This is a genomic window from Microcoleus sp. T3_A4 (genome assembly GCF_036700465.1).
Lineage (GTDB): Bacteria > Cyanobacteriota > Cyanobacteriia > Cyanobacteriales > Microcoleaceae > Microcoleus.
The window spans coordinates 56,261-158,301 of record NZ_JAUBOY010000008.1; the positions used below are offsets into that span (position 1 = coordinate 56,261).

At 46.6% G+C, this 102,041-nt stretch carries 91 protein-coding genes, 1 tRNA gene and 1 other RNA gene; 53 read left to right on the forward strand and 40 right to left on the reverse strand.

All coding sequences use genetic code 11. The annotated features are described in order from the left end of the window. From QUA07_RS06580 to QUA07_RS06595, 4 genes are all read right to left on the reverse strand, one after another. Positions 1 to 3,065, reverse strand: a 3,065-nt coding sequence (locus QUA07_RS06580) for a DUF4347 domain-containing protein (protein ID WP_333323532.1), incomplete at its 3' end; no start/stop codon positions are given. A 771-nt stretch (positions 3,066 to 3,836) separates the two neighbouring features. Continuing rightward, entirely contained in the window at positions 3,837 to 5,948 is a 2,112-nt protein-coding gene (locus QUA07_RS06585) for a prolyl oligopeptidase family serine peptidase (RefSeq protein ID WP_333323534.1), read from the reverse strand. A 376-nt stretch (positions 5,949 to 6,324) separates the two neighbouring features. After that, the gene (recR, locus tag QUA07_RS06590; protein ID WP_333085182.1) at positions 6,325 to 6,918 is read right to left on the reverse strand and encodes a recombination mediator RecR; all 594 of its coding nucleotides are present in this window, start codon (positions 6,916 to 6,918) and stop codon (positions 6,325 to 6,327) included. Between the two features lie 152 nt (positions 6,919 to 7,070). Further along, on the reverse strand, positions 7,071 to 7,439 hold the full coding sequence (locus QUA07_RS06595; protein WP_333051370.1) for a translation initiation factor: 369 nt from the start codon (positions 7,437 to 7,439) through the stop codon (positions 7,071 to 7,073). Between the two features lie 240 nt (positions 7,440 to 7,679). Between QUA07_RS06595 and trpB the strand changes: the two genes are divergently transcribed. The 3 genes from trpB (at position 7,680) to QUA07_RS06610 (ending at position 10,245) form a co-directional block, all read left to right on the forward strand. Further along, positions 7,680 to 8,918: a tryptophan synthase subunit beta gene (trpB, locus tag QUA07_RS06600; RefSeq protein ID WP_333241060.1), complete on the forward strand. Its 1,239-nt coding sequence runs from the start codon at positions 7,680 to 7,682 to the stop codon at positions 8,916 to 8,918. A 141-nt stretch (positions 8,919 to 9,059) separates the two neighbouring features. Next, the gene (locus QUA07_RS06605; RefSeq protein ID WP_445305873.1) at positions 9,060 to 9,494 is read left to right on the forward strand and encodes a CAP domain-containing protein; all 435 of its coding nucleotides are present in this window, start codon (positions 9,060 to 9,062) and stop codon (positions 9,492 to 9,494) included. A gap of 118 nt (positions 9,495 to 9,612) precedes the next feature. Further along, on the forward strand, positions 9,613 to 10,245 hold the full coding sequence (locus QUA07_RS06610) for a ribonuclease D (protein ID WP_333323649.1): 633 nt from the start codon (positions 9,613 to 9,615) through the stop codon (positions 10,243 to 10,245). Positions 10,246 to 10,507: 262 nt separating this feature from the next. Here QUA07_RS06610 and QUA07_RS06615 read toward each other — a convergent pair whose 3' ends face one another. Together QUA07_RS06615 and QUA07_RS06620 are read right to left on the reverse strand one after the other, a co-directional pair. Next, complete coding sequence (locus QUA07_RS06615) at positions 10,508 to 11,575, reverse strand: hypothetical protein (RefSeq protein WP_333323537.1); 1,068 nt, start codon at positions 11,573 to 11,575, stop codon at positions 10,508 to 10,510. Between the two features lie 604 nt (positions 11,576 to 12,179). Beyond that, on the reverse strand, positions 12,180 to 13,307 hold the full coding sequence (locus QUA07_RS06620; protein WP_333323539.1) for a HetZ-related protein 2: 1,128 nt from the start codon (positions 13,305 to 13,307) through the stop codon (positions 12,180 to 12,182). A gap of 136 nt (positions 13,308 to 13,443) precedes the next feature. On the opposite strand from QUA07_RS06620, the gene glyS reads away from it, so the two are divergent. Continuing rightward, positions 13,444 to 15,606, forward strand: coding sequence for a glycine--tRNA ligase subunit beta (glyS, locus tag QUA07_RS06625; protein WP_333323541.1), 2,163 nt, complete (start codon positions 13,444 to 13,446; stop codon positions 15,604 to 15,606). A gap of 519 nt (positions 15,607 to 16,125) precedes the next feature. Next, positions 16,126 to 17,472 carry a UDP-N-acetylmuramoyl-L-alanine--D-glutamate ligase gene (gene murD / locus QUA07_RS06630; protein WP_333323542.1) on the forward strand — a complete coding sequence of 449 codons (1,347 nt, stop codon included), beginning with the start codon at positions 16,126 to 16,128 and terminating at the stop codon, positions 17,470 to 17,472. Positions 17,473 to 17,606: 134 nt separating this feature from the next. On the opposite strand, the gene QUA07_RS06635 is transcribed toward murD, so the two are convergent. The 4 genes from QUA07_RS06635 to QUA07_RS06650 form a co-directional block, all read right to left on the reverse strand. Beyond that, positions 17,607 to 17,780, reverse strand: coding sequence for a hypothetical protein (locus QUA07_RS06635; protein WP_333086400.1), 174 nt, complete (start codon positions 17,778 to 17,780; stop codon positions 17,607 to 17,609). Between the two features lie 36 nt (positions 17,781 to 17,816). Continuing rightward, on the reverse strand, positions 17,817 to 18,176 hold the full coding sequence (locus QUA07_RS06640; RefSeq protein ID WP_333323545.1) for a hypothetical protein: 360 nt from the start codon (positions 18,174 to 18,176) through the stop codon (positions 17,817 to 17,819). Then, a complete protein-coding gene (locus QUA07_RS06645; protein WP_333208919.1) occupies positions 18,145 to 18,327 on the reverse strand; it encodes a hypothetical protein in 183 nt (60 codons plus the stop codon). The genes QUA07_RS06640 and QUA07_RS06645 overlap by 32 nt, the downstream gene beginning before the upstream one ends. A gap of 181 nt (positions 18,328 to 18,508) precedes the next feature. Beyond that, positions 18,509 to 18,925 carry an MAPEG family protein gene (locus QUA07_RS06650; protein ID WP_333323547.1) on the reverse strand — a complete coding sequence of 139 codons (417 nt, stop codon included), beginning with the start codon at positions 18,923 to 18,925 and terminating at the stop codon, positions 18,509 to 18,511. A 31-nt stretch (positions 18,926 to 18,956) separates the two neighbouring features. Here QUA07_RS06650 and QUA07_RS06655 point away from each other — a divergent pair, with 31 nt between their 5' ends. From QUA07_RS06655 to QUA07_RS06675, 5 genes are all read left to right on the forward strand, one after another. After that, positions 18,957 to 19,175: a hypothetical protein gene (locus QUA07_RS06655; RefSeq protein WP_333323549.1), complete on the forward strand. Its 219-nt coding sequence runs from the start codon at positions 18,957 to 18,959 to the stop codon at positions 19,173 to 19,175. 251 nt (positions 19,176 to 19,426) lie between these two features. Continuing rightward, positions 19,427 to 20,449, forward strand: a complete 1,023-nt coding sequence (locus QUA07_RS06660; RefSeq protein ID WP_333323550.1) for a DUF389 domain-containing protein — start codon at positions 19,427 to 19,429, stop codon at positions 20,447 to 20,449. A gap of 19 nt (positions 20,450 to 20,468) precedes the next feature. Beyond that, positions 20,469 to 22,046: a Na+/H+ antiporter gene (locus tag QUA07_RS06665; RefSeq protein WP_333323551.1), complete on the forward strand. Its 1,578-nt coding sequence runs from the start codon at positions 20,469 to 20,471 to the stop codon at positions 22,044 to 22,046. A 242-nt stretch (positions 22,047 to 22,288) separates the two neighbouring features. Next, positions 22,289 to 23,068, forward strand: a complete 780-nt coding sequence (locus QUA07_RS06670) for a methyltransferase domain-containing protein (RefSeq protein ID WP_333323553.1) — start codon at positions 22,289 to 22,291, stop codon at positions 23,066 to 23,068. 92 nt (positions 23,069 to 23,160) lie between these two features. Next, on the forward strand, positions 23,161 to 23,496 hold the full coding sequence (locus tag QUA07_RS06675; protein ID WP_333036370.1) for a cupin domain-containing protein: 336 nt from the start codon (positions 23,161 to 23,163) through the stop codon (positions 23,494 to 23,496). Between the two features lie 261 nt (positions 23,497 to 23,757). Here QUA07_RS06675 and QUA07_RS06680 read toward each other — a convergent pair whose 3' ends face one another. Beyond that, positions 23,758 to 24,459: a Crp/Fnr family transcriptional regulator gene (locus tag QUA07_RS06680; protein ID WP_333323555.1), complete on the reverse strand. Its 702-nt coding sequence runs from the start codon at positions 24,457 to 24,459 to the stop codon at positions 23,758 to 23,760. Between the two features lie 45 nt (positions 24,460 to 24,504). Between QUA07_RS06680 and QUA07_RS06685 the strand changes: the two genes are divergently transcribed. The 5 genes from QUA07_RS06685 (at position 24,505) to QUA07_RS06705 (ending at position 29,935) form a co-directional block, all read left to right on the forward strand. After that, positions 24,505 to 25,023 (forward strand): CdiA C-terminal domain-containing protein, encoded by a 519-nt coding sequence (locus QUA07_RS06685; RefSeq protein ID WP_333323556.1) that lies wholly within the window; start codon positions 24,505 to 24,507, stop codon positions 25,021 to 25,023. Further along, positions 24,998 to 26,041 carry a thiazole synthase gene (locus QUA07_RS06690; RefSeq protein ID WP_333323558.1) on the forward strand — a complete coding sequence of 348 codons (1,044 nt, stop codon included), beginning with the start codon at positions 24,998 to 25,000 and terminating at the stop codon, positions 26,039 to 26,041. The genes QUA07_RS06685 and QUA07_RS06690 overlap by 26 nt, the downstream gene beginning before the upstream one ends. A gap of 69 nt (positions 26,042 to 26,110) precedes the next feature. After that, entirely contained in the window at positions 26,111 to 26,278 is a 168-nt protein-coding gene (psb34, locus tag QUA07_RS06695; protein WP_106333461.1) for a photosystem II assembly protein Psb34, read from the forward strand. Between the two features lie 588 nt (positions 26,279 to 26,866). After that, positions 26,867 to 29,137, forward strand: coding sequence for a hypothetical protein (locus QUA07_RS06700; RefSeq protein WP_333323560.1), 2,271 nt, complete (start codon positions 26,867 to 26,869; stop codon positions 29,135 to 29,137). 105 nt (positions 29,138 to 29,242) lie between these two features. Further along, a complete protein-coding gene (locus QUA07_RS06705; RefSeq protein WP_333059446.1) occupies positions 29,243 to 29,935 on the forward strand; it encodes a response regulator transcription factor in 693 nt (230 codons plus the stop codon). Between the two features lie 92 nt (positions 29,936 to 30,027). Here QUA07_RS06705 and hemG read toward each other — a convergent pair whose 3' ends face one another. After that, the gene (gene hemG, locus QUA07_RS06710) at positions 30,028 to 31,488 is read right to left on the reverse strand and encodes a protoporphyrinogen oxidase (RefSeq protein ID WP_333323562.1); all 1,461 of its coding nucleotides are present in this window, start codon (positions 31,486 to 31,488) and stop codon (positions 30,028 to 30,030) included. A 34-nt stretch (positions 31,489 to 31,522) separates the two neighbouring features. Here hemG and QUA07_RS06715 point away from each other — a divergent pair, with 34 nt between their 5' ends. The 6 genes from QUA07_RS06715 to QUA07_RS06740 all read left to right on the forward strand — a co-directional run bounded on the left by QUA07_RS06715 (position 31,523) and on the right by QUA07_RS06740 (position 41,151). Then, positions 31,523 to 31,660: a hypothetical protein gene (locus tag QUA07_RS06715; protein ID WP_333323564.1), complete on the forward strand. Its 138-nt coding sequence runs from the start codon at positions 31,523 to 31,525 to the stop codon at positions 31,658 to 31,660. A gap of 659 nt (positions 31,661 to 32,319) precedes the next feature. Further along, positions 32,320 to 36,555 (forward strand): PAS domain S-box protein, encoded by a 4,236-nt coding sequence (locus QUA07_RS06720; protein ID WP_333323566.1) that lies wholly within the window; start codon positions 32,320 to 32,322, stop codon positions 36,553 to 36,555. A gap of 76 nt (positions 36,556 to 36,631) precedes the next feature. Beyond that, positions 36,632 to 37,810: a magnesium/cobalt transporter CorA gene (gene corA, locus QUA07_RS06725; RefSeq protein WP_333323568.1), complete on the forward strand. Its 1,179-nt coding sequence runs from the start codon at positions 36,632 to 36,634 to the stop codon at positions 37,808 to 37,810. A 446-nt stretch (positions 37,811 to 38,256) separates the two neighbouring features. Next, positions 38,257 to 38,689: RNase P RNA component class A (rnpB, locus tag QUA07_RS06730), an RNA gene on the forward strand. Between the two features lie 375 nt (positions 38,690 to 39,064). Further along, entirely contained in the window at positions 39,065 to 39,772 is a 708-nt protein-coding gene (gene rnc / locus QUA07_RS06735) for a ribonuclease III (RefSeq protein WP_333323569.1), read from the forward strand. Between the two features lie 227 nt (positions 39,773 to 39,999). Next, positions 40,000 to 41,151 carry a Gfo/Idh/MocA family oxidoreductase gene (locus QUA07_RS06740; protein ID WP_333323571.1) on the forward strand — a complete coding sequence of 384 codons (1,152 nt, stop codon included), beginning with the start codon at positions 40,000 to 40,002 and terminating at the stop codon, positions 41,149 to 41,151. Positions 41,152 to 41,196: 45 nt separating this feature from the next. On the opposite strand, the gene QUA07_RS06745 is transcribed toward QUA07_RS06740, so the two are convergent. After that, on the reverse strand, positions 41,197 to 43,242 hold the full coding sequence (locus QUA07_RS06745) for an ATP-binding protein (RefSeq protein ID WP_333323573.1): 2,046 nt from the start codon (positions 43,240 to 43,242) through the stop codon (positions 41,197 to 41,199). 664 nt (positions 43,243 to 43,906) lie between these two features. Between QUA07_RS06745 and QUA07_RS06750 the strand changes: the two genes are divergently transcribed. From QUA07_RS06750 to QUA07_RS06760, 3 genes are all read left to right on the forward strand, one after another. Next, positions 43,907 to 44,566, forward strand: coding sequence for a class I SAM-dependent methyltransferase (locus QUA07_RS06750; RefSeq protein WP_333323575.1), 660 nt, complete (start codon positions 43,907 to 43,909; stop codon positions 44,564 to 44,566). A gap of 171 nt (positions 44,567 to 44,737) precedes the next feature. Next, on the forward strand, positions 44,738 to 44,899 hold the full coding sequence (locus QUA07_RS06755) for a hypothetical protein (protein ID WP_333323577.1): 162 nt from the start codon (positions 44,738 to 44,740) through the stop codon (positions 44,897 to 44,899). A gap of 549 nt (positions 44,900 to 45,448) precedes the next feature. Further along, positions 45,449 to 45,706, forward strand: coding sequence for a DUF2811 domain-containing protein (locus QUA07_RS06760; protein WP_050813024.1), 258 nt, complete (start codon positions 45,449 to 45,451; stop codon positions 45,704 to 45,706). Between the two features lie 612 nt (positions 45,707 to 46,318). Here QUA07_RS06760 and groL read toward each other — a convergent pair. The 3 genes from groL to QUA07_RS06775 all read right to left on the reverse strand — a co-directional run bounded on the left by groL (position 46,319) and on the right by QUA07_RS06775 (position 48,558). Beyond that, positions 46,319 to 48,010 (reverse strand): chaperonin GroEL, encoded by a 1,692-nt coding sequence (groL, locus tag QUA07_RS06765; protein ID WP_333323578.1) that lies wholly within the window; start codon positions 48,008 to 48,010, stop codon positions 46,319 to 46,321. A 30-nt stretch (positions 48,011 to 48,040) separates the two neighbouring features. Beyond that, positions 48,041 to 48,199, reverse strand: coding sequence for a hypothetical protein (locus QUA07_RS06770; RefSeq protein ID WP_333086364.1), 159 nt, complete (start codon positions 48,197 to 48,199; stop codon positions 48,041 to 48,043). A 209-nt stretch (positions 48,200 to 48,408) separates the two neighbouring features. Further along, complete coding sequence (locus tag QUA07_RS06775) at positions 48,409 to 48,558, reverse strand: hypothetical protein (RefSeq protein ID WP_333323580.1); 150 nt, start codon at positions 48,556 to 48,558, stop codon at positions 48,409 to 48,411. On the opposite strand from QUA07_RS06775, the gene QUA07_RS06780 reads away from it, so the two are divergent. Then, a complete protein-coding gene (locus tag QUA07_RS06780; RefSeq protein WP_333323581.1) occupies positions 48,535 to 50,283 on the forward strand; it encodes an ABC transporter ATP-binding protein in 1,749 nt (582 codons plus the stop codon). The two genes, QUA07_RS06775 and QUA07_RS06780, sit on opposite strands and share 24 nt — an antisense overlap. A 216-nt stretch (positions 50,284 to 50,499) precedes the next feature. On the opposite strand, the gene QUA07_RS06785 is transcribed toward QUA07_RS06780, so the two are convergent. Beyond that, on the reverse strand, positions 50,500 to 51,615 hold the full coding sequence (locus tag QUA07_RS06785) for a fatty acid desaturase (protein ID WP_333323582.1): 1,116 nt from the start codon (positions 51,613 to 51,615) through the stop codon (positions 50,500 to 50,502). A 184-nt stretch (positions 51,616 to 51,799) separates the two neighbouring features. Next, positions 51,800 to 51,943 (reverse strand): hypothetical protein, encoded by a 144-nt coding sequence (locus tag QUA07_RS06790; protein ID WP_333323584.1) that lies wholly within the window; start codon positions 51,941 to 51,943, stop codon positions 51,800 to 51,802. 621 nt (positions 51,944 to 52,564) lie between these two features. On the opposite strand from QUA07_RS06790, the gene QUA07_RS06795 reads away from it, so the two are divergent. Next, a complete protein-coding gene (locus tag QUA07_RS06795; RefSeq protein WP_333323585.1) occupies positions 52,565 to 53,032 on the forward strand; it encodes a hypothetical protein in 468 nt (155 codons plus the stop codon). Positions 53,033 to 53,106: 74 nt separating this feature from the next. Here the strand turns inward: QUA07_RS06795 and thiO are convergent, their stop codons facing one another. Next, positions 53,107 to 54,204 carry a glycine oxidase ThiO gene (gene thiO, locus QUA07_RS06800; RefSeq protein WP_333323587.1) on the reverse strand — a complete coding sequence of 366 codons (1,098 nt, stop codon included), beginning with the start codon at positions 54,202 to 54,204 and terminating at the stop codon, positions 53,107 to 53,109. 151 nt (positions 54,205 to 54,355) lie between these two features. Next, positions 54,356 to 54,694, reverse strand: a complete 339-nt coding sequence (locus QUA07_RS06805) for a 2Fe-2S iron-sulfur cluster-binding protein (RefSeq protein ID WP_333323588.1) — start codon at positions 54,692 to 54,694, stop codon at positions 54,356 to 54,358. 75 nt (positions 54,695 to 54,769) lie between these two features. Between QUA07_RS06805 and cimA the strand changes: the two genes are divergently transcribed. Then, the gene (gene cimA / locus QUA07_RS06810; protein ID WP_445305874.1) at positions 54,770 to 56,428 is read left to right on the forward strand and encodes a citramalate synthase; all 1,659 of its coding nucleotides are present in this window, start codon (positions 54,770 to 54,772) and stop codon (positions 56,426 to 56,428) included. A gap of 64 nt (positions 56,429 to 56,492) precedes the next feature. Then, positions 56,493 to 56,747 (forward strand): hypothetical protein, encoded by a 255-nt coding sequence (locus QUA07_RS06815; RefSeq protein ID WP_333323590.1) that lies wholly within the window; start codon positions 56,493 to 56,495, stop codon positions 56,745 to 56,747. 9 nt (positions 56,748 to 56,756) lie between these two features. Here the strand turns inward: QUA07_RS06815 and QUA07_RS06820 are convergent, their stop codons facing one another. Both QUA07_RS06820 and QUA07_RS06825 read right to left on the reverse strand, forming a co-directional pair. Further along, on the reverse strand, positions 56,757 to 57,725 hold the full coding sequence (locus QUA07_RS06820; protein WP_333323591.1) for an SPFH domain-containing protein: 969 nt from the start codon (positions 57,723 to 57,725) through the stop codon (positions 56,757 to 56,759). A gap of 102 nt (positions 57,726 to 57,827) precedes the next feature. Continuing rightward, positions 57,828 to 58,259, reverse strand: coding sequence for an NfeD family protein (locus tag QUA07_RS06825; protein ID WP_333051437.1), 432 nt, complete (start codon positions 58,257 to 58,259; stop codon positions 57,828 to 57,830). A 334-nt stretch (positions 58,260 to 58,593) separates the two neighbouring features. Between QUA07_RS06825 and QUA07_RS06830 the strand changes: the two genes are divergently transcribed. The 5 genes from QUA07_RS06830 to QUA07_RS06850 all read left to right on the forward strand — a co-directional run bounded on the left by QUA07_RS06830 (position 58,594) and on the right by QUA07_RS06850 (position 65,574). Then, positions 58,594 to 60,792 carry a protein phosphatase 2C domain-containing protein gene (locus tag QUA07_RS06830; RefSeq protein WP_333323594.1) on the forward strand — a complete coding sequence of 733 codons (2,199 nt, stop codon included), beginning with the start codon at positions 58,594 to 58,596 and terminating at the stop codon, positions 60,790 to 60,792. Positions 60,793 to 61,643: 851 nt separating this feature from the next. Further along, on the forward strand, positions 61,644 to 63,551 hold the full coding sequence (gene dxs, locus QUA07_RS06835; RefSeq protein ID WP_333084635.1) for a 1-deoxy-D-xylulose-5-phosphate synthase: 1,908 nt from the start codon (positions 61,644 to 61,646) through the stop codon (positions 63,549 to 63,551). 112 nt (positions 63,552 to 63,663) lie between these two features. Beyond that, entirely contained in the window at positions 63,664 to 63,981 is a 318-nt protein-coding gene (locus QUA07_RS06840; RefSeq protein WP_333323595.1) for a hypothetical protein, read from the forward strand. After that, complete coding sequence (locus QUA07_RS06845) at positions 63,978 to 64,346, forward strand: aspartyl protease (protein WP_333323596.1); 369 nt, start codon at positions 63,978 to 63,980, stop codon at positions 64,344 to 64,346. The genes QUA07_RS06840 and QUA07_RS06845 overlap by 4 nt, the downstream gene beginning before the upstream one ends. 7 nt (positions 64,347 to 64,353) lie before the next feature. Then, the gene (locus QUA07_RS06850) at positions 64,354 to 65,574 is read left to right on the forward strand and encodes an NAD(P)/FAD-dependent oxidoreductase (RefSeq protein WP_333323597.1); all 1,221 of its coding nucleotides are present in this window, start codon (positions 64,354 to 64,356) and stop codon (positions 65,572 to 65,574) included. 59 nt (positions 65,575 to 65,633) lie between these two features. Here QUA07_RS06850 and QUA07_RS06855 read toward each other — a convergent pair whose 3' ends face one another. From QUA07_RS06855 to QUA07_RS06880, 6 genes are all read right to left on the reverse strand, one after another. Further along, on the reverse strand, positions 65,634 to 68,051 hold the full coding sequence (locus QUA07_RS06855; RefSeq protein ID WP_333323598.1) for a sulfotransferase: 2,418 nt from the start codon (positions 68,049 to 68,051) through the stop codon (positions 65,634 to 65,636). A gap of 75 nt (positions 68,052 to 68,126) precedes the next feature. After that, positions 68,127 to 70,199, reverse strand: coding sequence for a Wzt carbohydrate-binding domain-containing protein (locus tag QUA07_RS06860; protein ID WP_333323599.1), 2,073 nt, complete (start codon positions 70,197 to 70,199; stop codon positions 68,127 to 68,129). Continuing rightward, entirely contained in the window at positions 70,200 to 70,991 is a 792-nt protein-coding gene (locus QUA07_RS06865; protein ID WP_333323601.1) for an ABC transporter permease, read from the reverse strand. It abuts the gene before it with no gap. Further along, positions 70,988 to 72,238: a glycosyltransferase gene (locus QUA07_RS06870; protein WP_333323602.1), complete on the reverse strand. Its 1,251-nt coding sequence runs from the start codon at positions 72,236 to 72,238 to the stop codon at positions 70,988 to 70,990. The genes QUA07_RS06865 and QUA07_RS06870 overlap by 4 nt, the downstream gene beginning before the upstream one ends. A gap of 257 nt (positions 72,239 to 72,495) precedes the next feature. Further along, the gene (locus tag QUA07_RS06875; RefSeq protein ID WP_333323604.1) at positions 72,496 to 73,812 is read right to left on the reverse strand and encodes a glycosyltransferase family 2 protein; all 1,317 of its coding nucleotides are present in this window, start codon (positions 73,810 to 73,812) and stop codon (positions 72,496 to 72,498) included. A gap of 282 nt (positions 73,813 to 74,094) precedes the next feature. Next, positions 74,095 to 75,291 (reverse strand): glycosyltransferase, encoded by a 1,197-nt coding sequence (locus QUA07_RS06880; protein ID WP_333323606.1) that lies wholly within the window; start codon positions 75,289 to 75,291, stop codon positions 74,095 to 74,097. Positions 75,292 to 75,482: 191 nt separating this feature from the next. Here QUA07_RS06880 and QUA07_RS06885 point away from each other — a divergent pair, with 191 nt between their 5' ends. Both QUA07_RS06885 and QUA07_RS06890 read left to right on the forward strand, forming a co-directional pair. Further along, positions 75,483 to 75,737 carry a hypothetical protein gene (locus tag QUA07_RS06885; protein ID WP_333323608.1) on the forward strand — a complete coding sequence of 85 codons (255 nt, stop codon included), beginning with the start codon at positions 75,483 to 75,485 and terminating at the stop codon, positions 75,735 to 75,737. A gap of 263 nt (positions 75,738 to 76,000) precedes the next feature. After that, positions 76,001 to 76,213, forward strand: a complete 213-nt coding sequence (locus tag QUA07_RS06890; protein WP_333323610.1) for a hypothetical protein — start codon at positions 76,001 to 76,003, stop codon at positions 76,211 to 76,213. Between the two features lie 111 nt (positions 76,214 to 76,324). Here the strand turns inward: QUA07_RS06890 and QUA07_RS06895 are convergent, their stop codons facing one another. Further along, positions 76,325 to 77,521 carry a glycosyltransferase gene (locus tag QUA07_RS06895; RefSeq protein WP_333323612.1) on the reverse strand — a complete coding sequence of 399 codons (1,197 nt, stop codon included), beginning with the start codon at positions 77,519 to 77,521 and terminating at the stop codon, positions 76,325 to 76,327. Between the two features lie 510 nt (positions 77,522 to 78,031). Here QUA07_RS06895 and QUA07_RS06900 point away from each other — a divergent pair. The 3 genes from QUA07_RS06900 to QUA07_RS06910 all read left to right on the forward strand — a co-directional run bounded on the left by QUA07_RS06900 (position 78,032) and on the right by QUA07_RS06910 (position 80,770). Beyond that, positions 78,032 to 78,160, forward strand: coding sequence for a hypothetical protein (locus QUA07_RS06900; protein ID WP_333323614.1), 129 nt, complete (start codon positions 78,032 to 78,034; stop codon positions 78,158 to 78,160). Positions 78,161 to 78,198: 38 nt separating this feature from the next. Further along, positions 78,199 to 78,453 (forward strand): hypothetical protein, encoded by a 255-nt coding sequence (locus QUA07_RS06905; RefSeq protein ID WP_333323616.1) that lies wholly within the window; start codon positions 78,199 to 78,201, stop codon positions 78,451 to 78,453. Positions 78,454 to 79,135: 682 nt separating this feature from the next. Continuing rightward, entirely contained in the window at positions 79,136 to 80,770 is a 1,635-nt protein-coding gene (locus QUA07_RS06910) for an MBL fold metallo-hydrolase (protein WP_333323653.1), read from the forward strand. A gap of 331 nt (positions 80,771 to 81,101) precedes the next feature. Here QUA07_RS06910 and QUA07_RS06915 read toward each other — a convergent pair whose 3' ends face one another. Then, on the reverse strand, positions 81,102 to 81,413 hold the full coding sequence (locus QUA07_RS06915) for a DUF6679 family protein (protein WP_006633466.1): 312 nt from the start codon (positions 81,411 to 81,413) through the stop codon (positions 81,102 to 81,104). A 602-nt stretch (positions 81,414 to 82,015) separates the two neighbouring features. Between QUA07_RS06915 and QUA07_RS06920 the strand changes: the two genes are divergently transcribed. From QUA07_RS06920 to QUA07_RS06950, 7 genes are all read left to right on the forward strand, one after another. Then, on the forward strand, positions 82,016 to 82,171 hold the full coding sequence (locus tag QUA07_RS06920) for a hypothetical protein (protein ID WP_158307982.1): 156 nt from the start codon (positions 82,016 to 82,018) through the stop codon (positions 82,169 to 82,171). Between the two features lie 12 nt (positions 82,172 to 82,183). Further along, complete coding sequence (locus QUA07_RS06925; protein WP_333323617.1) at positions 82,184 to 84,259, forward strand: CapA family protein; 2,076 nt, start codon at positions 82,184 to 82,186, stop codon at positions 84,257 to 84,259. Between the two features lie 134 nt (positions 84,260 to 84,393). Next, on the forward strand, positions 84,394 to 85,263 hold the full coding sequence (locus QUA07_RS06930; protein WP_445242784.1) for an aldose epimerase family protein: 870 nt from the start codon (positions 84,394 to 84,396) through the stop codon (positions 85,261 to 85,263). A gap of 68 nt (positions 85,264 to 85,331) precedes the next feature. After that, positions 85,332 to 85,403: transfer RNA gene (locus QUA07_RS06935), tRNA-Lys, on the forward strand. Between the two features lie 193 nt (positions 85,404 to 85,596). After that, positions 85,597 to 86,676 (forward strand): class II fructose-bisphosphate aldolase, encoded by a 1,080-nt coding sequence (gene fba / locus QUA07_RS06940; RefSeq protein ID WP_006633469.1) that lies wholly within the window; start codon positions 85,597 to 85,599, stop codon positions 86,674 to 86,676. A 266-nt stretch (positions 86,677 to 86,942) separates the two neighbouring features. Continuing rightward, on the forward strand, positions 86,943 to 87,119 hold the full coding sequence (locus QUA07_RS06945; RefSeq protein WP_333323620.1) for a hypothetical protein: 177 nt from the start codon (positions 86,943 to 86,945) through the stop codon (positions 87,117 to 87,119). Positions 87,120 to 87,292: 173 nt separating this feature from the next. Then, positions 87,293 to 87,931, forward strand: a complete 639-nt coding sequence (locus QUA07_RS06950; protein ID WP_333323622.1) for a type I restriction endonuclease — start codon at positions 87,293 to 87,295, stop codon at positions 87,929 to 87,931. Here QUA07_RS06950 and QUA07_RS06955 read toward each other — a convergent pair. After that, positions 87,905 to 89,281: an NB-ARC domain-containing protein gene (locus QUA07_RS06955; RefSeq protein WP_333323624.1), complete on the reverse strand. Its 1,377-nt coding sequence runs from the start codon at positions 89,279 to 89,281 to the stop codon at positions 87,905 to 87,907. The two genes, QUA07_RS06950 and QUA07_RS06955, sit on opposite strands and share 27 nt — an antisense overlap. A 229-nt stretch (positions 89,282 to 89,510) precedes the next feature. Here QUA07_RS06955 and QUA07_RS06960 point away from each other — a divergent pair, with 229 nt between their 5' ends. From QUA07_RS06960 to QUA07_RS06970, 3 genes are read left to right on the forward strand one after another with little or no spacing between them, the layout of a single operon-like run. Next, positions 89,511 to 89,768: a hypothetical protein gene (locus QUA07_RS06960; RefSeq protein WP_333323626.1), complete on the forward strand. Its 258-nt coding sequence runs from the start codon at positions 89,511 to 89,513 to the stop codon at positions 89,766 to 89,768. A gap of 8 nt (positions 89,769 to 89,776) precedes the next feature. Beyond that, the gene (locus QUA07_RS06965; RefSeq protein ID WP_333323628.1) at positions 89,777 to 89,956 is read left to right on the forward strand and encodes a hypothetical protein; all 180 of its coding nucleotides are present in this window, start codon (positions 89,777 to 89,779) and stop codon (positions 89,954 to 89,956) included. A 1-nt stretch (position 89,957) separates the two neighbouring features. After that, positions 89,958 to 90,191, forward strand: coding sequence for an HNH endonuclease signature motif containing protein (locus tag QUA07_RS06970; RefSeq protein WP_333323630.1), 234 nt, complete (start codon positions 89,958 to 89,960; stop codon positions 90,189 to 90,191). A gap of 415 nt (positions 90,192 to 90,606) precedes the next feature. Here the strand turns inward: QUA07_RS06970 and QUA07_RS06975 are convergent, their stop codons facing one another. From QUA07_RS06975 to QUA07_RS06990, 4 genes are all read right to left on the reverse strand, one after another. Continuing rightward, positions 90,607 to 90,996, reverse strand: a complete 390-nt coding sequence (locus QUA07_RS06975) for a PIN domain-containing protein (RefSeq protein WP_333323632.1) — start codon at positions 90,994 to 90,996, stop codon at positions 90,607 to 90,609. Then, complete coding sequence (locus QUA07_RS06980; RefSeq protein WP_333305062.1) at positions 90,993 to 91,238, reverse strand: type II toxin-antitoxin system Phd/YefM family antitoxin; 246 nt, start codon at positions 91,236 to 91,238, stop codon at positions 90,993 to 90,995. Before QUA07_RS06980 ends, QUA07_RS06975 begins: the two co-directional genes overlap by 4 nt. A 35-nt stretch (positions 91,239 to 91,273) precedes the next feature. Next, the gene (locus QUA07_RS06985) at positions 91,274 to 91,480 is read right to left on the reverse strand and encodes a hypothetical protein (RefSeq protein WP_333323633.1); all 207 of its coding nucleotides are present in this window, start codon (positions 91,478 to 91,480) and stop codon (positions 91,274 to 91,276) included. 259 nt (positions 91,481 to 91,739) lie between these two features. Continuing rightward, the gene (locus tag QUA07_RS06990) at positions 91,740 to 92,441 is read right to left on the reverse strand and encodes an alpha/beta fold hydrolase (protein WP_333323635.1); all 702 of its coding nucleotides are present in this window, start codon (positions 92,439 to 92,441) and stop codon (positions 91,740 to 91,742) included. 152 nt (positions 92,442 to 92,593) lie between these two features. Here QUA07_RS06990 and QUA07_RS06995 point away from each other — a divergent pair, with 152 nt between their 5' ends. After that, a complete protein-coding gene (locus QUA07_RS06995; RefSeq protein ID WP_190662957.1) occupies positions 92,594 to 93,073 on the forward strand; it encodes an NUDIX domain-containing protein in 480 nt (159 codons plus the stop codon). Between the two features lie 577 nt (positions 93,074 to 93,650). Then, positions 93,651 to 95,318 (forward strand): hypothetical protein, encoded by a 1,668-nt coding sequence (locus QUA07_RS07000; RefSeq protein WP_333274741.1) that lies wholly within the window; start codon positions 93,651 to 93,653, stop codon positions 95,316 to 95,318. Positions 95,319 to 95,565: 247 nt separating this feature from the next. On the opposite strand, the gene QUA07_RS07005 is transcribed toward QUA07_RS07000, so the two are convergent. Further along, positions 95,566 to 96,303, reverse strand: a complete 738-nt coding sequence (locus QUA07_RS07005) for a class I SAM-dependent methyltransferase (RefSeq protein ID WP_333208832.1) — start codon at positions 96,301 to 96,303, stop codon at positions 95,566 to 95,568. A 7-nt stretch (positions 96,304 to 96,310) separates the two neighbouring features. After that, positions 96,311 to 96,508, reverse strand: coding sequence for a hypothetical protein (locus tag QUA07_RS07010; protein ID WP_333323637.1), 198 nt, complete (start codon positions 96,506 to 96,508; stop codon positions 96,311 to 96,313). A 567-nt stretch (positions 96,509 to 97,075) separates the two neighbouring features. Here QUA07_RS07010 and QUA07_RS07015 point away from each other — a divergent pair. Continuing rightward, positions 97,076 to 99,619, forward strand: a complete 2,544-nt coding sequence (locus QUA07_RS07015) for a mannose-1-phosphate guanyltransferase (protein WP_333323639.1) — start codon at positions 97,076 to 97,078, stop codon at positions 99,617 to 99,619. A 56-nt stretch (positions 99,620 to 99,675) separates the two neighbouring features. Here the strand turns inward: QUA07_RS07015 and QUA07_RS07020 are convergent, their stop codons facing one another. After that, complete coding sequence (locus QUA07_RS07020; protein ID WP_333323640.1) at positions 99,676 to 99,831, reverse strand: hypothetical protein; 156 nt, start codon at positions 99,829 to 99,831, stop codon at positions 99,676 to 99,678. Between the two features lie 9 nt (positions 99,832 to 99,840). Between QUA07_RS07020 and QUA07_RS07025 the strand changes: the two genes are divergently transcribed. Further along, complete coding sequence (locus QUA07_RS07025; protein WP_333323642.1) at positions 99,841 to 100,398, forward strand: single-stranded DNA-binding protein; 558 nt, start codon at positions 99,841 to 99,843, stop codon at positions 100,396 to 100,398. Between the two features lie 163 nt (positions 100,399 to 100,561). Here the strand turns inward: QUA07_RS07025 and QUA07_RS07030 are convergent, their stop codons facing one another. Both QUA07_RS07030 and QUA07_RS07035 read right to left on the reverse strand, forming a co-directional pair. Further along, the gene (locus QUA07_RS07030) at positions 100,562 to 100,906 is read right to left on the reverse strand and encodes a hypothetical protein (protein ID WP_333240135.1); all 345 of its coding nucleotides are present in this window, start codon (positions 100,904 to 100,906) and stop codon (positions 100,562 to 100,564) included. Positions 100,907 to 101,270: 364 nt separating this feature from the next. Continuing rightward, entirely contained in the window at positions 101,271 to 101,501 is a 231-nt protein-coding gene (locus QUA07_RS07035; protein ID WP_333323644.1) for a hypothetical protein, read from the reverse strand. A gap of 221 nt (positions 101,502 to 101,722) precedes the next feature. Here QUA07_RS07035 and QUA07_RS07040 point away from each other — a divergent pair, with 221 nt between their 5' ends. Further along, complete coding sequence (locus QUA07_RS07040; RefSeq protein ID WP_332984474.1) at positions 101,723 to 101,944, forward strand: helix-turn-helix domain-containing protein; 222 nt, start codon at positions 101,723 to 101,725, stop codon at positions 101,942 to 101,944. Positions 101,945 to 102,041: the final 97 nt, after the last annotated feature.

A 102,041-nucleotide genomic window follows, 5' to 3' on the forward strand; every position in this document is an offset into this window, starting at 1 on the left:
GGAGTCGGTGTGGGAGTTGGTGTTGTGGGAGTCGGTGTGGGAGTTGGTGTTGTGGGAGTCGGTGTGGGAGTTGGTGTTGTGGGAGTCGGTGTGGGAGTTGGTGTGGGAGTTGGAGTTGGTGTTGGTGCTATCAGTCCATCCACAGTAGCGGTAGCAGGGGGACTGATAGCACCGCTGTTGTCTGTGGCGCTGTAGGTGAAATTGCTTCCTGTAAAGGTGCCCGTCGTTTGGAAAAATAGTTGCTGCAACTGTGCTGGAGTCAGGACTTGGCCTGGTGTCACTGGTACGCCACCGTTGGCTGGATCTCCTAAAAACAGGACTGCTTGGTCTGGTGAGGGCAGGGTGTTGATCGTGTAAGAGACGATCGACCCGTCGGGGTCGAGGTCGCGGCCTCCCAATCCCGTGACTAACTGGCTGCTGTTGGGCCCTAGGCTGGAGGTGGCATTGTTGGCCTCTGGCGGTTGGTTGGGAGTTGGAGGTGGTGTCAGAGTTGTGGTGACTGTAGATGCGTTGTTGTCCAGAGTCGGGTCAGCGGTAGTTGAGGTACTTCTGGCGGTGTTGGTGACGCTGCCGGATGCAGGTACGATGAAGCTGACTGTGTTGGTGACGGCGGCACCGCTGGCTAAGCTGGGAACGGGCGCGAAGGTGACAATACCTGTATTGGGATCGTAGACACCGCCGTTGACTTCTGTTACGGCGCCAACGATGCTGTCAGTAATTGTGAGGTTTTCGGCTGTGCTTGGGCCGTTGTTGACTGTGGAAATTATGTAAGTAACTCTTTCACCTGGTGCTGCTGCCGCAGTCCCGCTTTTGGTGGTAACGACATCGGCACTAGGTGTCAGAGTTGTGGTGACTGTAGCCAGCGGATCAGTGCCGTTGTTGTTCTCAGGAAAAGGATCTGGGGTAGCTGAGGTATTTCTGGCAGTGTTGGTGACGCTGCCAGATGCAGATGCAGGTGCGATGAAGCGGACTGTGTTAATGGCAGGAGCACCGGAAGGCAAGCTGGGAATCGGTGGGAAGGTGACAATCCCAGTATCTGGATTGTAAACAGCCTCGTTGGGTAGACTAACTATTGTTAAACCGCGAACAATGCTGTCGGTAACGGTGACGTTTTCGGCTGTGCTTGGCCCGTTGTTGACCGTGGAAATTGTGTAAGTAACTGTTTCACCCGGTGCTGCTGCCGTAGTCCCGGTTTTGGTGGTAACAACATCGGCAAGAGCAGCAACAATTGTAGTTGAGACTTGAGAGATGGGTTGGGAACTATTGTTGTTAGCTAGATTGGGGTCGAAAGTGCTGGATGTGCTATAGGCAGTGTTAGTTAAGGGAGCTGTGACTGTTGGGGAAACTGTGGCGGTGATGGTGCGGGTTTGGCTAGCACCATTAGCCAGAGTCGGAATCGCCGGCCAGATGACCGTCCTCGTTGTGGGGTTGTATGTGGCGAGGTCGGAGGCGCTGACGAAACTTAAGCCCTCTGGGAGCGGATCTTGAATCAGGACGCTTTCGGCGCTGTTTGGCCCGTTATTTGTGGAGGTAATCGTATAGGTAATGGTGCTATTGGGTATGGCGAACAGCGGGCCTTTTTTAACAATGGAAACGTCTGCTACAAGTGTAGGCGGATCGATACTTTGGACGATGACATTGTTAACTTCGTGAATGTTTGTATTTCCCCCTGTCGAAGCAGCAAACCCAAATTTAAAAGTACGTGGCACTTCTCCGTTTATGGTTGTCAAATTTGGTATGTCGATCAGTGTTTCGCCCGCATCAAAGATGCCGTTGCTGTCCAAGTCGAAGGCAACTGTGAGACGGTTAGGAGATATTATTGAATTCGCCGGAAATAATGTAATTTGGACACTTCTTTTAGCAGCAGTGCGAGTGGTTGTATCTTTATTATCTATGCCAAGGGCAATGGAAGTGCTAGTTAAAAAATTATAAGATGTGCTTTGGCTGCCTCTAAGTCCTAATGAATCCGGCCGTTGCCCGGGGCCGCCCACACGCCCTCCCACTCCTGTTTGACTAGCAGAATAATTGCCAAACTCGTCTAATCCGACACCTAAATAACCTCCTGAAATACCAAGTGAAGCGGGGCTATTATTATTCTGAGCATAGCCGAGAGAGCCACCATAGCCTCCCGCTTCTGTTGGCGTAGCTGTTCCGTCAATGAGGAAAAAACTAATGCCATCGGCACCAAGGGGGGTATCATCCCCTACTGGTCGTTGTGGAAAAAGGACAGTACCTCTGTTATAGGCAAAGTAATCAAAGGTAACTCTCAGACCCTCAGTGGCCGAGATGGGGTTGTTGTAGATTACAAAAGCTGCTTGTTGAAAGGCGTTTGATGTTAATCTCAAAGTACCTTGTCCCTCTAGATCGCCAGTCCCTAAAGCAGGAATAACACCGCTGGTGTTGGCTGTACTACCTGCGGTTAAGCCTGGGTTAGATGAAAGGGTGTTGCCAACTCCATATATCCAAGGCCCGATTACTGTTGAATTTTTAAATTCTTCAGCAGCTAAGGTAGCCAGGACTGATGTGTAGCTTTCTAGGACTTTTTTTTCAAAGGCTAATTCGGTATTTATTTGTCCTGTGGTAATTTCTAATTCCCAGTTGCCACCTAATGCTGCACTCCCTGTTAAATTATTGGAAGCGGCAATATTTGCTCCTGTTATTTCGCTGAGTTTTTGTATAAACTTTAGACCTGATTCCCCGGCGCCTGTGTAGCAACTTAACAGCAGAATACTACCTGTTTCTTTGAGAGCTTTACCCCACTGCTGCAATTGGCGGGAATAGGTTTCTATATTGTGAATATTGAGTTCTGCCCGGCCGATTTCTACTGATGCTGATGCGCCGTGAGCAACTATTTGAATGCTGTTGAGGTTGTGCCGCGAGGCTGCTATTTCGGCAATTTGTTCGATTCCATCCCGGGTTCTATCGAGCAGGATTACTTCTGTATCGCTTTTCACTCCCCTGAGAAACTCTTGGTAGTTTTCTACTTGTGAATCCACAATCGCTAGATTTTTTCGACTAGCCGTCTCTGCTTTATGGCTAGCTTGTCTCAAGATTTTAGTTTCCATATTGGTAGATTTCCCTGTTTGTGTAGATGACTAATTTGACAGATTTAGGAGGGTTTTCATTTGGGGTTAATTTTGTTGCTAAATCTAAGCTACCCCTTTTCATAGATGACGATAAACTTTCAACTATAAAGTTTTAAAAGTTATTTTTTACGAGACATAATACTTACCTCTATTTGTTATTTGTGATGTTAGTCAATCATTAGACAGGATTTACTGCGATCGCCCTTGGATGTCCTGATGCGGCCGATGGCTGCAAATTCTAACATGAATAAGGGGTAACAGCCTTTGTATTAGCGAAGATGCTCTATTTTTGGAAAAAATGATATTAGGTCTAAGGTTAGTTATATGGTAAATTACTTACGGATTTATCAGCATAAGGGGTCTAACCCCTCATAGCGCTGTTCTTAGTCTGGTGATATCGAGGCTGGCTCAGACAGCTTGAACCGTAAATATACTGAAAATATTAATTTCCTAAAAATTGGCAGATTTTGACTTTGAGGTGCGATCGCTCTTAAAAGTTGAGAGTACCGTATTTCTAGAGATTTATACTTATACTAATTGGGTGTGCAGTAAACTCACAGCCATGTAATAATAACAACTTAACGCTACAAAAGTTAACAAAAAAAGTTGACAAATTATATATGTTAATACCAGGATTGCGGTGACAAAAAAGAACGATCGCCCTTCAGTTCAAAAAGTACGATCGCCCTTTACACCCTCTTTTTATCTAAATCATCAAACTGCGTCGATCGCACACCCTAACGCGGCTTGCTAAGCGTCAATATCGAGTTCGCGCACTAAAAAAGCCCATTCATCAGCCAATTCTTCAATCACTTTAGCTGTAGGTTTGCCACCCCCGTGTCCCGCTTTAGTTTCAATGCGAATTAACACTGGTTTTTCTCCCGCGTGGGTTTCTTGCAAAGCAGAAGCAAACTTGAAACTGTGGGCGGGAACCACGCGATCGTCGTGATCGGCAGTTGTAATCATTGTCGCCGGATAAGCCGTTCCCGGTTTGAGATTGTGCAGGGGAGAATAGCCGTAAATTGTCGGAAATTCCTCGGCATTTTCGGGAGAACCGTATTCCGAAGTCCAGGCCCAACCAATGGTAAACTTGTGGAAGCGCAGCATATCCATAACCCCGACTGCGGGCAATGCTGCACCGAACAATTCCGGTCGCTGAGTCATGCAAGCCCCTACTAATAAACCGCCGTTGCTACCACCTGCGATCGCCAATTTTGCAGGTTTGGTGTATTTGTTTTCGATCAGCCATTCAGCGCCAGCTATAAAGTCATCAAACACGTTTTGCTTATTCAACTTTGTCCCTGCTTGGTGCCATGATTCGCCGTACTCGCCGCCCCCCCGCAAACAGGCGATCGCATAAACTCCGCCCAGATCCAGCCACACGACATTGCTAATCGAAAAACTCGGAGTTAGGGACACGCCAAAACCGCCGTAGCCGTAAAGATAAGTGGGGTTATTGCCATTAAACTGCAAGCCTTTTTTGTGGGTGATAAACATGGGTACTTGCGTACCGTCTTTGCTGGGGTAAAATACTTGTTTTGTTTCGTAATCGTCGGGATTAAAATCGACCTTTGGCTGCCGATAAATCGTACTTTCATCTGTCACCATATTATAGTGATAGATGATGTTAGGTGCAGTGAAACTGGTGTAAGCATAAAAAGTTTCGGTGTCGTGCCGCTTGCCGCTGAATCCTCCCGCCGAACCGATTCCGGGCAAGGCAACTTCTCGCACGAAAGAGCCGTCTAAGTTGAAAATTTTAATCTGGGTGTAGGCGTCTTTCAAGTAGGAAGCGACAAATTGATTGTTCAGGAGACCTATGCCTTCGAGAGTTTCTGCTGCTTCGGGGATAATTTCTGTAAACTCCCACTCCCTGGGCGACGAGGGGGTTTCATCACAAGCGAGGGATGAGGGAGGTGGGTTGTTGGTGTCGATCGCAATTACGCGGCCCAAGGGTGCATTCAAGTTTGTTTGAAACCAGAAAATAGAGCCTTCATTGTCGATGAAACTGTACTCAGCCTCGAATTCGCTAATCAGTTCTACAACGGTTGATTCCGGTGCAGTTAAATCCTTGTAGAAAATCAAGTTTTTGGTTTCAGTTCCTTGCCAAACTGAGATAATCAAGTATTTGCCATCTTCGGTGACGCCGCCGCTAAATCCCCACTCTTTTTGGTCGGGTCGCTCGTAGATTAATACGTCTTCAGATTGGGGGGTGCCGATTTGGTGGTAAAACAGTTTTTGGTAATAGTTAACTTCTTCGTGCTTGCTTTTTTCGTTGGGTTCGTCGTAGCGACTATAAAAAAAGCCTTTGCCGTCGTGAGTCCAGGATGCTCCTGAGAATTTAATCCACTTTAAATGGTCTGATAAATCTTCGCTTGTTGCCACCTCACGGACTTTCCATTCCTGCCAGTCGGAACCAGAACTTGACAAACCGTAAGCCATGTATTTGCCATCTTCGCTGATAGCTACGCCACCCAGAGCAACGGTTCCATCTTCTGAGAGAGTGTTGGGGTCAATTAATACTTTGGGTTCGGTGTCGAGGGATGTTAAGGTGTAGAGTACGGATTGATTTTGCAGACCGTCATTCTTGTAGTAGAAATAGCGAGATCCTTCTTTGAAAGGTATGCCGTATTTCTCGTAATCCCAAAGTTGAGTCAGGCGCTGTTTGATTTTTTCCCGCGCCGGAATTTCGTTGAGGTAGGCAAAGGTAACTTGATTTTGGGCTTCCACCCAAGCTTGGGTTTCCTCTGAGTCAGGATTTTCCAGCCACCTGTAAGGGTCGGATACTTTGACGCCGTGGTAGTCGTCTGTTTGGTCGATTTTGCGGGTTGTGGGGTAGGTGAAAGGTCGATCGAATTTGGTCATGATTTTTTACTACTCTCGGTAACTTTTTTCAGTTTACCCTTTCGCGGCAGTGACGACAGGGAACAACGAAACTCAAGACCATAAACCAAATACCAAATACCCGACAGGTTGAAACCTGTCGCTACACACACAAAACCCGCCGACGCGGGTTTCATATCTTACAATTTTGTCATTGCGAGCCTGAGCGAAGCAATCGCAGAAGCTTAGAATATAGCTCTCGTCGCATCAATTGTAAACTCTTCATCCTCTCTTCTCTTCCTACCCTACCCTTCGGGAACCCCTGCGGGGAACGGGAACGGCTTCGCCGAACGTGCCCTTGGCGTCTTCGCGGTTCGTTTCTCTTATTTTTAAATCAGGTATCACCACCCGTTTTCAACTAATCCAACTCCCTCCTTCCTTCCAAAGCACGAGCCAATGTAACTTCATCGGCATATTCCAAATCTCCCCCCATCGGCAAACCAAAAGCTATGCGTGTCACTAGGGTAAAAGGTTTTAATAAGTGACCGATATAAAGAGTAGTAGTTTCGCCTTCCACGCTGGGACTAATAGCAATAATTACTTCCTTAACCTTTTGCTGGCTGACGCGCCGGACTAATGGTTGAATGTTCAATTGTTCGGGACCAATTCCATCCATCGGCGAGATAACGCCGCCAACAACGTGATATTTGCCCATGTATTCCCGCGTTTTTTCTAAAGCGATTACATCGCGGGATTCTGACACTACACAAATGGTATGACTGTCGCGGTTGGGATTGCGGCAAATTTCGCAAACAGGGTCAGCAGATAAGTGAAAGCATACTTGACAGAAACCTACTTGCTGTTTGGCATCAATCAAAGATTTAGCTAGGGCTTGCACTTCTTCTTCCGGTCGCTTCAAAATATGTAAAGCTAAACGCTGGGCTGTTTTTGGGCCGACTCCGGGCAAGCGCTGCAATTGTTCGATTAAACGAGCTAAAGGTCGAGTGTACATTAAAAATTGGCGGTAATTGGTAATATCATTTCTGGTTGATTCGCGACAATATAATTTGTGCGATGTAGGGGCGGGTTTTACCAACCATCTATGTTTAAAACTAAGTATATCATAAACCCGCCCCGCCCATACACTGAGGAATATTGACTAATTTACCCTCCACTAATTTTAGCTTTGTAGCCTAACTTTGTGATAATTTCTAGCAGCTTTTGCTTGTGTTCGCCTTGAATTTCGATTTCATTATCTTTGACTGTGCCGCCAGTACCGCATTGGGCTTTTAGCTGCTTGGCTAAAGTTGCTAATGTTTCGGGTTTTTCCTGAAAGCCGCTGATGATTGTAACTGTTTTGCCGCCGCGTCCTTTTCGGGATGCTTCGATTTTGAGGTTTTGTTGATTGGGGGGAACTTCGGCAACTCCCCGTTGGAGGGCGGCGGAGTTGTCAACGTTGCCGAATTCGGAGTAAACTATTCGTTTGCCCTCGGTTGTTTTGCTGTCAGAATCTTTGCGTTTGGATGCTGCCATAGGTTAAGATGCTTGAACTTTTTTTACTGCTATTTCTAGTTTTAGCGGATTGGGGTATGGTTGCGATCGCTCGGAATGCCATCTATCTTCTACTTATTGTATTAGCCCGTCAAGCGTTCAAGGAATTATAATGAAATTTGTTCGATCGCCTCAAGTCCACAACCGATTTGGTACGATCGACATCAAGCCTCTAGCTTACCCGCGAATCTAAAAAATCTAAAATCTAAAATCTAAAATCAAATGACAGTCACCCCCCTACCTCTCACCACCGAAACCAGCGCCCAACGCCCAGACTCCCTCGGCAGATTCGGCAAATTCGGCGGCAAATACGTCCCCGAAACCCTGATGCCCGCTTTATTTGAACTAGAAGCCGCTTTTCACAAATACCGCAGCGAACCGGAATTTCAACAGCAACTCCAACAATTGCTCAAAGATTATGTCGGCCGCCCCAGCCCTTTGTATTTTGCCGAACGCCTCACGGAACACTACGCTAAAGCAGACGGAACTGGCCCGCAAATTTACCTCAAACGCGAAGATTTAAACCACACCGGAGCTCACAAAATTAACAACGCTTTAGCTCAAGCATTGTTAGCAAAACGTATGGGTAAAAAGCGCGTAATTGCTGAAACTGGTGCTGGTCAACACGGCGTTGCTACCGCCACAGTTTGCGCTCGTTTTGGTATAGAATGCGTTGTCTACATGGGCGTTCACGACATGGAAAGACAGGCTTTAAATGTGTTTAGAATGCGCTTGATGGGAGCCGAAGTACGGCCGGTGGCTGCGGGTACGGGAACACTGAAAGATGCGACTTCCGAAGCGATTCGCGACTGGGTGACAAATGTCGAAACAACTCATTACATCCTCGGTTCCGTAGCGGGCCCGCATCCTTACCCGATGATGGTACGCGATTTCCATGCGGTAATTGGTGAAGAAACGCGCGCTCAGTGTCAGGAAAAGTGGGGTGGTTTGCCGGATATTTTATTAGCTTGTGTCGGCGGCGGTTCTAATGCAATGGGTCTTTTCCACGAGTTTGTCGGGGAAGAAACTGTCAGATTGATCGGTATTGAAGCGGCGGGCGAAGGTGTGGAAACTGATAAACACGCTGCTACTTTGACTAAGGGAAGTGTGGGAGTTCTACACGGGGCGATGAGTTATTTGCTGCAAGATAATGAAGGTCAAGTAATCGAGCCGCATTCGATTAGTGCAGGTTTGGATTATCCGGGTGTGGGGCCGGAACACAGTTATTTGAAGGATGCGGGCAGGGCTGAATATTATAGCGTAACTGATGCAGAAGCGCTGGAAGCATTTCAGCGGCTTTCGCAGTTGGAGGGGATTATTCCAGCTTTGGAAACTTCTCATGCGATCGCCTATTTGGAGACTCTGTGCCCGCAGCTAACAGGCAATCCGCGCATTGTGCTTAACTGTTCCGGACGCGGCGACAAAGACGTGAACACTGTAGCGAAGGTTCTGAATATCTAGGCTAGCGGAATGTGGGGCGATCGCTCTGTAGGAATTGGTAACAATTAACTTTATTTCTCGTTTGATTTCATGTCCAAAGGTTTGATTTCGATTTGCTTGGGATTGTTGACAATCCTGCCTAAGTGTGAGACCTCCATTCCTATGCGATCGCTGCCACAAACTCCCATGAATACTAATGTTGCTTCCAGTGCTATTACTGACTTAGAAAAAGCGGTTAACCAACAGATAAATCAATACCGAGCATCTAAAAAGTTGCCACCGCTGAGTATCGATCCGCGAATCACTCAGATAGCAAGAATTCACAGCGAAAATATGGCTAAGGGTAAAGTCAGTTTTAGCCACGATGGATTTGAGGGGCGGGCGAAAGCAATTACCATTCCTTATCAAAGTGTAGCTGAAAATCTTGCTTACAATTTTGGCTACAACGACCCGGTACGCAATGCTGTTGAGGGTTGGATTAAAAGTGACGGCCACCGTAAAAATATGGAGGGTCAGTTTAATGTGACAGGTATTGGGGTTGCGAAAAATGCCAAAGGCGAGTATTATTTTACTCAGCTTTTTGTTCGCAGTCGATAATTTGAAGGAAGAAGGAAGAAGGAAGAGGGAAGAGGGAAGAGGGAAGAAGGAAGAAGGCAGTCAACAGTCAACAGCCAACAGTCAACAGTCAACAGTCAACAGTCAACAGTTACCAATAATGGAATTTGCAGATTTTCAAGTGTGCGATGGTGATATTCCCGATTCTCTCTTATCTTATTATTTGACTGCGCCGGCGATCGCGGTTGATACGGAAACAATGGGTTTGCTACCTTGGCGCGATCGCTTGTGTTTGGTTCAGTTGTGCAATCCCGAAGGTAAAGTTGCAGTGGTGCGGATTGCCAAAGGCCAGACAGCAGCACCGAATTTAAAGAAGTTAATGGAAGCCGAAAATATTGAGAAAGTATTTCATTTTGCGCGCTTTGATATGGCAACAATGCGTTACAATTTAAGTATTGACATTGCACCAGTTTTCTGCACCAAGCTAGCTAGTAAACTTGCTAGAACTTATACCAACAAACACGGATTGAAAGAATTAATTCTAGAACTCGAAAAGGTAGAATTAAATAAAACATCTCAAAGTTCCGACTGGGGAAATGCGACTAATCTTTCGGACGATCAACTAAATTATGCTGCTAACGATGTCCGCTATTTGCTGAGCGCTAAACAAAAGTTGACTGCTATGTTGCAGCGAGAAGAACGCTGGGAAATTGCACAGCAATGTTTTCAGTGTTTGCCAGTTTTTGTGAGTTTGGATTTATTGCAGTACAACAATGTTTTCGAGCACGGCTAATACTATTTTAGATTTTAGATTTTAGATTGGCAATGACTGATGACTACCAGGGTTTAGAACACGAGCATAAAATTGCATTCTTTTTTGGAACTGGTATAATATTCTGTCACCTCGCAGAACTGCCCTCAAATTGGTTTGTAGTGAAGACTTGAGTTATCATAAAACTCGCTCGGAATTTAGTCCTCACTACAAACATAATTATTATTATTTGACCGGACTTGATGTGAGTTAAAAAAAATTCAAAACAGTGATCTATGGGTGATTAGGACTGATCGGGATTGTGTTCGTGCAGTAAAGCTTCAATTTGGTCGTCAACATTTCTAATCACCTGTTCCAAAGCGGGCAACCCCTCTAAAGGCACAGGAGAAAGCCGAGTTCGATCGCGAATTTGATTCACTTTCCGCTGCAATTCTTCGGCCAGCCGCAGTGCGTCCCGACTCAAAGTAGACAATTGCTGCTGCTGGTAAAACCTCAAAGCTGCCCCCCGCAAAACTTGCAGGGTGGCTTCTTCCTTGCCACCCACCGTCATTACCCGCAAGCGCAACAGCAAATGAGTGTTTTGATATATGCGCTCAACTTCGACTTGTTTGGGCTGTTCCACCGGGCAAACAGGCATATCTGTCAGCCGCTTCAACTCGTCGATGACCTCTTGGAAAAGGACGATATCGATACCTTCGAGCATGGATTTCAAAACGCCATCTTGACTCCAAAGAATCCGGCCTTGGGACTGGTGGCGCTCAAAAAACAGGCGACCGATACCCTCTCGCAGCACTCTACCGAGCAATTCTTGTAGGAGTTGGGGCGCGGGCAAAGTTGCCAAAACTTCCACTTGGCTTGACAAGTGCAAGGCCTCGACATTCAAAACCGATAGCTGTGTCGGTGTCGGGGGAACCTCAGCGGCAGCAGGTTTAAACGGCTCAGGAGGGGGCATCGAGGGTTCTGGCACAGACAGCAGCGTTGCTGCATTGGGGCCTGAAGTTGCTGGTGCGGATTTTTTGGCTGTTGGGGCTGCAGCGGTTTCTGTCTGGCTCGGTTCTCGGAGTTGGTTCCCGTGCAGCAAGTAAGCTGAGAGCATCGAGCGCTGAGTTTCCGAGGCAATTGGCTCTGTTGTGACTGAGCAATTCATGTAAGCTAAAATCCGCTGCACGTAGTCCAAGGCGGAGTCATCTTGGGCATCGACTACGCCCAATTTAAACAGATTACCTTCTAGAGATAAAGGCAAAACTTGATAATAAAGGCAAGCTTCAAAGGGGACAACAGTGTCGATTAGGTGAAATATTCGATCGGAGTCCATTGTAGCTGCCGAGTGTGTTGAAGATGTATGTACCATTAGCTGCTTTGTAGTTGGAAGCGCGATCGAGCGCGACGCACCAACCTGATGCGATAAAATTAAACGCTGCAACTTCCCTGACGGAGGAATTGGCCTAACAACCGGAAGCTTTTCTTAAATAAAAATTCTTAGTCCCAGAATTTTCTCCCTTCTGTATTGCAGCCTCAAACTCTACCAAAAGATTGAGAACTAGATGATGGCTAGCGCACTCTAGACCCACTATCATTGATCGCCCGATGTTGATGCCCGTGGCTGGCAACAATAGAATTATATCTTTAATGCACAAGTATTAGAGATGCACCACAACCGATGATTTACGGGCTACCGCTGAATAGAGGATTGGCTAAAAAAGCCTGAAAAGTCGATCGTGCTGCTAGTATCTTACCTCAGAGAGTTAACTGTGAGCGTTTTGGAGCGCGATCGTCACGGCAGCGCTACGATATCCCGATCGATCTAACCTGAATTGATACAAGGGGCATGGCGCGGTTTTCCACGGGGAAACTCGCAGCACTCTGTGGCTTTTGGGGAATTGATTTGTAGCGCGGATTCTGAAAAATGCTACCGCCCATTAACAATTAGCAATTGCCCGCCACCCATTACCAATCTACTCGTTGCGGAGCGATTGAGCTGCTAAATAGAGTTTGCTCCACTCGCCGATGACTTGATTGGTTTTCAGTTTTAATTCAGATGCGATCGTCTCTACACTTTTCCCTGCTTTCAACGATTCTACCAACTGCCGCTGCACCGGTGTGAGGTCTTGTAAATATTGCTGCCACTGGGCGGGAGTCAAGCCCAAACTGTGTTCTTGGAGCGAAGTTTCCAGCCAGTTGGCGACTAATTCCGGTGCTTGTTTGACCGCAAAAACCCGAATCGCGTGGTAACTAACTTTTTCTCGCAAGCGGTAAATTTGCTTGATTGGAACATTCAACTCCTCGGCAATTGCCTCTTGGGAACGACCTTGCAGGTAAAGCTGCAGCCACCGGGAAGCCAGCGGATCGACTTCAGCGGCCAAGTAATTCTCAAATTCTTGTTGGACAATCTGCCGCTGAGTTTGCTGCTCTTCCCAAGCTTGATTTTCTCGATACTCGGACATCGCCTGTTCGTCTAGCAGGCTGAGCGGTTCGTCTGTATCGTCGGGTAGAACCTGTTCCGACACCAGCCGCACCCAGTCTCCAGCAGGCACTTGCGTCAACCCGCCGCGCTGAGCACGCCGCAGGTAGTTGACAAAACGGTACACCAGCAGCGGCTGGTTGCGGATCGGCCGCAAGCAGTATTCTTCTGTGCTCGCTAGCAGCAAAGCATTTCGCAGGCGTCTGTCTGAGGTGCATTCGGCAATCCAGGCGACTTGCTGCTGCAGGTAGCGATCGGAATTGAGCATTTCCTGAATCACTTCTTGCAGTACCTCCACCGCACTCCGCTGTCTGTCGCGACTCAGGGAAACCCACGCTTGGATTTTTTGCCGGAGCACAACTAAACCGCCGAGCCGCCCGATTAAGTTGCGGTAAGCTTTTTCTGGGGGTACTCCCAGATATCGAGAAATCAAAATTCGATATAAAAAGTCGATCGCGCCAGAGGCGACAGACAATTGAGTTGGGCTAAGAGTGTCAAATCTTTCGGGATTGTCTCCCAACAGCCACCGGACAACACTCTCGCGAGTGCTAGAATTTTCGTCCGGGCAATCTTTTTCCAGTCGAGACTTCCAATCTTGTCCTAGTCTTTCCGCCAAGGTCATGGGCTGTCGAGAATATTGTCTTTCACCCCCGATTTTACGTGGTATCCTGGATTTTTGAGTATTTTTCAGATATACGATCGCGCGATCGGATAAATTACCTTAAATTACCCTAAACAAAATTCCATTACGGTGCGATATGCCTAACTTTTTATTAGAACTCGGTACAGAAGAATTGCCCGCATCTTTTGTCGCAAGCAGCGCCCAGCAGTGGCAGCGACTTGTACCTGCAACGCTGGCAGAAGAATCCTTGACAAATGACTCAATTAATGTATACGCTACTCCGAGGCGTTTGGCCGTTCTCGTGAAAGGACTGCCAGTTCAGCAATTAGACAGAGAAGAAGAGGTAAAAGGGCCGCCCGCGAGTTCGGCTTTTAAAGATGGCAAACCGACGAAAGCAGCGGAAGGTTTTGCGAAAAAGCAGGGCGTAGAAATTGATGCTTTGGAAGTTCGCGCTACCGATAAAGGCGATTTTGTATTTGTGCTCAAAAAGATTCCGGGGCGGATGACAGCGGATATTTTGACAGAACTTGTGCCGCAGTGGATTAATAAGTTAGAAGGCAAAAGATTTATGCGGTGGGCTGACGGAGATTTGAAGTTTCCGCGCCCGATTCGATCGCTCGTGGCACTGTTAGATGATACTGTACTGCCAATTACATTGGTGAGCGGTTCGGATACGGTCAAGAGCGATCGAATTTCCCAAGGACACCGGGTGTTATACACCCCCCCTACACCCCTGGGAGGGGTCTCGATTCCCCAAGCCGAGGATTATGTCGAGTGTCTGCGGGCTGCTTGCGTGGAGGTCGATCGAACCCAGCGCAAAAATCAAATTAAAGCACAAGTAGAAGCCGCAGCGACAAAACAAGGCGGTTACGCCGACATTACCGAAGATTTGTTAGAAGAAGTCACCGACTTAGTAGAATGGCCGAACGCAGTTGTCGGCAAATTTGACGAAGAATTTTTGATATTGCCGCCGGAAGTAATCACCACAATTATTGTTACAAACCAGCGATACTTCCCCATCCTCAAAAGCCCAGATTATCCCGAACTTCTGCCCTATTTCATTACAATTTCCAACGGAGATCCTGCTAAAGCCGCGATTATTGCCGCCGGTAACGAGCGAGTAGTGCGGGCAAGATTGGCAGACGGTCAGTTTTTCTATAAAGCAGACTTGGTAAAGCCTCTAGAGGATTATTTGCCAAAGTTGGCAACAGTTACTTTCCAGGAAGATTTAGGGACTGTACGCGCAAAGGTCGATCGGCTGTGCAAGATTGCCAGTTTAATTGTCAATCAACTGCAAATCACAGAGGAAGAGCAAGCTGATGTAGCCAGAGCAGCCTTACTTTGTAAAGCCGACCTCGTAACCCAAATGGTTTACGAACTTCCCGAAATGCAAGGAATCATGGGGCAGAAATACGCCTTAGCAAGTGGCGAATCGGAAGAAGTAGCCACAGCGATTTTTGAACATTATTTGCCCAAAGGTGCGGGCGACAATTTACCCCAAACTCTCACAGGTCAAATTGTCGCAATAGCAGACAAATTAGATACTTTAGTCAGCATCTTCGGCTTGGGAATGTTGCCGACGGGTTCATCCGATCCCTTCGCTTTGCGTCGCGCAGCCAATGCAATAACTAACATTATTTGGGCGGCTAAGTTGCCAATTAATTTGCACAAGTTGCTCGCAGAAGTTGTTGCAGAATTTACCGCAGCCCGCCCGCAAACATCGGCGGACTTGCTGGATCAGTTATACGAGTTTTTCCTGCAAAGAATTCGGACTTTGTTGCAAGAAGAAAAGAATGTAGATTACGATTTGGTAAATGCCATTTTGGGAGAAAACGACCCAGAATATACTGAACGAGCATTGAGAGATTTGTTAGACGCGCTGGAAAGAGCGCTCTTTCTGCAACAAATCCGCAATAACCAGACTTTGGATCTAATTTACGAAACAGTCAACCGTTCAACTCGTTTGGCGGCTCAAGGTGATTTGGATAAAATAGAATTGGAACCGAAAACGGCGGTGAAACCGGAGTTATTTCAAAAGTCGTCTGAACAAGCTTTTTACGATGCAGTCGTGCAGTTAGTGCCGCAAACGCTGCTATCCAAACAAACTCGCAATTACCAGCAGTTAGTAGATAGTTTGACGGAAATTGCTCCGACTGTCAGCAACTTTTTCGACGGGCCAGAAAGCGTTTTGGTGATGGATTCTGACCCGGAAATTAAGCAAAATCGGTTGAATTTACTGGGGCTGCTGCGGAATCACGCGCGGGTGTTGGCTGACTTTGGGGCGATCGTGAAAAGTTAGAATTGACAATATTTGAGTCCGCCTGGGATTGAAAACCTCCGCTTCAGTCCGCCGGGGGTTGAAAACCTCCGTCTCAAAGCGAAAGTCCTCGCTCTGAGGACTGAAACCCTGACATAACATACTTTTCAGTCCGCCAGGGGTTGAAACCCCCGTCTCAAAGCGAAAGTCCTCGCTCTGAGGACTGAAACCCTGACATACCATACTTTTCAGTCAGTTTTAACTGACTTTAGCTGTTAGACAGGGGTTTTCAACCCCTGGCGGGCCTGGGGGAAAACGAGGGGGCCTGTAGGCAAACCAACTTGAGAAACCTACTTGTTAAAAATCGGGATCGAAATAACATTAAAGCTTACCAATAAAAGTAGTACATCTATTAGGATTGTTTCCGAACCGCGCGAGTCTCAGCAGAGTTCGATCGCTCTCTTAAAAAATAAGCAAAATGGCCAATAGTCAATAACCAATTCAAGGTTAAAATATAAACTTATAAAACCAGGGAAATTCGCTCCATCACACACACAACTTATGCCGATAGCTCATATCATTGGACTAGGAAAATCAGGAATTGCCGCCGCCAGACTGCTCAAACGCGAAGGATGGGAAGTAACGCTGAGCGATCGCTCATCTTCCCCAAACTTGCTCGAACAGCAACAGGAATTTGCTAACGAAGGAATTAACGTTGAGTTAGGTAAATCCTTTGAACCAGTCGAATCGATAGAATTAATAGTAGTAAGTCCTGGCGTTCCCTGGGACAGTCCAGCCTTAGTGCGCGCCAGAGAGTTAGGCATTGAAACAATCGGAGAAATGGCTCTCGCGTGGCGTTACCTCAAATCTCCTTGGGTGGGAATTACCGGCACTAACGGCAAAACTACTACTACTGCTTTAATTGCTGCTATTTTTGCAGAGGCCGGGCTTTACGCTCCCGCTTGCGGCAATATTGGCTATGCTGCGTGCGAATTAGCTTTAGCAGAAAAACCGCCGGATTGGGTAATTGCAGAAATCAGCAGCTATCAGATAGAATCCTCGCCATTTGTAGCGCCGCGAATCGGAGTTTTGACGACTTTGACGCCGGATCACCTCAGCCGCCACAAAACGTTAGAAAATTACTACAACATTAAAGCACATTTGCTCAAAAAGTCTGAATTGCAAGTAATTAACGGCGACGATCCTTGTTTGCGCCAGCAAGGAGTTGACGTTTGGCCGGATGCGTGTTGGACGAGTGTCAAAGGTGAAAAAGAACTGTTGGGAAATACAGATTTTGGAGCCTATATTCAAGATGGTTGGGTAATAGCTCAAAGCGAGAAAATTCTGCCTGCTGATTCTTTGCGGATGGTGGGAGAACACAATTTGCAGAATTTGTTAATGGCGGTGGCTGCGGCTAATTTAGCGGGAATAGATAAAAGTGCGATCGCCCAGGCGATCGCTAAATTCCCCGGAGTTTCGCACCGCCTCGAACACATCTGCACTTGGGAAGGCATAGATTTCATCAACGACAGCAAAGCTACTAATTATGACGCCGCGCAAGTCGGGTTAGCTTCTGTGAGCCCACCGGCGATTTTAATTGCGGGCGGTGACGCCAAAGAAGGGGACGATCGCGCTTGGATTGATACAATCAAGGCGAAAGCTGCTGGGGTGTTGCTAATTGGGGATGCGGCAGGTATTTTTGCCGATCGGCTCAAACAAGCAAATTACAACGCTTGGGAAATAGTCGAAACAATGGAACGAGCAATCCCGCGAGCCGCAGAATTAGGCAAACAGAACAACGCTAAAGTCGTGCTGCTTTCGCCAGCTTGTGCTAGCTTCGATCAATACCAAAACTTCGAGCAACGAGGCGATCATTTCCGCCAATTATGCCTCGAATCCCTAGTTTAGATATTTCATTGTTCGCTGTGTACAAATTAAGATTGTTATACACAGCGAACACTAACCAAATTCAATCTGCGTTCATCCGCGTCTATCGGCTTACATCTGCGGTTAAAAATTAAAACATCTGATTTCCGCCTACTTTAACTAACCGTCTTCCAAATATCCTTAATTTTCGCCTGTTGTTCCCATTCTAGCTCATAAAAAACTAGCATCATTTCCTCATGAGTGTAATCAATAATTATTGCCGCCAATTGAGCGGCAGTTTGCGCTTTTAGCATGGCTAGTTTCAACGTGGTCATTCCTTCTTTATCCATCTACACTAAAACTTGGATTTTTACCTCACTTTTATTTTAATTTTGCCTGCAACTATCTGTTAATTTTGCCTTAAAATCAGCAATATTAGCAGCATTTACTGTGTCAAAATTGTGCGAATTTATTTTAACTTGGCTGCAAAGCTGAGAGAGCAATTTTTCATTAATCTCCAGAATCTTGCCTTCGGAAGTGACTTTTTTTTGCAACAAAGTTGCGATTTCCCTTTCCAGTTGCCGATTTCCTTGCTGAAAGAAATCTTGAGAGTTAGAACGAAACAAACCGCTATTGACTTGCTGAATTTGGCTGGCTGTCAGCGATTGAGCCGAGACAGCAGCCGGAAATGCAAAAGATGCTGCTAGCCACCAGCTAGAAATTATCTGTTTGAGAATGCTGTTCATAACTGTCAGGAGGATTTTTTACCTCAAGTGGTTTCTCGTCTTCTGACTCGCTTACTAATTCATCTTCTTGTTCAAGTTTTTCTTGCCACTCGACAAGCTGCTGAAAAAGTTGCGGGTTAATTTCAAATACGGGTTTGTTGGTTTCTGACATATTTACTCCTGAAAGTAATTGAAAGACTTGGATTTAACTGGTTCCCTGGCAGAGCCAGGGAACCGCTGTCGAGAGGCTCTGCCTCGCTTTTTCAGCAGGAAAATTGGAGGCAGAGCCTCCGGATCTGCGTTACCACGCTGAGCCTGGAAACGAGTAGAAAAACAATTATGTCGATCAGAATTTACGCTCCAACCTTCAGCAGCGACATAATTATGCCTGTTAAGGAACCACCAAGCAGAGCTAAAGTAGCTAAGGTGCTAATGCCAAATCCTGCCGCTCTTTTTTCAGCAGCTTGATAGTAACCCCAAGCAAACAAAATGCGTCCAATTATCCAAACTGCGCCGATACCTGCGCCCCAAATTGGGCTGATAAATTGCGAGAACAGCCACAGCGAGGGCAAAAATAGAATCATTTGCTCTAAGGTATTTTGCTGAACTCGCACCACTCGCTCAAAGTCTTGGTTTCCTGTCATCTGCGGGGGAGAAACTTTGTATTTGAATCTAGCTCTGCCGACGTTGATGGTAACAACGAAGTAGAGAATTAATGCTGAAACAGTAATTAGACTAGGCCAAAGTGTGGCGTTTGCTTCTGAGAGCATGATTCGGTATTATTGGGGTGGAGTATATATCTTGATTATAAATCAATTATTGTCGATCGCGTTATTCATCGCCCTCCCGTCATTCCATGCACGGAATGTGATTCAACTGGTGGCTATTAGCGACGCGACAATTGCTTTCGGATTCTGGGACATCCTCGAAAACTTGCTGGCTGGGATTTTGATTCTTTTGACTGCACCTGCACAGGGAGACAAGCCCCCGACTCTTCTCGTGAGTCACCCCAAATTTTAGACCCTAGTTCAAGCTCCTAGATTCATCTGTGGAGTAAATTTAAAATCTAAAATCTAAAATCTAAAATCGCTGGAGTAAATCTAAAATGTAAAATCGACTGGGTAGCCCCAAATTTTAGACTTTTGTTCCAGCTACCAGATTTATCAGTGGAGTAAATTTAAAATCTAAAATTTGAAATCTAAAATCTAAAATCTAAAATCGACTGACCTTACCTGCATACGGATACAAGTCCCCAACTTAAGGAGATTATTTTGCTCAACAATATTCGAGACAGTCTTAAATATTTCACCAGGAGCAGGATTCCTCGAGAGCATTTAAAGCAAATACGAGTTGACTTGTTGGAAGAATCAACCCTAGATATTAACTATCTTGTCTTAATTCTCGGCTCCTGTATAATCGCTACCTTTGGACTGCTTGCCAACAGTGCCGCCGTCATCATCGGTGCTATGATAATCGCGCCTCTGATGTTGCCAATCCGAGGGTTAGCATTTGGAGCGGTAGAAGGTAACGTTATCCTCTTCCGCAAAGGTTTAATTGCATTAGCAGTTGGGACGGTGCTAGCAATTTTTCTAGCTTGTTTTTTGGGAGCGTTGGTACAACTTCCCGGCTATGGGAGCGAAGTTCTAGCTCGTTCTAAACCTACATTACTAGACTTAGGAATTGCGATCGCCGCTGGGGGAATCAGTGGTTATGCGAAAGTTCAGCCCAAAGTTTCTGCTACTCTGGCGGGAACTGCGATCGCCGTGGCTCTCATGCCGCCAATTTGTGTTATAGGTTTAGGCTTATCTCAAGCTAATTGGTCGCTCAGTTTGGGAGCAAGCCTCCTGTATCTTACTAATTTGCTGGGGATTACTCTCTCCTGTATGCTAACCTCTTTAATGGCCGGCTACACGCCCCTGCATCGCGCCGGTAAAGCCCTCTTGTGGGCGCTAGGATTGACGGCTATACTTGTAATTCCTTTGGGGGTGAGTTTTGCAGAATTGATCGAGCAAGCTCAACTCGAAGCCAGCCTGAAGCGGGCGTTGCTTAACCGAACTATCACTTTTCAACGGGTGGAACTGATTAAAACTGATACTAACTGGTTGATGAAACCGCCGGAAGTGCGTCTGATTGTTCGCAGCAGCGAAGCTTTGACACCCAAACAGGTGCAGCTTTTAGAAGCATTTGTTGAAAAAGAAATGGGTCAACCATTTACCTTAATTTTTCAAGTGAGTCAAGTTGAAGAAGTGCGGCGATCGATGCTGAATAAGTCCCGCTCGAAACCGAAGCCTTAACTATTTTATTCCTAATTATATGACCCCAGAAACTCTAATTAACGAAGCGACTATCGAGGGCAATCTGAAGCAATTTCTTTTAGTGCTATTAGTCTCCTTAAGTGTGGCGATACTGCCACAAATATGGGGCTGGTTGCGCCAAATTCCCTACACGCTGCTTTTAGTAATTGTCGGGTTGGGTTTGGCTTTTATAGATGTGCGATTGGTGTCGCTCTCGCCCGAACTGATTCTGTTGATTTTTTTGCCGCCTCTTTTGTTTGAAGCTGCTTGGAATCTGGAATGGTCTAAACTCAAGCGGGATTTAGTGCCGATCGCTCTTTATGCGGTTTTGGGTGTTGTTGTTTCTGTTGCTGGCGTGGCTTTTGCTCTCAACCAAATAGCTGGAGTTTCTTTAGCAATCGCCCTGTTGGTAGGAGCTAGTATATCTGCTACAGATCCAGTTTCAGTAATTGCATTGTTCCGGGAACTGGGAGTTGAAAAACGCCTAGCTTTGCTGGTGGAGGGAGAGAGTTTATTTAATGATGGCATTGCTGTTGTTGCCTTTAGTTTTTTGGTGGGATTCTCTTTAGGGACGGATGAAGTTGGCATCCCATTTCTGGTGGGGCGTTTCTTAGCTTTTGTGGGAATTGGGATTACTGTTGGGAGTGCGATCGGTTTTGGGATATCCTATCTCACCCAACGGTTTGATTTACCTTTGGTGGAGCAATCGTTAACCTTAGTTTCTGCCTACGGCACTTATATAATTGTGGAGGATTTAGGCGGTTCTGGGGTGATTGGTGTGGTGGTGATGGGCTTGATATTTGGCAATTTCGGCTCTCAGATAGGTATGCAGCCCAGTACCAGACTGGCGGTAACACAATTTTGGGATTTTGTGGCGTTTTTTGTAAATTCGATCATGTTCCTGCTGATTGGCGATCGGATTAGTTTTGCTGGTTTGCAAGCGAATTTAGGAGTGATTGCCATAACTGTGGCGGCGATGTTTGTGACGCGAGCGATCGCTATTTTTGGTTTAGGATGGTTGAGCAATAGGTTGGCAAAATCAGAAATTTCATTAGCCGATAGAACAGTGATTTGGTGGGGAGGATTGCGGGGTTCTGTCTCAATTGCTTTAGCTTTGAGCGTGCCGGAGGTTTTCCCCGAACGGGAAAAAATTATTGGGATCGTTTTTGGCGTAGTTTTATTTACGCTGCTAGTACAAGGTTTAACCACCAAGGCCCTGCTGGAAAAATTGGGGTTGTTGAGCAACCAGGAGTTGCGTCAGCAGTATCTGAGGGCGATCGCCCAACGTGTTGCTCTCAACCGGGTTCTCAAGTATCTATCTGATGTATCGGGCGATCGTAAAATCGAGCCTGAGTTTTCTAATCATCTCGTGAGTCAGCTTCAAGAAAAATTAAACTTGCTGCAAGCAGAAATCAATCAAATGTACGATCAATCTCCTGAACTGCAGCAGATGACTATCGACAAACTCGAAGGGGATTTGGAGGCTATAGAGGCTGATACTTATGCTGAATTTGTGCGAGCTGGTCAATTGAATGAGCTGCCTGTTTCTGTGTTGCAGCAATGTTTTAAAGAGCGGCATGAGACAATTGTTTCTTAAAGCGAATTCGTTGGCAGGATTAACAGAAATAAGTTCTACTACAACGAGTACGGGTTTTGGGCTTTCGACTGAAACCATTGTGGGCAATCAAAAACAGTCCGAATTGTTGAGGGGCGGACATGGTATAATTCCTGATATTGTAGGGTTAATCAGCCTACGATAATTTGAATATGAGCTAGATCATAGAAAGATTCTGCAGAATTTGGCATACTGAGAGTAAGGTTAAATAGGAGGTCAATTTAATGACCAATACTGCTCTCAATTTTAAGACTGCACCCGGACATGAAGTTCTGGCCGCGGCGGGTAAGAAAATGTTGAGGCCGGGGGGGAAACTTGCTACGGAACAGTTATTTGAATGGGCGGATTTTCAGCCTGGGGAGACTGTTTTGGAGTTGGCTGCTAGTTTTGGATATAGTTCGATCGCCCTGGCTGAACGTTTTGGCGTAAAAGTAGTGGGAGTTGAGAAAAATCCCGACAGTGTGGCCCGCGCTCGTGCTAATGTTGCAGCAGCCGGTTTGAGCGATCGAGTGGAAATTGTGGAAGGAGATATTTTTCACTTGGATCGGATTTCTCAACAGTTTGATTGGGTGTTGGCTGAAGCTATCCTGACAATGCAGTCGCCGTCAGGGAAAGCTAAAATTGTATCGGGAATTTGCGCTCGGCTAAAACCAGGCGGCAAGTTTCTCTCTCACGAACTTTTAGCTAGAAACCGAGAATCAGAAATTCAAAAAGCTTTATCAGAAGTGACTCGGGCTAATTCAACGCCTTTGTCTGAGTCTGGCTGGATTGCTGTTTACCAAAACGCGGGTTTGCAAGTAGAAAAGTCTCAAACCGGGGCGATGGGCCTCCTAAATTTGTCGCGAATGCTGCAAGATGAAGGGTTTGTGGGTACTGTGCGGATTGTGTGGAATATATTAAGTCGATCGCAAATTCGCGATCGTATCTTAGCAATGCGTCGAGTTTTCCAGCATTACCAACAGGATCTAGGCTACATCGTTATCTCTGCCAAAAAACAATCTTAACCGACTCAATCGATTTTTGATTTTCGATAGAAGAAAGTGAAGCCACTGATAAATTCGAGACTTGTGACCAAATTAATTAATTGTCAAAAACTATGACTACGACTCTTTTACCGCTACAATCTTCAGCAATCCAACTCCGAGACGCAATTGAATATCCCGCCGCCGGAGTCCTGAACAAAATTTTAGTCAAAGACAAGAATTGTCAGTACAGTTTATTTTGTCTGGCTGCCGGAACGGAAATTTCGGAACACTCTTCGGCACGGAATGCCACAGTTAATGTCATAGAAGGAAAGGGTATTTTGACTTTGGAAGGCAAGGATATTGTTTTGGAACCGGGGGTATTTGTCTTCATGCCCGGTCAAGCTCTTCACGCTTTGAAAGCCGAAGAAAATTTGGCGTTTATTTTGACACTTTCTGAGGTCAATTAATTTCCGCAATATTGCTTGGGGGGCGGGTTTCATACTTGCCTAAAATCAATAATCTCATAAACCCGCCCCGATTCACAGATTGTGGGGGCGGTTTTATATAGTGAGTAAGCTTTTCTACATTTAAACTGTGTGTCAAAAATCAATAAAACTCTTGTGGGACGGGCTTCTAGCCTGTCCCGAATTTCCAATTTAAATGCGTAACAGCTTAGCAGTCAAATAGTGTTTTTGAAACCCGCACTCCAAGAATTGGGATTTTAACATTTAGTCTATTTCATCTCCAGAGGCGATATCCTCCAATCTTTCCCAATCCAATACAATAATTTTACCGCCTCGACTGTAGCAGACAAACGGCTTGAGTTTCTTAAACAACCGCACGCATTCTTCGTAGGTAATTCCAATGCTGCGAGCAATTTGATAGTAGGGAAAACGTTTTTCTAAACATACACTATTATCCGCCATCTTCGTACCTTGCTCGACCCCAAAGTAATGAATAAACCGGGCCAGCCGCACGATCGCCCTTTCCGACACCAAACCGTGCACTGTCTCGTGCAGTTGCTGCAACCGCTGATTAAACACCGCCAATATTCGCAAGGCAATCTCAGGATTTTCTCGAATTGCTGCTAGCAAAACTTCCCGTTCTGTGGTAAGAACTTCCACATCAGTTTCTGCCGTCACCGTTGCGGGGGCAATGCCGTTGCCTAGCAAAGCAGGTGCGGCAAAAATATCTCCCTGAAATAAAGTGCGGAGAATTGTTTCTTTGCCCGCCGCCGCTGTTTTTGCAACCCGCAGAGAACCGCTCAAAAGAGTGTATAATTTTTCGGGGATGCGATCGCCCTCATAAATCACAACTTCTCCCTGTCGGTAACTGTAAATTACTGTGTGTTCTTGCAATCGCTCTAATTCAGTTCGGTTTAAGCTGGCAAATATTCCAATTTTAGCCAGTTGCTCGACATTTGCTTTCATGCAGTTAACTCTACTAGCTCGCAGTTCAATAAGAGTACAATAACGGTGAATCCAGAATACATCCAGCAAAGCAGAGCCATCTACGAAAATGCAGAACCAGAATATCGGCGGCATTATTTTGACGAGCTAGCTGGCGGATTTGTGATCGTCCACCAACACCACAATCTTAATGATTCGGAAAGTTTTGTGGCTGAAGTTTTGGCTAAAATAGGAAAGAGAGTTAGACTTTTGAGCGAACAAGCACCGTCGGGAACTAAAACTCCAGACGCTGACGTTGACGGTCAAATTTGCGAATTTAAGGAATTAACAAAAGAGTCGAGTAATCTCAAAAATAGAGTACAAGAAGGGTTTGGAAAAGCCAAAAATCAAAGTGCAAATGCAGTCATTTTTCACGTAAATATAGAAATTTACGACATTCGAGAGATAGACGAAGGCATCAGGCAAGCCATATATTGGGATGTTAAGCATCTCATGCAAACTATCATTTTGGTTTTTAACAACCAATCTGTTCTAAAAATTACTAGAGAGGAATGGGAAAATGGGCAGCGTTTTTCAAGAATTTGAAGAAATCGTAAATAGTGGTATAAAAAATAATATGCCGCGGGATGCAAGATTGATTATTGTTGGAGAGATCCTCTACGCAGTAACTCGGGACGAACTAACCAATAAAGAAGGTTGGCTGCTAGAAAATATGCTCGGAGGCAGAGAAGAATGGGAAAAGGGGCTAGAATATGCTATTTTTGGAGATCCAAAACACGGACACATAGCGCCAACCCTAACTATCTCCGATCAACCTCTGGTTATTGCCGGCAAAACTTTTCATTCTCGTTTGATGACGGGTACGGGAAAATATCGCAGTATTTCAGAAATGCAGCAAAGTGTCAACGCTAGCAGGTGCGAAATTGTTACCGTGGCTGTGCGGCGAGTGCAAACAAATGCTCCCGGCCATGAAGGATTGGCAGAGGCTCTCGATTGGACTAAAATCTGGATGCTGCCAAATACTGCCGGTTGTCAAACTGCGGATGAGGCAATTAGAGTAGCTCGTTTAGGGCGGGAAATGGCGAAACTTTTAGGGCAAGAAGACAATAATTTTGTCAAATTAGAAGTGATTCCCGATGCTAAATATTTGCTGCCAGATCCGATCGGCACTTTGGAAGCTGCAGAACAATTAGTTAAAGAAGGTTTTGCCGTTTTGCCCTACATCAATGCCGATCCCTTGCTGGCAAAACGCCTCGAAGAAGTCGGTTGTGCGACAGTCATGCCTTTAGGTTCGCCAATCGGTTCAGGGCAAGGGATCAACAATGCGGCCAACATTCAAATAATTATTGACACGGTAAATATTCCTGTGGTTGTCGATGCGGGAATCGGAACGCCCAGCGAAGCGGCCAGAGCAATGGAAATGGGAGCCGATGCACTGTTGATTAATTCCGCGATCGCCAATGCCCAAAATTCCCCGGCAATGGCAAAAGCAATGGGAATGGCAGCAGAAGCGGGGCGGATGGCGTACTTAGCAGGCAGAATGCCGATCAAAGATTATGCGATCGCCTCTTCCCCCCAAACAGGCACTGTCACCTCCAAATAAATGGCCGAATTTTCCTGGGCGCTTTTTTGGTACAGTTGTAAACATCAAAAATATTAAGGATTGTGACTGATGCCTTACATCAAAGATGACGATGGACGCCTGAACAACTTTGCTAAAGAGCCGAAGGTGTATGAAGCCGTACCTCCCAACAAGAACCAGCAACGGAACTATATCATCATGGGAATTGCAGCAGCCATGTTAGTCGCCGGTTTGGTATACGTGGCTGCCTCCGTCTGAAAACTGGCCTGAGACTCAAAGCTGCTTCAAATCGCAATTTTAAATAATCCTTCGAGAAACCATGTTTTCCTTTCCCAAGGAAACGTGGTTTTTGTGTTTCAATACAAAGCAGGTAGTTGCAACAATCCTGAAGCGTGCCGAGCGAGCTGGAAAGCTAAATAAGACCAGCATAAATTTGGTGTTTTCCTCTCGGCTGTCGGGTTCAGGGACTTGGGTTGCACTTAATCACACTGGTTCGCCACCCATATAAAATTGCCAATTGCAAATCTACAATCCTTTAGTCATCATCGGTGCGATTGACAATCAAGCATCCAGGATACAAGCCCCCGGATTCATTCCGAAAGCAGACTCAGGACCCAGAAATAAAAAACCTGTATCCGATAAAGGAGCCTCCGAATTTATCCGTGGGGTCAAGGCTTCAATCTAAAATCTAAAATCTAAAATCTAAAATCGATTGACTGCCTTCGGGGCTTAGTTGTGAGGTATGAGTGATCGAGATTTCAACTCTCAACTCTACAATCTAAAATCTACAATCCCAAATCTAAAACCTAAAACCTAAAATCTAAAATCTAAAATCGGCTGCTCCTGATGTCTATTCCTTCCCAAAAAGTTTCTAGCTCAAACAAGCTGATCTACCAACGCTTGAAACAGGCGATCGACCTCAATTTACGCCGTCAAATTTTTATTGCCGCCTGCGACGACTTGTGCTTGCGGGACTGTCTGGCAGCCCGCTTGCAGGCAGAATTAGCCGCAGAGAGCGCAGGCTCAGATCCTCGCTCCCGGATCAACTACCCCCGATTTGTCAGTTTGGAACTCGACTTGAGCGATCCCAATCCTTGGGCTTCGATCGCCGCGTGGCTGACCCAACACCCACCGCCGCAAAACAGAGGCAGCTACAGCCCTTTGCCGGGATTTCAAATTCTCGGGGCAGAACACCTGACCAGGCAGTCAGCATCAGTGCAGTGGTCGTTCCTGAGCTATTTGAGGGAGATTGAAGCAAACCTGCAAATGTGCGAGTCTACTCTGTTGCTGTGGGTGTCGCGTCCCTGGCTAAGTTCGATCGAACAATCGGCGCCGGAATTTTGGCACTGGCGAACCGGAGTATTTGAGTTTGAAGGCGAACCAACTCCAGCTAAGGAAGACTTCGGACACTTTGAGGACTTGGGGAACTCAGGAGACTTGCGAAACCTGCGGGACAGCGGAGACTTTGGCAACAAACTTTTAATGTCTTCTTTGTCTGGACAATCCCCAATTCCCGACGAACAATACCCAATTTCCTATCCCCCGTCCCCAGGGTCTGATTCTAAATCCGTCCCATTGGCAGATGACGAACAATCCCCAATTTCCCATCCCCCGTCCCCAGCGCCTGATTCTAAATCCGTCCAACTGGCAGATTTGGTGCTAGCAGCGGCTTCTGAGGATTTAGAAGCAGAAAATGATGCCACATCAGAGGAAAATTTTCTGCCGCTGCAAACCCTGCAATACATCGAACTGCTGCAAGAACATCAGTGTTGTTCCGAAGCATTGGCTTTGGCATATCACGGTTTGGGAAATTACTACCGCGATCGCATTCTGGGCGGAGACGTTTCAGAGCAAAACCTGACAATCGCCATTCGCGCGATCGAACAAGTGATTGCGTATCTCGAAGTTGACAGCAACTCGCAGCAAAATCAACCACTAACTGAGGAATGCGCGCGACTGATTGCCCAATTGACAGAAAATTTAACTCAGTACGCCCAGGAGTCCAACAGCCTACCGCCAATTTCCGATCTGCTCAACGATCTCGGCACTCTCTACTGGATGCTGTCACGCGATCGCACGCAGCATAACGCATCAGATCCGGTATCTTGCCTTGAACGCAGCATCGCCCTCTACCTTGAAGGTTTGAACCGAACAAATGCCGAAACCGTACCCCAAACTCGCGTTAGATTAAACAAAAATTTGGGAATCGCCTCGGCCGATTTAGCCCGCTATCGAGACAAGACAGAGAACTTGCAGCACGCAGTTGCAGCTTACCAACAAGCGCTGCTGGATCTAGACCCCGCCGTGGAACCTCAGCAGTACGCTGCTGCTCAGAATAATTTGGCGACAGCATACTGGAATTTAGCTCAAGATGGTGAGCCGATCGTATATCTCAAAAGTGCGATCGCAGCTTACACCCAAGCCCTCTCCTGCTACAGTCCCGAACGAGAACCCCTCAACTATGCCGGAGTGCAAAACAACCTCGGTACCGCCTGCTGGAACCTCGCCCAGCACGAACCCTCAGAACCCCTGCTAGTCAGGGCGATTTCCGCCTACCGCGAAGCATTGAAATACCGCACCCGAGAATTAGTACCCGCAGCAGCAGCCGCCACGTACAACAATCTCGGTACGGCTTATTGGCATTTGGCGAACCAGTTTCAGCAGAAACAGGCGCGGACGGAATCATTGCAGCAGGCGATTACCGCCTACGAAGCCGCCCTGGATATCGCCGCAGAGATCGATCGAACCAAACTCACCTTTGACGCCTTGGCCGCCCGCAACAATCTCGGACTAGCCCACTATCAACTAGCCACCGACCCAGATTTCGCCGCTAACAAAGTCGCACAGACAAGCCATCTAGAAGCAGCGCTGCACCACCAGTTGCAAGTGTGTGCCGAATGGGGACAAAATCTCAATGACAAAGGGTTAACATATGGGGATAAACTCAACTTGCAAGCCGCGGCAAACTCCCAAGCTGCTGATTCCCGGCAAACAGCATTGAGCTATATTGTCAAAACGATTAGAGCTTTCTATAGTGAATGTGGGCTGCCAGGCCAAAATTTAGCCTTATCCAAAGTTCCTGGAGATTTATTGCCTGAAATTTTGCGTAGGTTATAAATAGGGCTATAACTATTAAAAGCTCAATTTTTTCGAGATTTGTATCCAGTTTTCTATTATTATGGCTGAATATTCTTGCCTAATTCTTCAAGCAAACTTGTGGTCATGGCCCCTGTAAAAATCCTTGTGGTTGATGACGACCCGGCAATCCGAAATTTGATTCACCGTTTTTTGAGCCAGCAAGGTTATCAAGTAGAGTCTGGCGAGGACGGTCAGACTGGTCTGGAATTATTTGAGCAACTCAATCCTGACTTAGTAGTTCTAGATGTAAATTTACCTGATACAACTGGCTACAAACTGTGTCAAGAAATGCAAAGACGCACGGGTGTGTTTGTGTTGATGCTGACTGCCCGAACCGATGAAGCTGACAAAATGAAAGGGTTTGCCGAAGGTGCTGACGACTACATTACTAAACCTTTTAGTCTTGTAGAGATTGGAGCTCGCGTTGCAGCAATTCTGAAGCGCAAACGCATTGTTACTCCCGCCGAACAACAAACTCTTACTTTTGGAGAGCTACTAATAGATCCGGTTCGCCGCGAGGTAATTCTCGGCAGCCAGATAGTTGCTTTGACTGCTTTAGAATTCGACCTGCTGTACTGTTTGGCTAGCAAACCCGGTCGCGTGTGGAGGCGATCGGAATTGCTGCATGAAGTGTGGGACTACGAGTATGTAGGAGCCGATCGCGTGGTGGATGTCCATATCGGTCAAATTCGCCGCAAAATTGAACTAGATCCCAATCAAATGCCGATGATTCAAACCGTCCGGGGGGTGGGTTACAAGTTTGAGCCAACAACCTAGTAGCATCCGCCATTCGGCTTTAGGGGCGGGTTCACCAATATCTCGGATTAACATACTCGATATTTGTAAACCCGCCCTCCCCACACAAGAATTCAGATTGATCGAGTATCTGATTGTTTGTTCTGCAAATACTCGCCCACTTCTCGTGCACGATCAAAACCCCTTCGCACGCAATCTCCCAAAGCCACTCCGCCAACGTAGTTGCTGCACAAATACACCCCAGGCAAAGATTTTAAGCCCTCATCGATTTGTTGCAGGCGATCGAAATGCCCCAAATTGTACTGAGGAATCGCCCGCTTCCACACATTCACCGCTAAAACTTTTGGCTGTGGCACATCTGGTTTCAGCAAAATCCGAGACAAATCTCGGTGTACCTCACGAACGATTTGTTCGGAGTCGAGATTGCCAATTTCCGAGTCTGTTGCGCCGCCGATGAAACTGGTGAGAGTGTGCCAGCCCGCAGGCGTGCGATCGGCAAATAAACTCGATGTCCAAATCGTCCCCAGAGTGCGAATTCCCTGCCCTCTCGGAATTAAATTTCCAAAACCTACTAATTTACCATTGACATCTGAGTGAGGATATGCTAAGACGACGCAGGCAACCGTAGGATAAGTAAAAGCTTGTAAAGCACTGCTAACTTCCGGTTGCAGAGGCTGCAACAGATCGGCTGTAACGTAAGCGGGTGTGGTCAAAACCACGGTGCGCGCCTCAACTTCCTGCTGTCCGTCGGGCGTCGAGAATACAGCAATGTAAGTTTCGCGTTCTGTACGCTGGAGGCGAGTCAGATGCCAGTTGAGTTTCACTCGATCGCCCAATTCAGCAGCGATCGCCTCTGGCAAAGCCTTCAACCCCTGTTTGAACGAACCCAACTCCCCCGGTCTAGTCTTAGGAACATTCGGGTCTGCAGGCATTTTCTTCGGTCTGTTTTTAGCAGAAAGCAGCGCCCCCGCTACCAGCCCGCCACCCACATCAGCCATCTTTGCTACCCGGCCAAAAGCCGCCGCCGCGCTAAGTTGTTGCGGATCGCCGGCATAAACCCCAGAAACAAAAGGTTCCACCAACCGCTGCATCACTTCCGTACCGAGATGACGGCGGAAAAATTGAGAAACAGTTTCCTCGTCACCCTGCTGCGAAAGTCGATCGCCCATTGCCGGCCCGACAAACCCCAAAGCCCCGAACAACGCCCGCAGTTTTCCCGGAAAACTCAGTAACTGAGACTGAATCATCGCCGGTGGAGTCATCGGCACCGGTTGCAGCTTTTTTTGCCAATACACAAAACGAGGCAATTTGCGATCGGCAAAAATCAACTCCTGCTTCAATCCCACGTCCACAGCCAACTTCATCAATTCCGGCGTCGGCGAAAAACTGTTCGGGCCCTCCTCCCAGAGAAACCCTTCCCCTGTCACAGTGGTGATGTTCCCGCCCACACGTCCCTGACTCTCAGCGACTAAAATCTTCAGCGGCGATGGACTCGTTGCTTCCTTGTGAAGTGCGTGCGCCAAACTCAAACCGCTAATACCTGCACCCACAATCAAGGTATCTAATAGTTCCATATTACATAGAAAAATATCGCAATCTTTATGTTACATGGCTTTGCACGGCTTGCGTTCTTTGCTGGGCGTACTGCCAAACCGCTTTCAGATTACCGAATTGGGAATTGCGAATCGGGGATTGGGAATCGGGAATTGGGAATTGGGAATCGGTAAGCTTTCCGGCATTTCTTAAGCATTTTTCTCGCAGGTTGTGGATGAGAACCTCTGCCCACCTCCCCGTCTCCCCGCCTCTCCATCTCGCTTTTGTCTCCGCTGGGTCTGGTTTAAAAAAAGAGCATCTGCTCTAATTAAGGTATATTCCCAAAAATACTATTTCTTTAAAATTTTTGTATTATAGGGAACAGCGCCAAAAATTGCACCGGGAAACGCAGCCGTAAACTGTGCAAAAAAATTGGAGTGGGTTAAACTAACTTTAGGAAAATTTTAGAGCTTAACTTGCAAGTCCGCACACCCCTTTGAACAGATGGGGTTTCAGGCCCTAATCAAAAGACATAGTTGACCAGCTATCGTCTTAACTGATTAGGTTATCAAAAATATGCGTGTAAGCTCAAGCTGCTATGCGATCGCGCGTGAAATATTTGAAACGGTAATTGTTCCGTTGAAAGTAGATCATCAAAGTACCAAGTGACCAAGTAGCCCCGTGTAGGAATAATCAATATTCAAGGCGGTTAAAACTGCCTGATGCGTGCTGCCTCGATCGGTCTACTCACATCTTGCACCCTTCTCGATTAACAGGCTTTCCGGCCTGTTCCACATTGAAAATGGTGCAACATATGAGTCTAAAGACACGAGGTTTCCATAATACTAAGCTTTTCTCATGAAAAAATACCCATGCAGGAAGTTATCAACTCGTTTCAGTCTTTTTTCTCTAACTCTGTTGATGCTTTCCTAGAGTGCGATCGACAGCAAAAGTACCTATCGATCAATCCTGTCGCTGCTGCTTGGATGGGATTGGAGCCTGCTGAAATAGTCAACCAAACTAATCAGCAATTATTAAAATTATATCCCAATAATGCTGCTGTCAAAAATATAATCTCGCAGATTGATTCTTGCCTGCAACAAGTATTTATTACCGGGGAAAAACGGCTGGCAATTCATGAGGTGACGACGGCAGACGGCGGGATTAAAATTTACGAAACTGCTTATACGCCAGCGGTGGATGCCTCTAGCAAGCAGATGCGGGTTTTGGGCGTCGGTAGAGATATCACCCGGCATTACCGCTGGCAGCAGCAGAAAACTCAACAGTTACGCCGATCGAACCATTTACTGTGGTTGAATGCAGCTAACAGTCCGCTGGCAATGGTAGGCTGGGATGAAGATTTTCGGATCGTTCAGTGGTCGAAACGCGCCGAGGAAATCTTTGGCTGGACATCCGATGATATGATGGGCAAGCAGTTCGGCGACTTGGCTTTGGTTTGCGAGGAAGATAGAGAGAGTGTAAGCGCGATCGAGCTGGAACTAGCCACCGGCAACGGCAATACTTCAATTAACCGCAACTATACTAAAAGCGGACAGGTAATTTGGTGTCGCTGGTTCAACTCGATTATTCGCAGCGGCGACACTTTTACCGTGCTTTCTTTGGTGGAAGATATCACCGATCGCAAACGGTTGGAAGCAGAAAAAGCCCAAGCTTCTCGCCTCACAGCAATGGTAGCCGATGTCGGTATTGCCCTCACCAAACACCCTCAAGATATCCTGCTTCCCTGCTGCGAGGCAATGGTGCGGAATCTTGATGTCGCTTCTGCTGAAATTTGGACTTTCAACTCTCAACAGAATGTTTGGGAATTGCAAGCAGCATCGGAAATATACAGTCGCACAGACGATCGCGCTAGCTTTATTGAAAATAAGGTTAACTCGATCGCCCAACAGCAAAAACCGGAATTTGACTGCGGATTTGAACTGAATAATTTTGGACTTCCAGAGGAAGAATCCGCGAAATCAAAAGACGTACACAGTTCCGAAGTAGCACTTCTCAACACCAGCCAAAAGCCGACAAATTGCCCAATCCCCAAGCAAATTCTAACTTTCGCTGGCTACCCTTTGATAGTCGAAGAACGGCTGGTGGGAGTCATGGTAATTATCAGCCGCCAGCCGCTGACAGCACCTTTTCAGGAAACTTTAGCATCGGTTGCCGATGTCATCGCTTTAGGCATCGAACGCAAGCGTGCCGAAGCTGAATTAAAATCAGCTAGAGGCTTTCTCAATTCCGTAGTAGAAAATCTGCCGGTGGGAGTTTTTGCTAAAGATGCTTCTTCGCTGAAATTTGTGCTGTGGAATAAAGCGGGAGAAACGATCGCAGGTGTTACCTCTCAAGAGGCGATCGGCAAAAATGACTACGATATTTACCCCAAAGAACAAGCTGATGTTTTTACTGCTCAAGACAGAGAAATATTGACCGGTCATCACAATCAGTCTACTGTTAAAGACATCGCCGAAGAGCCGATCCAAACTCGCCACAAAGGTATGAGAATACTGCACACCCGCAAAGTGCCAATTCTCGACGCCACAGGCCGTCCTCAGTACGTTTTGGGGATTACTGAAGATATTACCGAACGCAGGCAGGTAGACGAAAGCGTGCGCCTCTACGACCAAATTGTCGAGAATATGCAAATTGGTTTGTACGTCTACCATTTAGAAAATATAGACGATGACAGCACTCTCAGGGCGATCGCCTCCAATCCTGCAGCTACCCTATTTACCGGATTAGAAATGGCTGATGTTTTGGGAATGACAATCGACGAGATTTTTCCCCAACTGCGATCGAAAAACATTCCCCAAGCATTTGCTTCGGTAATTCGCACCCAGAAAGCCGTAGAACTTGAAGATATTGACTGCGATGAAGGCGGCCGCATAACTCGCGCTTTTTCTATTAAAGCTTTTCCATTACCCAACAACTGTGTCGGTGTTGCTTTTGAAAACATTACTGCTCGCAAGCGCCTAGAACTAGAACTGCAGGCTTCTTTGGAAAAAACTGAACGTTCCGAACAACTCCTACGCACAGTAATAGACAAAACCAGCGACTGGATTTTTGCCAAAGACAAAAATTTTCGCTATATTCTGGTCAACAGGAGTTTCGCTCAAGCGATCGGTAAAACAGTAGAAGAAATCATTGACAAATCCGATTTAGAGTTAGGATTTTCAGAAGATATCGTTTTTGGGAATTCCGCCCAAAATATCCGAGGATTCCGCACAGACGACTCTGCTGTACTGGCCGGCGAAATTATCCACAATCCCTGCGATCCGGCAACTATTGCTGACGGTTCAGTACATATTTTTGATACCCAAAAACTTCCCCTGCGCGACGCTGAAGGTAATGTATTTGCAGTGCTAGCTTTCGCTCACGATATTACCGAACGACATGAATCGGAAGCAGCTTTGCGTAGAAGTGAATCAAGATTTAGGTCTTTAGTTGCTAATATTCCCGGAGTTGTTTATCGCTGGCAGTGCGATTTTTCGACTAATTTTATTAGCGATGCCGTTTACTTATTAACCGGCTACCCGGCGGCAGATTTTATTTGGCTTTTGGACAGGAGAGGCCGGACTTTTGCTAGCATTATTTATCCGGAAGATTTGGCAAAAGTAGAAGCAACTATTCGGCAAGGCATAGAAAACAAAGAGTCTTATAACTTGGAATACCGCTTGCTAGCAGCAGACGGCACGGTTAAATGGCTGTGGGATAAAGGTTCTCCTGTGTTCGACGCTGAGGGAAACGTTTGCTATTTGGACGGGGTAATTTTTGATATTAGCGATCGCTACTACGCCGAGGAAGCATTGCGCCAAAAAACTTTAGAGTTAGAAGCAGTTTTTCGCGCTTTGCCTGATTTGTATTTTCGACTAGATGCTGACGGTATTATCGTGGATTATTTGTCAGGAACTTCTTCGAGTTTATACCTACCTCCCGAACATTTTATGGGTCAACGAATAACAGACATATTGCCACACAATGTCGCCTGCCAATTTGCCCAAGCAATCTTTGAAGTTTCCGAAACAAGAAATTCAATCGATATAGAATATTCGCTTTCCATGTCGGAAGGAGAAACAACTTATGAAGCCCGACTGTTGCCGTTTAATTCAGATCAGATTATTATTCTAGCACGCAATATTACCAAGCGCAAACAAGCCGAAGCTCAATTAAAACATAAAAATCGCCAGCTAGAGCAAACATTGAAACAATTAGGCAGGACGCAAGCTCAACTAATTCAAGCGGAAAAAATGTCGGGTTTGGGACAGCTAGTGGCGGGAATTGCTCACGAAATCAATAATCCCGTCAGTTTTATTTACGGTAATATCACTTACGCTAGTGAGTATGCCAAAAACTTGCTGGAACTGTGTAGTTTGTACCAAGCACACTACCCGGAACCTGTTGCTGTTATCCAAGATTTGGCAGAAAAAATAGAACTAGAATTCATGAAAGAGGATTTCCCGCACCTGCTGAATTCAATTCAAACCGGAGCCGATCGGATTCGCCAAATAGTTCTGTCTTTGCGTAACTTTTCCCGCCTGGAAGAATCAGATCTTAAGCGTGTTAATATTCACGAAGGAATAGACAGTGCTCTATTGATTTTGCAACACAAGATTAAAGAAAATGGCCGAAACCGTCATATTCAAATAGTTAAAGAATATGGGGAATTGCCCCAGATACAGTGCTACGTGGGACAGTTAAATCAAGTGTTTATGAATATTTTAAATAATGCTGTTGATGCTTTAGCAAATGTCAGGAATAGGAAGTTGGAATTAGCGAGTTATTCGGAAGATGAACGGCAAGATTTGGCTGGTTTACCTTTAACTTGCGACACATTGCCCTGGATTCGGATTCGCACGGATGTGTTGGAGAACAATCGGGTGGCGATCGTAATTTCAGATAACGGGTATGGCATGGTAGAGTCTGTTAAGTGTCGGGTATTTGACCCGTTTTTTACTACTAAACCAGTAGGCAAAGGTACAGGTTTGGGACTGTCTATCTCCTATCAGATTGTGGTGGAAAGGCACGGAGGGACGCTGCAGTGCATTTCCGCGCCGGGAGAGGGAACTGAATTTGCGATCGAGATTCCAATTCGGCAGAGGTAATGAGTTATTGGTAATTGGTAGTTGCACGAGAAAAATGATAATCTAATTAAAGGTTCTAAAAGTCAGGAATATTAGCATGGTATACAAAAGCATACATACTTCTAGTGCCGTTGCAAAACAAATTAAAGAAGAAGAAGATGATGATTCCTATGTTGACTATTTTTATGACGATCAGGGGGCTCCGCCGGGAACTCTCGACTTAGAACCAGATGCGCCGCCTCCGGAGATTGTATTAATTGACTATTGCGACACAGCAGCTACTCGCGCCCACTTGGCAAATCCTCAAAAAGCTGCTGCGTATTTAGATACAGCATCTGTTTCTTGGGTTGATATGTTGGGATTGGGAAACAAAGAAACTTGGCGGCAAATGGCCGAAGTATTTAATTTGCACGTAATGGCTCAGGAAGATGTAGTTAATGTTCCCCAGCGACCGAAAGTTGTAGACTATGAAGAACACATTTTAATCATTGCTTGGATGGTGATGCTGCATCCAGAATCAGATACTTTTCATAAAGAACAAGTAAGTTTGATTTTGGGCAAGCATTACCTGTTAACTGTTCAGGAAGAACCGGACTATGATTGTTTTGAACCAGTGCGCGATCGCATTCGTAAAGGACAAGGCATGATTCGCAAACACGGAGCAGATTATCTGGCTTATACTTTGTTAGATTCGATTATAGATGGATTCTTCCCTGTATTAGAAGTTTACGGAGAGCGCATTGAAGAATTAGAGGATGAAGTGGTGGTGAACCCCACCCGCAAAACCCTGGAAAAAATATATAAAATCCGCCGAGAATTGCTGACTCTGCGCCGCGCCATTTGGCCACAGCGGGATGCAATTAATGTTTTGATTCGAGATAGCAGTGATTTGATTAGTCCAGAGGTGCGAATTTACCTGCGGGACTGTTACGATCACACGGTGCAGGTGATGGATATGGTGGAAACCTATCGAGAGTTGTCTTCGGGTTTGATGGATGTTTACTTGTCTTCGGTTGGTAATAAAATGAATGAAATCATGAAATTGCTGACGGTGATTTCGAGTATATTTATTCCTCTAACCTTTGTGGCGGGAGTATACGGGATGAATTTCAATACAGAGAAATCGCCATTGAATATGCCGGAACTGAATTGGTATTTTGGCTATCCGCTGTGTTGGGCGGTGATGGTAGGAATCGCCTCTGGTTTAGTTTACTTCTTCTGGCGGCGCGGCTGGTTTGATAATTTTTCTACTATCAAAGATGACTCATTAAAGTAACCGAATTGAAGATTTCAGATTGGGGATTAAAGATTGAATAATTCAAAATCCTGTTAGGTAAAAAGGTTTCCTGCCCCTAGTTGAATCCGTGCGATAAATCCTTGGATGATAATTGCCAACTTTTGTGCCCCCTGATTCATCAGTGAGTGATTTTAAGGGAGTTGCAGGGAAATTTAATTGTTGGGCGGGCTTTCGGGCCCACGGTACAAGAGTTTGAATAAACTGAGATGTTGCACCATTCTCAAGAACAGGCAAGATGCCTGTTCCACAAAAAATAAACTTGATTGTGGAACAGGCATCTTGCCTGTTCATAAAAAGCTTATTGACAATAGTGCCAGATGTGAGAATAAACACAAATGTCCAAGTTAAGTGGGCGACAAGTTAAAATATTCAATCTCAAATCCCAAATTGATTGACGAACGATCGCGTACAATAAATCTGGGGAAAAAGTAGGCGCAGGCGGTTGCGGATTAGCGAAAGCTTGTCTGAGGAAAGTCCGGGCTCCCGAAAAACCAAACTTGCTGGGTAACGCCCAGTGCGAGCGATCGTGAGGATAGTGCCACAGAAAGATACCGCCCCCCATTTGAGATTTGAGATTTGAGACTGGAGATTGAATCAAAAATCAAGCCTCGAAAATCGCCAAGTGTTAGGGGGTAAGGGTGCAAAGGTGCGGTAAGAGCGCACCAGCAGCATCGAGAGGTGCTGGCTCGGTAAACCCCAGTTGGGAGCAAGGTCGGAGGGACTATGGTTGGTTTTTTACCAGTTCCGTTTTTTGGTACTGCTTGAGGCGTCTGGTAACAGGCGTCCCAGATAGATAACTGCCCTCGACAACTGCTTGCAGTTGAGAGAACAGAACCCGGCTTATGTCCGACTTTTTCCCCACCCAAATTTGGGTAAGGTGCTTAGGGCAGATTTGTCAAGGTGTAGTTAAGGTGTTGGCGTCATCGTAACCGTTGAGCTTTATTCTTGATATGTTATTTATTGCTAATAATTTATCAAATAAAGAAGATTGATCGATCGCCAGAAGCAGAGATTTCCAGCGTTTGAGGCACTTCTTCACCACCTTGACAGAGCGGACTATAAGCACCAGGAGGACTATTTAGTTTTTTAATAAAAAGCTTTTTAGTGATATGAATCTGATATACCATTTTCAAAAAGTCATGCAACTTTATACAATATCCAAGCCCGGATAGTCATCCGTAATTCGCAATTAATTATAAAATCTAAAATCTAAAATCTAAAATCTAAAATGGTATGATTTATCCGGGTCGCCAAAAGCAACTTGAAACAGTAATTCAAAAATTGGGACTGCCAAAGAATGATGCGATAAAATGGCATCTCCTCGATTTAGCTTTGACTCATGCGAGCGCGTCAGCTAAGGCAAATTACGAGCAACTAGAGTTTGTCGGTGATGCAGTGGTGCGGCTGGCTGCGTCGGAATTGTTGTTTGAGACTTATCCTGACTGTACAGTGGGAGAATTTGCTGCTATTCGATCGATCTTGGTGAGCGATCGCATTCTTGCTAAAATCGCTGAAAGTTACGGGTTCGATCGCTATTTAATTGTTTCCAGCAGCGCCGCCTCGGACAAAACAGGCGCTGAACCCCGACTGGCCGATGCTTTGGAAGCGGTACTGGCTGCGCTTTATTTGAGTACCCAAAGCTTAGAATTAATTCGCCCTTGGCTAGATTCTCACTTTCAACGCTTAGCGACAGAAATCCGCAGCGATCCGGCCCGCCAAAACTACAAAGCTGCTCTCCAAGAGTTGACTCAAGGCAAATACAAAACTTTGCCCAAATATAGCGTGCAAGAAACCGGGACAGTGCAGGGGGGGGAGGATCGTTTTACCGCAGAAGTTCTCATTCAGGGAAAGTTGGTAGCAGAGGGAAAAGGTCGATCGATCAAAGCGGCGGAACAAGCAGCGGCTCAGGCAGCTTTTAATAAATTAGTTAATAGTCAGTAGTCAGTTGACTGTTGACTGTTGACTGTTGACTGTTGACTGTTGACTGTTGACTGTTGACTGGTGTTATCAGTTATTTGTTATTTGTTAGCTGCTACCAATAACCAATAACCAATAACCAATAACTACTGCCAACAGTCAACAGTCAACAGTAATTTTTTTGAGTTAAAACATAGATAATAATAACAAAATATGCTATAATTGCTGTGCGATTTTTGAAATTATAATCAATGAAAATCGGAATAGCTGTATTGGGTGCAGGTCGCTGGGGAGTTAACCTAATTCGCAACTTTCTCGAACATCCCAACAGCCAAGTTTTAGCGGTGGTAGACCCGAATCGAGATTCATTGGCGGCCGTTCAAAAACAGTTTAATCTCGATGCCTCGGTGATTCTAGCTACCGATTGGTCTCAAGTGCAAGCCTTGCCGGGACTGCAAGCTGTGGCGATCGCTACTCCAGCTTCCACACACTATACCCTCGCAGCAGCAGCGCTGAAACAAGGCTACCACGTCTTAGCAGAAAAACCCCTCGCCATCAACCTCACTGAAGCAATAGAACTCTGTCAATTAGCCGAAAAACAGCAGCGGCAACTCTTCGTTGACCACACTTATCTGTTTCATCCAGCAGTCGATCGAGGCCAAAGAATTATTCAACAGCATCAACTCGGAAAATTGCGCTACGGTTACGCCCAGCGCACCCATTTTGAACCGGTGCGCCATGACGTTGATGCCCTTTGGGACTTGGCAGTTCACGATATCGCTATTTTCAATACTTGGTTGGAACAAACGCCAATTGAAGTAAGGGCGATCGGCACTGTTTTTCCGAAGGAAGAAGGAATAAATCAAGAAGCAGCAGAAATTGAAAATCAATTTTCTCCTTCACTGCTGACTACTAATCCTGCAGAAAAACTAGCAGATTTAGTTTGGGTAACGCTCACCTATCCCGACGGATTTCAAGCATTTATTCATCTGTGCTGGCTAAATCCCGACAAACAACGGCGCTTAACAGTTGTTGGCAGTTTGGGAACCTTGATTTTTGACGAAATGTCGCCAGAAACTCCCCTGATTGTGCAGCGTGGCAATCCAGATTGGGGAGGCGAAGAGAATAACTCTTTTGAAAGTGCGTTAGCGAAGCCCGCCCCTACGGGGGCTACGCCAACGAAGAGGATCGCGCCGCAGCCAACAAGCCTCAGACACCGCGAAGTGTTGAGTTTAGAACAAGTAGAACCGCTGAGGCGAGTGTGCGATCGCTTCCTCAACTGCGTGCAAACAAATACCCCCTGTCTTACCTCTTCCGGCTCCGCCTCCGTCGAATTAATCCGCATTCTCAGCACTTTGAGCAAATCCCTCGAACTCGGCGGACAGCCCCTAAGACCATTTTAGATTTTAGATGTTAGATGTTAGATGTTAGATTGGGAAAATCACTCCTCAACTTTTGAAATTTCCCTTTTCCGTTACTAAGTCGGGGCTGTGAAAATAAAAACTTGACTGCTGATTGACAGGCAAAGAAATCATCACCGTAGTACCTTGATTCACGCCCGCGCTGTGCAGGGTAATGCTTCCGATCATAGATTCCATTATCCTTCGCGAGATAGCCAAGCCCAAACCGTTACCGCCAAACTTGCGAGTTGTAGAACCATCAGCCATCACAAAAGGTTGAAACAATTTCTGCTGGTGCTCGGGATCGATACCAATTCCCGTATCTTTAATTGTCACCACCACCCAATCGCTTTGACCGCTGGGACCCGTCATACTTTCCCCACTGCCGTTAAAACTACCAGAATTAGTCCTCGACTCTACCCGCACAGATATATTAATGCTGCCCGACTCTGTAAACTTAACGGCATTGCTCAAAACATTTAAAAACACCTGTTTTAGCTTCTCTGGATCGGCATGAACAATAATCGGATCATGAGGAGCTGGCAAACTTAACTTCAAGCCTTTTTCATCGATTGGAGTCGCTTGCAAATCAATCGCGTCTTCAAGTACCTGAGTAATATCAACTACTTCTAACATCATGGAGAACGTGCCGGATTCTATTTTAGCAATGTCCAAAATATCATTAATAATATTGAGCAATTGCATTGACGAGTCGTGGGCCCGCTGTAAAAATTCCATTTCTTCATCTCGGTCATCGCAGTAGCCGTCCCGCACAATTTGAATAAAACCAATAATCCCGTTGAGCGGCGTTCTCAATTCGTGAGAAATATTGCCCAAAAATTCATTTTTTAATTGATTGGCAACTTGCGCTTCCTTGGTTGCGACTTCCAATTCTTTGGCCCTGGATCTGAGACCCTGCACCATGCTGTTTAGTGCTTCTGATAGTTGATTGAATTCCCTAATTTGGAAATTTTGTGGCACTGTCTGCGACGCTTCTGTATCTACTTTCATCGCGTAGTCTCTCAGTTTTTCCACAGGACGCGCCAAGTCGCGAGACAGATATAAAGTCGCGATGATACTAGCAGCAACCAAACCTACAATTAAATTAAATAAAACTTGCTGAATTTCTTCCAAACCCGACAGAGCGTAATCTAAACGAGAGACAGCTAAAATAATCCACTTGCTGTTCTCCTGTGTAGTTGAAGGACTCGGGATAGCGGCGTATCCTGCTAGCAACTCTACACCATTTCTTTCAAAGGAAAATAGGTGGAGAAAAGCTGTTCCGCCGGCGATCGCCCTTCTGACAATACTTTTTAGTCGAGCGGCATCTGCCTCTTGGTCAATATTGCGGCCCACGCGATTGATATTCGGGTGCGCCAAAATCGTCCCATCTTGGTCGATCGCCACCGTATAGCCGGCTAAAGAACCCTTGGGAGCGCTGGTTTGCACAGGCAATGCCGACTGCAAACTCAAAGCATAACTCAACTGCAGGGTATTGCCCCGACGAATGTAAACAGGAGCGCTCAACACCAAACTCGCTTGGCTATCGGAGCCTTCTTTACCCGCATCGGGAAAATCCTCAGCCCCCAAAGCCGCCTTCTGATCGTTTGCTGTCCCCTGTCGCTGCGGAGGTAAGGACAGACTGATGTAAACGCTCTTGTCGTCCAGCAGCGTTTGCTGCTGCTGTACGGGTGGCCAAAATTTGGCCGGCAACGACTGAATCGGCTGTTGCCCGCAAGTGCTTGCTATCACTTGATTTGTCTTTAAATTAGTCAATTGCAAGCAATCAACCTGCGCTGGCAACCGCTGCCCTAATTGGGCGATAAACTTTTGATAATCCTTCGGATCTACCGACTGCAACATCGAGCTTTCCGAAGCGCCGATCAGATTCGACTTCAGCGATTTCGCCCACTGTTCAATAGTGTCTGCTTTTCTGACTGCACTTTCTGTCAAGTTTTGACGAGCAGTTTCCAGAAGCGTCGAGCGTGCCTTGCGATAGGTAACATACTCCCCCACCAGTAGAACAGGTACGCTGAGCAACAAAATCCGCGACAGTAAAATACGGCGAAAGGAGGATTGACCTAACTTAACCATAGGAAATATCTAAATTAAGGTGCAACACCCAACAGCGACCATTACAGTGAAATAAACCAGACCGAAAGCATGAATCTGTCTAGGGGGCTCTGCTGACTGGACAACACAGCTTCAGAACAACATTTAAACACAATTATAGAAGCCACTGTAGTAATCTCGATTCTAAGTGTGTGGACTAAAAGATGCTCAGCAATTTGTTGGGCAAATGCCTGTGATTTCGGTCACACTTCCCTTCTCAATTCTCGAAGCGAGTGACACCCGATCGCCCAGGTGCCTATTTTTCAGGCTGCAAAAAGCATCGGGTGGACATACCGCAGTGGCTTGAAGCTAGAATCGCATAGATGCACTCGCCCCCAATTAACAGGCAAAAAGTTCGGTTTCCGGCTAGTGTACAGAGATCATTCTTGCTCGATCGGACTTTTTCTTTCCCAAGGCCTTCGAGAGATGGGCCAGAGATGGGCGATGCGAGATTTTGCACCCTGTCAAATATTTCTTTTGCCATCCGATTGATTCAGTGACAATAATTCACCTGTCAAACAAAAAGAATGAGACGATCGAGCTGCCGATCGACTCTGACAACCCTAATGTGGGGAACCTTGGCCCAAACAGTGCACCCACGCTCCGTAAATTCGCGGTCTCGGCAATAATCTCCATAGCTTAATCGATGAAAAAAAACTTTAGCAATTATACGTATTATTACACAAACAACCGTCCGAGATATCATCACGCTTATTTGATATCTCCCCTTTTAGAAATGCTGGCGACACTTCAGCATACCAGCAAGACAAAACTCCGAGTTTTGGATCTCGGCTGCGGCAATGGCAGCCTCAGTCACGTTATCGCAGAGCACGGCTGCGAAGTTGTCGGCGTTGACACTTCTGCGCCCGGAATTGCCATCTCCCGTCAAAGTTTCCCCGATTGTCAGTTTATCCAAGCAGATATTTACGACCTTCCAGATATCGATATTCTGAACTCATTTGATGTTGTCTTAGCTATTGAAGTAATCGAACACTTGCTTTATCCTAAAGAACTAGCAAAAACTGCAAAAAGATGCCTCAATCCGGGAGGAAGACTAATTATTTCCACACCCTATCACGGCTATTTAAAAAATCTGGCTTTAGCGGTTTCTGGCAAACTAGATCCACATTTTACCGTTCTTTGGGATAACGGTCACATTAAATTTTTTTCAGTAGAGACGCTGACCAAGTTATTAACATCTGAAGGATACACGGACATAAAATTTAAATTTGCTGGTCGGTGTCCCTATCTTTGGAAATCAATGTTATGCTCTAGTAAGTTCTCGCCACAAGCGGAGAAATCATGAGTTTTGAGGGGTGATTTTTCAGCCCATTAATTTCTCTGAATAAACGACCAGCCCTCATGAAAAGTAAAAGATAACTTTTATGGTGAAAGGGTGAAACAAATAAAATGACGGTCGGCGTTTGGATCTTAGGCGATCGACTTTGGCAGAACCAAGCTGCTATCAACTGCACCGATGATAAATCTTCCCTACTGGGATTTCCTAGCGCGCCACCGGGACAAACTTCAGTCGATCGGTCCCATGAGTGTTCTCTTAGCCAATCTCGACAAAATGCCGCCAACAGAATTGGCAACCATCCGGCAACAAGCGGCAGAGTGGCACTTAGGAAGTCATTAGTCAGTAGTCAGTAGTCAGTAGTCAGTAGTCAACAGTCATTAGTTATTTGCTATTTGCTACCAATGCCCCATGCCCTGTTTGGCCGATGCCCGATGGCCTGTTTGGCCGATGGCCTGTTTGGCCGATGCCCCATGCCCTTTGCAATTCTTATTTTTTCCCTGACTTTTCCCTAAACATTCCACAGCGTTTCCACAGGCAAGTCTGAGGTTTTCCACAGATCCGACAAAGTTTTCCACAGAAATTAACGGCACGGTAGCATCTTGCTGCGGAATTGGGGATTTCCTTAACTTGCTGGCTAATTACTTATAAACCCCCCACTACATAAAGATATGTAACAAAAAATGCCCTAAAAAGCTTATTATTTGGTAAACCTTTTTTTTATCTAAAGGACTTTGTAATATTTCGCAACATTGACAAACCCACCCCCTCATAGCGCACAATGATGCGACCGACCTAAAAAAAAGCGCTCTGATTTCGGCTGTGCCTGCACCTGTATCCGGCCGAAGGGGGGGTTCTGTTTTCAATTTATTAGCGAGACTAAAAAAAATGATCAACCCAACAGTCAGTATTTTTGCTGAAATTCCCGAAACGCTGCACGATTCTCTCAAAACTTACCTGGAAACCCATCCCGAATGGGATCTAGACCGAGTATTTTGCGCCGCCCTGTCGCTGTTTTTGTTGCAGAATGCCGATAGCGGTACGCCTGAAGCTTCGCGCAGTTATCGCCAAGCTGCGAGAGTTTATCTCGAAACTCTGTTTCAATCTCCTCAAGACTTGCACAGCAACAATGTAACTCCCTCGTCTTAAAGGATCAGGGGAGAGGGGGAGACGCGGTTTCTGGCAAGGATTTTAGTGGACCGAGAGGGCGCGCACTACCGAGGTGGCAACTTCAGCTTAAAATCCCTGAGAACTATCGCCTATAGCTTAATGCAGAGCCCCATTGCATCTCCCTTAAGAAGCAGGCCGGTTTCATTCTCAGGGAAATCATCGTTTTGTAGGGGTAAGCTGCTGTGCATCTAATTTTACAGTCAATTTTTCTACAATTATTGTGGGACGGGCATCTTGCCCGTCTCTGTATTGAATTTAGATGCGTAGCAGCTTAGGAATGGAATTAAATAACTTCCACAAGTTTGTGGGACGGGCGGGACGCCCATCCCACAATAACAATTAAAATTGTAAGTTATTTAATTCGCGATGCTTAGTGCCCCCATGCCTACCCCCTCCACGGACGAGGGAATCGGTGTTTCAAATATCGGGGCAACCACGGGGAGTAGGGGTCGGATTGCCCCTACAAGAGAATGAAAAATCCCCCCGGACTATCAGGGGATGCCGGGGGGATAAACTGCCTTAATCGTCAAACAGTAGACGGGTAGTACATAAGACGCGCTTGTTTACACGCATGGTGCTTATGGCTGAAGACTACATCATGCCCATGCCGCCCATGCCACCCATGCCACCCATGCCGCCCATGCCGCCCATGCCGCCCATGCCGCCCATGCCGCCCATGTCGCCCATGTCGCCGCCGGCTTTTTTCTTCTCGGGTTTTTCGACAATCACAGCTTCAGTGGTCAACACCATACCAGCAATGGAACCGGCATTTTGCAAAGCCGATCGCACCACCTTAGCCGGGTCAATAATCCCAGCCGCAATCATATCTTCGTACACGTCGGTGAGAGCGTTGTAGCCAACGTTGAACTCGCTCGCCCGCACTCGTTCGATGACGATCGAACCTTCAACGCCGGCATTATCAGCGATTTGACGCAAAGGTGATTCCAAAGCTTTCTTCACCAAGTCAGCGCCTACTTGTTCTTCGGTGTCTAAAGTATTTCTGATCGCATCTATTTTGGTAATCAGGTGAATTAGCGTCGTCCCACCTCCGGCAACGATACCTTCTTCCACAGCAGCTTTAGTAGCGTTCAAAGCGTCTTCAATACGCAGTTTACGGTCTTTGAGCTCGGTTTCGGTAGCTGCGCCGACTTTAATTACAGCGATGCCGCCGGCGAGTTTGGCGATGCGTTCGGTTAGCTTTTCCTTGTCGTAGTCGGAATCCGTCGCTTCTAGCTGCTTGCGGATTTGCTCGATCCGTTTTAGCACGTCAGCTTTGTGTTCTTCGCCAGCAACAACGATCGTGTTTTCTTTGTCGATCGTAATTTTGCGGGCGGTACCGAGCATTTCTAGGGTTGCGGTATCGATGCTGAGTCCGACTTCTTCGGAGATCAGTTGACCGCCAGTAAGAACGGCGATATCTTGAAGCATAGCTTTGCGCCGCTCGCCAAAACCAGGAGATTTCGTTGCTGCGATGTTCAATACGCCGCGGGCTTTGTTGACTACCAGAGTTGCCAAAGCTTCGCCTTCAATATCTTCGGCGATAATTAGCAGGGGTTGACCGGTGCGGGCGATTTTTTCGAGAACTGGAATGAGTTCTTGAATCGAGCTAATTTTTTTGTCGGTAATCAGGATGCGAGCGTTTTCGTACTCAACTTCCATGCGATCGGTGTTAGTGACGAAATACGGAGAAAGATATCCGCGATCGTACTGCATCCCTTCGACAACTTCCAATTCTGTTGTCAGAGATTTCGACTCTTCAACAGTAATTACGCCGTCTTTGGTGACTTTTTCCATGGCTTGGGCAATCATGGCGCCGACTTCTTCGTCGTTACCGGCGGAGACAGTGGCGACTTGAGCAATTGCAGCCCCTTCGACGGGTTTCGCCAATTTCTCGATTTCCAGCACCAAGTGGGCGATCGTTTTTTCAATACCCCGGCGCAGCGCGACTGGGTTTGCGCCTGCAGCGACATTCTTCAAACCTTCGCGAATGAGGGATTGAGCTAGAACCGTTGCGGTTGTTGTGCCGTCGCCTGCGATATCTTTAGTTTTGGAGGCGACTTCTTGAATTAAGCGAGCGCCGGCATTTTCCAGGGGGTCTTCGAGTTCGATCTCCCTAGCAACGGTGATACCGTCGTTAACGATTTGGGGAGCGCCGTATTTCTTTTCCAATAGGACGTTCCGGCCTTTCGGGCCCAAGGTGATGCGGACAGCATCGGCGAGTTGATTGACGCCGCGTTCTAGTGCCCGCCGAGATTTGTCGCTAAATGCAACTATTTTGGTCATGTTTGTCTCCAATCACTTACATTAGCAAATTTAGCACTCTCTGAGGCTGAGTGCTAAGTTGATCGATTTTTGATTGTAGCGCGACTCAACGGTGTGGGGGATTGCGGGGACGGATTGGAGATTGGGGCGATCGTTCCGGGTGGCTAAGGACAGGGCATTGCCGTGTCCCCACATATCTCGTGTTCCCACAGATATAATGTGGTTTGTTACATATCGATATAATCAGGTTTTAGTTAATACCAAAACCTAATTTTGATGGCACGTTATCCCAAAGCAGAATTTTTATTAAAAATTTCTTAACTTGTGTTTTCGGTCATCTACCTTTCGATAGAGCTTCTCTTATTTTTCAAACTTCAACCTTCTATAGCAACACAACAGCCAAGACTATTAGGACGTTGTTAATTGCTGAAAACCTTGGGGAAGACTCCTTCTTCCTTCAGCATCCATCCGTTACATCCCGTACATTGCTCGTTGCCGAACCTTCTTCCTTCTTCCTTCTTCCTTCTTCCTTCTTCCTTCTTCCTATGGCTCGTTATTCTCGACTGCAAAAACTCGGCTCTTATATGCGCCCGCACTGGAAGCCAACATTCTGGGGCATTTTTTCGCTATTAGTTGTCAATGCTGTGGGCGTTTACATTCCCCTGCTGATTCGGAATTCAGTTGACACTCTGCAAATTGCGACTAAATTTGACCAAGTTTTCAATTTCGTGGCACTAATTCTGCTTCTCGCCTCAATTATGTGGGTGATTCGGATGGCGTCGCGGATTTTGCTGTTTGGCGTTGGGCGTCAAGTCGAATTTGATCTCAAACAGCAAATATTTAATCATTTATTAACATTAGAACCGTCTTATTTTGCAGCCAATACGGTAGGAGATTTAATTAACCGCGCTACTTCCGATTTGGACAATATTCGGCGCTTGGTGGGGTTTGCGGTGCTGAGTTTGGCGAATACGGCATTTGCCTATGCTTTGACTTTGCCGGTGATGCTGGGGATTAATGTAAGGCTGACACTGTTTGCGATCGCAGTTTATCCTTTAATGCTGGTTTTGGTACAGTTATTTAGCGACAAACTTCGCATCCAACAGTTAGCCGTGCAAGAGGAATTGTCGGCGATGAGCGATTTAATTCAAGAAGATATGAGCGGGATGTCCGTAATTAAAATTTACGCTCAAGAAGAGAACGAACGCCGAGCTTTTCGCAATTCCAATGCGAAGTTGCTATTAGCAAATTTAGAATTAGCAAAAACTAGAAACTTTATTTTTCCCCTGCTGGGCGGTTTGGCAAGCATTAGTTTGTTGGTGCTGCTTTCTGCTGGTGGCGGGGCAATTGCTAATGGCCAAATTAGCATTGGCGATTTTGTGGCGTTGCTGATTTATGTCGAGCGTTTGGTGTTTCCGACGGCGCTGTTGGGTTTCACAATTACTGCTTACCAGCGGGGAGAAGTGAGTGTCGATCGCATCGAATCAATTCTGACTGTGGAACCGCAAATTAAGGATGCTGCCGACGCAGTGGAACTGGCAACTCCAGTCAAAGGCGAAATTGCGGCTCGCCATCTAAATTATACTTATCCGGGTGCTAACACACCCGCGCTTAAAAATGTTGATTTTACCATAAAACCGGGCGAAACTGTCGCCATTGTCGGGGCGATCGGCTCAGGAAAATCAACTTTAGCTAATGCACTGCCCAGACTGCTGGACATCGCTCGGGGTCAGTTATTGGTAGACGGACAGGATATTACCGAGGTAAAATTGACAGAATTGCGTGGGGCGATCGCCTACGTTCCACAAGAAAGCTTTCTGTTCGGCACTACCATCAAGAATAACATCCGCTACGGAAACCCTTTAGCGGAACAGCCGGAGATTGAAGCCGCAGCAAAACAAGCGCAAATTCACGCCGAAATCCTCAACTTTCCGCAGCAGTACAAAACAGTTGTTGGCGAGCGCGGCATTACTTTATCGGGTGGACAGCGCCAGCGGACGGCACTTGCTCGCGCTTTGTTAGTTGACGCCCCGGTGTTAATTTTGGATGACGCTCTTTCCAGCGTTGACAATCAAACTGCTACCGACATTTTGCGAAACTTGGCAACGGGAACCGATCGCAAAACAGTAATTTTTATCTCGCATCAAATGTCAGCGGCGGCCAGTGCCGATCGCATTTTTGTGATGGAGAGAGGAGAAATAGTTCAGAGTGGCACTCACCTTGAATTGGTAGGGCAAACAGGGCTTTATCAGTATTTGTGGAACCAGCAAAAATTAGAGGAATTGCTGCATTGACAAGTAACAGATGCTTTGATTTATATCAAATCCGCTAGCTAGCATCGGAATTAATATTACCCACAGCTTTCGACACCGCGAGTGTCCCGTGTCCCTACAATTAATCCGTATAGGGACACAGCACTGCTGTGTCCTCTATATAATTCCGGTGCAACCGGAAACGAGATCATAGGATGGTGGGGATAAAGAAGCAAGCAAATTTATTGCCCACCGATTTTAATTAGCTACATTACTCAAGGGAATTTCTTCTTGTTGTTGAAATAATTTAATCGATTGCAGACTATCTGAAGCAGCATCCCAAAGAATGAATTGGAAGCAGTCAGGAATATCGCGAATTGTCAGTGATTTTGAATTAGCCAGCAGGTGAATATTAGCATTGTGACAAGCCCGAAGATTATAGTTAGGTATTCGCTCAGAGAGATGATGAATATTGTGGTAAGCAATATCAGCCGAAAACCAATTAAGAATAGTTGGTAATTTCAGATAACTGCTGCCTTCTATTGCGCCCAGCAGATAGTCCCAGCCCTCTGTTTTGTGGGCGTAGGAACCGTCAAAATTATGCTGTACAAAGAAAATACAGATAAATATCGCTGCAGAACAAGTCATGACAATTGAGTAAACACTCCAGAAAAAGCCAAACCCCAGTAAGTTGCTCAGATAAATCCAGCTACCAACAACACAAATATTGTTGAACAGTAAATCCCAAAATTCAGCCGTCGTATACCAATGTTTGGATTTATAAGAAGCAATGATTGCAAATAAACCCATGCCAAAATCTTTAGTTATACAAGCAAAAATATGTCTGATAAAACCAGTAATTCCCAATATAAGGGCGAGTCTTGGCTTAATAATTAGATAGAAAAAACCACCTGGAAAAAGCATCAATGGGTGTCTGAGTAACTGATAGATTTTTTGACTAGAGGGACTTAGCGTCGCAAATTGTTCAGTGGATATCAACGCCGAAGGGCCTCGGTACATATCCCAATTACCATTATGTTTGTGGTGATAAGCGTGCCCCCTCGACCAGGGGTACTGAGGAATCGCATTGATGATACCTAGCAGAAAACCCATAATGCGATTGACTTTTTTGGAACTAAAAAGAGAATAGTGCCCGCAATCGTGCATCAAAGAGAAACAACGTCCTGAAAAAAGTGTCATCAACACCATTATCGGCGGCAGCAGGAATACAGAAATGGCCGCAGATTTAAAGGCTAAAAACCATAAGAATATATAAGGAACCACTGTATTGAGTATTTGGCAAGTAGCTGTCAAATTGTTGCTCTTCATATAAGGAGCTAGCACAAAATCCGACTTTTTGATCGCGTTTTTCATTCAGTATATCTAGGGTGTGTGGATAAGTGCTTAGCTTACCATCAGGATAGGATTCGTATTTTTGGCAGTGTTTTATTGCAGGTAATTGGCTTAATTGCGGTTAAAAATTTGCCCCTACTTTACAAAATTGCTGATAATATTTAGTTCATTATATCCTCCTTGGGATGGTTTCGCCAAGCTGAAATTAATCCCAGCATTGACGTACTTGCTCATAACAAAGGGCAAGAGTAATTTCTAATTGTTGCAGAAAATCGATTTCTATTTGACCGTCATTTGTTAGCAGAATAATTTCTTGGGTGGGATGGTATGTCGCAATGATTTGAAGCAAAATTGAGATAGCGGATGGCTCTCTTGACAGTCGTTACAGATAATCTGTTAGCGATAATTCAGTTAGGAATTGCAAGTGATGCGGAACCGTAGGACTGTATAATCTCATCACATTTGCGGGACAGGGGCGGATTTACGCCGGACTTTCCCCGTTTCTTCCAAAGGTTTTTTTGTTGGAACCGATTTTTGCACATTTATGAGGTTATCACAACTCTGCTTTGTTTACAGAAAAAACTGTGAAGCCTGTCAGCCGCCGAACAAATCGCTGCACCGGAAGGCATGAATATCATTGGTTGGTTGGACGCCATTCAGTAATTTATGCCACTATTTTTGCTTGCATCGTCTGTGCCACACTTTACTGTACCGGGTTCTAGCCCAACTCGATCGCACGCTCAAAAGTTGGGCTACTCCCGAAAACTTGTGATTTGCGGGCTATAGGGGCGATCGACAAACCGCCCGCCCCGGAAACCAAAGCTGACACAACATCCATAACCGCAGAGGATTTTGGATCAACTCCTTGAGACGAGAATTTGAAGGACGATCGCAATTGCCTGCGTTTTTTGTGTTCGGAGATAGCTCGGATTTGCTACAATCTAATCGCACACGCGACTAGAAATGGATTATGACCGAACTATTAGATGAGCCGCTTTCTATTGAAATAGCGACTCGCATCAAAAGCAACCGTAAAAACTGCTTTGACAACGCTTGTAAAGCAGCATTAGCCACCGAGGGCGCAATTTATGTTCAAGGCTTTTTAGCTGTGCCGGGAGTGCCATATAAACCCATCGAATATAGCTGGATTGAACTCGACGAGCGAATTATTGACCCAACCTTTCCCCATCTCGGTTTCCTCGCTCAAGACATTCATTACTTCCCAGTCCAGCGCTTCAGCGTCAAGAAACTCAAAGCAATCCTAGAAGAATCAAAAGAAGATTATCCTGAAGACGACCCGCTGCCGATTTATGGCAATCAACCTTATGAATATTACGGCGATTTGATGTTAGGCGGTAGCGATTACCAAAATGCTTACGATTTGGCTGCTGCTAAATGCAGGGAATTGAACCAACCCAAAAAACAGGATACGAACTAATTCTAGACTTACCAAAAAATGGTTGGATGCGCCTATTATAGCAGTAAGGTACGCTGCACCCTACGTATAGAGGTTCAAGTAAGTGCTGAAGCTCGAAACCTCGAATAATGAAAAGCAGCCAATAACGGATCTAACTTTTGCTCCCACATTAAATCAGCCAACAATTTAGCCGTCACCGGAGCCAACAAAATGCCATTGCGGTAATGCCCCGTAGCCCATATCAAATTCTCCCAAGCACTAGCACCCAAAATCGGCAACTCATCAGGAGTAGCTGGCCGAAATCCCCACCAAAACTCCAGAATCGGATAATTTTGTAATGCGGGATATAACTTAATCGCTCCTGCTAGCAAACTTTGCATTCCCGCAGGCGTATTTCCCGGCGTGAAATCCACATTTTCGCTAGTTGCACCAATAATAATTCTGCCATCTTGACGTGGCACAATATAAATGCCAGTCCCGAATAAAACGGTTTGCAGGGGCTGGATAACTCCACAATCTTCTGGTACACATACTGACAGCATTTGTCCCTTTCTTGGAAAAACAGGAACATTCAATAACTGCTCAGACCAAGCGCCCGCAGCCAAAACATAACGGTCTGCTTGCAATTTTCCTGCTGTGGTTTCAATGGCCACAACTTGGTTTCCCTGCCGAATAATTTCCCCTGCATTGCCTTGAATAATCTCAATCTGCAATTCTTTAGTTGCGGCCTGAAGCGTCCGAAATAAAGCGCGGTTGTCTACTTGAGCGTCGTCAGGATACCACCAACCGCCAATTACTTCTTGACCCAATCCAAACTGGTGCTGGCGAACAGTATCTCTGTCCAACCATTGATAATTAAGGTTTGACAAAAGCGGCTTTTCTTGAGGCTCATTTTGACAAACTGGCGCGAGAATTCCCGATCGCCAATATCCCGTTTTCAATCCGGTAATATCTTCTAGCCGTTCCACCCAGGCGGGATACAGGGCGCGGCTTTGCAAGCACAAATCCAACATCGGACTGGGGGGAATTCGTTCGGCTTGCGGGGCAAGCATTCCAGCTGCAGCCCGGGTCGTCGGTTGTTTAGAATCGGCGGTGAGAACCGCGACAGATGCCCCTCGCAATTTCAGTTCTACTGCTAGCGAAAGACCAATTATTCCGCCGCCAATAATCAAAATATCTTTAGATGAATTCATTAACTTTTATATGGACTTTCTGGGTTTTTTAACCTCTCGGATTTCTTTATGGTAAGGTGCCCCGTGTGCACCTTACAGTTAGAATTCTTGCACAAGTCTTACAGATTATCTGGTAAGGCGATCGTCCTATCAGCCTTTCTTAACAAAAAATCTATCCTTGGGGGTTCCAGACAGTTTCAGAACCCTGACCCCAGAAACCGTCATATTTTGTCACCTTAATATCGCCTAAAACCTTGGTTTGGCAGGACAAACGGCGGTTGGAGGCGGGAGAATGGGGAGGAACCGAAAGTCGGGCTTTTTCGCGCCACTGGGGATCGGAAACTTCACCCTCGACAGTGACGGCGCAAGTGCCGCAAGTGCCGAGGCCGTGGCAGTTGATGACTTTGGCGTTGCCGTTGTAGAGATCGATGCCGTTTTTGAGCAATACTTCACGGAGATTGGCTCCGCGATCGCACTCAAATGTTTTTCCTTGCGCTTGTACCTTGACCACAGCAATTTACCCCAATTAGATTTATGTTAATTTTCCTATATATTATCGCATTAAATTCAAATAAATTCATCTAATATGGTAAGTGATATATTACCAATTTCTCGATCGCAAATTCCCATGACAAATCGGCTCTGGATCTACGATACCACGCTGCGAGACGGTGCTCAGTGCGAGGGACTCTCCTTATCTCTCGAAGACAAACTGCGAATTGCTCGGCAGTTAGACAGTTTAGGAATTCCCTTTATTGAAGGCGGCTGGCCGGGGGCGAATCCTAAAGACGTACAATTTTTTTGGCGACTCAAAGAACAGCCCCTAACTCAAGCAGAAGTTGTAGCTTTTTGTTCGACTAGGCGGCCGGGAACAACGGCAGCTAATGATGAAATGTTGCAGGCTATTTTGTCTGCCGGTACTCGCTGGGTGACGCTGTTTGGCAAGTCGTGGGATTTGCACGTTATTGAAAGTTTGAAGACGACGCTAGAAGAAAATCTGGCGATGATTCGAGATACAATTGAATATTTGCGGAGTCAGGGAAGGCGCGTTATTTACGATGCCGAACACTGGTTTGACGGCTACAAACACAATCGAGATTATGCTATTAAAACTTTAGAAGTGGCCGCCGATGCCGGTGCAGAATGGCTGGTGCTTTGCGATACGAACGGGGGTACTTTACCTCACGAAGTCAGTCAGGTTGTTCGCGATGTTTTAGAATCTTTAGGAACTAACCGCGAAAAATATTTACAATTAGGAATTCACACTCACAACGACTCAGGAGTTGCGGTTGCTAATGCTTTGGCTGCTGTGAGGGAAGGAGTGAGGATGGTACAGGGAACTATTAACGGTTACGGCGAACGCTGCGGCAATGCCGATTTATGTTCCTTGATTCCTAATTTTCAGCTAAAGTTGGGTCATAATTGCATTGAAGACGAGCAATTAGTTAAATTAACTCAAGTAAGTCGATCGATTAGTGAAATTGTCAATCTAGCTCCCGATGATCATGCTCCTTTTGTCGGTCTTTCGGCTTTTGCTCACAAAGGCGGAATTCATGTATCGGCTGTTGAGAAAAATCCGTTAACTTACGAACATTTGGAACCGGAAAAAATTGGCAACAGGCGGCGAATTGTGATTTCCGATCAAGCTGGCTTGAGCAATGTTTTGGCGAAGGCGCGCACTTTTGGCATGGAGCTCGATCGCAAAAATCCTGCTTGCCGCCAAATTTTGGAAAAATTGAAAGATTTGGAAAGCCAGGGATATCAATTTGAGGGTGCTGAGGCTTCTTTTGAATTGTTAATGCGGGAGGCATTGGGAAAGCGCAAGCGCTTATTTGAAATCAAAGGTTTTCAAGTTCACTGCGATAAAGGTAGGGAGGAAACAGTTAATTCTTTAGCAACCGTGAAAGTGACTGTTAACGGTCAAGATATTCTGGAATGCGCGGAAGGAAACGGGCCGGTTTCGGCACTTGATGCGGCTTTGCGGAAGGCTTTGCGGAATTTTTACCCGGCAATTACTGATTTCAACTTAACCGATTATAAGGTGCGAATTCTAGACGGATGTGCGGGAACTTCTGCTAAAACTCGCGTGTTGGTTGAGTTTAGCAACGGTCAAGACCGCTGGACGACTGTGGGGGTTTCTGGTAATATTTTGGATGCTTCTTATCAAGCGGTTGTTGAGGGTTTGGAGTATGGTTTGGTCTTGGCAGATAGGGAGGCGATCGTTTTAACTGTGTCGAGTTATTAGGTTGACGGCGAAGAGAAGTTGCCTGAATATCGATGTTTAAATAGATACCAAGGGGAGCATCTCAATGAAAGCAGCCAAGTTAGAAGTTGGAGTTTTGAGGCAGGAGGCTCTCTTGCTGCGAGGCAGGAGGAAAGAGTCAGAAGGAAGGAGCCAGAAGAAGTGTTTTTACAAATATGAGATGCTCCCCTACTTTTGGGAACATCTCAATGAAAGCAGCCAAGTTAGACATTGGAGTTTTGACGCAGGAGGCTCTCTTGCTGCGAGGCAGGAGGAAAGAGTCAGAAGGAAGGAGTCAGAAGAAGTGTTTTTACAAATATGAGATGCTCCCCTACTTTTTCACCTCATTATTATTACCTTCCCCAACGATCGATCGCATTCCTTCGAGCGTAGCGGGAATGCTGCGCGGGTCCATAAACATCACCTTGCTGCTGTCGCTGGTGCCAATTTTTAGACCCATATCCAGATAGTTTTGAGCTAACAAAAATTGTAAAGCTTCGCGAGCATTGGGGTCATTTTGCAGAGTTTTGCCGATAATTTGCAAGGCCTCAGAGGTAGCTTGAGCTTTCAAAACCTGACTTTGGCGTTCTGCTTGAGCTTTCAGGACGATCGCCTTTTGTTGAGCTTCCGCTTCCAAAATAGTCGCTTTTTGGCGGGCTTCTGCATCCAAAACTTGCGCTTCAGCTTTACCTTTGGCGCTGTTAACTGCTGACTCGCGTTCGCCCTCGGATGTCAGAATTGCCGCCCGCTTCCGTCGATCGGCTGCCATCTGCAATTCCATCGATTCCTGTACAGTTTTAGAAGGGATAATATCCCGCAATTCTACCCGTGTTACTTTCACTCCCCAAGGATCGGTAACAATATCTAAATCTCTGAGCAATATTTCATTAATTTGAGAACGAGCAGTAAAGGTTTGTTCGAGATCCAGTTGACCCATTTCGGCGCGAATTTGAGTCAGCACCATATTTACCATTGCAGACTGGAGATTTTCTACTTTGTAACAAGCTTTTTCCAAGTCTACAATGCGCCAGTAAACCACAGCATCAACGGTGATGGAAACGTTGTCGCGGGTAATACAAGCTTGCGGAGGAATATCTAAGACTTTTTCCCGAATTGTTTGCTCGTACACGACGCGATCGAGAAACGGCTTGACAAAATTCAAACCGGGTTCCAGTCTCCTGCCACTGTATTTACCTAAAGTTTCCACCAGCGCTTCATTTCCCTGATTGATAATCTTGACGGAACCTGCGAGGGCTGAGCCGCCGAGTGCTAAAAAGACAAGTAAAAAAAATTGTTCCACGGTCGCCTCCTATAAATATTGAGTGTTGAGTGTTGAGTGTTAAATGTTGACTAAAGACTGATGGCTAACTACTAATTGTCTGTGATTCATTACGCATTTTTTTTAAGAATGCAAGAGATTTTCGGGCAAAACAATCAGAGTAGTGCCTTTCCGTCCCACGACAATTACGTTTTGGTTGGGGGGGATAGTGGCCTTCGTGTCTTCGCAGCGAGCTTGCCAAGAATTCCCCTCATAAATGACTCGGCCGGCTTCTCCGGGGGGAATTTCTGTTAAAGTTTTTGCTTCCTGAGAATCTGCGATCGCCCTTGCGGTGCCTTTTGGTATCAACCGCCGAGACAGCAGCACAAAAACTGTCGAAAATACCATCCACAGGAATATTTGTAAATTAACGTAAGGTAGAACTAGAGAGCATCCAGCTACCGCGAAGGCGCTCAGTCCCATCATAAAAGCGACAAAAGCAGTCGGGAGAAATAGCTCTGCCAAACAGAGCAATGACCCAGCTATCAGCCAAAGGAGCGTAGGAGTCAAGATCATAAAAAGAATAGGTGATACTATTTAGATCTTAGATTGGAAATTTAAGATTTAAGAATTGCCAACAACTGACTATGCAAGGGTTTGCGACTTGCAGCCCCTCAGAGCGATTTTTCGCGCAGCGGTACCAGGTTGAGGCTTCCATCGTACTCCAAGTCTGAGTTAAGTAACTTAAATTACAATTTAAGCCGGTGCAGACTGGCAGAAACTACAATTTCTAGGGGCCCAAAGGCAGTTAAGAAATTGATAGGGGCTAAAATCAGTTTATTCTCAAGCTCATGAATTTGGGCTGGCGAATCATATATCTTCAGAATGTTTTTACACAAACTATTTCGATATGATCAGCAGTTTCTCCGAACCCATTTATTGCCCGAATCTTAGCTGTCCCGATCCACGCAATACCTTTGGCCGCCAGCACTGTGCAGCGTGCGAAACGGATTTAATTTATCGCTATGTGTGGGTGGTGGGGCAAGCAGCCGAGGAAGTGCCGACGGGTAAGGTAATAGCCGATCGATACTTTGTCATTGCACCCCAAATCTGGCTCGACAGCCGTCCAGCTTTGCCTCCGAGCGTCCCGGAACAACTGCCGGATACGATTATGCCTTACCTGCATTTGTATCCCCAACGGCTGCATACGCCGGAAGTATACGGTTTTTGTTCCCTGGGGGAAGCACCGGAAGCGACAGAAGTGCTGTTGTTGCAAAATGTGCCCATCAATAATTTCGGCAGCCTGTATCCTTCTATTTTACAAGCTTGGTCTGGGACAACCGCCACGCGCCAAGTTTACTGGCTGTGGCAAATGCTCCAACTGTGGACGCCGCTGTCGGAACAGGGAGTCGCTTCGAGTTTGCTGGTACCGGAAAATTTGCGGGTGGAAGGTTGGCGGGTACGCCTGCTGGAACTGCACCGGGGCAATTTTGTACCGACGCTGCGGGATTTGGGAGATGTGTGGTCAGGTTTGGTGGAATCAGCGCAACCCGAGGTGCAGGCGAAACTCGGAGAGATTTGTCAGTTTATGCGCCGCAGCAGCATGAATTTCGACGCGATCGCCCTGGAACTAAACGATTTATTATTAGAACAAGCCGCTCAATTGCCTCTGCATTTAGAAGTAGTCGGCATGACTGATACCGGGCCACAGCGCTCCCAAAATGAAGACAGTTGCTATCCGGTTGCTGCTGATTTTCAATTTAGCAAAACTTCAGGGGGCGAGAAACTAATTCCTTACTTGACAATGGTTTGCGACGGGGTTGGAGGCCACGAAGGAGGAGAAGTTGCCAGTCAATTAGCCGTGCAGTCCCTGAAAGCTTTAATCCAAAATTTGCTCGCAGAAATTGCTCAACAAGAAGAATTGATGACGCCAACAATGGTCATCAAGCAACTTGAAGAAATAGTCAGAGTTGTGAATAATGTGATTTCCGCTCAAAATAATGAGCAGGGAAAAGAGTTGCGGCAACGGATGGGGACGACTTTGGTGATGGCCCTCCAGTTGCCTCAAAAAGTGAAAATTTCCGAGGATTTGCCCTCGAATAACAGCCACGAACTTTATTTAGTCAATGTTGGAGACAGCCGCGCTTATTGGATTGGCAAAAATTACTGTCACCGGCTGACTGTGGACGACGACGTAGCCTCAAGGGAAGTCCAGCTAGGACATTGTTTGTACTGGGAGACTCAACTGCGATCCGATGCGGGAGCCCTGACTCAAGCTTTGGGCACGCGGGATGCCGATTTCCTGCGCCCGACGATTCAGCGATTTATTGTCGAAGAGGAAGGCTTACTGCTGCTGTGTTCCGACGGTTTGAGCGACAACGACTGGGTAGAGAAATCTTGGGAGAATTATGGCCCAGAGGTGCTTGAGGGCAAAATGTCTTTGGAAGCGGCAGTTCAGTCTTGGATTCGTCTCGCCAACGAGAAAAATGGTTATGACAACACCTCCGTGGTAGCGACTCACTGTCGGATGTCGCCGGAGAGATTGGTACTGTTTGATCCGGCGGTGGCCTCAGCGCCGGCGTCAGCGCCAGTGTCAGCCTCGGTGTCGCTGCCGCCTTCCCTCGTCGCTGCGTCTCTCCAGAAGTCCGGGAGGATTCCAGAATCTCAGCTTTCAGAATCGTCCAAACAGTTGTTGTACCCCGAAACTTCCCCCGCCCCGGAACCAGTTCAAAAACGGCGCTCCAAGCTGCCGCTGCCCCTACTGGGGGTGTTGGGGCTGATATTAGCCGGCGGCGGTTTAGGTTTGTGGGTGCAAAGCCTCCAAAGCCCGCAGCCAGATCCCGCACAACTTCCACCACCGCCGGAAACTCCCGCCCCAAGTCCTTCGGAGAGTCCCTCGCCCGGGGCCGAGAGTCCCTCGCCGTCGCCCGAATCGACTCCTGCGGAAATTCCGCCGCCCGATAGCGAGAGTCCCTCGCCGTCGCCGGAATCGACTCCTGCGGAAATTCCGCTGCCCGATAGCGAGAGTCCCTCGCCGTCGCCGGAATCGACTCCTGCGGAAATTGCGCCGCCCGAAGAAGCGGAAACTCCTTTGCCATCAGCGGAGTAAGCGAGAGTCTCTCGCCGTCGCCCCAATCGACTTTTGAGCTTACAAAATAATGCTTCGAGCGTCGCAGCTCTCTACTATCCCAATTCGGGAAAACTTTTCCAGTGTAAATGGAATGATTTCTGGTAGAGGTTGTTGATTTACAGCATATTCCATGTAGATGTAGATCGCGAGAAACCGGGTTTTTTGAACAGAATCAGTAAGGATGCGAGAACTATAAAGAAACCTGGTTTCTGGGGTGTACTTCATAAACCTGGAATACGCTGTATATAAATCACACTTCACAGAGGAGCATCTCACTTTTGCAGCAAAGCTAGAAATTAAAGTTTTGAGGCAGAAGGAAGGAGCCAGAAGAAGTGTTTTTACAAATATGAGATGCTTCCATCACAGTTAATGATTTTGTATCATAGTCCGCTTGCAGAAACAAGATTGCTAAAAAGTCAGCCATCACTACAAAAAGTAGTTAAAAATGCTTAATAATCTCCATGCCGCTAACAATTAGCGATTAGGAACTAACAACATAAGCTTTTTTATATTGACCACGAATTTCTTGATGGTACCCGCCACGTGATTTATCCGTGGAATCAATCCCAAATCGAAAATCGAAAATCCTCAAGCCCCCGCATTTATCCGTGGGGTCAATCGAAAATCTAAAATCTAAAATCTAAAATCGATTGACGGCGCACAATTTATTAACTATAATTACCAGGCTAAAAATAACAAAAATCTTACGCCTAACAGTTTTTCTCAAATAACCGTTAAACTATTCTAACGTTTGCGCGTACCCAACCTCGCAGGCACAACCTATATCTGTTAAGGATTCGTCCTGATTCACAGGAGCAAGATTTTAAAATATGCATCTCAGCGAACTGACTCACCCAAACCAATTACACGGCCTCTCGATTCATCAACTCGAACAAATTGCCCGACAAATTCGAGAAAAGCATTTAGAAACTGTAGCCGCTAGCGGCGGCCACCTCGGCCCAGGATTGGGTGTAGTCGAACTGACCTTAGCACTCTACCAAACACTCGACCTCGATCGCGACAAAGTTACCTGGGATGTCGGCCACCAAGCTTATCCTCACAAATTAATCACCGGCCGCTACAACCAATTCCACACCCTACGCCAAAAAGACGGCGTTGCAGGCTATCTCAAGCGCTGCGAGAGCAAATTTGACCACTTCGGTGCAGGTCACGCTTCCACAAGCATTTCCGCAGCGTTAGGAATGGCAATGGCGCGCGACCTCAAGGGGGAAAACTTTAAAACTGTAGCAGTCATCGGCGACGGCGCATTGACTGGCGGCATGGCACTCGAAGCCATCAACCACGCGGGCCATATGCCGAAAACCAATTTGTTAGTTGTGCTCAACGACAACGAGATGTCAATCTCGCCCAACGTCGGCGCAATTACGCGGTATTTGAACAAGATGCGATTGTCGCCACCGGTGCAGTTTCTCAAAGATAACTTAGAGGAACAATTCAAACACATTCCCTTTGTCGGCGAAACTTTTACTCCAGAAATGGAACGCCTCAAAGAAGGGATGAAACGCTTGGCTGTCTCGAAAGTTGGAGCAGTAATTGAAGAATTGGGCTTTACTTACATGGGCCCGGTAGATGGACACAATTTGGAAGAGTTAATTGCCACTTTCAAACAAGCTCATACCATCCAAGGGCCGGTGTTGGTTCACGTTGTGACGGTGAAAGGCAAAGGATATGCGATCGCCGAAAAAGACCAAGTAGGATATCACGCCCAAAATCCCTTTAACTTAGCCACAGGCAAAGGCATTCCTTCCACCAAACCCAAGCCTCCAGCTTACTCGAAAGTCTTTGCCCACGCCCTGGTCAAGCTAGCAGAAGATAATCCCAAAATTGTCGGCATTACCGCTGCAATGGCAACCGGAACAGGTCTGGATAAACTTCATGAAAAACTGCCTAAACAGTACATTGATGTCGGGATTGCCGAACAGCACGCCGTGACTTTATCCGCTGGTTTAGCCTGCGAAGGAATGCGCCCGGTTGTGGCAATTTACTCGACATTTGTGCAGCGAGGCTATGACCAAATAATTCACGATGTTTGCATCCAAAATTTGCCAGTTTTCTTCTGTTTGGATCGCGCCGGCATTGTCGGTGCTGACGGCCCCACTCACCAAGGGATGTACGACATTGCCTTCTTGCGGTGCCTGCCAAATATGGTAGTTATGGCACCAAAAGATGAGGCAGAATTGCAGCGGATGATCGTCACGGGAATCAACCACACCAGCGGCCCGATCACGATGCGTTACCCGCGCGGCAACGGTTACGGCGTGCCTTTGATGGAGGAAGGTTGGGAAGAATTGCCGATCGGCAAAGCCGAAATTCTCCGCAACGGTGACGATGTGCTGATCTTGGGTTACGGTTCAATGGTTTATCCGGCAATGCAAACTGCCGAGATGCTGAGCGAGCACGGTATTGAAGCAACTGTGATCAATGCGCGTTTTGTCAAGCCTTTGGACACCGAATTAATCTTGCCTTTAGCACAGCGAATCGGCAAAGTTGTCACAATGGAAGAAGGCTGTTTGATGGGTGGCTTCGGTTCCGCAGTTGCTGAATCTTTGCTCGACAATAATGTTCTCGTGCCACTGATGCGGCTGGGCGTACCGGATACATTAGTAGATCATGCAACGCCAGAGCAATCATTTGCAAGTTTAGGATTAACTCCATCGCAAATGTGCGATCGTATCTTAGCAACATTCAGCCGCAAACAATCTCCTGTTAGCGTGTAAATAGCTAGAATTGTAGGGTGCGCCTAGCGCACCTTACTCTTCGACATCCGATCTATGACAGTAAAAGAGGAGCATGATTGAAGGAAGATTTGAGGATAAGGGAGAAAAAACAATGACTAACGTGAAACCCAATCGTACCGTGCGGCGGGGAAGATTGTTCCCCGAAATTCAGTGGTCAGAAGAAAAAAAAGCCCATTGGCGCGCTGAAAGAGTGGCATTTCGCAAGCGTTGCAAAGTAATTTTCGATCGCCTTAAACCCGATTTAATTGACACTCACTACAACTGGTACATGGCGGTTGAACCTGATAGCGGGGAATATTTTATCGACAAGGATGATATGGCGGCTACCAAAATGTGCCGCCAGAAACATCCAAATGCTATCCCCTACCTTTTCCGCATCAACAATACAGGAGCGTGCGGCTCAATATGATTGAAGGAAGATTTGGTGATGAGGACGAGCTATTTTTTGAAGTTGAATTGATTTCTAATAACGGCGTAGAATTACCTGTTGATGCTCTGCTAGATACAGGTTTTTCTGGCTGGCTAGCAATGGACGAGCAAGATTTCGAGGGACTTGATTGGATTTATATTAGGCGACAAGAAATGCGGACAGCAAAGGGAGAATTTGATTTCGATCTTTATGCAGGAAAAGTACGCATAGATGAGCAAGAATTTGACATTCCCGTTCATGTGGGTGACCGAGTACCGGAAATTTTAATCGGTCGCCAGTGGCTGAAAACTCGGCGGTTAGTAGTTGATATGTCAGCGGGTATTTTGACATTGGGAGCGATTTAAAAGCAAGATGACTTTAAAAAGTTTTGACATAGTAATAGTCGGAGCAGGCCCAGCAGGCGGTCACTGCGCGAGAATCCTAGCCAAATCCGGCCACAAAGTCTTGCTGGCAGAGCAAAACGACAATTTTTATAAAAATGACTTTTCTAGCGCCGCTACACCTCTAGAAACTCTCTCTAAATTCGATTTACCTGAATCCGTTATCGGCAGTTTTTGGCACAAACTTACTATTGAAACTAGCAAAGTCAGTCAAACTTGGGAGTCTCCCGAAAGCTTGGGAGTTGTTCTCAATTTTGCTAAATTTAGAGCATTTTTGGCCAGCGAAGTTGAGCGATTTGGCGGTGAAGTTTGGCTTGGTTATCGCTACACTGGACATTCACAAAGCAAGGGCGAAACAACAGTAGAATTTAAACAGTTATCCGACGGTCAAATTATCAAAGTTAGCACTAAAGTATTGGTTGATGCTACTGGCTTTGCTAGGGCAATTATGTACGAAAAAGAAAATGATAAGCCTGATTTTTTGTCGGGAACCGGAATCGAATATTTGATTGAAGTAGAGCCAGAAGTTTACAATAAATACAGCGATGATTTAATCTTATTTGTGGGCGATAAATGGATGCCTAAAGGTTATTCTTGGATATTTCCCATGGAACACAATAGGCTGAAAGTTGGTGCTGCCCGCATTTTTTTAGAGCAGAAAACACTGAGGCATTTGTCACCGCTGAAAAAATATATTGATTTACTGATTGATGAATATCTAAAGTCTAAAAATTATAAAATTCTTGACAAACACGGTTCCATGCTGAAGTATAGTCGTGGTTTGAAGGATATTTATTGCAAGGATAATATAATTGCGATCGGCGATAGTGTTTCGACAGTAAATTTTTTGGGTGGCGAAGGGATTAGACACGGGATGGATGGTGCCCAAATCGCGGGGAAATATATTCAAAGGTATTTGGAGGGGAAAATCTCAGATTTTCGGGATTATGAGACGGAAATGCACCGCAAGTTTGATCAGAAATGGCATATTTCGGAAAGGTTGGCGGTGAGAAAGTATATCGATGATGTTAATGATGAGCTGACCGATAAAATAATTTATTATTTAAAGTATATGAAAACTGAAGATGTGATGGATATTTTATTTTATTATAAATTTGAGAAAATTTCCAGAGGGTTAGGCGGTTATTTGCAGAGAAAAATCAAGGAATTGATTAAGAAATTTCACTGGTAAGGTGCGTCCGGTGAGAGATGGTTAGTTGAGGAAAAAATCTCGCTGATTGACGCACATTACTAAGCTAATTTTAAGGCATTTTCGGCGGTGACTTGAATGCGCGGCAGCGACAATAAAGAATCTTCAAAACTGCTCAAATTTAATGTATATGATACACCAAAAGTATATCCACTCGCTCCAATTAAATGCGCTACAATTGGATCGACATCGCCGTAAGGATAGGCAAAACATTTAACAGGTTTCTCTAATTCCCGTTCCAAGATAGCACGGGATTTGGCTGCCTCCCGCACAATTTCTGTCGGCGACAATGCAGTCAAAGGTTGATGAGTAGCAGACATAGAACCGAATTCAATCCCTGCATCCCGCAGTTGCAAAATTTCCGACCATCCCATTAACGGCACTTCTTCAAATTCGGCTTTTTCCCAACTATTTGTCTTTCCTATTGACTCCGCTACGAGAAAAACAGTTGCTGTAAAATCAAACCGTTTTAGCAGAGGCCAAGCATATTGGAAAAAGTCGAGATAGCCGCCGTCAAATGTCATCAATACAGCTTTACCGGGTAAAGGAGTTTTAGCCAGTTTCGCGCTTCGCCAATTTTCCCAACTCGCACTGTAATAACCCAGATTTTTAAGATTGTGTAACTGTTGTTCAAAAATTTGGGGAGTAACTGCGTCTAAACCGTCAGGAGAAATGCGGCGGTAGGAGAGAATCGGGAGTTTTTGTGTAACGCTATGGTTGTCCAAAAATTGAGGTTTCACCGAGTGAGAAACTTCCCGATAAGAAGATTTTGAGCCAATGATTTCCGGTGCGTAAAATACTTGCTTTGGAAACTCGTTTTCTTGGGGAATTTGCATTGTCGGTTCCCCAGCGATTGCTGCGGCTGACTCGATTTCCGGCAGCGCCGCCGCCGGGAGTGAGGCGCGACGGCTGACACTCGTCCCGATCGCACCCGATCGCCTGCCGAACATCACCGCATTTTGGGGGTAAATGCCCCCAGCACCCGGTGCATTCAACCATTCGGGCAAATTAGACCTTTGTTGAGCACAAGAGGCTAAGCGCGCTCGTAGCCATTGCTTACCGTTGAGTGGTTTTCCCAGCAAAGCTTCTCGCACGGCGGCGATGCACAACTCAAAACCCATATTTCGATTAATTGTCGATCGCAATTTTTGAGCCGAAACAAAATTATTTTCCACCGCAACAGTGACAATACCGACAGCAACGCCGCCTACTTTTACCAGCACGTCTATTTCAGAAAGCTCAACTTTTATATTAGCAAATTCCTCGCTAATTTCTAAGACAATCAATTTTTTTTCGATGGTAATTCTTGGAACTTCCTCAGCTATTTCATGCTTGTAGAAATCTTCCAAATGCCAATGCGGACGCCCCCATAATTCTTGCATAAATAGCGTCCAGTCATGTTTAGGGTGCAATGGTTCCAGCAAATTTTCCCACAATTTATTGCCTTTTTCGCAGCGATTGCGTTGAAAGAAGCGATCGAGAATTTGCCAAGCAAACTGGGCTGCAACCGCATCCGCCAACACCGCAGCCGCCACCATGCCATCACAAATCGGCAATTCAATAATACCGAGTTGAATTCCTTCTAGTTGGATCGTACAGCACAGGCGATCGCATATTTGCAAAGCGTAAATATCCGAAATTGGTTCGCTCACTTCCACCGTAACTTTCCAGGCCATTTCAGCGTTGACTCGCTTAACTTTATCTAAAATATATCTGATTTCATTTCGAGTGAAAATTTTATGATATTTGTGAACGTTACTACTTCTGACATCTCTCTCAATTCCTTTGTGCCAAGGTAGATTTAAACTGAGCTTCGCGGCTTTTTCTTGATAATTAACGAGCATTGTGCCGTCATATTCAATGCCCATGAAATTACAAAGCTTTCCTAAAATTTGTGTTTTGTTATCTAAAAGCTCCTCATATTTAACTAATATATGATTGGATTTATTAATGTATTTGTGGCTAGTTAACATCGCGTGTTCCCAGCGATAGATACAGTGGTTTAAATCCCAACCAGCGCCCCACAATTCGTTAAAACTCCTAGTAGCATCATACATAGAAGCTATTGTATCCATACCGTTTCGCAAAATATGTATAAATTTCGCATCCGGCAAAAAGCGCTCTATGTCATCAATAAAATATATGTGTTCCGGCGTTTTTTCCAACCAAATGCTTTTTTTTTGTTCGGCAGCCAAACCATCCAAAACTCTCACAAACCAACTAGCTTTAGCTTCCACAGTTTGGCTGTCATCAAAATCTTTCAAAAGTTCAGGACGTTTAATCTCATCCTTAAAAAAAGCTTCCATTCTACCTGGCAACTTTCCCGCAAACTGATCGTATAGCAAATAGTGAAAAAACTTAGATTCCGGAAAAGAAATAACTTCGGGATGAGCAGCTAATAAGCTTTGAAGAATTGTCGTGCCACTGCGAGGCGAGCCTAGGAGAAATATGCGTTTCATAACATTTTGCAATTCTAATTAACTCTAGATTTTGAGGGGGGTTGGGTTTCGTTCTCGGAACCCAACCTGCCAATTCTAACTCCAAGTAAAATCCTGTTTTAACAAATCAGACAGTTCATGATTATAAGGTTTGAAATAATCTGTCAGTTGTTGTTCGATTGCTGCTGGTATTTTGCTGTACTCCTCGATCGTATTAATCTCATATTGTTTACTTGCGATCGCACTAATATCCAAGAAATCTAACACTTCCGAAAAAACTTTATCGGTATTTGCCTCGAAATCTTCGCTCTTGAGAATTAGCAACTGTTCCCTCGGAAAATAATCGAGCCAATTCCTGATTTGTTCAACATAAATCCCTCGCGACAAATACGAATAATGTTGGTGGTTGAAACTGTAATAATCTTTATCGGCTTTGATCTTTTCAATTTCACCTTTTAGGCGATCGGGTTCGGAAGCGATCGCCTTTTCAAAATCCAGCTTTTCGCAGCCTATCGCCACTTCTAAATGATAGTGCAGCCAAGCTCGTTTTACCGGGTTTCGCAGCATTACAATTAGCTTAACATCCGGGAAACACTTGTAAACCCGCTCGGCCACCAACGGATGATAAATATAGTAAGGAGTCATTTCCCACAGCAACACCTTTTCACCCGCCACACTGCGCGTCAACTGCTTGCTGTACCAATCAACGCCCCGCTCAAAATTCAAATCAAAAAAGTGAATGTTGCGGGAACCATCTTTGATAATTTGCAAGTGATTTGCGAGATAGCCGGATAGAGGTTCCGTGCCGCACTTTTGAGCGCCAATAATTAAAAAGTCTGGTTCCTGCTTATTTTTCAACTGAGTCGAAATCTGGGCATAGGCGGGATTATCCTTATTCAATGCGTGAACTTTCTCGGCTGGTTCTGGTAAATCCGCAACCTGCATTTGGCCATCAAATTCCCAGTGGTAGGGCGGACAAAGAATCGTTTTTTGGCTTACAGTCGATCGCACGTACAGCGGATAAAGATGCCAATGATAATCGTAGGCGTAAGCCAAACTCTTCTCGTAAACCCCAGCATTCACGTAATACTGACCATTGCCTAAATCTAACCTGTCTACGTGCAGGCGGATTGTGCCTTTACCTTCCGCCAGCGGCAGCAATCTGCCCATTTGATTAGTATTAGTCTCAAAACAACTTTGACCGTCTTCCCGGCTAATTGTCACGCCAAAAATAGCAGCAGAAATGGGCTTCGGTACAGAATAATGGATTTCCACAGTAATAGGATCGCCACTGTTTATCTCATCATCCGGCAACACTTTAACATCCGTAATTTCTACTTCCAAAGAACCGAAGCGATTGTCATTGACTCGCAGTTGCGAACCCATACTCGTCACTTCAGGAGGACGCATGGGAGTGCGTTGTTCGGTTGCTGGGCGCATTTCCGACAAATACTGACCGACTACCACTTCCGGTTCCCCGTAAGCCACTATTTCACCTGATTTCAGCCACAAAGCCCGATCGCACAGTTTATGAATTTGCGCCGCGTTGTGAGAAATCAAAACAATCGCACATCCTTGATTCTTAAACTCCGTGATTCTGTTCAAACATTTAGTTTGAAAAGCCACATCACCAACCGACAAATGTTCATCAACTAACAGCACTTCTGGATCGGTGTGCACCGCCACCGAAAAAGCCAGCCGCATTTGCATCCCGGTACTGTAAGTCCGCAGCGGACTATCAATAAACTGTTGCAATTCCGCAAATTCAACAATATCATCAAACCTGCGGGCCACTTCCCGACGAGTCAAACCGGCCACCACCGCACCCACAAACACATTTTCTCTGCCCGTTAAATCCCAGTGAAAACCCGCACCCAAATCCAACAAACCGCCAATTCTACCATTAACTTCAATAGTTCCTTCTTGAGCATGACCGATACCGCCAACAAGTTGCAGCAGCGTCGATTTTCCCGCGCCATTCTTGCCGAGAATTCCCAGCATTTCGCCGGGAGAAACAGTGAAATTGATATCCCGCAGTGCCCAAAAACGCGCCTGCGGTTTCATCTGCCGAAAACCCGCCAAAGCGGCCTGCATAATCGTATAAGGTCGATCGGCAGAGTAGCGGTTGAAACGTTTCCCCAAACCCTTGACAACAATAGCGTGACGCATTTACAATTCCTCCACAAAAGTATTGCTTTGCCGTCTAAAAATTCCCAGTCCGATCGGCAAAAGAGCAGCCACAACCAAGCTAACAATTAACAGCGCCAGCCAATCCGGCTGCGTACCTTTGAGCAGAATGGCGCGGTAAGCTCCAAGCAGTGGCACCATAGGATTTAACTGATAAAAAGGCTGAAATTCTTTCGGGACGCTGTTGAGGTCGTAGAAAATCGGAGTCAGGTAAAACAGCATCTGCAAAACTACGCCCAAAGTGTGCTGAGTATCGCGAAAAGTGACATTCAAAGCGGCGAGGGGATAAGCCAAACTTACTGTCAAAATAAACTGAATAACCATCAGCAGCGGCAACACTAACAGCACGGCACTCGGCTGAACGCCATCAATTGCCAGAAAGATAATTAACACCGGCAAAGCTAACAGAAAGTGAATTAGCCCCGTCATAGTCGTGACTACCGGCAAAATTGCCGTGGGGAAATTCGGCTGTCTGATTAGCGCTTTATTGTTGGTAATTAATCCCGTTGCTTGAAATAATGCGGTTTGAGACCAACTCCAGATTAACAAACCGCTGAAAGCAAAGGAAGAAAATTGCGGAACGTTAATCGGTACAACAGAACGAAACACAAAGGAAAATACAGCTAACTGCAACAGCGGATTGATTAAAGTCCAAGCAATCCCCAAAGCCGATCGCTTGTAAAGTAATTTCATATCGCGATCGACCAACACCCGCAGCAAATCGAAGAAATGAGCGATTTTGCGCCTGTTAATCAGCTTTGGAACACTTCTCATCGGACACCTCCGGCAACTTCCTGCGGTTCCGACTGTAGTTGCTCTTCCGGCTCAATCTCAGCTAACTGCTGCGCCTGCAACTGCGCTTTTCTGTAAGCAAAAGGACTGTCGAGAGCTCCCAGCAACTCGCTGACTACCAACTTGCGCGGCAGCAAACCCGGAGATCCCAAGCGCCGCACCAGCCACCAACCAAGCCACTGAAACATAGCAAATTTCCAAATTTCCCAGCGCGGCACAGTGCGGTTGCGATAGCACGTGATTACATAAGCCCCAAAACCGCGCCCGTTATCCTGCAACTGTCGGCTCAAAGCATCGGCGCTGCGCCGGTGCAAGTGCCACACAAAAGCTCTCGGCTCATAAAAAGTCGAGTATCCATTCGCCAAAATCCGATGAAACATCTCAATATCCCCACCACCGCGAGTCGCAGTCCCCACATCGAGAGCAACGTCAAAATTGCCCACAGCCTCGAAAACTTGCCGCCGGAAAGCCATATTCGCCCCCACGCCGTATTTGCTCGCCCACAGCAACTCCCGCACAGAAAGCTTGCTACCGTTGGTTTTGTGGCTGTCGAGGTGTTGCAGCATTCCGCCATATATCAGTTCAAATTGCTGTTGTGGCAAGGTTTCCAGTTCGGCTGCCGCCACTAAACCGCTCACGGCCATAATTTCTGGGTCAGCAAACGCCGAAGCAATACCCCGCAGCCAACCGCGATCGGGCCGCACGTCGTCGTCAGTAAAAGCAATAATCTCATGCCGCGCTTCAGCGATCCCGCGATTGCGCGCCCAGTCCAATCCTGGCCGTTCTTCCTTGACGTAGCGTACAGGCAAACGCGCGACTAATTCAGCGGTGCTGCTGCTTGCAGGAGCGTTGTCTATAACGATAATTTCGCGGTGGGGATAGTCGAGGGCGAGCAGAGCTTCCAGAGCGCCTTTGAGCAAATCTGTGCGATCGCGCGTGCAGATGACAACGCTAATTGACGGCAGGTCGCGATCCGCCACTGCTTCAGAAACAGCGCCGAACTCCTCTCCTAAAGTCGATCGCACCAACTCTTTTCCTAACTGATCCACAATTGTTTGTCGCACTCGCTCCGCGGAAATTGTTTGTTCCCAGGGATTGTTACTAACATAAGCCCAGCCCAGAGGCCGTCCCCGGTAGCGAACTAAAATCCGAACTCCTTCGTATTGTTCGAGTTGCCGAATCGGATTAATCTGTTCGGCAAACTCAATCTCCATCACTTTTATTGCCATAACTTGCTCCTGAAAATTTTGCAGCGGGCACTAGATAGAAAAGTTTTGACTTGGGACTTTTAAGTTTGGGGTGGCAATTTTCCAATTTCCCAACTTTTGAGGTTTGAGTTTTTGGTTTAACTTCCCCGAATTTAGTAGATATGCACGAAAAAAAATATCTTCTAGGGGCTAGTTTAGCTAAGCATAACGAGATCTAAGCGAGAAGATGAAGGCACTCACCTGCCCGAATCCTGTAATTTTTATTTGCACCTATTTACTTAGCTCTTAATTGCTAACTCGTAAGTTTCAAAAGCAACTAAAGGTTTTTCTTCAAGCGTTTCAGCACTGCGGGGCATACCGTTAACCGCGATCGCCCCAGCCAGCGGTTGAGCAAAGTGAAGCGCCAGAATCGATCGCAAGTGAGCGCCCCGCAGAGGTTCCGCCCCCGCTTGCGGAAAAATATGGCCGACTGTTAGTTGGTCGTAATACAGGTAAACCCCAGCCGGTCGTTCCGCGTCCAGCAGACTTTCTGCCGCTTCCCAACCTTGCTGCAAATCAATGTTAATTTCATGTCCGCCCAAATCAGAACGGGCCGGGCCCCCTTGCATAAAACTAGAAATAGCAGAGCGACTTTTTAGCTCATCAATCACACCCCGCAAATACCAATAACCGCGCAATTTTGCCCGCAACCACCGCCAAGTTTCCCGCATCCCCAAGCTTTCGAGCAAATCCAGAGATTTCCTGCCTCCCACAGCCAGCCAATCCATAACCGCCGGCCAGAAAAACGTGAGCGCCACCACAATCTTGTCTACCAAAAAATAAGGAGTTTCGTAGTCTTTTATGTGCAGCGTCGGTCTGAGTTCCGGGTGTCGGCGGCCGATCAAAACATCCGATCGCCCTTCCTGACGAGACCGGCGGAAAGAGCGATCGAGATTGTTAGTTTCGTGTTCGTAATGATAGCCCACAGCATCCTCCGCTAAAGCAAAAGGTACATCAGCTTTCAGCAAACGCAGCCCAAACTCGTAATCTTCCCCGCCGCAGTTCCCGAAAGCCGAATCAAAGCCTTCGACCCGAGCAAACAGTTCTGCATCCAAAGAAAGGTTGCCGCTGAGCAAATCTTGATAAGTAAATCGGTGATCAGGTTGGCTCATCTGATAAAACTTCTCTTCCCACCACGAGCGCACTTCCACGTCAAAAAACCTAGTTCCTCCGTGCAACTTAGGCGGATAGGGCCCCATGACAGCCGCTCCCGGACGCAAAGAGTGAACCTGCGCGTGGCTTTCCACCAAAGGCGGCAGCGCTTCGATGTCGTCGTCGAGAAACAGCAGCAATTGCCCGGTAGCCGAAGCAGCTCCTGTATTGCGGGCGATGGCAGCGCTCCGGCAATTTACCTCGATCACCTGCAGTTTAAACTGAGCTTTGTAGTCTTGTAGCATTGCCAAAGTATCGTCAATGCAGCTATCTGCCACTACAATAACTTCCAGCAGGTCGATCGGATAAGTCTGCGAGTGCAAAGCATCAAGAGCGCGCCGCAGCGAAGAACTTCGATTGTGGCTCGGAATAATTATGCTAATTGTTGGATTTTCCCTATTCATATTAGATTGGTATTTGGTAATTGGTAATTGGTAATTGGTAGTTGGGGAATTAATATTTGGTATTTGGTATTGGGGAAGTTATAATTTGTGATGAAAATTTCCCACACTCTTACTTCTTCCCTGTCCCATCAATATCCATGTGTTAAATCCCTTAAATCCATTACACTATCCGTTGCCGAACTTCCCTGTTCCTCCTGACTCATGACTAATGACTAATCCCAAAAGCTTAGACCTTAGTTTCATTTCCCAGATTCATTTGTGAGTAAATCTAAAATCTAAAATCTAAAATCGATTAACTTCCCCTTTAACTTCCTGCAACCGCTTGCGAGAATAAAAATAAGCCATCGGCCCGCTAATGCACCCCCGCATTTGAGCCAAAAGTAAATCACTAGGAATACAACCCGGTTGCTTTCGCAAAGAAGCAATTAATTCAGGAATTTGCTTGTAATACAGCCAGGCCCAAGCTAATAGAGGCACACTAAATTCTTTGTTGATTACAAACATCCGCGTCCAGAAAGCATAGACTCCGATTCCGTAGCATCGCAGCAAGTTGCGTAGTTCTTCCCAGGTGCGTCGATGGCGGTGCCAACTCAAGGCCCTCGGTTCGTAGACAATGCGGTAGCCCGATCGCAAAATGCGGGCAAAGAGTTCGCTGTCTGAACCGCACTTAGCGGGCGTGCCCACGCCCAAAGCTTCGTCAAACAGGCCAATGTAGTCGATCAAACTTTTTCGCAAAGCCATACTCGCCGAAACCCCCACTGGAGCTATCATCAGCGGATTGCAGTACGCCCCGTCAACAACTCGGCGCTCGTAGCCCCGCCCGTGGGGGCTGTAGCACTCAAACCATTCTTGCGCTTCGGTTTCCAGTTCCAAGGGCATCACCAGCCCCGTGACGCACATCACTCGCGGATCACTAAAATTCCACAAGAGCGATCGCAGCCAGTTCGGATCGGGAGCAGCATCGTCATCTGTAAACGCTACGAATTCGTGTTTAGCTTCGCGTAAAGCTCGGTTGCGGGCAGCGCTCTCGCCCGCTACATCTTCGCGGACATAGCGGATTTGCGGGTAATTTTTGACCAATTCACTGCTAGCCTCGGTGGCGGGACAATTGTCAATTACCAGGTATTCCTGACCATCATCTGGCAGTAGCATCAGCGCGTCTAGACAGCGCCGCAAATCTTCCGGGCGATCGCGCGTGCAAACTGCTACTGTGGCGAGCGGCAATGCCTCCACCGGCCCCCGCTCATCCCATTCTAGAGTGTCGTAGAGCCAGTTTTTCCACAAGTTGTCACCAGCAGCATTCATCAGTGTTTCCCGTAATTCGTCACCGCCAAAGCGGCCTCCGACTACGGGCAAAAGAGCTTGACCGATCGGTTTTCCGTGCAGTCGAATTAAAATCAAGGCTTTACTGTAACGCTCCTCAACCGTAATTTCTGGCGGGAGTTTGGATATTTCCAGGTCAAGAATAGCTGTTGCCATTTTAGATTTTAGATTTTAGATTGGGAAAAAATCCTAGATACTCCCTATATTACCGGAGGTATTTTAGCAGAAATTGTTTTAGGGGATAGCAACTTCTCAATGCCATACTTGCCGATTGCTGATCGCGAATCAAAGATAAAGCCTCATTGTTTTTATTGCTTTTATTTATTTTTACTTTCAATTACCCGCTGATGTCAAGTTTTTTCCCAACACAACTTTTACCACCGGCAACGATCTCTCGTCGAGGCTTGTGTCAATTGCAGGTGTTATTGGCAGCCGACCGCCACCAAGCCTCGCCATTAATGCCACCTCTAAAAACCAGATTTTTTGACAAAACCCGGTTTGTGCGATCGTTCCTCATTTCAGCTTTAATTGCGATCGGGTACTATTCAAGGGCAATATACCAAACCATTAAGCACTCTCGCAATTCCAACTTTCGCAATTAGGTAGTTATATAGCAATCCCAAACCCGTTGTGAGAATAGAGACCAAGCCCATGAAATACTCTTTTTTGACAATCAAGCCCAATGCTAAGTATAACGGCACAAAAAAACATAATATCTTGTAGGGTCTTGTAGGGGCCACTTGAGCTAAGAATCACTCCTATAAGTAACCACACAAAATTAATTACATAAAGACTCCTTGCTAGGTAATGGTTTCAGTAGAAATATTGTGTAATTAATTCTGAACTACTACTTACAACCCACTTTATGAGTGATCTCACCCGCCTGACCCACATTTTCGCGATTGCCCAAATCAGCACGCGCCAGGCCTCCGTGCATAAAATTGAGATGCACCCTTGGTATTTGGTATTTGGTAATTTATCACGGGTGATTAAAATTGCAAACACTCTTAGTTCTTCCTTGTCCCCTCAATATTTATCTGTTAAATCCCTTAAATTTATTACACCATCCGTTGCCTAACCTCTTTGTTCCTCCTGACTAATGAGTAATCCAAAAAGCTTTAGACCTTAGTTTAATTTCCCCGATTCATCTGTGGAGTAAATCTAAAATCTAAAATCTAAAATCTAAAATCTAAAATCTATTGACTTCCCCTTTAACTTCCCGCAACCGCTTGCGAGAATAAAAATAAGCCATCGGCCCGCTAATGCACCCCCGCAGTTGAGCCAAAAGTAAATCACTAGGAATACAGCCCGGTTGCTTCCGCCAAGAAGCAATTAATTCAGGAATTTGCTTATACCGCAGCCATCCCCAAGCTAATAGAGGCACACTGAATTCTCTGTTGATTACCAACATCCGCGTCCAGAAAGCATAGACTCCGATGCCGTAGCCTTGGAGCGTTTTTCGCAATTCTTCCCAAGTGCGCCGATGGCGGTGCCAGCTCAATGCTCTCGGCTCGTAAACAATGCAGTAGCCCGCGCGCAAAATGCGGGCAAAAAGTTCACAGTCTTCGCCGCCCACCGTGGGTGTTCCCGCCCCCAAAGCTTCGTCAAACAGGCCAATGTAGTCGATCACACTTTTCCGCACAGCCATACTCGCCGAAACTCCCACAAGATGCACAATCAGAGGATTGCAGTGCGCCCCATCAAACACTAGGCGCTCAAATCCCCGCCCGTGGGGGCTGTAGCACTCAAACCATTCTTGCGCTTCGGTTTCCAGTTCCAAGGGCATCACCAGCCCCGTGACGCACATCACTCGCGGATCGCTGAAATTTCCCAAGAGCGATCGCAGCCAGTTCGGATCGGGGGCAGCATCGTCATCTGTAAAGGCTACGAATTCATGTTTAGCTTCGCATAAAGCTCGGTTACGGGCAGCGCTGGAGCCTGGTAAGTCTTCGCGCACATAGCGGACTTTTGGGTAATTTTTGACCAGTTCCTTGGTAGCGTCCGTGCTGGGACAATTGTCAATTACTAAGTATTCCTGACCCTCGTCTGGGAGCAGCATCAGCGCGTCTAGACAGCGCCGCAAATCTTCCGGTCGATCGCGCGTGCAAACTGCTACTGTGGCGATCGGCAATACCTCAACCGACCCCCGCTCATCCCATTCTAGAGTGTCGTAGAGCAAGTTTTTCCACAAGTTGTCACCAGCACAATTCCTCAGTGTTTTCCGTAATTCGTCACCGCCAATGTGGCCTCCGACTACGTGAAAAAGAGCTTGGCCGATCGGTTTTCCGTGCAGTCGAATTAAAATCAAGGCTTTGCTGTAACGCTCCTCAACCGTAATTTCTGGCGGGAGTTTGGATATTTCCAGCTCAAGAATAGCTGTTGCCATTTTAGATTTTAGATTTTAGATTTTAGATTGCGAAAAAATCCTAGATACTCCGTATATTACCGGATGTATTTTAGCAGAAATTGTTTTAGGGGATAGCAACTTCTCAATGCCATACTTGCCGATCGCCGATCGCGAATCAAACATAAAGCTTCATTTTGTTATGGCTATTATTTATTTTAACTTTCGATGACCCGCTGATGTCAAGTTTTTTCCTACAGAATATTTTTTATGGAAAACCTTCGCACATTGAGGCTTGTGTCAATTTCAGGTGTTATTGGCGCTCTGCGCGCTCCCCAGTCTACCCATTAATACCAAATCTAAAAACCAGATTTTTTGATCAAACCGGGTTTGTGCGATCGCTCTTCATTTCAGCTTTAATTGCGCTCTGATAATATTTAAGGGCAACATACCACACAATTAAACACTCTCGCCCTTCAAACTTTCGCGATTAAGCCGCGCACGGATTAGGTGAAAAACACTCCCAAACTCAACCCTAAATCAGACCTAGCAATGATAAAAAAACCGGAGATTACAGGCTGGTTGGAGACTCATCGAGCTGAGATTACTTCTGGCAAGTTAGTGGTATTTTTACAGGATGAATATCCTCTATTGTCTGGGGATTTATGTGGCTATGTTTGAGGTTCAACAAAAAAACCCATCGTTTTGCCCCCTAGTCAATGAGCGGAGTAAACAAACCTATTATGGGGGAGTCAGTCGATGTGAGATTTGAGACTTCGGCGAGCACTCAGCCGAGCCGTCTCGCCGCGCTCAGGCGTTTGGCGAGCACTCAGCCGAGTCGGGTTGAGTCGAACGATTTGAGATTTACTTCACAGATGAATCTGGAGCTTGAACAAGAGTCTAAAACTTTAGGCGGCAGGCGATGCCTGTCGGAAATTTATATCCGTTTTTGGGTGGGGTCAAAAAGCCATTGACACTCTCTCCTCGATAGCCACAAGGTTTGCTTAGAAGAATGTATCAAACTTTTACAAAGAAACCGAGCAAACTCATAAAGTCTCTCTCTGCCCTGACAAAAGCAGTTAGCTAGCACGATGCTGGTTCTCCGTTTTTCAGATTGGACTATACACGACCCTCAAAACCCTAAAAATGAAGAATTGTAAAGTTTTATCAAGATGTTTGGTCATCTGAATTAAAATCTTCTCATAAAAAAGATTACCTTTTAGCAGGCGCAAATTGTGGAAAAAGGTTTAAAACTCAGAATATGAGATCGAGCTCGCTGCTCTTACATGGTGCAATAAAATGTAACTTTTGATGCAAGAACCAGTAGCCTGAACTTTGTCCAAGGCCGAATGCCCGTCCGGCCAATGCCTTCGGAAAATCGCTTTCTGGGCGCTGCATCAAATCTTAAGTGCAATTACTTTCCTTGCACGAGAGCCGGAGCCTTCGAGCAAACATTTAACTCCAGGGCTTACGCACCACAACTTTAGATAAACCGGGTTTTTTTACCGGGAGCGAGGGCGGCAACAAACTGTTTTCGTCCATCAAATCCGGTTTCTGCGTCCGAGACTGAACTTGATCGAATGAATGCAGTCGCAACCAATGTTTAAATGTGGCGATACTGCAAGTTGCGTGCAAAGCAGGGAGCTAACCGCAGTGATGGATCTCGATTGTTTACCTTACGGCGCAGGCCACGCACAGGAAGGGGTCTGTCTGCTAGTCCGAATGGGGCCGCACCGCATTTTACTCGACTGCGGTATAGAGGATATTGAACCGCTGTCAGCAACACTAAATCGATCGCTGCCAGCCGATTTTGTGGTGTGTACCCACGCCCACTCCGATCATGCCAGAGGCTTGCTAGCACTCCATCAATCTTTCCCCCACTTGCCAATTTACGCCAGCGAAGTGACCGCGCGCCTGCTACCGCTCAACTGGCCAGAACTGGCTCAGCAGCCAGAGTCCCGGTTCTGTCAGGGACTGCCCTGGCAGTCGCCGCTCGAAGTGCGCCCAGGACTGAGCGTGCAGTTGTTCCCATCGGGCCATTTGCCCGGAGCAGCGACTGTGCTGCTGACTTATGCCGCCCCGCACCGCACCTACACAGTGGTTTACACCGGCGACTTTTTCCTGTCCAATTCTCGTTTGGTGGAAGGTTTGCCCCTGGGAGAACTCAGGGGCATGAAGCCGGATGTGTTAATTTTGGAAGGCAGTTACGGCACGGCGCGCCACCCTCACCGCCGACAACTAGAAAATCAGTTAGCCGATCGCATCCACCGCGCCATCGCCGACGGGTACTCGGTACTGCTGCCCGCGCCGGCCCTTGGTTTGGGCCAAGAAATGCTGATGCTGCTCCGCAGTCACCACTACTTTACTGGCCGCGACTTGGATATTTGGGTGGACGGCACTGTCGCCGACGGGTGCGACGCTTATCTGGAACTGTTACCCCAATTTCCCACCGCCGTCCAAAATTTTGCTCTGCACCAACCTTTGTTTTGGGACGAAAGGGTGAAACCCCGCGTCCGCCGGCTGTCTGCCGAACAACGCCCCGGATTGGGAGCCACGCCCTGTATTGTAATTACAGACAAGTTAGCTGATTTGGGTTTGTATGTTGCCGATGGCACAAATCCTTGGATTTTGCTCGCCCCTCAAAAACCAGGATATCCCGTCACCGACTGGCTGGGCAACAGGCCCCTATTTGGAGTCACAAGTGTCGAAACTTATCTGCTAGCCGAACACTGCGACGGGCCGGGGACTACCCAACTCATCCACAATTTGCGTCCCCAGCACGTAATTTTACTCCACGGTTCCCCTGCATATTTGGCTGACTTGGCTAACTTGGACGAGCTGCGAAACCGCTACCAGTTGCACACTCCGGCGGCCGGAACACTGGTCGAATTGCCGATCGGGGAAATGTTTTTGCAGCCCGCTATCCCAGAAACTAACTATGAGGGAGAACTCAGCGAATTGGGGACAGAGGTAGCAATTAGCTTGCCGAGTCCGATTACAGCCGATCCTCGGTGGGCAAATTTTGCCGATACCGGTTTGGTAGAAGCGCGCTGGCAAGGCGAAGAACTGGTACTGCGTGGCATCTCCCAGCGGGAACTCCTTTTTCAAGGCAGCGCCGTTCAGGCCAACCTCGAGTGCTGCGGCAATTGTCAGCACTACCGCAGCCAGCGCTGTTGGAACCAGTCCAGTGCTTTGTTTGGCTTTAAAGTAACCCCCGACGGTTTCTGTCCGGTGTTTAAAGCGATACCGGAGTCCGAACTTTTCCTAGATGGGGAAACAGACGGCGAATAAGCTGTCGGGTACCTCGAAACCAGCCTGCAGGCAAAGACAACAAAAGAACAGTCCTGGACGCACCTAGACAAAAAACCCGGTTTCAGCAGGGGTAAGCTGTAGCGTATTGAAGTTTTAAACTACTGTGTACTTACGCGGTTGTGGGGAGTAGGGGTTGGGCAGGATATCCCGCCATTAAGCTTAAATTTAAAGGGAAAATAGCTTATGTGGTCACAACCCAGAATATGTTTGGCCTAAACCGGGTTTTTTGCATAATTTCTCCACAAAAAAGGGAGAAAAGTCGTTTTCTTTTCCCCCAAGTTTTCCTTGTGCCTCAAGGGCGAGCTCAAAACTATTCCAAATTCGAGTCCGGGTAGTGATTGCGAATTTGTTCGGCTTCGGGACAATCGTCAGAAACTAGGGGTTCGCAGTTAGTTCGGGACACCGAAGCCAACTTCTGGGACACAGCTCCAATACTTTCGAGACGCACCATTTCTTCCCAAGAGCTGATTTCGTCTTCTTCGTCGGTTTCGTAGCGCAGCGTGACTAGATCCCCTTCAATATCTAGGATACGAGCGCGCTCTATCCAACGTTGCTGATCTCGAAGAAAAATAGAAACCTCACGACCATCACAACAGAGTTGATAGATTTTGCGCTGTAGCATTTGTCAGTTCTCCTGCGCAGTGTAACTTGCTTAAAATATGGTCTGTTTACCGTAACGTACTTTGGGTTTTACATCGGAAGGCACAGCCGTATGGACTGGCCAGTTTTACGTTTTCCGCAACTTTTGTACCGATGGGAGTTACCAAATTCGATTTTACCACCAAATCTATCTAGTACGCCATTTATCCAATTACAGGTTTTGCAGTCAGTGGCATCCCTCGTGAGAGGCATTTGCCAGTATAGATCGAAGCATTAGGAGTTGACGACGGCAGGCGATTAACAGCGACAATAACAACAGACTCTGCCTCAAAAATCTCGCTTTCTTATGCCTCAAGTCCCACATAAACCTATTGTTTCGACGTTTGTTCGATCGTCCAGTAACGCAGTCAAGGCTCAATCTCAAATCTCAAATCTCGAAGCGAAAGCTCTAAAGCGACACTCAAACAGCGACAATAAAAACAGGCTCTGCCTCATAAATCTCCCTCTTTTCTACCTCAACTCCCCCAGAAACCATTTGTTTCGACTTTTGTTCTGACCCCGAGTACCATCTGTGAACTCAATCTAAAATCTAAAATCTAAAATCTAAAATCGATTGACCGGAGTGTGATAAAAATCACTGACAGCAGGCAGCCCCTAAATGTAGAAAATGGTGGCGGCCAACAACTAGCTTCAAAACGGGCAGCGGAACCTGTGGCGGTTAAGCTAAAAGAATTGCGGTTCCGTTCAAAACAAATTGGAGTCATCGCTCGTGCGTATTAAGGAGGCTAATTGATGGTGTACGCAGAAAATTGGTCGCAGCCGTCTATCTTGGAGCTAGCGCGATCGGGCAACTTTCAAGCCCTGAATTACTGGATTGACAGCTTGCTGCGCCCCGAAGGGATTTATGCCCGCGTCGAACAGGCTCAGGCCGGCTGCGTCCAAATCCTCGTAGAATTCCAGCGCGAATTTGCGCCAGATACTACATTACTGGGGAGCACTCTCCGGGAAGGCTTAGTCAAATTTATTTGTCACCAACTCTGGAGACTCAACTCGCCAGCAGTAGAAGGAGTGCGAATTCACGCGCGCTTGGCTGGGGATGCAGACATTCTCTGGAAACAGTCAGTGCGAATTGTCACTCCGGCAAACCGCCAGCGGCGGCGTTACCGTTCCCTACCGGTCGTCGATTGGGTTAAATTTAAAACGTATCGTTCTCTGCTGCTAGTGGGATCGGCACTTGCCTCATTTATTTTAGGGTGTTGGGTCAGCTACCACGAAGCTCTGACCCTGCAGTCAGTATCCCCAGTATCCGGGTACCAACAAACTGCGGTGTCGGGGCCGCCTCCCAAACGTGCGGATACGGTGCAAGCGGCCTTAGAAGTGGTACCAGTAGTACAGCAAAAGCAAGTTGCTAATCCTTACGACCCAACAGTAACGCTGATGTTCGGAGGAAATGTGAATCTATCGGATGCGCTCGGAGCATCTGCTGCCAACGATCACCAATGGGCTTTCGCCAATATGGACGAGTATCGGCAAGCAGATGTGGCGATGGTTAACCTAGAAAACTCCCTGACTCGCTCTACATTGGGCTCTGCCAAAAAACAATTAAATTTTAAAGCCGATCCAGAATCGGTGAAAGTATTAACAGCCGGAGGAGTGGATATTGTCAATCTGGCAAATAGCCGCGCTATGGATTACGAGGAACCGGGGCTGGTGGAGACTATGAATACTCTAGATAGTAGTGGGATTCAACACCTGGGAGCCGGCAGAGATATTAAACAAGCGAGGCGTCCAGATATTATTGAAGTTAAGGGTCAGCGGATTGCCTACCTCGGTTATTACGATGCTGAGCTTAATGTCGCTGACCAAGGGAAAGCGGGCACTAACCCCCGCCGGAACAATCGCGTGGCTGAGGATATTCGAGCTCTTAGGGGTCAGGTAGACTGGATTATTGTTAATTACCACTGGGGAGTCGAATTGGCAGATTATCCGGGGGACTGGCAGATAGATTTGGCTCGGTTCACGATCGACCAAGGAGCTGATTTGGTAGTGGGACACCATCCCCAGGTACTGCAAGGTGCAGAAATTTACAAGGGCCGCCCGATAGTTTACTCGCTGGGTAATTTTATATTCGGCGGGAATGCTCGCAGGGATTACGATACCGCAGTCCTGAAAGTATCGCTCAAAGACAGGAATATGAAGGTAGAGTTTCTGCCTGTGGAAGTGAAAAAGTTGCAGCCGAAGGTGGTGAAGGGAGCAGCAGCCGATCGTATCCTCAAACGCGTCGAGCAAATTTCTAGTATTTTTGATCGACCGATGCGCTCTTCTGTAGTTCTCGATGCCCTAGTCCAGCCAGGAGTGGCATCAAAAACTCCCAATTCTCCATTGCCAGGAGCAGCAAAGAGCAGTACATACCAGCCGGGGCGGGGTTCCGGGGGAACCTCCGGTGAAAGCAATCAGCAAGGCTCCGGACCACCCAAACCTACTTTGATTTTGCCGGCTTTGCCGGCTGCGCCCCAACAGCCGGACAACTCCTCATTTTTCCCGAACGGGACAGGGCCTGCAATTGAATCAAACCCATCTCCGAATCAAAATTTGCCGCCGCGCATCTACCCCACTCAACCTCAAAATCCCAGCCGGGAACCAGAGCCGTTTACAAAAGAGCCATTCATCAAAGAGCCGTTTATTTCGCCCCCCTCTCCCAATCAAGGAGCAGTGCCGAGTCCCCAAAGCTATCTTCCACGCACTCGGGGTGTATCTTTTGAAGTCGCACTCAAAGAGCAGCCGGCCTCCGCGATCGTTCCAGCTAACAGCAGCAACCGCTCCAAGCACCGGATCGCCCTGCCTCCTATAGCTAGGAGCATTGGTTAGCCTGTGGGGGCCGGAGCGAGGATGCAGGGGGAGGATAGGGGCGGTAATGGGTGAACATCAAGATAATAGCGACCAATTATTAACGATCGATTTACTGACAACCAATGATCAATGACCTACTACCGATGACAAATGTGTTTGCGATCGCGCTCAAGCAAAAGCAGTACAAAACCTATATCCTCTCCGACGAAACGGCTAACTCTACTTTAGAAGTTGTGCCGGAACGGGGCGGTATTGCCACTAGCTGGCTGGTTGAAGGCAAAGAAATCTTCTATTTGGACGCGGAACGGTTCGCCAATCCCGATCTGACTGTACGTGGCGGGATTCCCATCCTGTTTCCCATCTGCAGCAATCTCCCCGACAATACTTACACGCACAAGGGAGTGGAGCGTCACCTCAAACAGCACGGCTTTGCTCGAGACTTGCCTTGGACAGTAGGCGAACAAGTTACCGAGGGTTGCGCCGCCATTACGCTGATTCTCGACAGCAGCGACAAGACGCTGGCTGTTTATCCCTTTGATTTCCAACTAGCCTTCACTTATCAGATTAAAGGCAATTCTTTGGAAATTTTTCAGCGATACACGAATCTGTCTGACGAACCCATGCCGTTTTCTAGTGGTTTGCACCCCTACTTTTTGGCGACGGACAAATCTAAGCTGCGCTTTGAGATTCCGGGGATGCAGTACAGAGATCAGAACACCCATCAAAAGGGTTACTTCACTGGGGTTTTTGACCCGACGCTGGATGAAATTGATGTTTCCTTTGACGAGCTCACTGGTCTTGCTGCTACTGTCACTGACGCGGCTTGCGGCTTGCGGCTCACCCTCAGTTACAACTCCAGCTATGGGAAGTTGGTTTTCTGGATGGTGAAGGGCAAGGATTTTTACTGTTTGGAACCTTGGACTGCTCCTCGAAATGCCCTCAACACTGGCGAACACTTGATTTATTTGCAGCCGGGAGCGACTTGCGAGATGCTGGTTCGCATGACTGCAAATTTTATTTAACAAAACACTTGCTATTTCAAATGAGGGGTGCTACTATTAGAAATTGTGTGCGGTAACAATGTTTTCGCGGGTCGCTAGCTCAGCGGTAGAGCATTCGGCTTTTAACCGATTGGTCTCGGGTTCAAATCCCGGGCGACCCATAAAAAATTTGTGAGTTAAGAATTTTGAGTTTTGAGCTAAATGCTCGGAACTCAAAATTTTGTTTTTTGAAGTTTTAAGTAAATCTGGAAAGATAGTGCGCGATCGGTGGCAAATTGTCTTAATATTATCGTAAGAATTAAGCTTGTCCAAAATTCACTGCCCAAAAATCACAAATAATTAGGAGGAATATCTATGGCGCTTGTACCTATGCGATTGCTGCTCGACCACGCGGCTGAAAATGGTTACGGCCTACCGGCTTACAACGTCAACAACATGGAGCAAATCCAAGCGATCATGCGCGCTGCTGACGAAACCAACAGCCCTGTGATTCTGCAAGCTTCTCGCGGCGCTCGCTCCTACGCTGGCGAAAATTTCCTGCGCCACTTGATTTTGGCAGCAGTTGAAACATATCCTCACATTCCCATTTCCATGCACCAAGACCACGGCAATGCCCCCGGCACTTGCTATTCTGCCATGCGCCAAGGTTTCACCAGCGTGATGATGGACGGTTCTCTGGAAGCGGATGCTAAGACTCCCGCCAGCTACGAGTACAACGTTCAAGTTACTCGCGATGTGGTGAATGTTGCTCATTCGATCGGCGTTAGCGTTGAAGGCGAACTGGGTTGCTTGGGTTCTCTGGAAACAGGGATGGGCGAAGCAGAAGACGGCCACGGCTTTGAAGGTGCGCTTTCTCACGATCAGTTGCTGACAGATCCTGAACAAGCTGTGGATTTCGTTGAGCAAACCGGCGTTGATGCTCTAGCAGTCGCGATCGGCACTTCTCACGGCGCTTACAAGTTCACTCGCAAGCCGACTGGCGAAATTTTGGCAATCAGCCGCATTGAAGAAATTCACCGCCGCTTGCCGAATACTCACTTGGTAATGCACGGTTCTTCTTCTGTGCCCCAAGAATTGCTGGAAATCATCAACAGCAACGGTGGCAAAATCCGCGAAACCTACGGCGTACCTGTGGAAGAAATCCAAAAGGGCATCAAGTGCGGTGTTCGCAAGATCAATATCGATACTGACAACCGTTTGGCGATTACCGCTGCGGTGCGTGAAGCTTTGTTTGCCAAGCCCGATGAGTTTGACCCCCGCCACTTCTTGAAGCCGTCGATCAAGTATATGCAGAAGGTTTGTAGCGATCGCTATAACTCTTTCGGTTGCGCCGGTCACGGTACAAAGATTAAGCAAGTGTCTTTGGATGATTTTGCAGCTAAGTATGCTAAGGGCGAATTGAGCTCCTCTGCTAAGAAGACTGTAGCTGTTTAAGAATTTTAGGTTTTAGATTTTAGATTTGTCTGAAGTCTAAAGTTACGATTGCCGGGTAGCTTTGAAGTTGCCCGGTTTTTGTTTGTGCAACTTTATCAGAAATTGGATTGAAAACCCCGTCCTTTTAGGACGACTTTTTCTTGCCCTTAGTATATTCTATTATGATAGCGAGAAGAGAGTTTCAATCCCCTTGCGGGGAAAAGTGAATGGCAACTTATATCGAACTCAGGTTAATATTAAGTAAGCAACAATTGAGGATGTAATTTATGAATACTGATTTGTTTAACAAGATTGCTAAAACACTCAAACAGCAATTTCCGAAAGCTACTGATGAATTTCTGATGCAACAAGCGCGTGAGATGTATGAAGCTGAAATGCAAAGAAGGTCAACGCTTTCTAAAGTTGAACAGTTGAGTGCAGAATTTGAAGACAAACTTTCTTGAGAATTTCACTGGGAGAAATCGTCTGAGCGCGACGCTGAAGACACCATATTTACTGTCGTTGTGTAAGTCCTGTTTGCAAAGGTTCTGCGGCTGCGATCGCATTTTCCCTACTTTTGCTTACAATGAAGCTAATTTTCCTTGGAAATTCAACCGTTTGAATCAAAGGTGAACGAATGGCAAAGGTTATTGCAGTTACAGAAGCTATTAAAAGCCTTGCTGAGGCTGAATCAAGGTTGAATTTGAGCCGAAATGAGGATGAGGCTTTTTTTACAGAGTGGCAAACCCAATTGCCAAGTCTCAGCGATTCTGAACAGACTGCTTTGGATACGCTACGACGCAGATTGCTATATCATAGAGCCGATGGAGAGTTGTTAGAAGGGGCAGTGACATTGCTGGTGGCATCCCCTTTGTTAGAACTGGCGGGATTCTACGATCCACCGTTTAGGATGAAGGTTGAAGCTGCGATCGAAATTGCGATCGATGATGGGGAAGAAACCCTGCGCGGACGAATTGATATCTTGATTTTGCAGAATCAGCTTTGGGTAATGGTTTTGGAGTGTAAGAAGACTACGATTTCGACGCGATCGGCATTACCTCAAGCATTAGCATACATGATGGCAAATCCTGATTTGGATAAACCGAGATTTGGTATGTTGACGAATGGCGATGATGTGTTGTTTGTGAAACTCAGGGCTCAACCTACAGCCGAATACGGGTTATCGCGGGCCTTTTCGATTTATACTGTGCGAAGTGAATTGCGATCGGCTTTTCAAGTCTTGAAGCATTTAGGCCAAGGCATTACTGCCATCTAAGTTACGGTGAAGGTATTGCTTCAACACAGGTGAAATCGTGTAAAAACTTGCTTGTTGTTCTATCAAGCAGCGGCGCGATAGAGATTGCAGCGCATTTAGAAAATCTGAAGCCGGAATTCGGTCATTTTCTAGCAATTTTGCCCGGTTCATTGGCTGGCTTTCTTTCGCTAACAAGGAGATTACTTGTTTTTCTAGTTCGGATAGGCGATCGAACTGCTGCTGTAAAATATCTTTCAAATCTTCTGACAACAATATAGTATCATTTGGTAATAACTCTGTCACGCCTCCACCCAAGTCTTGAATCAGATTCGCCACGCTTTTTAACCATAGGGGATTGCCTTGGTAGCGATGAATGAGTGCTTCACTGTTGTCGCTTTCTTCTAACCCATAATCTCTGAGTATTTCCCGTCCGGCTGCGATGTCTAAACCTTTGAGTTGTAAGGTGCGAAGAGAAGTATTTTGGTTTTTAGCTTGAGTCACTTCTCTCGGTTGTTCCCAACCGATTAACAGAAAGCAGCTTTGATGGGATAATTTTTCTATTTGTTTGAATAAAGTGCGATATTCTTCGGAGTCTGGTTTGTATTTTCCTGCCAATTGTCCGCTACAGAAAAGGTTGTGAACGTCATCTAAGACGATTAAACAGCGATGGTTTTGTAAATACTTAATCAGCGGTAAGCGTTTCTGGTTGGTTGGGGATGAATCTTGTTTTTCTGAATTTGAAAAAAGCTGTATTAGGTTAGATTGAAATTTATCTATACTGGGGAATTCGTCTAGTGTGTACCAAACTGCGTACTCAAACTCGTCTTTGATTTGTTGTACGAGTTGGACTGCTAAGGTGGTTTTGCCGATACCGCTGATGCCAGTGAGGGTGATGAGGCGACAGCGTTGTTGTAGAATCCAGGTGGTGAGGGTTTGGAGTTCGGGAGTGCGATCGTAGAAATCGCCTAATTCTGGCATCTGGCTTAAATCTTGATGCGAGGTTTCTTGATTTGGTGGGTGTGAGTTTGGTAGGTTTGGCGGGTGTCTGGCTTCTCCACAGGTGTTAAAACTACTAATTGCTACAACGTCTTTTGCAAAATTGGAGACATTTGAAACTTGCCACCTCTGCATTGCCGATCGAAAATTTGATTTACTGACTTTTTTTCCTAACTCTTTTGAGAGTATCTGCCATAATTCCATTCCAACCTCTCTAACACGAGCCTCAGAGAGGTTAACCTCCTTGGCAATCTCGTTGTAATCCTCATGTTGCCATGTCCCGCACAGGATTTTCTCTTGTAAGTCATTGAGATGCTTACCTGTTCGAGCAAATACCAGATCGTCTGCGAGTTTTACCACTTCCTTAAGGTTCATAGAGTCGGGTAGAGGTCAGGGTTGTTTGTATTGTATCCAACATTTACCAACATTTACCAACATTTCCCTATTTTGGAGCGCGTTATCAACGGGAAAAGTCCCGATAAATACCATACTTTTGGCAAGCCGACAAAAAATATAATTGCTAGTATGGATAAAGATCAAGTGTACTCCCTTGGAAATGTCAAATAGATGGAGCGACCTATAAATTTAATAAGAGATCAATGAGATGAAAGACAGCCTAATCGTAAAAATTCTCCAGGAAGGTGACAAAGTTTTGAATGTCTCACACCAGGGTGAAGAGATTCATATAGTAGTGCAGAAATCAAACGAGGAAGTTGTTGTTTGGGTTCTGTATCGCGATGAAAAAGGGCAGCCTATACTGTCTAAAAGACCAGAGATTACCATCACTTTTGGAGATGGCATGGTTGAAGCCAGGGCAACCGATTCTAATGGTCAACAATTTTTCTCTTTAACTACTTCATGAGGTGAACAGTGGGTAAAAAGTCTCTTAAAATAACAGTCAACAATTTGAATGATGAGAACTACGTTAAGGTTGCTTATCAGGTAGCTGAGTCAGTCAAGTCGGTTGCTCCAAATAGCACTATCTCTATTCTAGGGGCAAGTCCAGAAGTATTTGAAGGTTCCTCCAATAAGCAAATCAAGGGTGAGTAACATGGCAAGTCAAAGACGACCTCCTGAACACCTGAAGGCGCAGAGAGAAGTCAAGGTGAGGGATGGTAACGAATGTGAAATTTGCGCTAAAGTCTCCAAAATCGCCGATGGACACCATGTTATTGCTTACAGTGATGGTGGTCCGGCGGATTTGAAGAATATGATGACACTTTGCCCAGAGTGTCACAAGGCTTACCACCATGCAAAAATACAAGTAGATATTTGGCGATTTTAAATACAGAGTAAAGCTTGCCTAAAGTTTTTCTCCATAAGTTTAATATTTTAAAAACCTCAGTTTTGGTTACTGAGGTTTTTATTTTTATTGATTTATTTTTTAGGTGGTATACTTAATATACCAAGCATCTTTTTTATCGGAAACATGAGGCTTAGAGTCAGAGTCGTGTCGCTATTCCGTAGGGAATCGCTTTATCAAAATAAATAGCCCTCGCCTTACAAAAAAAATGGCGATCGCCCATCTTGCCTATTCCGTTGACACTCGTGTTACCCAACCTCTTTTTCCACTCACAATCTGATCCATTTTCACCATTTCAAAGGGCTATGGTTGCACTCCAGGCGTGAAGCGTAGCTATCCAATAGGGAATCGCCCCAGCAAAAAAAGGGATCTCGCCCACAGAAATATAGAATATTGCCTAACTGAGTGTTTGTAGCGCCGAAGTGCCTGTAAGGTTGGCATCAACTGTAGCTAATATTAACCCATAATAAATAGCTGTGGCCGCAATAAATCGGTCTCCGGGGTCTTGATGGGGTAGTGCAATCTCGCGACTTAAAACGGCAATGGCGTGATTCATTTGGGCTTCACGAGTTTCCAGAGTTTTTAAAGCTAAGTTAACCCATGTAACCGGATCTGGCTGTAAAGATATCCTTCCTTTTTCTGCAAGAATGAGCGTCTCCCAAATGCTAATTGGACTGAGCCAAAGTTCAGTATTAGGATCGGCGATCGCCCTTTGAAGTTGGAGCGATAGGCGTCGATCGCCGAGTAAATACCAAAGCCAAATGTGGGTATCCAGTAAAAGTTTCATTCTAAAACTTCCCACAGTTCGGCGACAGGAGCAATTAAATCTCCTAATATTTCACCGCTTCCTTTCATTGTGCCAAACACAGGGCGTGGGGTTTGGGTAGTGGCAGGATAGATAATCACTAATGGTTTTCCTTCATGGATGATGGTGAGGGGGGTTTTGGTACGTTCGACCTCTATAAGTAGAGTCTGGAGGGTTTGAGGTAATTCAGTCGTGGTAATTTGTGCCATCTGTTCACCTTTCACAATCTTATTCTATTTCTACTATGATAATGCGAGGATTAGACGGAAAGCGATGCTTGAGTGAAAAAAGATCGATCGCCCCTCACAGCAAATACCAAACACTGCGATGATTCTACAGAGTGCGATCGCACATAATCATCATCCCTAATTTGCGATCGACCTCCGGCATCAATTCTCAACAAAGCATCCGGCTGAAATTCGTTATCTGCGTCCAAGCACACAGTCGCATTGTCGCCCAATTCCACCCCAGCCAACCTCTAATTTGATTGTGTGGTTCGCCGTGACTTCTGAATGTTACCGATGATGCCACATAAAATATTTTTTCACTCTATTGAGTTAGCGAGAAAAATGTAAGCAAACATAGCATCGGGGGGCGAGTTTTGCCGCACTAAACTCGCTCCTACTATCAAATTATAACTAAATCCGCCCCTTAAACCTTCTGCTTCTTCCTTCGCGTCCTAGCGCTTACGCGCCGCTTCGCTAACGCGTCTTCGCGGTTCATTTCTAACACAAATACCCAATCCAAGTCGGCAAAACCTCCGGCGAACCGTACCACTTCCCCGGAGAACGAGGCGAATGCCAAACCCCATCCAACACCAGATTTTCGGCCCCATCCAAAACAGCAGCTTCCACCGGCGTAATTCCATCTCCCCAAGTTTCGCCCTTCCCCACAGTTAACTCGTAACTCTTATAAGCCAGCCAAGTCCCAAAACCGCGCTTGCCAAAAACAGCCTTCCCAGCAGCGCACACGTAGCGCACCTGCGGGTGAAAAGCCCCCGGATAGTGAATTTTGACAAAATCTAGATTTTTGCGCGTCCAGCGCTCTTGAGAGACGTGCGGCGTGCCTAAAGTGATTAAAGTATTCACATAAGGGTGAGCTTCCCACAAACCTGCGTCCTCAAGCACGTCGCCGTGAATCGTATAAGGCTTTTCGCCCAAATAGATGCGAGAAATCCAGCCGCCGGCCGAATGACCGACGAGATTGATCTGGGGAACGCCGTATTGCTGTAACATTTGTTTGACTGTCCGATCGAGCTGTCGCAAAATTGGCACCATCGACCGCCCACCAAAAGTCGGCAACCAATCTCCCTTGCCCAGAGGCACTGTTACTGTTGGGAAACCTCGATCGACCAAAGACTTTTCTAATTCCCGATAGTCGGAAGCAGCAGCAAAATATCCTGGTAAAATCACGGTTGGTAATGGCATTGTCAATTTTAGATTTTAGATTTTAGATTTTAGATTTTGCGGCCGGAGTGCTACGATCTGTTTTTCAAGTTCAAAGACGCTTGCCGAAGCATCCTTTGGATTGCTAGCATCTGCCGCTCGTTAAACCTTTTGCTTAGGGAATATCTACTTCTATGGCTCGCGAGCCGATTCAAACATGGTATTTTACCCTAGTTGTCGTTCACTTAGAAGACCGTTTTCTACTGGTACAAGAGCGCAAGTACGAGCAGCAGTGGTATCTCCCAGCAGGGCGAGTGGAAAAAGGGGAGACTTTGCTCGAAGCTGCTATGCGTAATACCCTTGAGGAAGCGGGCATTTCCATCATCATTGAGGGAATTCTCCGGGTAGAGCACACAGTGATGCCGAAGGGTAATGTGCGCCTCCGAGTCATTTTTGTGGCTCGTCCACAAGATAAGACGCCGCCCAAGAGTAAGCCGGATGAGCATACTTTGTGCGCGGGCTGGTATTCTCTCAAGGAATTAGACCAGTTGTCGTTGCGGGGAGAGGAAGTTCGAGAAATGTTTCAATATATGGCAAGCGGCGCTCCCATTTATCCCATCGACTTGCTCACCATCGAGGGAGCTCCTTTTAAAAATTACCGCTATCGCTGGTGAATCAAGAGGGTTTTGAGATTGCCGCCACAGCCTCCGCGTACAACGCGCAGCAACTCGATCAGTTTTGAGTTTTTTGAGTTCGTAACCGAATTGGAAACGCCGATCGAGCCAACGGATCGATCGTGTGTAATGAATAAATTAGGCCTCAGAACCCGAAAAAAGACGGTAGAGCAGTGGCACAGTCTGTTTTTTGCTCACCCCAGTCCGGCCCGTCTGAGACCCTGCTCACCATTCTCAACAATATCTGATAAACCGCGTATAGGACTCGGCCAAAGGGATTGGGCAAGAAAACAATGGTTTCAGCAATTAACAAAGTCCTCACCCTATTAGCGAGTGCTATACAAGCGTGGAACCCGTCAAAAAACCGGGTTTCTACGCTTGAGTGCTTGATGTGAGGGTCGCGAAATCTCAATAAAAGTCAATCGGGCAATTTCGATACCGACCGTGCTAAAATTATACCTTTGAATTCTCCAACAGCCACTTTTAAAATCACTCAAAAAAAATATCAATTAATAACTATTAACTTCCAATTCCCAATTATCAATTCTCAATTACCAATTCCCCATTCCCCATAGTCATGACTGACTCTTCCTCCCTAGCCAACACCCTTTCCGAACCGCTGCGCCAGCCTTTTTGGTGGGCAGCCCTAGCTTCTGTGGGCCTGCACGGAGTCCTCGGAGCAACCGCCCCGACGCTCTCAAACATACTTTATGGTGGAAATTCCTCAAAAAATATCCCCGGTTCTGTCGGCTTAGTAGAACTAACTCCCGCAGAAGTCAGCCGCCTGCCACAAACCATACCACCGAAACCGTCTAATACGCGATTTACGCCATTTACGATCGCACCAGTTCCCCTTCCACCAGCGCCCAAGTTAGCCCCACCCTTGCCCCCCGCACCTGATACCATCAACTTGCCCGCCATGCCGCCGGGAATGCCCCCTCCTGGATTCTTTTCCCCTCTCCCTCCTTCCCCTCTCCCGCCCTTCACGGCCCCAACAGCCCCGCCACCTCCCACAACTCCATCCCCAATAGTCAGAGCCCCCTCCCAGCCAATACCCACTTTCGTCCCACCCGTACCTCCTAGCGGTTTCCTTTTCCCACCTTTACCTGGTAATTTCGATCGCAATATCCCGCCACCACCATCGCTGAATGAAGCGCCCCAGATTCCCGGCGGCGGCTCGGAAGATGAAGCAGAAGCGCTCAAAAGGATTATAGCCAGTAGAGGCGGACTGCCACTATTTCCAGACGGAGCTCCAGTCTTTACCCCGGAATTCCCAATTGGCAGGAATGTGGGACCCGATGGAGTACCAAAATTGACTCAAAAAGATCCCAATAAAAGGACTCTCATCGCAGAAACTCAGTCCGGTCAACCGGGTTCAAACTTACCCACCGACAGAGAGACACTGCTGGCGGCTGGAGAGACCTATGTTGCTTTGTTTGAGAAATTCAAAAAGGCTTATCCTGACTTGGAAATGACAGGCCCGACTCCTGTGCCTGTGCCTTATCCCGTAACAGCTTGCTCACAAAAACTCCAAGGAAGAGCAGTTTTTGGAGCAGTTGTCAGCCCTCAAGGCTTGCTCAAGGCCGAGCCACAGCCGATCGTCCCCACGGGTTACGGTATTCTCGATAATGCGGCTAAAATTGCGATTATTAGCCCTTCTCTAACATTTGAAGCAGCCAGCACGCACAAGCTTTACCAACTGGATGTCGAGTTTAAGTACGACGAAAAAGTTTGTAGTGGCATTCCTGTCACCCCAACCAGGCCCAACCCACCAGGCCAGCAGCAGCCCGCGCCCGCGCCGACAGCGCCCAGCAGACCAACAGGCCAGCCGCCATCCCCAGCGCCTACTGAAGTGAAACCGCAGTTCGAGAAGCCGCCTGCCCCCTCAAACAAACCGCAGCCAGGGGCCCAACCGTCGCCGCCCGCACCCAAGCCAGGGGCTCAACCGTCGCCCTCGCCTGAACCGAAACCAGCCGCGGAACAGTCGCCTTCTCCTCAACCGCAACCCGCCGAAGAGTCCCCGCAGCCCGAAGCCGCACCATCTCCTGCCGCCGAAGAGTCTCCGCAGCCGGAAGCTGCACCATCTCCTGCCGCCGAAGAGTCTCCGCAGCCGGAAGCTGCACCATCTCCTGCCCCGGAAGTGTCGCCGTCACCGTCGCCGGAAGCAGCGCCATCTCCTGCTGCCGAAGTGTCGCCGTCACCATCGCCGGAAGCAGCGCCATCTCCTGCGGCTACCGAAAATTAATTGGGCATCGCTAATTGGCAATCGGTATTGTAAAACTTCGTTGAGTTTATAAGCAATTATAAACAATAGTAGTTAGTAGTTAGTAGGGTGCGTCAGCTTGAATATTTGTAGCTTCTCAAACGAATTTCTACTTGCTGACGCACCCTACTTTATCAACTAAGAACGAAGTTGTTTTTCGTCCGCCTGACCAGGCTGGGGACGATTGAACTTTTGACTACAAAGCTAATTACCTATTCCCCTTAATCTCTCAATTGTATTGAACTTTATACATTTGAAATAAGTCACCACTTTGCTTTTTTACTACCTTAGCGCCTGCAGCTTTAATCATTTTTTCCCAATCTTCTATTGTCTCTAAAAATACTTCTCCGGCTCGATAAGTTTCCAAAATTGCCCAATCTTCGGCTAAAGGAGCATTGGGGTTGAGGACATCAAAAACAAAATGACCGCCCGGTTTTAGTACCCGCTTTACTTCTCCCATGACAATACTCCAATAGTCTATGGGATAGTAACAGCTAAAGCCTGTAGCGAGGCATAAATCGAACTGAGCCTCCTCGTAATTTAACTGGTGAGCGGGGGCCCATTCTACACCTTTGAACAGCTTAGAATTGAGCTGAGGGCCGCGAGCGTTTAAGGCGTCTCGCGCTGCGCTGCTGATTTCTTGACCATAAAAATATGCTTCCCAATCCCGCCAAGGGTAGATGAGAAAGCTGACTCCGCAGCCAATGTCTAAACAGCGCTGATTTTTTTGAGGTTTGGCAATTTTCCAGAAGGGAGAAACTGTTTTTGCTTGGAGAGTTCCTGCGACTGATTCTAGGAAAATCGGCATTGCTTCGACTTCTTCGGGTAAAGCGAAAGCTTCTCCCCGGTATTCGCGATCGAATCGAGAAGCGACTTGCGACAGTAAAACTTGCCAGCTATCTGATTTTCCTTTAGCAAACCAAGTCTGCTCCTGACCCGCTACTGGGCGATCGGACTTTTTAGACATTCTTGAATTACCTTTTAGAAGCTTTGAGAGCTTTTGTAAAGTTTTGGCGGTAAGGCTTATTAAAAATTAACGCGGGCCAGAGCAGCGAGAGCTTCAGGCGATTTGCAAAACTTTGATCGAAGTTAGTGCGATCGAAACCATTCCAAAATTTCCAAATGCCGCCACCGTAAGCGATCAGCAATGCCAAGCTAATTAACGTACTCATTAAAAAAACCCCTAAGCAATGGATAGGATTTTGGGTCAGCTAGTCAAAGCGCTACCCTTAATCTATCATTTATCAGACGCCAAGGCGCACCGATAGCTGTAGTAATTCCACCTTCAGAAAGAGACTTTAAAATCCCCGCTGGCCACAAACTTAAAAATAACACCCCCGAAATAGCTTTCACCGAGCAAGCAAGAAGGGACTTCTGTCAAAAGTCGAGGATTCTGAGGACTTATACGATTGAAGAATTAAAGAATTGGGAATGACTGATGACAGAAGGGTTTCGAGTACGGGCCTACAGTTGCATTCTTTTTTTTAACTGGTATTACCTAACATCACATCCCCTACAAATCCGAGCTCGACCGGGGGATTGGTGCGATGTAGCAAGTTCTAATTCGGTTGAAATCGGTTGCTGTTGGGGGACGGCCTGGCCGAACGGGATTTACCAGACGTGTCACTACTCGAAGATATTTAAGTAAGAACTGATTGCTGGTGGCCGACGAATTACAGCAGGCAAACTTTTTCTAGCGGACAATAGCGGTAGAGAGCTTTTTAAGCAAGGAGGATTTTATGCGTGCAGTGCTGATGGCTGGGGGATCGGGAACGAGGCTCAGACCCCTGACGTGCGATTTGCCCAAACCGATGGTGCCGATTCTGAATCGCCCGATCGCAGAACACATTATTAATTTGCTAAAAAGGCATCAGATTACGGAAATTATTGCCACGCTGCACTACCTTCCCGATGTCATGCGCGAATATTTTACTGACGGGGCAGAGTTTGGCGTTCAAATGACTTACGCTGTGGAGGAAGACCAACCGCTGGGTACGGCTGGTTGCGTCAAAAATATTGCTGAACTGCTCGATCGAACTTTTCTGGTCATCAGCGGTGACAGCATTACAGACTTCGACTTGACGGCAGCGATCAAATTTCACCGTAGCCAGCAATCCAAAGCCACGTTAATTTTAACTCGCGTTCCCAACCCGATGGAATTCGGCGTCGTGATTACCGAGGAAAATTACCGCATCAGCCGCTTTCTGGAAAAGCCTTCTAGCAGCGAAATTTTCTCCGATACTATCAATACCGGCATTTATATTTTAGAACCCGAAGTCTTGGATTACCTGCCGGTAAATCAGGAGTGCGACTTCTCGAAAGACTTGTTTCCCCTGCTACTGGAAAAAAATGAGCCTATGTACGGCTACATCGCTGAGGGTTACTGGTGCGATGTCGGCCAGCTAGATGTTTACCGGGAATCTCAGTACGACGCGCTGCGGGGAAAGGTCAAACTGGATTTGAGCTACTACAACGAAGTTCGATCTGGACTTTGGGTAGGTCAGAATACTTTTATTGACGATAGCGCGATCATCGAAGTACCGGCGATGATCGGCAACAATTGCCGGATTGCAGCCCGAGTTAAAATCGATGCTGGTACGGTGATCGGAGATAACGTGACTGTCGGGGCCGACGCCAACCTCAAGCGTCCTATCGTCTGGAACGGAGCAATTGTCGGTGAAGACGCTCATCTTAGGGCCTGCGTGATTTGCCGGAGCACCCGCGTAGACAGGCGCGCTCACGTCCTCGAAGGTGCTGTCGTCGGTTCAATGTCCATTGTGGGAGAAGAAGCACAAGTGGGGCCAAGCGTGCGCGTCTGGCCGAGCAAAAATATTGAATCCGGCGCTCTATTAAATCAAAATTTAATTTGGGGAGAACAAGCTAAGCGGAATTTGTTCGGTCAGCGTGGCGTTCAAGGACTGGCAAATGTGGATGTTACTCCGGAATTTGCAGTGAAATTGGGCGCGGCTTATGGCTCGACTTTGAAACCGGGGACTTCGGTATCGGTTTCTCGTGACCAGCGGAGCATTTCGCGGATGGTTTCGAGGTCTTTGATTGCTGGTTTGATGTCGGTGGGAATTAATGTGATCAATTTGGAATCGACGGCAATTCCGATCGCGCGCACGGTTTCGTCTACGCTGTCGATTGCTGGCGGCATTCACGTTCGCATTTCGCCCGATCGCTCCGACCACATTTTAATTGAATTCTTCGATATCAAAGGCATCAATATTACTAAAGGAGCTGAGAAAAAAATCGAGGGGGCTTATTTTAAGGAGGATTTGCGGCGAGCTCTAATTCCCGAAATTGGAGAGATGACGTACTTTAACCAAGCTCTCGAAGTGTACAACCGCATTTTTGAGCGGCAGATGAATGTTGAGGCAATACGCTACAGCAATTCTAAGGTGGTAATCGATTACGTTTACGCGGTTTCTGGGGCAATTCTGCCCCAAATGCTCGCCAAGTTCGGCTGCGATGCGGTGGTGCTCAATGCTAGTCTCAAGCAGACTTCTCTAAGCAACGGGGAACGGGAATATTTGCTCGACCAACTTGGCCGGGTGGTGAAAGCACTCAGCGCTAATTTTGGAGTGCAGGTATCGGCTAACGGCGAACAGCTAATTTTGGTAGATGAGTCTGGGATAGCGATTCGTGGGGAAATGCTGACGGCGTTGATGGTAAATTTGATGCTGACTTCTCATCCCAAAGGTACAGTAGTAGTGCCGGTGCACGCGTCTTCTGCGGTGGAGGCGATCGCCCGACGCTATCAAAGCAAGGTAATCCGCACGAAGGCGAACCCAACTGCTTTGATGGAAGCCGCTAACAGGAACCCGAATGTGGTTTTGGGCGGCAGCGGCCTTATGGGTTTTATTTTCCCGCAGTTGCATCCCGGATTTGACGGAATGTTCTGCATTGCTAAAGTGATAGAAATGATGACGATTCAGGAGCGATCGCTCGGACAGATCAAGGCGGAACTTCCCCGCATCACCCACCGCAGTTACAGCGTCCGCTGTCCTTGGACTATCAAGGGTTCGCTGATGCGACATTTAGTAGAAACTCATTCGCCCGATCGTTTAGAATTATTAGATGGAGTGAAGATTTTTAACTACAGCGACGACAATTGGGTATTAGTTTTACCCGATGCTAGTGAACCGACGGTTCATATCTTCGCCAACAGTGAGGATCGAGATTGGGTATCTGAAACGTTGAAGGAGTACCGTGCCCTCGTTCACGATTTTGTCACTCAAGCCGAGGCGGCGGTTCTCCAAGATAAATTTGGTAACGTGTAATCGGGAATTGGTGACAACTAATAGCGATCGGGCGCAGAAAAATCAGTAATTACCAATTACCAATTGGCAATTGGCAATTCCCCAAAGCAAGACCCGCAAGTCATCGGTACACGGATAGCTATTTCTTTCTTCTTCCTTCTTCCTTCTTCCTTCTTCCTTCTTCCTTCTTCCTTCTTCCTTCTTCCTTCAACATCCAATTCCCAATTACGCACAGAGAACAGATGAATAGCTGCATTTTGATGGCGGAAATAATTCAACAACCGCAACTCCGTTATACTCCTGACAATCAACTTCAAATTGCTGAGATGCTGGTGCAGTTTCCAGGCCCAAAACCTGAAGATCCGCCCGAACATTTGAAAGTGATAGGATGGGGCAATTTTGCTCAAGAAATTCACGAGAAATATCACGAGGGCGATCGCGTGATTATTGAGGGGCGGCTGAGCATGAATACGATCGAAAGAGATGGTATTAAAGAAAAGCGCGCTGAACTGACAGCTCAAAGGATTTACAGTGTAGGCGCCGATGCAATGAGTTCGGCTCCCGCAGCTAGAACGGCCCCGGAACCGGCTCAAATTCGCGACACCGCTCCGGCTAATGTGCCGAGCAATGTAGTACCTTTAGGCTCGCGGAACCGCAGTTCTAACAGCGCTCCAAGCGGCCCTAACCGCACGTCTAGTTCGGATTGGAACTCGCATCAGTCTTCAAATTCTGAGTCCGAGCGCCAGTCGGGTTCGTCTAACGAACCGGAAAATCCCGATTACGATCCGATTCCGTTTTAAAAATTAGGGTGCATCACTTTACGAGCGATCGCAAAACTTCGCCCTTCGATCGAAAGTGACGCACCTTAATTTAAGAGCGATCGCACTTCAGGAAAAAAAGGGCGATCCTCTTCGAGGGCTGCACTAACGAATTTGGCCCAACTACGAGCTCTCATTGCAAATTTTACAGCTCGATTGTCACAACTTTTTTCTTGCTTTTTTCGTCGCGCAGCACGACTGTATTGTAGGGTGATGTATCCGTGCCCAGCGGAATTGGCAGCTTAAAGCTGCCGCTCTTATGCTTAAGTTCGCCTAAATCAATGCTTTTCGTTATATTGCCATCTGTTGCCAGATAAGCGGTAAGTTCGCCTTTATAATCTTCAATCAAAAAGTCTCTGAAGAAAACGACTTCCCCAGCCTCGGCATCGATAGCAAGGATGACCGTACCGCTAAACGTTGCGCCTTTTTCTTCTTCATCAACCGTCGCCATTTTAATTTCCGAGGGGTCTTGACCGGACATATCTGCCATAAATTTTTTCTCCTGAGCAAAGCGCAATAATTAACAAGAATATTACCTGACGCTAGGGGCGATCGCAAAACTCTTAGGACGTATTTCTGCATCGGTCTTGCTTCTGTCTGAGGTTATAGAAGCCCGCGATCGCGCATTATACCGCCAATTACTCTCAATTCTTAAGTCAGTAAGTACAGACAGTTAAAATTATCTCTTTGATACCCCCAAGTCTCGCAAACACCGCCGCGCTAATTCGATTCGATATTTAGCATCTTTAGTCTGGAGTTTTTAATTGAGTGGGTGGAGAATCAAGCCTGATATTTTTGATAATTTAAGAGCGATCGCACTTTGCTCAATAAAGGGCGATCGCCCTGAAAAATTATTATTTCCAGTAACGGGTCAAAATCCGCATTACTTCACCTGCGATCGGGGATGGTAAAGGCGGGCTCCATTCACCAACTTCTGCAAAACCCAAAACGTGCAGCAGATTGATGAGGCTTTCTACTCCTTTGGGAATCCCGCAAATCAACAATCGGATCGGTTGCTTTCCGGTGGGTGCGTCGGGAATTTCTTCGCGAAGGAGTTCGGGAACTGACTTGGGCTGTGATATCATGAGTTTTAACTAAACAATAGTCGGATAGCGATCGCCCTTGAGTTTTCGAGGCAAAGGGGCGATCGCTTTTCCGTTTGTACATCCTCAGCATAGTTCATTCGCTGCTGCCAGTCAAGCGATACGACAAAAAATATTGCCGATACGGCAACACACGTGTCAGTGAAGGTTGCAGGATGCTAACATCACCTTGCAAAGTCCTGGCTAGTAGTTGAGCACCCGCAGTGATCCGTTGGAAATTGGCAGTTGTAATGGCCGATCGCAATATCAGCAATAAAGAATTGGCGGCTAGAGTTGGGATGCACCCAACATCTGTTTCTAAAATCAAAACCCGCCGCCGGCTGACAAGAATTGATGAAACAACTCTTGATGCTTTGTGCAAAGCACTAAACTGCCAACCGGGAGATTTAATGGTGTATGAGGAGGAAAATTCCGATCGCACTTAAAAACCGACTGCGATCATTATTACAGCGGTTCCCGCTGTTATGAGGTACAATCAATAATAATGAAATATCATTGTGTAATCAAACCTAATGAAAGCAT

Excerpts from the sequence above, each read along its gene's own strand:
- QUA07_RS07015 (WP_333323639.1), top strand. The coding sequence starts at position 97,076 with ATGCGTGCAGTGCTGATGGCTGGGGGATCGGGAACGAGGCTCAGACCC.
- QUA07_RS06860 (WP_333323599.1), bottom strand. The coding sequence starts at position 70,199 with ATGCGTCACGCTATTGTTGTCAAGGGTTTGGGGAAACGTTTCAACCGC.
- QUA07_RS06850 (WP_333323597.1), top strand. The coding sequence starts at position 64,354 with ATGACTTTAAAAAGTTTTGACATAGTAATAGTCGGAGCAGGCCCAGCA.
- QUA07_RS06975 (WP_333323632.1), bottom strand. The coding sequence starts at position 90,996 with ATGAAACTTTTACTGGATACCCACATTTGGCTTTGGTATTTACTCGGC.
- QUA07_RS06895 (WP_333323612.1), bottom strand. The coding sequence starts at position 77,521 with ATGGCAACAGCTATTCTTGAGCTGGAAATATCCAAACTCCCGCCAGAA.
- glyS (WP_333323541.1), top strand. The coding sequence starts at position 13,444 with ATGCCTAACTTTTTATTAGAACTCGGTACAGAAGAATTGCCCGCATCT.
- recR (WP_333085182.1), bottom strand. The coding sequence starts at position 6,918 with ATGTACACTCGACCTTTAGCTCGTTTAATCGAACAATTGCAGCGCTTG.
- cimA (WP_445305874.1), top strand. The coding sequence starts at position 54,770 with ATGGTAAGTGATATATTACCAATTTCTCGATCGCAAATTCCCATGACA.
- QUA07_RS07005 (WP_333208832.1), bottom strand. The coding sequence starts at position 96,303 with ATGTCTAAAAAGTCCGATCGCCCAGTAGCGGGTCAGGAGCAGACTTGG.
- QUA07_RS07025 (WP_333323642.1), top strand. The coding sequence starts at position 99,841 with ATGAATAGCTGCATTTTGATGGCGGAAATAATTCAACAACCGCAACTC.
- QUA07_RS06640 (WP_333323545.1), bottom strand. The coding sequence starts at position 18,176 with ATGAACAGCATTCTCAAACAGATAATTTCTAGCTGGTGGCTAGCAGCA.
- QUA07_RS06950 (WP_333323622.1), top strand. The coding sequence starts at position 87,293 with ATGGCAAAGGTTATTGCAGTTACAGAAGCTATTAAAAGCCTTGCTGAG.
- QUA07_RS06690 (WP_333323558.1), top strand. The coding sequence starts at position 24,998 with ATGGGCAGCGTTTTTCAAGAATTTGAAGAAATCGTAAATAGTGGTATA.
- QUA07_RS06755 (WP_333323577.1), top strand. The coding sequence starts at position 44,738 with ATGATAAATCTTCCCTACTGGGATTTCCTAGCGCGCCACCGGGACAAA.
- QUA07_RS06815 (WP_333323590.1), top strand. The coding sequence starts at position 56,493 with ATGAAAGCAGCCAAGTTAGAAGTTGGAGTTTTGAGGCAGGAGGCTCTC.
- QUA07_RS06845 (WP_333323596.1), top strand. The coding sequence starts at position 63,978 with ATGATTGAAGGAAGATTTGGTGATGAGGACGAGCTATTTTTTGAAGTT.
- QUA07_RS06740 (WP_333323571.1), top strand. The coding sequence starts at position 40,000 with ATGAAAATCGGAATAGCTGTATTGGGTGCAGGTCGCTGGGGAGTTAAC.
- psb34 (WP_106333461.1), top strand. The coding sequence starts at position 26,111 with ATGCCTTACATCAAAGATGACGATGGACGCCTGAACAACTTTGCTAAA.
- QUA07_RS07030 (WP_333240135.1), bottom strand. The coding sequence starts at position 100,906 with ATGGCAGATATGTCCGGTCAAGACCCCTCGGAAATTAAAATGGCGACG.
- QUA07_RS06870 (WP_333323602.1), bottom strand. The coding sequence starts at position 72,238 with ATGGCAATAAAAGTGATGGAGATTGAGTTTGCCGAACAGATTAATCCG.
- QUA07_RS06750 (WP_333323575.1), top strand. The coding sequence starts at position 43,907 with ATGAAAAAAAACTTTAGCAATTATACGTATTATTACACAAACAACCGT.
- murD (WP_333323542.1), top strand. The coding sequence starts at position 16,126 with ATGCCGATAGCTCATATCATTGGACTAGGAAAATCAGGAATTGCCGCC.
- QUA07_RS06700 (WP_333323560.1), top strand. The coding sequence starts at position 26,867 with ATGTCTATTCCTTCCCAAAAAGTTTCTAGCTCAAACAAGCTGATCTAC.
- QUA07_RS06705 (WP_333059446.1), top strand. The coding sequence starts at position 29,243 with ATGGCCCCTGTAAAAATCCTTGTGGTTGATGACGACCCGGCAATCCGA.
- QUA07_RS06675 (WP_333036370.1), top strand. The coding sequence starts at position 23,161 with ATGACTACGACTCTTTTACCGCTACAATCTTCAGCAATCCAACTCCGA.
- QUA07_RS06885 (WP_333323608.1), top strand. The coding sequence starts at position 75,483 with ATGTCAAGTTTTTTCCCAACACAACTTTTACCACCGGCAACGATCTCT.
- QUA07_RS06955 (WP_333323624.1), bottom strand. The coding sequence starts at position 89,281 with ATGAACCTTAAGGAAGTGGTAAAACTCGCAGACGATCTGGTATTTGCT.
- thiO (WP_333323587.1), bottom strand. The coding sequence starts at position 54,204 with ATGAATTCATCTAAAGATATTTTGATTATTGGCGGCGGAATAATTGGT.
- trpB (WP_333241060.1), top strand. The coding sequence starts at position 7,680 with ATGACAGTCACCCCCCTACCTCTCACCACCGAAACCAGCGCCCAACGC.
- QUA07_RS06595 (WP_333051370.1), bottom strand. The coding sequence starts at position 7,439 with ATGGCAGCATCCAAACGCAAAGATTCTGACAGCAAAACAACCGAGGGC.
- QUA07_RS06615 (WP_333323537.1), bottom strand. The coding sequence starts at position 11,575 with ATGGTACATACATCTTCAACACACTCGGCAGCTACAATGGACTCCGAT.
- QUA07_RS06825 (WP_333051437.1), bottom strand. The coding sequence starts at position 58,259 with ATGATCTTGACTCCTACGCTCCTTTGGCTGATAGCTGGGTCATTGCTC.
- QUA07_RS06720 (WP_333323566.1), top strand. The coding sequence starts at position 32,320 with ATGCAGGAAGTTATCAACTCGTTTCAGTCTTTTTTCTCTAACTCTGTT.
- QUA07_RS06830 (WP_333323594.1), top strand. The coding sequence starts at position 58,594 with ATGATCAGCAGTTTCTCCGAACCCATTTATTGCCCGAATCTTAGCTGT.
- dxs (WP_333084635.1), top strand. The coding sequence starts at position 61,644 with ATGCATCTCAGCGAACTGACTCACCCAAACCAATTACACGGCCTCTCG.
- QUA07_RS06915 (WP_006633466.1), bottom strand. The coding sequence starts at position 81,413 with ATGCTACAGCGCAAAATCTATCAACTCTGTTGTGATGGTCGTGAGGTT.
- QUA07_RS06990 (WP_333323635.1), bottom strand. The coding sequence starts at position 92,441 with ATGCCATTACCAACCGTGATTTTACCAGGATATTTTGCTGCTGCTTCC.
- QUA07_RS06960 (WP_333323626.1), top strand. The coding sequence starts at position 89,511 with ATGAAAGACAGCCTAATCGTAAAAATTCTCCAGGAAGGTGACAAAGTT.
- QUA07_RS06900 (WP_333323614.1), top strand. The coding sequence starts at position 78,032 with ATGATAAAAAAACCGGAGATTACAGGCTGGTTGGAGACTCATCGAGCT.
- hemG (WP_333323562.1), bottom strand. The coding sequence starts at position 31,488 with ATGGAACTATTAGATACCTTGATTGTGGGTGCAGGTATTAGCGGTTTG.
- QUA07_RS06905 (WP_333323616.1), top strand. The coding sequence starts at position 78,199 with ATGAGCGGAGTAAACAAACCTATTATGGGGGAGTCAGTCGATGTGAGA.
- QUA07_RS07000 (WP_333274741.1), top strand. The coding sequence starts at position 93,651 with ATGACTGACTCTTCCTCCCTAGCCAACACCCTTTCCGAACCGCTGCGC.
- QUA07_RS06865 (WP_333323601.1), bottom strand. The coding sequence starts at position 70,991 with ATGAGAAGTGTTCCAAAGCTGATTAACAGGCGCAAAATCGCTCATTTC.
- QUA07_RS06745 (WP_333323573.1), bottom strand. The coding sequence starts at position 43,242 with ATGGTTAAGTTAGGTCAATCCTCCTTTCGCCGTATTTTACTGTCGCGG.
- QUA07_RS06925 (WP_333323617.1), top strand. The coding sequence starts at position 82,184 with ATGGTGTACGCAGAAAATTGGTCGCAGCCGTCTATCTTGGAGCTAGCG.
- QUA07_RS06785 (WP_333323582.1), bottom strand. The coding sequence starts at position 51,615 with ATGAAAAACGCGATCAAAAAGTCGGATTTTGTGCTAGCTCCTTATATG.
- QUA07_RS06650 (WP_333323547.1), bottom strand. The coding sequence starts at position 18,925 with ATGCTCTCAGAAGCAAACGCCACACTTTGGCCTAGTCTAATTACTGTT.
- QUA07_RS06945 (WP_333323620.1), top strand. The coding sequence starts at position 86,943 with ATGAATACTGATTTGTTTAACAAGATTGCTAAAACACTCAAACAGCAA.
- QUA07_RS06910 (WP_333323653.1), top strand. The coding sequence starts at position 79,136 with ATGGATCTCGATTGTTTACCTTACGGCGCAGGCCACGCACAGGAAGGG.
- QUA07_RS07035 (WP_333323644.1), bottom strand. The coding sequence starts at position 101,501 with ATGATATCACAGCCCAAGTCAGTTCCCGAACTCCTTCGCGAAGAAATT.
- QUA07_RS06645 (WP_333208919.1), bottom strand. The coding sequence starts at position 18,327 with ATGTCAGAAACCAACAAACCCGTATTTGAAATTAACCCGCAACTTTTT.
- QUA07_RS07010 (WP_333323637.1), bottom strand. The coding sequence starts at position 96,508 with ATGAGTACGTTAATTAGCTTGGCATTGCTGATCGCTTACGGTGGCGGC.
- QUA07_RS06610 (WP_333323649.1), top strand. The coding sequence starts at position 9,613 with ATGGAATTTGCAGATTTTCAAGTGTGCGATGGTGATATTCCCGATTCT.
- QUA07_RS06970 (WP_333323630.1), top strand. The coding sequence starts at position 89,958 with ATGGCAAGTCAAAGACGACCTCCTGAACACCTGAAGGCGCAGAGAGAA.
- QUA07_RS06620 (WP_333323539.1), bottom strand. The coding sequence starts at position 13,307 with ATGACCTTGGCGGAAAGACTAGGACAAGATTGGAAGTCTCGACTGGAA.
- QUA07_RS06855 (WP_333323598.1), bottom strand. The coding sequence starts at position 68,051 with ATGAAACGCATATTTCTCCTAGGCTCGCCTCGCAGTGGCACGACAATT.
- QUA07_RS06995 (WP_190662957.1), top strand. The coding sequence starts at position 92,594 with ATGGCTCGCGAGCCGATTCAAACATGGTATTTTACCCTAGTTGTCGTT.
- QUA07_RS06635 (WP_333086400.1), bottom strand. The coding sequence starts at position 17,780 with ATGGATAAAGAAGGAATGACCACGTTGAAACTAGCCATGCTAAAAGCG.
- QUA07_RS06880 (WP_333323606.1), bottom strand. The coding sequence starts at position 75,291 with ATGGCAACAGCTATTCTTGACCTGGAAATATCCAAACTCCCGCCAGAA.
- QUA07_RS06890 (WP_333323610.1), top strand. The coding sequence starts at position 76,001 with ATGAGTGATCTCACCCGCCTGACCCACATTTTCGCGATTGCCCAAATC.
- QUA07_RS06715 (WP_333323564.1), top strand. The coding sequence starts at position 31,523 with ATGGCTTTGCACGGCTTGCGTTCTTTGCTGGGCGTACTGCCAAACCGC.
- QUA07_RS06665 (WP_333323551.1), top strand. The coding sequence starts at position 20,469 with ATGACCCCAGAAACTCTAATTAACGAAGCGACTATCGAGGGCAATCTG.
- QUA07_RS06605 (WP_445305873.1), top strand. The coding sequence starts at position 9,060 with ATGCGATCGCTGCCACAAACTCCCATGAATACTAATGTTGCTTCCAGT.
- QUA07_RS06840 (WP_333323595.1), top strand. The coding sequence starts at position 63,664 with ATGACTAACGTGAAACCCAATCGTACCGTGCGGCGGGGAAGATTGTTC.
- corA (WP_333323568.1), top strand. The coding sequence starts at position 36,632 with ATGGTATACAAAAGCATACATACTTCTAGTGCCGTTGCAAAACAAATT.
- QUA07_RS06585 (WP_333323534.1), bottom strand. The coding sequence starts at position 5,948 with ATGACCAAATTCGATCGACCTTTCACCTACCCCACAACCCGCAAAATC.
- rnc (WP_333323569.1), top strand. The coding sequence starts at position 39,065 with ATGATTTATCCGGGTCGCCAAAAGCAACTTGAAACAGTAATTCAAAAA.
- fba (WP_006633469.1), top strand. The coding sequence starts at position 85,597 with ATGGCGCTTGTACCTATGCGATTGCTGCTCGACCACGCGGCTGAAAAT.
- QUA07_RS06680 (WP_333323555.1), bottom strand. The coding sequence starts at position 24,459 with ATGAAAGCAAATGTCGAGCAACTGGCTAAAATTGGAATATTTGCCAGC.
- QUA07_RS06670 (WP_333323553.1), top strand. The coding sequence starts at position 22,289 with ATGACCAATACTGCTCTCAATTTTAAGACTGCACCCGGACATGAAGTT.
- QUA07_RS06795 (WP_333323585.1), top strand. The coding sequence starts at position 52,565 with ATGACCGAACTATTAGATGAGCCGCTTTCTATTGAAATAGCGACTCGC.
- QUA07_RS06780 (WP_333323581.1), top strand. The coding sequence starts at position 48,535 with ATGGCTCGTTATTCTCGACTGCAAAAACTCGGCTCTTATATGCGCCCG.
- groL (WP_333323578.1), bottom strand. The coding sequence starts at position 48,010 with ATGACCAAAATAGTTGCATTTAGCGACAAATCTCGGCGGGCACTAGAA.
- QUA07_RS06875 (WP_333323604.1), bottom strand. The coding sequence starts at position 73,812 with ATGAATAGGGAAAATCCAACAATTAGCATAATTATTCCGAGCCACAAT.